We start from the raw sequence: 111213 nt of genomic DNA, 5'->3' as shown, positions 1-111213 counted from the left end.
AACGCAACCGACGCACAATTGGCACAGGCCATCCTGACCATCTAAGCGTTAGTCGAGATGCGGGACACGCATGGCGTGTCCCAATGTTTCAGCACTGGCTCTAGCCCGGGCCTTGCGCTAGCCTTGGGACTCACGTTCAACTGTCGAGTCTCATGCGTTTTCTTTCAAACCTGCTGATTGCTCCGGTATTTCTAGCGGCCAGCTACTCAGGGGCGGCCTACGCCTTCGACGCGTTTAACCTGTCTACCCAGGGCATTGTGGCGAGCAGTTACGCCACAGGCATGGTGACCTCTGCCCCCTTCGACCATAAACTGCTCGCCGCCCGGGATGATGCCGCGGCATTCGTCGCCAGTGATGGCCAAATGAGAGGCGCCCAGTTGGAATCGGCCTTGGCTTACCTGCGCCAGACCCAACCAAAACTTCATGCCAGCGACCTTGAACTGGCACAGGCAATTCTCGTCCAATAGTTATCCCAAGTTTCTCCGGAGTCGTTCCATGCGTAACCCACTGATTGTTGCCACCCTTGGCCTGCTGTTGTTGGCTGACGTGGCCCAGGCCCAAACCCTGGTTGCCACCAGCAACATTCTCATTCGTGCCACCCAGCGCACACTGGACTTCACTTCTGACACCACGACGTCGATCCGCGACTCGAAAATTGTCCGCGAAGCCCAGGACGATGCCGCCAGTTTCGTCGCCAGCAACGGCGATATTCGTGGTGCGCACCTGGAGTCCGCTCTCAATTTGTTGCGCACTCGCGTTCCGGAAGCCCGCGAAGCCAGTGATCAGGATCTCGCCGAAGCCATCCTCGCACTGTGAGGTCTCCAGTTGCCTGGCTGTTGGCCGGGGCCGTGCTGCTGTTTGGCGGCACGGCCCACGCCGACCTCGAACTACGCCTCAAGACCGAAGGCCTGAGCCCCGCGCAACAGCAAGCCAGCCAAGCATTGCTTGATGAAGCCATGCAGGCATTGCCGCCACGGTTCATTGAGCAACTCGACCGGCGTATCGACGTCGGCTGGACCGATAACATGCGCAGCGATGCCTACGGCCAGGCGTCGCTGGTGTCCGAGCTCGATCTGAATCGCAACCTGTTGGCGAGCCTCACCGATGGCAGCGCCGCGACCAAAAAGACCTATCGCCCCCATGGCACTGTGCGCCGTGAGATGCTCGCCACGGTGCTGCATGAGCTGACCCACATTTACGACCGCTCGCGCATCTGGTCGAATGCGGAGCGCACGTTGATCCAGCGCTGTACCCAACGTAGCGGCAGTTCAGGGCTGATCGGTATTCCCGATCAATGCCGCGGCCAGTCCGATCGACGCTTTACCTTCAGCGACGACCCGCGCCTGCTCGACCTTGCCGGCTGGCAGCAGTACGTTGGCCGTCGTGGTGAGCGCGAACAGCACAACCGCCAGATCGTCCGCAGCCCGGATATCTACGAGACCAGCAGCCCCAAGGAATTCGTCGCGGTCAACATGGAGTATTTCCTCCTCGACCCGAGCTACGCCTGTCGTCGCCCTGCGCTGTACCGCTACTACAAGGAGCGCTTCGGCTGGGCACCTGCGGCCAAGGCCGAGTGCGGCAACACTTTCGCATTCCTCAATGCTGGCAATGACTTTGCCAAGACGCCTTTGGGCCAGGTCGATCCGGAGCGGGTCTACGCCGTCGATTATCTATTGGCAGAAGCTAACCAGAACTGGGTCAGCCGTTGGGGCCACAGCATGTTGCGCCTGGTGATCTGCGCACCGGGCCGGCCACGCGGGCCGGATTGCCGCCTGGACCTGGACCAGCACCTGGTGTTGTCCTACCGCGCGTTCGTGGGCGACGTGCAGCTATCGAGTTGGGATGGATTGGTGGGTAAATACCCATCACGCCTGTTCGTGCTGCCACTGGCCCAAGTGATCGACGAATACACCAAGACCGAACTGCGCAGCCTTGCCTCCGTGCCGCTGAACCTGTCTCGTGAAGAGATCGAGAACGTGGTGGAACGGGCCGCCGAGATGCACTGGAGTTACGACGGCAACTACTTCTTCCTGTCAAACAACTGCGCTGTAGAAGAGCTGAAGCTATTGCGTGGCGGCACCAACAACTCAAAGTTGGTTGCTCTGGACAACATCATGCCCAATGGTTTGCTGGAAGTGCTGAAGGGCCGCGGGCTGGCGGATACCAGCGTGCTGGACGATCCACGTGAGGCACTGCGCCTGGGTTATCGCTTTGACTCTTTCCGCGATCGCTATCAAGCGATGTTCGAGGTACTGAGAAAGCAACTCCCGATCAAACAGGAAAAGGTTGAAGACTGGTTGTCCCTGACCGCAGCGCAGCGCCGCCAGTGGTTCGATCAGGCAGATTTGCGCACCAGCGCGGCATTGCTCCTGCTCGAACAGGCAAGCTATCGCCAGCAGTTGCTCCTGGCACAGGACGAGGTGAAACAACGTTACCTGGGTGCCCGTGAGTTGAAGAACGGCGGAATGGACAAGGCCAACGCGACGCTGAGGCAAATCCTCGATAGCAGCGGGTTCCTCAGTCGTCCGGCGGAATTGCTCGGCAGCGGCGGGTATGGATTGCCGCAACCTGCTGAATGGCAACGTCTGGAATCGGAGACCAGCCTGCGGCAGAAGCAGCTTCAGGCACTGACCGGGGATCTGGACAAGGAAGTCAGGGCGCTGCTCGATCCCGACCGAGCAGCCGAAATGGCGGCCAACGAGGCCAATGTGAAACAGATTGGCGAACACCTGCGCAAGCTGCACAAGGCGTCGGGTGGGTTAGAGTTGCCGTAAACAAGGCTTCGCGGCGCAACCGCCGCGAAGCTTTTTGCCAAACGCTGGTCAGAGCACCCCTTCGAGAATCTCGTAGACAATCCCGGTACCCATCGCGATCAATACAATATCGCTACCCGCGCGACGCCATTCGTAGCCCTGGTAATACGGCAAACGACTCAACGCGCGATTGTCCAGGCGTTCGCCGTAATAGCCATGGGGCAGTGGCCGGCCGCGTTCCAGATGAATGCCTGGAGGCGGTGGTGCACCGCGGACGAAATAATCGTGATGGTCATGAATCGTCTGACGCACCGGGCCAAAATCCCGGGGTGGCCCACCGCGATGGTTGTCCTGCCCGCCACGATGGTCATTGTCGTGGTTATCGTATTGGCCCTGTTGCGGGCCGCCGTGGTCATGATCGTTGCGCTGATCGGCACTGGCGTGCAGCAACGGGGTTGTACTGAGCATCAGCACACCCAGGCTGGCAATCAGACGTTTCGGCATTTTCATTGGGGCTTTCCTCACCACACACACAACAAAAAGGGCTTCAGAACGTAGTCCTGAAGCCCTCGGTCTTGCTGGTTAGTCTGTGTTGCGAGGCTCTAATTCCTCTGTATCAGGAACTTTACCTTCAGCTGACGCGAGCCTTACGCACGCCATCGGCCAACGCCGAGCACAGGCTCAGCACGCCATCGATGGCCTGTTCCGGCGTCGTGGCATTGGCGATGTGATCGATCAGTGCCGAACCCACCACCACACCGTCCGCCAGGCGCGCGATGGACGCCGCTTGCTCCGGCGTGCGAATGCCGAAACCGATGCTGATCGGCAGATCGGTATGGCGACGCAGGCGAGTGACCGCTTCTTCGACGTGTTCCAGGGTTGCCGCACCGGCACCGGTCACACCGGCCACCGATACGTAGTACACAAACCCGGAGCTGCCATTGAGGACTGTTGGCAGGCGCACATCGTCGGTGGTCGGGGTGGTCAGGCGGATGAAGTCGAGACCGGCTGCCTGGGCCGGGTCGCACAATTCGCCGTTATGCTCGGGCGGCATGTCCACCACGATCAGGCCATCGACACCTGCCTCTTTCGCATCGGTGATGAAACGCGGCACGCCGTACTTGTGGATCGGGTTGAAGTAACCCATCAGCACCAGTGGCGTGTCGTTGTTGTCCTTGCGGAACTCACGCACCATTTCCAGGGTTTTCGCCAGGTTCTGTTTAGCTGCCAGCGCGCGGATGTTGGCCAGCTGGATCGCCGGGCCGTCGGCCATCGGATCGGTAAAAGGCATGCCCAATTCGATCACGTCGGCACCCGCGGCCGGCAAACCCTTGAGGATTGCCAGGGAGGTGTCGTAGCTCGGGTCGCCGGCGGTGACGAAGGTCACCAGGGCGGCGCGATTCTGTTCCTTGAGTTCGGCAAAACGCGTTTGCAGGCGGCTCATCAGTGTTTCTCCTGCTGGGATTGCTCTTGTTGAGAGTGTTCCATGTGGTGCATCACGGTCTGCATGTCTTTGTCCCCGCGACCCGACAGGTTGACCACCATCAGGTGATCCTTCGGCAAAGTCGGCGCACGCTTGAACACTTCAGCCAGGGCATGTGCGCTTTCCAGGGCAGGGATGATCCCTTCAAGGCGGCAGCATTGGTGAAAGGCCGCCAAGGCTTCGTCGTCAGTCACCGAGGTGTACTGGACACGGCCGATGTCATGCAACCAGGCGTGTTCCGGGCCGATGCCCGGGTAGTCGAGGCCAGCGGAGATCGAATGGGCGTCGATGATCTGGCCATCGTCGTCCTGCAGCAGGAAGGTCCGGTTGCCGTGCAGCACACCCGGCACGCCGCCGTTCAGGCTGGCCGCGTGCTTGCCGGTTTCGATGCCGTAGCCGGCCGCTTCCACGCCGATGATCTCGACGCTCTTGTCATCCAGGAACGGGTGGAACAGCCCCATGGCGTTGGAACCACCGCCGATGCACGCCACCAGGCTGTCCGGCAGGCGGCCTTCCTGGGCTTGCAGTTGGTCACGGGTTTCCTTGCCGATAACGGCCTGGAAGTCGCGAACCATCGCCGGATAAGGGTGCGGACCGGCCACGGTGCCAATCAGGTAGAAGGTACTGTCGACGTTAGTCACCCAGTCACGCAGGGCTTCATTCATCGCGTCTTTCAGAGTGCCGGTGCCGGCCACGACCGGGATCACTTCGGCGCCCAACAGCTTCATGCGGAACACGTTGGCCTGCTGGCGTTCGATGTCAGTGGTGCCCATGTAGATCACGCAGTCCAGACCAAAACGCGCAGCCACGGTGGCGGTCGCCACGCCGTGCATGCCGGCGCCGGTTTCGGCAATGATGCGTTTCTTGCCCATGCGCCGCGCCAACAGGATCTGGCCGATGCAGTTGTTGATTTTGTGCGCGCCGGTGTGGTTCAGCTCTTCACGCTTGAGATAAATCTTCGCGCCGCCACAAAATTCGGTCAGACGTTCGGCGAAATAGAGGGGGCTCGGACGACCGACGTAGTCGCGCTGGAAGTAGGCCAGCTCTTCCTTGAATGCAGGATCTTCCTTGGCCGCTTCGTATTCACGGGCCAGGTCGAGGACCAGCGGCATCAGGGTTTCAGCGACGTAACGGCCGCCGAACGAGCCGAACAGGCCGTTGGCGTCAGGGCCGTTGCGCAGATTAGTCTGGGTCATGGGGCGCTCCAATTGAATGCGTGATATGACAATGGGCTTCACTCTACCCCTGACACCAGGCACTGAAAACCGATAAGATCGCCACAACCTGTCAGGAAAACTCACAGATACCATGAGCCACGACCTGCCACCGCTCAACGCCTTGCGCGCCTTCGAAGCCACTGCCCGTTTGAACAGCGTCAGTCAGGCGGCCGAACAGCTGCACGTCACTCATGGTGCGGTCAGCCGGCAACTTAAAGTCCTTGAAGAACACCTCGGTGTGAGCCTGTTCATCAAGGAAGGACGCGGCCTGAAACTCACAGATGCAGGCATGCGTCTGCGTGATGCCAGCGCCGAAGCGTTTGAGCGCTTGCGCACCGTGTGCGCCGAGCTCACGCAAAGCACCGCCGATGCGCCGTTCGTCCTGGGCTGCTCGGGAAGCCTGCTGGCACGCTGGTTCATACCGCGCCTGGGGCGACTGAACGCCGATCTGCCCGACTTGCGCCTGCACCTGTCGGCCGGCGAAGGCGATCTCGACCCCCGTCGCCCGGGCCTGGATGCCCTGCTGGTGTTCGCCGAACCGCCCTGGCCGGCTGATATGCAGGTCTTCGAACTGGCCAGCGAACGGATCGGCCCGGTCATGAGCCCACGATTCGCCGGTTATGAACGCCTGAAAACGGCGCCGGCCACAGCGCTGCTAACTCAAGCCTTGCTACACACCACTTCGCGACCGCAAGCCTGGCCCAGTTGGGCGCAACAAAGCGGCCTCGACGCCAAAGCGTTGAAATACGGGCAGGGTTTCGAACATTTGTATTACTTGTTGGAAGCGGCGGTAGCCGGGCTGGGCGTAGCGATTGCCCCCGAGCCGCTGGTGGCCGAGGACTTGAAGGCGGGTCGCCTGGTCGCCCCTTGGGGGTTTTGCGAAACACCCGCTCATCTGGCCTTGTGGCTACCCAAGCGCGCCGCGGACGGGCGCGCCAGGCAACTGGCGCAATGGCTCAAGAACGAGCTGCGCCAGACAGATCATTCCCCGCGCTTAAACAGCAGGTAGGCCGCCAACAGGCCCAGCGCACCAACGGCAACACCAGCAGTAGTCCAAGGGTGCTCCTGTGCGTAATCGCGAGTGGCAATTCCGGTTTCACGGGTTTTGACCTTGACCTCTTCATAGGCATCCGAAAGCAGATGGCGCGAATGCCTCAAAGCATTCTCGGCATTGCCTTTGAGCACCTTGAGGGTTTTACGCGACTCGTCCGAGGCATCGTCCTTCAGACTTTCCAAGGATTTGAGCAGACTCTCGATCTCCGCTTCCATGCTTTGCAATGAGGCTTTGCGTAACGAGCTGTTGGCCATGGTGGCTCTCCTGCATTGTTGATGAGTGGCGTGTGTTGGTTGGGACTTCAGGAACTCGAGAAAGTGCAGTAAATGTGAGCTTCCATGTCGCACCGACCGAAGGAAGTAAGTCAGAAAATCACTGCTAGGCTGTATTTCACACCCTAAGGAGAACGCCATGACTGACCATCACACCTATAAGAAAGTCGAACTCGTCGGCTCGTCCACCAGCAGTATCGAAGACGCGATCAACAACGCGCTGGCCGAGGCCAGCAAAAGTCTAAAGTACATGGAATGGTTTGAAGTGACCGAAACCCGCGGCCATATCAAGGATGGCAAGGCTGCGCACTTCCAGGTGACGCTCAAGGTCGGGTTCCGGATTGCCAGCAGCTGACGTTGGTCTAGTCTTCTGAACTTGCGCGCTGGCCGAGTGCCATAGGGAATGGCAATGCGCTAGATGCGTTTTCCGGCCAATGGCTGGATGCCTTTTTTTGATCCGACCAGAGAATGCGACCGATGAAGAAGTTTATTTTGGCGGTAGGTTTGTTGAGCCTGGCGGGTACTGCCTTTGCTGACGGCGGCAAGTCCTGTGAAGAGTTGAAAGCCGAGATCGCTGCAAAGCTCGATGCCAAGGGCATTTCCGGTTATTCGTTGGAAATTGTCGATAAAGGCAGTAAGGCTGACGGAAAAGTCGTCGGCACCTGCGAGAAGGGCAGCAAGGAAATAATCTACAAACGGTAGCCCCAACCGATTGCAAGCTAAAAGCCGACGCCAAAGCGTCGGCTTTTTGCGATTAGCGTGCTCAGCCCTTCATGACCTGCGCCAGAAGCTCATAGGAATGCAGGCGATCCGCGTGTTCGTACAGGTCGCAGGTAAAGATCAGCTCGTCGGCCTGGGTCTGCTCAATCAACACTTCCAGCCTGGCGCGAATTTTTTGCGGGCTGCCGATCATCGCCAACCCCAGGAAATCGCTGACGGCTTCTTTTTCATGGGGCAACCACAGCCCGTCCATCGTTTTCACCGGCGGACGTTGCACCAGGCTCTGGCCACGCATCAGGGCGAGAATCCGCTGGAATACCGACGTAGCCAGATAGTCGGCCTGCTCATCAGTGTCGGCGGCCACCAGCGGCACGCCAAGCATCACATAAGGCTTGTCCAGCACTGCAGAAGGCTTGAAATGATTGCGGTAGACGCGAATGGCCTCATGCATGAAGCGTGGAGCGAAGTGTGAAGCGAAGGCGTAGGGCAAACCGCGCTCCCCTGCCAGCTGCGCACTGAACAGGCTTGAGCCCAGCAGCCAGATCGGGACATTCGTGCCGGTTCCTGGCATCGCGATAACGCGCTGGTCCGGCGTGCGCGGGCCGAGATAACGCACCAGTTCGGCCACATCGTCCGGGAAGTCGTCGGCGCTACCCGAGCGCTCACGGCGCAGTGCGCGGGCCGTCATCTGATCGGAACCAGGCGCACGGCCAAGTCCCAGGTCGATGCGCCCCGGATACAGGCTTTCAAGCGTGCCGAACTGTTCTGCGATCACCAGCGGCGCATGGTTGGGCAACATGACTCCGCCGGAACCGACCCGAATGGTCGAAGTGCCACCGGCCAGATAGCCGAGCAGCACGGAGGTTGCAGAACTGGCAATGCCGTCCATGTTGTGGTGTTCGGCAACCCAGAACCGGTTATAGCCGAATTTTTCGACGTGCTGCGCCAGGTCCAGCGAGTTGCGCAACGACTGGGCGGCGCTGCCGTTCTCCCGCACGGGCACCAGGTCGAGGGTCGAGAACTTGATATCGGACAGTCGTTTCATAAACCTGCTTCTCCAATTGAGGGCGCAGGTTTTTTGTTGCAAACGAAAACCTGCCGAATCCATAAGCGTGATTCATGCAATGAGGGCATATACCCGAGTTTCAATAGCACGGCGAAATTTACCGACAAAAAAGCCGAACGATCAGAGGCGCTGAACTTTGCTCCCCGGTCTACCCTCAGAACCCTAGCGAGCGAAACCACAACGGCGCGACCCTTCGCGCCGGATCTTGAGGAGACAGGCATGGCTATCACCAAGAAAGCATCGGCCCACTGGGAAGGTGATCTGAAGACCGGCATCGGCTCGATTTCCACCGAAACCGGTGTGCTCAGGGACGCGCCCTACGGCTTCAAGGCCCGCTTTGAGGGCGGCAAGGGTACTAATCCGGAAGAGTTGATCGGTGCGGCCCACGCGGGCTGTTTCTCCATGGCGTTTTCGATGATTCTCGGTGAGGCCGGCCTTAAGGCCGAGAGCATCGATACCAGCGCCGAAGTGACCCTGGATCAGGTAGAAGGTGGTTTTGCGATCACGGCCGTGAAATTGATCCTCAAGGCAAAAATCCCTGGCGCGAGCCCGGCGCAGTTCGATGAGTTGAGCAACAAAGCCAAAGAGGGTTGCCCGGTATCCAAGGTGTTGAATGCGAAAATCAGCCTGGAGGCGACTTTGCTCAGCTGAATTGGCATTTAAACGAAGTTGAAACAGATTTGCCGGGCAAACCTGTGGTCGAATAAATGACAGCAGCACAAACGCATGACCTATGCGCGCTGCCTCAAGGGAGCTTCAACCATGAAACGTTTTGCCTTGGCGGTTATCTGTTGCGCCCTGGCCACTTCGGCCCTGGCGGCACCCAAACCTTGTGAAGAACTCAAGGCCGAAATCGAAGCCAAGATCCAGGCCCGGGGGGTGACGTCCTACACCCTGGAAATCGTTACCAATGACGAAGTGCACGATCAGAACATGGTCGTTGGCTCGTGCGACGGTGGCACCAGGAAAATCATCTACCAGAAGAATGACCGTTGACCGCAGTTACGGCACACAGTTGATCTGGCTCGCTTCGGCGACGATCTCACGCTTGGCGTTATACAGGCGCGCTTCAGGGGTAAAGGCCATGGAGCGAGCCTGGAGCAAATAATGCTGGCCCGCTTCGAAATGATCGTATTTGACGATCATGTAGCACAGCCGCTCCGTGGTACCGCTGAACAAGTCCGAGCCCCCACCCGGCACCTCAAAATCGAAGCGCACGGTCAGCTCATGGCTACCGGGAGTGACCTGAAAATAACGCCCGTCGCGCAATCGCTGGTTATCCAATCGCTCGGCCATCAGCAATTTATCGTTAGGGAATGGCGTAGAGAAGTCGACCCACGCCATCTGCGGATTGGCCGCCGGCATCGGCGTCGAACAGCCGGCCACGGCAGTTGCGGCCAGAAAAAGCATCAATCTGCGCATGATGAATGTCCCAATGTCGGGATATTCAGAATAGCGCCGATCAGGTCCGTTGGCAGCCCGCCGGGGTGCCCTGGCCAATCACCTTTCGCTGTTGATCATACAGCTTGGCCCATGGCCGGAAGCCGATATTCCCCGCCTGCAGTTGATAGCGCTCGCCCGCGTTGAAGTCGTTGAATTTCACATTCAGCTGGCAGTCTCGCCACAGCGGTTCAGCATCGGGACCGATATTGGTGGGCTGGACCGGGAACTGATAGCGAACAGTCAACTCATGGCTGCCGGGTTGTACCTCGAAATAGCGCTTGTCGGTGGCCGCTTTGTTGTCCACCTCCAGCGCCAGCAGGGCCGTGTCTTCCTGATGTGACTCCAGATCGATCCATGCTTGCGTCGGATCATGGCGAGGTAATCCGAATCCTGCACAACCGGCCAGCATCAGCAGGCCTCCCGTCAGCATCAACTTGCGCATAGCGGAGCTCCAGTCAAGCGGGATAGTCTTGCGAGCAGACTCTCCAAGGATTTTTTTATTTTGATCAGGCCGCGTCGAAGCCTTGGGTTACTTGATCGCGTTTTACGCATTTTGTTTCCGGGTGTGTTGTTTTTGTTGCTCAACGGTTGTTCCAGCGTCAGCTACTACAGTCAGTTGGCCAATGGCCAGTTGCAATTGCTGCGGGCACGGGAGCCTGTTGCCCGCGTGATTGCCGATCCGCAGCGCGACCAGAAACTGCGCGCGCACCTGGCCCAATCACAAAAGGCCCGGACCTTCGCCAGCCAGCAACTGCACTTGCCGGATAATCAGAGTTACCGCTTGTATGCCGACATTGGCCGTCCCTATGTAGTCTGGAACGTGTTTGTCACACCGGAATTTTCCCTGAAGCCACAAAACCATTGCTTCCCCATCGCCGGTTGCGTGGCTTATCGCGGTTTTTACAGCCAGAGCGCGGCTCGCGGCGAGGCGGCGTTGCAGCGCCTGCAAGGGATGGACGTGTCCATTGGTGGAGTAGAAGCCTATTCGACCCTGGGCTGGTTCAACGATCCGATCATGAACTCAATGATGGGCTGGGGCGATGAACGCCTGGCCACGCTGATCTTTCATGAACTCGCGCACCAGCGCGTCTATGTGAAAGATGACACTGAGTTCAACGAGTCATTCGCCACCTTCGTCGAGCAGGAAGGTACCCGCCAATGGCGGGCTTACCGTAGCCTGCCACCCGAAAGCGGGACAAAGGCGCAACAACGGGACCAATTCATTGAGCTGATTCTGGACACCCGCACCCGGCTGGAAAAACTGTACAGCCTACCGCTGCCGCCCGAGCAAATGCGCCAGCGTAAAGCCGAGGCGTTCGAACAGTTGCGCGCCGAATATCGACAGATGCGTGATACCCAATGGGCTGGGGACAAACGCTACGACACGTGGATCAATGCGCCGATGAACAATGCGCGGCTGTTGCCGTTAGGTCTTTACGACCAGTGGGTGCCAGCGTTTGCTGCGTTGTTCAAGCAGGAGGGTGGGGATTGGGTGAGGTTTTATGCGCGGGTCGAGAAGTTGGGTGCGTTGCCGGTTGGTGAGCGCAAGGCGGCGCTGAAGGATTTGGCTGGATCCTAAATCTTTGGTGGCGGTGAGGCCCTCTTCGCGGGCAAGCCCGCTCCCACGGGTTTCTATGTCGATCCCACTTTTGCAGGTCTACACAAATCACTGTGGGAGCGAGCTTGCTCGCGATGGCGTACCGATTAACGTCGCAAAAACGCCTGATGCATCTCTTCCAACGTTTGAAAATGATAGGCCGGTGCTTCAGCGCTCAACTCTTCCCGACTACCGAACCCATACCCTACGGCCGCCGCGTCCAGCCCGTTACTCCGCGCTCCGATCAGGTCGTGCTTGCGGTCGCCGATCATCAGGGTACTCGCCGGGTCGAGGCCTTCTTCAGCCATCAAATGGGCGATCAATTCGACTTTATGGGTGCGGGTGCCGTCCAGTTCGCTGCCGTAGATCACCTTGAAGTGTTTGGCGAAGTCGAAATGGCGGGCGATTTCCCGGGCGAAGACCCAGGGTTTGGAGGTCGCGATATACAGCTGTCGCCCTTGCCCACCCAGGGTTTCGAGCAGCGGCGTGACACCGTCGAACACCCGGTTTTCGTATAACCCGGTGACCTTGAATCGTTCCCGGTAGAAGTTCACCGCCTCCCAGGCCTTGGCCTCGTCAAAGTCATAGAACTGCATGAAGGCCTGCAACAACGGCGGGCCGATGAAGTGTTCGAGCTTGGTCAGGTCGGGCTCATCGATGCCCAACTTACCCAGGGCAAACTGGATCGAACGGGTAATGCCTTCGCGCGGGTCGGTCAGGGTGCCATCGAGGTCGAACAGAACGGTTTGGTAATGCATGAAAATTCCTGGGCGATAGCGAGACGTTTCAGATCTGGTCGTAGCCTTCGGCCAAATGCAGATCCTTGAGCTTCACGTAGTTCGCCGCGCTGTAGGTGAAAAAGGCTTGTTCCTTGTCGGTCAGTGGCCGGATCTGTTTCACCGGGCTGCCCACATACAGGAAACCGCTTTCCAGCCGTTTGCCCGGTGGCACCAGGCTGCCGGCGCCGATGATCACATCGTCGGCGACCACCGCACCGTCCATGACGATGCTGCCCATGCCGATCAACACCCGACTGCCGACGGTGCAGCCATGCAGCATGACTTTGTGGGCGATGGTCACGTCATCGCCAATCAGCAGCGGGAAACCGTCGGGGTTGAACGGCCCGGCATGGGTGATGTGCAGCACACAGCCGTCCTGCACGCTGGTCCGCGCACCAATACGGATGCGGTGCATGTCGCCGCGGATCACCGTCAATGGCCACACCGAGCTGTCTTCGCCGATTTCAACATCGCCGATCACCACCGCCGAACTGTCGACAAAAGCGCCTTTGCCGAGCAACGGCGTGTGGTTCTGGTACTTGCGAAGGGACACGATAGGTTCTCTCTCTGTCGCTGATAGCTGCGGTGAGTGTCGATTGTAATTAAGATGGCTGCATGTTTCTTCCAGCCAAGGTGCCAACCGTGAGCGTGAACAACCCTCTTTTGCAGTCCTACGACCTGCCGCCGTTCTCCGCGATCCGTGCAGAGCACGTGCAACCGGCCATTGAACAGATCCTGGCTGACAACCGCGCCGCCATTATCGAGATCCTCAAGACCCAGGGCAAACAACCGACCTGGGCCGGCCTGGTGTTGGCCATGGACGAGCTCAACGACCGCCTGGGTGCGGCGTGGAGTCCGGTCAGCCACTTGAATGCCGTGTGCAACAGTGCCGAACTGCGTGAAGCCTACGAGGCCTGCCTGCCGGCCTTGAGCGCCTACTCCACGGAAATGGGCCAGAACCGTGAACTGTTCCAGGCCTATGAAGCCCTGGCCAACAGCACGGAATCCGCCGGTTTCGACGTAGCGCAGAAAACTATCCTGGAACACGCCCTGCGCGATTTCCGTCTGTCGGGTATCGACCTGCCGGAAGCCGAGCAGAAACGCTACGCCCAAGTGCAGAGCAAATTGTCGGAGTTGGGCAGCCGCTTCTCCAACCAACTGCTGGATGCCACCCAGGCCTGGACCAAGCACATCACCGACGAAGCCGCCCTCGTCGGCCTGACCGATTCAGCCAAGGCGCAAATGGCCGCCGCCGCGCAAGCCAAGGACCTCGATGGCTGGCTGATCACCCTGGAATTTCCGAGCTACTACGCGGTGATGACCTACGCCCACGACCGCGCCCTGCGCGAAGAAGTCTACGCTGCGTACTGCACCCGCGCGTCGGACCAGGGCCCGAATGCCGGCCAGAACGACAACGGCCCGGTCATGCAGGAAATCCTCGACCTGCGTCAGGAACTGGCGAAACTCCTGGGCTTCGCCAGCTTCTCGGAGTTGAGCCTGGCCACCAAGATGGCTGAATCCAGCGATCAGGTGCTGAGCTTCCTGCGCGACCTGGCCAAGCGCAGCAAACCGTTCGCCGCCCAGGACCTGGAACAGCTCAAGGCTTATGCCGCCGAGCAGGGTTGCCCCGACCTGCAAAGCTGGGACAGCGGCTTCTACGGCGAAAAACTTCGCGAGCAGCGTTACAGCGTTGCCCAGGAAGCCCTGCGTGCCTATTTCCCGATCGATAAAGTACTGGGCGGCCTGTTCGCCATCGTGCAACGCCTGTACGGCATCGAAATCGCCGAGCAGCAAGGCTTCGACACCTGGCACCCGGATGTGCGCCTGTTCGAAATCAAGGAAAACGGCCAGCACGTCGGCCGCTTCTTCTTCGATCTCTACGCCCGCGCCAACAAACGCGGTGGTGCCTGGATGGACGGTGCCCGCGATCGTCGCCGCACCGCCGAGGGCGTGCTGCAAAGCCCGGTGGCCAACCTGGTGTGCAACTTCACTCCAGCCGACAGTGGCAAGCCTGCGCTGCTGACCCACGATGAAGTCACCACCCTGTTCCACGAGTTCGGTCATGGCCTGCATCACCTGCTGACCCGCGTCGAACACGCCGGGGTGTCCGGCATCAACGGTGTGGCCTGGGACGCGGTCGAGCTGCCAAGCCAATTCATGGAAAACTGGTGCTGGGAGCCCGAGGGGCTGGCGCTGATCTCCGGTCACTATGAAACCGGCGAACCCCTGCCACAGGACCTGCTGCAGAAAATGCTCGCGGCAAAAAACTTCCAGTCCGGCCTGATGATGGTCCGCCAATTGGAGTTCTCGCTGTTCGACTTCGAACTGCACGCCACCCACGGTGATGGCCGCAGCGTACTGCAAGTGCTTGAAGGTGTGCGTGACGAGGTGTCGGTGATGCGTCCTCCGGCCTACAACCGTTTCCCTAACAGCTTCGCGCACATTTTTGCCGGTGGTTACGCAGCGGGTTACTACAGCTACAAATGGGCTGAGGTGCTCTCGGCCGATGCTTTCTCCAAATTCGAGGAAGAAGGCGTGCTCAATGCGGACACCGGCCGGGCGTTCCGCGAAGCGATCCTGGCGCGCGGCGGCTCTCAAGAGCCGATGGTGCTGTTCGTCGATTTCCGTGGTCGTGAGCCGTCGATTGACGCACTCTTGCGCCACAGCGGCCTGAGTGAGGGCGCGGCAGCATGAGTGAGAGTCCTGTGATTACCAAACGACGCTTTATCGCCGGCGCGGTTTGCCCGGCCTGCAGCGAGCCGGACAAATTGATGATGTGGAGCGAAGACGACGTACCGCACCGCGAGTGCGTGGCCTGCGGTTACTCCGATACGCTGAATGAACAAGGCCTGTCCGTTCCCAAGGAACTGGGCACCCGGGTCAACACTTCCGCACTCAAGCCTGCGGACACCAAGGTTCAGGCCGTGCAGTTTTTTCCGAATCCGAAGCTAAAGAAAAAGCCTGACGAACAACACTGAGTAGAAAAACAACACCTCTCACAGCGCAATGCCGTGGGAGGTGTCGCTTATCGAGCTTCAGTCAAGGCGTGGAAATGCTGACGTAGGCTTTGGCCAGCGCCAGCAATTTCATCATGTCCTCGGCGTCTATATCGCCGTCACCATCGACATCTTTTTTGAAGTTACGGATCTTGAATGATTGTCCCCCATCATTTGAGGAGGCGATGAGGGTTGTGGAGTCCAGCAAAGCGGTGGTCGTCGCGAAATTTTTTGCATCCCAAGTCTCTTCTTTCAATGCGAACTGCATCGATACAAGCACTTCATTTGGATTGATGGCACTCGGACCAAGTTTTTGTAAAAAAATACCGCGGCGATTAAACATCGACATAATCAAATCCCTTTAATTAATACTCAAATCAATGCATTGAGCCGCTGCAACGATACCGGTGCCTGGAGCGCTTCAACCAGACGCGATTTGTATCGTTCAATGACTTCGAAACCAGGCCGAAGAGCTGCCAGACGGCGCTGGTCACCCGAGCCTTTCACGTATACTGTATAGGCATACAGCATACGAGCAATCCCCATGAACGCGCCATTGCCCCCACGCGGTCGCGGCACCGCCACCAACCCGCACAACCGCTTTGCACCCCATCGCTCGGTGGCCGAGGACGACGGTTGGTACCAGGAAGCGCCGATGACCCAAGGCACCGAGGTGTCCATCGAGACCGCGAAAACCATCATCACCCGCAACAATTCACCGGACCTGCCCTTCGATCGATCGATCAATCCTTATCGCGGCTGCGAGCACGGTTGCATCTACTGTTATGCACGGCCCAGCCACGCCTATTGGGACATGTCGCCAGGTCTGGATTTCGAGACGAAGCTGATCGCCAAGACCAATGCAGCGGACATATTGGAAGAACAGCTCTCCAAACGTGGCTATCAATGCGCACCCATTAACCTGGGGTCCAATACCGATCCTTACCAGCCCATCGAACGCGAATACAAGATCACCCGCCAAACCCTCGAAGTGCTGCTGCGCTACCGTCATCCGGTGACAATCGTGACCAAAGGCTCGTTGATTCTGCGTGATCTGGACCTGCTGGCCGAACTCGCCCGGCAAAGGCTGGTGGCGGTGATGATCAGCCTGACCACGCTGGACGACGAGCTCAAGCGCATCCTCGAGCCCCGCGCTGCGGCCCCCAAGGCCCGACTTCGGGCGATAAGGGTGTTGCGCGAAGCGGGAGTTCCGGTTGGCGTACTGTGTTCACCCATGATTCCGATGATCAACGACAGCGAGATCGAAAACCTGCTCACAGAAGCCCATGCCGCGGGTGCACAGAGCGCCGCCTACATGATGTTGCGGTTGCCCCTGGAAGTAGCGCCCCTGTTCGAAGAATGGCTGGCGGCCCACTATCCGCAACGTGCCGCCCATGTCCTGAGCCTGATTCGCCAAAGCCGCGGCGGCGAGCTGTACGACAGCCGCTTTGGCGCACGCATGCGCGGTGAAGGCCCCTTTGCCGATTTGTTGGCACAACGTTTTGCCAAGGCCATCAAGCGCCTGGGGCTCAACCATCGGGAAGGTTTTAACCTGGACTGCGAAGCCTTCTGTCCGCCGGGTCGCCAAATGTCATTGATTTGAGGACAATTAGCCTATTGTTGAATACTGGGAAAGGCGCTCAACTTTTTCGCCAGTCACGTTTTTTGTGACCTGGAACACAGGTTCTAGAGCGGTCTATTCAGTTTGAGTTAAGATTCGACGGCTACCTTGTTCATCGAGTGACTGACGGGTCGATTGACGACCTGGATGTTTTTTTAAACAGCCACTGGCTTCACACCGGACAAAACGGGAATATCCCTGACTCCGCTAAAGAGGATGAATCATGAGTGACAAGGATAAACAGCCGTTGGCTGCGTCGGCTTCTGCCCAACCCGAGGCGGAAACCGCCGATGCAGCGCTGCAGCATATCGTTGACGGCTTTTTGCATTTTCATCATGAGATCTTTCCGCAACAGGAAGAACTCTTCAAAAAACTCGCCACGGCCCAGCAGCCACGGGCGATGTTCATTACCTGCGCCGACTCGCGCATCGTACCCGAGCTCATCACCCACAGCTCGCCTGGCGACCTGTTCGTCACCCGCAACGTGGGTAACGTTGTGCCACCTTACGGGCAAATGAACGGTGGCGTTTCCACCGCTATCGAGTACGCCGTGCTGGCACTTGGCGTGCATCACATCATCATTTGCGGGCACTCCGATTGCGGCGCCATGCGCGCGGTGCTCAACCCGCAAAGCCTGGAAAAGATGCCCACGGTCAAAGCCTGGCTGCGGCACGCCGAAGTGGCCAAGACCATGGTCCAGGAAAACTGCAACTGCGCTGACGAAAACGAAAGCATGCACATCCTCACCGAGGAAAACGTGATTGCGCAGCTGCAGCATTTGCGCACTCACCCCTCGGTAGCATCGCGCATGGCCAATGGTCAGTTGTTCATCCACGGTTGGGTCTACAACATCGAAACCAGTGAAATAAAAGCCTACGACGCCGACAAGGGTTGTTTCCTGCCGCTCAATGGCAGCCTGCCTATTCCGGTCGCGACGCCCAAAGCGCGCTTCTAAATCCTCCTAAATACCCGTGTGGTTTAGTCGAGGCTGCCGATCAGGCAGCCTGGCTTCGCCATGCCTGAAGAAAACTTCGGGAGAATCATCATGCGTGCTGCGCAACTTAAAGCTGTGCTGCCACGGGAGCTGTTGGCTTCGGTGGTTGTGTTTCTGGTCGCCCTGCCCCTGTGCATGGGCATTGCCATTGCTTCGGGACTGCCGCCGGCCAAAGGCCTGATCACCGGGATCATCGGTGGACTGGTAGTCGGCTGGCTGGCTGGCTCGCCGTTGCAAGTCAGTGGCCCTGCGGCAGGCCTGGCGGTGTTGGTGTTCGAACTGGTCCGCCAGCATGGCGTGGCCATGCTCGGGCCGATCCTGCTGTTGGCGGGCTTTTTACAACTGGTGGCCGGGCGCTTGAAGCTGGGCTGCTGGTTTCGCGTGACAGCGCCCGCCGTTGTCTACGGCATGCTCGCCGGGATCGGGGTGCTGATCGTCCTGTCACAGCTGCACGTGATGCTGGACGCCACGCCCAAGCCCTCGGGGCTGGATAACCTGGTAGCCTTCCCGGCCGCTGTGGCTCAGGCTTTGCCATCCATTGGCTGGCAGGCTGGTTTGCTCGGGCTGGGAACGATCGCTGTCATGTGGCTATGGGAAAGGCTGCGTCCCACGTCCCTGCGCTTTGTTCCTGGCGCGCTACTTGGGGTCGGGATCGCTACCGTCGTCAGCCTGGTCTTGGCGCTGCAAGTCAAACGGGTGGTAGTGCCGGCCAATCTGGCCGAAGCCATCGACTGGCTGAAGCCTGCGGACTTGCTAAACCTGGCTGACCCTGCGCTGCTGATCGCGGCTTTCGCGGTAGCTTTCATCGCCAGCGCCGAAACCCTGCTATCCGCCGCCGCAGTCGACCGCATGCACAGCGGTCAACGTTCGGACTTCGACCGCGAGCTGTCTGCCCAAGGCGTCGGCAACATGCTTTGCGGATTGCTCGGCGCGTTGCCGATGACCGGGGTCATCGTACGCAGCTCGGCCAACGTCCAAGCTGGTGCAACCACGCGCTATTCGACGATTTTCCACGGATTGTGGCTGCTGGCGTTCGTGATGTTGCTGTCGAGCGTGCTGCAAAGCATTCCCGTGGCGAGCCTGGCCGGTGTGTTGGTTTACACGGGTTTCAAACTGGTCGACCTCAAGGCTTTTCGCGGTTTGGGTCGATACGGTCGAATGCCGATGTTCACCTACGCCGCAACGGCCCTGGCGATCATCTTCACCGACTTGCTGACAGGCGTGCTGATCGGCTTCGGCTTGACTCTGGTGAAACTCGCGCTGAAAGCCTCACGGCTGAAAATCAGCCTGATCGGCCTGCCGCAGGACGGGGAAATGGAGCTGCGCCTGGTGGGTGCGGCGACCTTTCTCAAGGTGCCGGCATTAACCCGGGTACTGGGCAGCATTCCAGCGGGTGCGACGGTGCATGTACCGCTCAATAACCTGAGCTACATCGATCATTCGTGTCTGGAGCTGCTGGAGGAATGGGGACGGGCCAATGCGGCCAAGGGTTCGAAGTTGTTGATCGAATCGCGCGGGTTGAAGCGTAGGTTGGAAGGGCGGGTGCGAACTACGGTTGGTGTCGGATCGCCAGCGGTATAACAACAATGCCCTGTGTAGGAGCGAGCTTGCTCGCGATGGACTCAAGAGCGCCGCGTTTAGTCAGTAAACACGCGTTATCGTTAACGACCATCGCGAGCAAGCTCGCTCCTACAAGGGTAATGCGAACTTACGCCACCGGCTGTTCCAGATCCAGGCCCACGCCCAGGCGGCGGGACATGCACGGCCAGCGCTTCCACGCGGCGCCAGTGTCCGGACTGCTGAGTTTCTCGCGGTAGGCTTCGACCGATTCCAGTGCAAAGCTGTCGTCGTTAAGCATTTCGTCCACGGCGTGATGCACCGCTTCGTCCAGTTGGTTGGCAAACTCCTCACCGATCAACTGGTGAGCAATCAGGTTGGCGACAGTCATGTCCAAGGGGATCAGTGGCTGGCCAAGATGCTTGATGTACAGGTCGTTGACCTCTTCGACGAACCGGTGCGCCAGATAGGCTTCGTCCAGCAGGCTGTCGAGCCCGACGTGCCCGGCCATGATCGCCGGCGGCTGGATGAAGTACTGCTCGGCTATTTTCAGCACCGGTTTGATCTGTGATTCGATGCCCGCTTCCCTGGCGACCTCGTTGGCTGCATCCAGCAGGTCTGGCACTTCATCGATATAGGCGGCGACAAAACGCGCCAGTACGCCGTTGGCATCAGCCTCCGGTAACTGGATCGCGCGGTGTAGATGAGGCAGTTGGGTTTCCAGCTGACGCGTCAGCAGGTCGGTCTCGGCTTCATGTTGTTGGGCTTTTTGGATCTGCTCGCGCAATGCGGCGGTGTTCATGAAAACTCCAGGAAACAAGGCAATGAAATAGGGAAGACATAACTTAGCTGGCTTACGAAAAATGCTAAGACGCATTTGTCATAATTGTTTCATCCTTGAGACGTCTCCGTTATATCGGTTCGCCACCACTCGTCTGCATCCTTCTCCATTCGTGCCCTGCAAAGCAAGTTAATGCTGTTTCAGATGATTTACGTCAGCACATTGCGAGGTGAGAGTCGCTGTCTATACTCGGGTTGGAATGGAGTTAGCTGATGACGCCCGACTGCAATGCAGCAAGGCCCGGCGATTCAAGTTCGTAGTCTGATGCAGCCGCTCCCTTGCCGCAGGTGAAAGCCGGCGGGATAACAAGAACGATAAGGGGAACCCGCAATGATGCGACATCCACATGTCTGGATGGGCCTCCTGTTGTGGTCGATTTTCAGTCAGGCGCAAGCGGCCTGGACTGTGAATATGGCGCCTGGAGCGACTGAAATCAGTCACGCTGTGTTTGACCTGCACATGACCATTTTCTGGATCTGTGTAGTGATCGGCATCATCGTCTTTGGCGCCATGTTCTGGTCGATGATCCTGCACCGCCGCTCTACCGGGCAGGTGGCGGCAAAATTTCATGAAAGTACCGCCGTCGAAATCCTCTGGACCATCGTGCCCTTCATCATTCTGGTGGCCATGGCGGTTCCGGCGACTGCCACCCTGATCAAGATGTACGACGCCAGTGAGCCTGATATCGATATCCAGGTCACCGGCTATCAGTGGAAATGGCATTACAAGTACCTGGGCCAGGACGTTGAGTTCTTCAGCAACCTGGCCACTCCCGCCGATCAGATCAACAACAAGGAAGCCAAGAGCGAGCACTACCTGCTCGAGGTCGACAAGCCGCTGGTGCTTCCGATCGGCGCCAAGGTGCGCTTTTTGGTGACCTCCGCCGACGTGATCCACTCCTGGTGGGTGCCGGCCTTCGCGGTCAAGCGCGATGCGATCCCGGGGTTCGTCAACGAAGCCTGGACCCGTATCGAAAAACCCGGCGTTTACCGCGGCCAATGCGCCGAGCTGTGCGGCAAGGATCACGGGTTCATGCCGATCGTGGTCGAGGTCAAGGACAAGCCCGATTACGAAAAATGGTTGGCTGAACGCAAGGCCGAAGCTGCGCAACTCAAGGAGCTGACCAGCAAGGAATGGACCCTCGACGAGCTCAAGGAGCGCGGTGACAAGGTCTATCACACCTCCTGCGTGGCCTGTCACCAGGCCGAAGGCCAGGGTCTGCCGCCCATGTTCCCGGCACTCAAGGGCTCGAAAATCGCCACCGGACCGATCAAGGATCACCTGGGCATTGTCTTCCATGGCAAGCCTGGCACCGCCATGGCGGCGTTCGGCAAGCAACTGTCGGAAGTCGATATCGCAGCGGTCGTGACCTACGAGCGTAACGCCTGGGGCAACAACAAGGGCGACATGGTCACCCCCAAAGAAGTGCTGGAGCTGAAACAGGCGCAAAGCCAATGACCCGGTCTATTGCGCACCCAAGGAACCCGTCGGGGCATCGTGCCCCGACCTGCCCAGCCCATCTGCTTGCAGGAGACAGGACATGACTGTTGTAGTCGATGACCATGTTCAGACCGGCACTGCCCACGAGCACGCCCACGGCCCCGCCAAAGGCCTGATGCGCTGGGTGCTGACTACCAACCACAAGGACATCGGTACGCTGTACCTGTGGTTTGCGTTTTCCATGTTCTTGCTCGGCGGTTCGTTCGCGATGGTGATACGCGCCGAACTGTTCCAGCCAGGGTTGCAGATCGTCCAGCCGGAATTCTTCAACCAGATGACCACCATGCACGGCCTGGTGATGGTCTTCGGTGCGGTGATGCCGGCCTTTGTCGGCCTTGCCAACTGGATGGTCCCGCTGATGATCGGCGCACCCGACATGGCGCTGCCGCGGATGAACAACTTCAGCTTCTGGCTGTTGCCAGCGGCCTTCATCCTGCTGGTTTCGACCCTGTTCACCCCGGGCGGCGGCCCCAACTTCGGCTGGACGTTCTACGCGCCGCTGTCGACGACCTATGCACCGGAAAGCGTGACGTTCTTCATCTTCGCCATCCACTTGATGGGGATCAGTTCGATCATGGGTGCGATCAACGTGATCGCCACCATTCTCAATCTGCGCGCCCCCGGCATGACGTTGATGAAAATGCCGCTGTTCGTCTGGACCTGGTTGATCACCGCGTTCCTGCTGATCGCGGTGATGCCGGTACTGGCCGGCTGCGTAACGATGATGCTGATGGACATCCACTTCGGTACCAGCTTCTTCAGTGCCGCCGGTGGCGGTGACCCGGTGCTGTTCCAGCATGTGTTCTGGTTTTTCGGCCACCCCGAGGTGTACATCATGATCCTGCCGGCCTTCGGTGCCGTCAGCTCGATCATTCCGGCCTTCTCGCGCAAACCCCTGTTCGGCTACACCTCGATGGTCTACGCCACGGCATCTATTGCCTTCCTGTCGTTCATCGTCTGGGCGCACCACATGTTCGTGGTCGGCATTCCGCTGGTGGGCGAGCTGTTCTTCATGTACGCCACGTTGCTAATCGCAGTACCCACCGGGGTCAAGGTGTTCAACTGGGCCAGTACCATGTGGCAGGGTTCGCTGACCTTCGAGACGCCGATGCTGTTCGCCGTGGCGTTCGTGATCCTGTTTTCCATTGGCGGTTTCTCCGGGCTGATGCTGGCCATCGCCCCGGCGGACTTCCAGTACCAGGACACCTACTTCGTGGTCGCGCACTTCCACTACGTGCTGGTACCGGGGGCGATCTTCGGGATCTTCGCCTCGGCTTATTACTGGATGCCGAAGTGGACCGGCCACATGTACGACGAAACCCTCGGCAAGCTGCACTTCTGGCTGTCGTTCATCGGCATGAACATGGCCTTCTTCCCGATGCACTTCGTCGGGCTTGCGGGCATGCCGCGACGGATTCCGGACTACAACCTGCAATTCGCCGACTTCAACATGGTGTCGTCGATCGGCGCATTCATGTTCGGTGCAACGCAGATCTTCTTCCTGTTCATCGTGATCAAGACCATTCGCGGTGGCCCGCCTGCACCGGCAAAACCGTGGGATGGAGCTGAAGGCCTGGAGTGGAGCATTCCGTCACCGGCGCCGTATCACACCTTCACCACGCCGCCGGAAGTGAAATGACTGTGGGAGCGAGCTTGCTCGCGATTCATGCGACGCGGTGTGCCAGATACACCGCCATCGCGAGCAAGCTCGCTCCCACAGGGTTCTCGGCAGAGGTTTGGAATCATGGCTGACTCGATTTCGATGAAGAAACTGGTCACCCGCCTGTTACTGGTGGTGGTAGCGATGTTTATCTTCGGCTTTGCCCTGGTGCCGATCTACGACGTGATGTGCAAGGCATTCGGCATCAACGGCAAGACCGCCGGGCAGTACGAGGGCGAACAAACGGTCGATACCTCGCGGCAGGTTCGCGTGCAGTTCCTGTCGACCAACTCTGCCGACATGTCCTGGGACTTCTATCCCAAGCACGATGAATTGACGGCCAACCCCGGGGCAGTGAACGAGATGATTTTCATCGCGCACAACCCTACCGATCGCCCGATGAGCGCCCAGGCCGTACCGAGCATTGCGCCCAGCGCGGCGGCGGCGTACTTCCACAAGACCGAATGCTTCTGCTTTACCCAACAAGTGCTGCAGCCCGGTCAACGAATCGAGATGCCGGTACGTTTCATCGTTGACCGCGACATGCCCAAGGATGTGAAGCACCTGACGCTGTCCTACACGCTGTTCGATATCACCGCCCGACATCCACCGGTCGCAGTAAATGCTGGCGGTTGAGCGTGCCCGATAAGGAGAACAATAAATGGCAACTCATGAACATTATTACGTTCCGGCCCAGAGCAAATGGCCGATCATCGCTACGGTCGGGATGTTCGTCACGGTGTTCGGCCTGGCCACCTGGTTCAACGATCTGAAAGCGGCGCGCCCGGAATCCCACGGCCCGTTGATCTTTTTCGTCGGCGGCCTGATGCTGGCCTACATGCTCTTTGGCTGGTTCGGTACGGTGATCAAGGAAAGTCGCGGCGGCCTGTACAGCGCGCAGATGGATCGCTCGTTCCGCTGGGGCATGAGCTGGTTCATTTTCTCGGAGGTGATGTTCTTCATCGCCTTTTTCGGTGCGCTGTTTTATGTGCGCCACGTCTCCGGTCCCGCCCTGGGTGGCGAAGGTACCAAAGGTCTCGCCCACATGCTGTGGCCTGCCTTCGAGTGGACCTGGCCACTGCTGAACAACCCCGATTCCAAGCTGTTCCCACCCCCCAAGGAGGTCATCAGCCCCTGGGGATTGCCGCTGCTCAATACCGTGATACTGGTGAGCTCCAGCGTTACCGTGACCATCGCCCACCATGCCTTGAAAAAGGGCCATCGCGGTGCGCTGAAGATCTGGCTGGCGCTCACTGTGCTGCTGGGCTGCGCGTTCCTCGGCTTTCAGGCCGAAGAATACATGCACGCCTATCACGAACTGGGCCTGACCCTGGGTTCGGGCATCTACGGCGCCACGTTCTTCATGCTCACCGGGTTCCACGGCGCCCACGTGACCATGGGCACCGTCATCCTGTTCGTGATGCTGATGCGGGTCATGCGTGGGCACTTCGACAGCGAACATCAATTCGGCTTCGAGGCGGCGAGTTGGTACTGGCACTTCGTGGATGTGGTGTGGATCGGGCTGTTCGTTTTTGTCTATGTGCTGTAGGAGCGAGCATGCTCGCTCCTACAGTTACCAGGGCGCGTGAGATACAAGCTGGCCGCTGAAAAAACCCCAGGCGATCAAGCCGACGGTGATGGCGGCCAGGGCCACACGAACACTCAAGGCAATGACGAGGCGGTTCGAGCTGCTGTCGTCCTTGACCAGAAAAAACAGGCCGCTGAACAGGCTGACAACCGTGGCAATCAGCATCAGGACGATGGCTGCTTTGAGCATGGTGAGACTCCGGGGGACAAGCGATGCATCTGAGTATAGCTATCGCGATGACCGACTTTCTGGCGACGCCATGAAGCGCTTTCGGCCGGGCATCATTCCAACATTGGTGGTTGCGCTGTTGCTGCCCCTGCTGGTGTCGCTCGGTTTTTGGCAATTGAGCCGGGGCGCGGAGAAAAGCGCGCTGCTGCAAAGCTACACCGAGCGCCGAGCCGCCGAGCCGATCGCCAGCACCGAGCTGCAACACACGGCAGACCCGGCCTTCAAACGGATTCGCCTGCACGGCCAGTTCGACGCCGGGCACATCCTGTTGCTGGATAACCGTCAGCGTAGCGGCAAGGTCGGGGTCGAGTTGCTGCAACCGTTTCAGGATCAGGCCACCGGGTTGTGGCTGCTGGTCAACCGTGGCTGGCTGCCATGGCCGGACCGGCGCACGCCACCGCAGTTCACCACACCGACCGGCGCCTTGAGTCTCGAGGCATGGGTCTACGTTTCGCCCGGCGCGACCTTCCAGCTCCACGCCGACCCAAGCACCAGCACCTGGCCAAAATTGCTGACGGCCATTGACCCGAACGCACTCTGGACAGCCCTGGACCGCGAAGGCTTTGCCTACGAATTACGCGCAGAAACCGGACCTGCAACTTATCAGGCCGATTGGCCAGTAGTTGCCACGGGCCCGGAAAAACACATTGCTTATGCCGTGCAGTGGTTCGCCATGTCGATCGTCCTGTTCGGCCTTTATCTCTACCTAGGCTGGCACAACGCAAAGGAGAAACACCATGGGAGCGGCCATGAATCCACCCAGCATGTCTGAGGCAAAAACGCCGGTGAACCGGCGCAAGGGGCGTTTGCAGTTACTGCTGATTGTGCTGGGGGTGGTCGGTCCGATGATCCTCGCCACCGGCATGTACAAACTGAATTTCTGGGTTCCGGAAGGCCGCAGCTACCACGGCGAACTGATCGGCAACGGACAGAGCCGCGCAGATCTTGGCGTACAGGCCCAGGAAGAACGCTGGCAGTTGCTGGTTACGGCACCGAAGGCGTGTTCGGTGGACTGCCAGCAACTGGTTTATCTTGCGCGGCAAATCCAGATAGGCCTCGGTCGCGATGCCGGTCGCGCCAGTCACGCACTGGCGGCGACACAACCGCTGAGCAGTGATTACGAGACTAAACTTCAACGCGAGTACCCGCAGTTGCAGCGCTATTCACTGGACTTGCCGACCTACGTCAAAGGCGCTCAGAGCAATGACTCTCCACACCTGTGGATCATCGACCCCCACGGCAATCTGGTGTTGCGCTACGACCCGTCAGTCAAAGGCAAGGATCTGCTCAATGACCTGCGTCACCTGTTGAAACTGTCGAACATCGGATAAGGGCATCGTCATGGCCAAGCCTGGATTTCGCCTCGCGCTGTTTGCCACCTTGCTGGCACTGATTGTGGTGTTGCTCGGTGCTTATACCCGCCTGACCCACGCAGGCTTGGGCTGTCCGGACTGGCCTGGCTGCTACGGCTTTATCAGCGTGCCGAAAAGCGAAGCGCAACTGGCCCATGCCGAATTGCATTTTCCGGACACGCCCGTAGAAGCCCATAAAGGCTGGAACGAGATGATCCACCGCTACTTCGCCGGCACGCTGGGGCTGCTGATCTCGGTGTTGGCAGGTCGGGCCTGGGTCCATCGCCGGCATCCAGGGCAACCGGTGAAGCTGCCGTTGTTCCTGCTGGCGGTGGTGTTTGCCCAAGCGGCGTTCGGCATGTGGACGGTGACGCTCAAGCTCTGGCCGCAAGTGGTCACCGGGCACCTGCTTGGCGGCTTTGCGACCTTGAGCCTGCTGTTTCTGCTGACCTTGCGCCTGTCCGGCGTACTACCCGCACTCACGGTGCCGCGACGCTTGCAGCACTGGGCGACGGCGGGACTGTTACTGGTCATCGGACAAATCGCCTTGGGTGGTTGGGTCAGCTCCAATTACGCCGCCGTGGCCTGCATCGACTTTCCGACTTGCCACGGGCAATGGCTGCCAACAGCCGATTTCGCCAACGGCTTCCACCTGACCCAACATATCGGCCCGAACTACCTCGGCGGGCAACTGGACAGCGACGCCCGCACCGCGATTCACCTGACCCACCGAATCGGCGCGCTGTTGGTGACCCTGGTGCTGCTCGGTCTCGCCTGGCAACTGAAAGTCGTCGGCATGACGCGACTCGCCGGGTTGGTGCTGATCGCGCTCGCGGCACAAATCACCCTGGGCATCAGCAACGTGTTGTTGCACCTGCCGTTGCCGATTGCCGTCGCCCACAACGCCGGGGGCGCAGCGCTGTTGCTGACGATGGTACTGGTCAATTACCACGCCCGAACCAGCCTGGTTCGGGTCAAGCAGCCGACACGCTGGCGTTTCAGCCCGCGTAAACATTCAGCCGGGCCCATAACAATAAAAGGAGAGATGCCATGGCGATTCTGATCGGCGAGCGTCACAGCCAGGCGATCTGGCGTGACTACCTGGAGCTGACCAAACCCAAAGTGGTGGTGCTGATGCTCATCACCTCGCTGGTGGGGATGTTCCTCGCGACGCGCGCCGGAGTGCCGTGGACCGTGCTGGTGTTCGGTAACCTGGGCATTGCCTTGTGTGCGGGCGGTGCGGCAGCGGTCAACCATGTGGTGGACCGGCGGATCGATGCGGTCATGGCACGCACCCACAAGCGGCCGCTGGCCGAAGGCCGGGTGTCGCCGGCCGCTGCACTGACCTTTGCCCTGGTGCTGGCGCTGCTGGGCCAGGCCTTGTTGCTGGCCTTCACCAATCCGCTGACGGCGTGGCTGACCCTCGCCTCGCTGCTCGGCTACGCAGTGGTCTACACCGGCTTCCTCAAGCGCGCGACCCCGCAGAATATCGTCATCGGAGGCCTGGCCGGTGCCGCGCCGCCGCTGCTCGGCTGGACCGCCGCCACCGGCCACGTCAGCGCCGAACCGTTGCTGCTGGTGCTGATCATCTTCGCCTGGACCCCGCCACACTTCTGGGCGCTGGCGATCCATCGCAAGGAGGAATATGCCAAGGCCGACATCCCGATGCTGCCGGTGACCCACGGCGAGCACTACACCAAAGTCCACATCCTGCTTTATACCTGCGCGCTGCTGGCCGTCAGCCTGATGCCCTACGTGATCCACATGAGCGGTCTGCTCTACCTGGTATGCGCCCTCGGACTTGGCGCCAGATTCCTGCAATGGGCCGTGGTGCTGTACCGTGGCACTCGGCCGCACGCGGCGATCAACACCTTCAAGTACTCTATTTACTACTTGTTCCTGTTGTTCATCGCCCTGCTCGTTGACCACTACTTATTGTTGAACCTATGACCCGAACCCAGAAAACCGTCTTCATCCTTGTCGCCCTGATCGCGCTGGTCCTGGGCCTGACCATCAACAAAGTACTCACCGGCAAAGGCCAGGGCGATCCGACGGCGCTGATCGACGCCGGCATCATTCTCCTGCCGCAAAGCCGCAATCTGCCGGATGTGAAGATGACCGATCAGGATGGCAAACCGGTGGCGATCAACGAGCTCAAAGGCAAGTGGAGCCTGCTGTTCTTCGGCTACACCTTCTGCCCGGACATCTGCCCGACCACCCTCGCCCAACTGCGCCAGATTAAGAGTGAGTTGCCGCCGGAGGCTGTGGACAAGTTGCAGATCGTGCTGGTCAGTGTCGATCCGCACCGCGATACGCCCAAACAGCTCAAGCAATACCTGGGTTACTTCGATCCGCAGTTTGTCGGCCTGACGGCAACGTCGATCGAAGAACTGCAGAAAGTCGCCAATGCCGTGAGCATTCCGTTCATTCCGGCCGATACCAGCAAGCCGAACTACACGGTCGACCACAGCGGCAACCTGGCGGTGATCGGCCCGGACGGCACACAGCGCGGGTTTATTCGGGCGCCGTTGAATAATGTGAAGCTGGTGGCGCAGTTGCCCGAGATGCTTAACCGCAAATAACCAACACGCCGGGCTCCTACAAGGGACGGTGTTTCAGGCATAAAAAAGGGGCGCATTCAATGCGCCCCTTTTTTCGCTACAGCTTCAGATCAGAACGCCGGCACGACCGCGCCTTTGTACTTCTCGAGAATGAAGGCTTTAACTTCCGGGCTGTGCAGGGCCGCCACCAGTTTCTGCATCGCAGCACTGTCCTTGTCGTCCGGGCGGGCAACGAGGATGTTCACGTAAGGCGAGTCGCTGCCTTCGATGACCAGCGCGTCCTTGGACGGATCGAGCTTGGCTTCCAGGGCGTAGTTGGTGTTGATCAGCGCCAGGTCGACCTGGGTCAGCACGCGCGGGATGGTCGCGGCTTCCAGCTCACGGATTTTCAGGTCTTTGGTGTTTTCAGTGATGTCCTTGACGGTCGACAGGATGTTGTTCGAATCCTTCAACTTGATCACACCAGCCTTGGCCAGCAGCAACAGCGCACGGCCGCCGTTGGTGGCGTCATTCGGGATAACCACGGTGGCGCCACCCGGAAGTTCGGTCAGCGCTTTGTACTTGCTGGAGTAAGCGCCCAGGGGCTCCAGGTGCACGCCGGCAACCGAGACGAGATTGGTGCCCTTGGCCTTGTTGAATTCATCGAGGTACGGCTGGTGCTGGAAGAAGTTCGCGTCCAGGCGTTTTTCCGCGACCTGCACGTTCGGCTGGATGTAGTCGGTGAAGACCTTTACTTTCAGCTCTACGCCTTCTTTGGCCAAGGCCGGTTTAACGAACTCGAGGATTTCCGCGTGCGGCACCGGGGTCGCGGCGACGGTCAGGGTGTCGGCGGCGTGGGCGGAAAAGGCTGCAACGGCAGCGAACGCGACGAGTAGTTTTTTCATTCAGCTAACTCCTTTTGGGTACCCGCTTGCGGCGCCCGTTTGGCGCCTGCCAGCGAATGGCCGGCTCATTTGTCATTTACGAGAGAAGTGCACAACCAGCTTGTCGCCAACGGTTTGCAGGACCTGCACCAGCACCAGCAGCAACACCACCGTGACCACCATTACATCTGTCTGGAAACGCTGGTAACCGAACCGGATCGCCAGGTCACCCAGACCACCGGCGCCGACCACACCGGCCATTGCCGTGTAGGACACCAGTGTAATGGCCGTCACCGTAATCGCCGCGAAAATGCCCGGGCGGGCCTCGGGCAGCAAGGCATTGGTGATGATCTGCCGCGTCGTTGCGCCCATGGCCTGGGTCGCTTCGATGATGCCGCGATCCACCTCGCGCAGGGCGGTTTCCACCAGTCGCGCAAAGAACGGCGTGGCGCCGACCACCAGCGGCGGGATCGCGCCGGCGACGCCCAGGGACGTGCCAGTGATCAACACGGTGAACGGAATCATCACGATCAACAGAATGATGAACGGCAGCGAACGCAGGATGTTCACCACCAGGGACAACATCGCGTAGACGCCCTTGGCTTCCAGCAACTGACGCGGGCTGCAGAGGAACAGCAGTACGCCCAGCGGCAGGCCCAGCAATACAGTGAACAATAGCGAACCACCGAGCATCAGCAAGGTATCGCCGGTGGCCAGCCAGATTTCGAACCAGTCGATGTTGGCGAAGAAACTTGTCAGGGCTTCCATTAGCGCAGCACCTCCATGTGGACGTCGGCCGCGGTGAAGCGGGCGAAGGCCGCTTCCATGTCACCGCCGGTCACCGCCAGGGTCAATTGCCCATAAGGGACGTCCTTGATGCGGTCGATACGACCGGCCAGGATGCTGTAGTCCACACCGGTTTCCCGAGCGACGGTACCCAGCAGGGGCGCGTAGGTCGCTTCGCCCTGGAAGGTCAGACGCACGATGCGGCCTGGCACGTGAGCAAAGTCGTCACGCTGTTCGCTTTCGTCGATGTGTTCGTCTTCTTGCACGAAGCGCTTGGTGGTCGGGTGTTTCGGATGCAGGAACACCTCGGCCACCGAACCTTGCTCGACGATCACTCCGGCGTCCATGACGCCTACCTGGTCGCAGACCCGGCGGATCACGTCCATTTCATGGGTGATCAGCACGATGGTCAGCTTCAGCTCGCGATTGATCTCAGCCAGCAATTGCAGGACCGACGCCGTGGTCTGCGGGTCCAGTGCACTGGTGGCTTCGTCGCACAACAGAATTTTCGGCTTGGTCGCCAGGGCCCGGGCAATGCCGACACGCTGCTTTTGCCCGCCGGACAATTGCGCCGGGTACTTGTTGGCGTGATCGGACAAACCAACCCGGGCCAACAACTCGGCCACGCGCTGATCGATGTCGCGGCGGGATAACTCACCGGCCAGCGTCAACGGCAGCGCAACGTTGTTAGCAACGGTCTTGGACGCCAGCAGGTTGAAGTGCTGGAAAATCATTCCCACCTGCTGACGGAAACGGCGAAGTCCGCTGGCGTCGAGCGCCGTGACTTCTTCGCCGTCCACGATGATCTTGCCGCCGCTGGAGTTTTCAAGGCGATTGATCAGACGCAGCAGGGTACTTTTTCCCGCACCGGAATGGCCGATCAGACCAAAGACCTGACCATTCTCTATCGTCAGATTGGTCGGATGCAGGGCGGGGATATCCTTACCGGCGACGCGGTAGGTTTTATGGACGTTTTGAAACTCGATCACGTAGCGAACCTTGTGGGGCGCGTTGGAAAAGGATCAGCGGTTAGCCGGGCGCGCATTTTAGCCTGTCCGTATAGCAGTTCTTAGCATTTATTTCGTATTCAACCAGCCATTTGGCAATAACGCGATAAAAGGTCAGATAAAAGGAACGGCTAAAAACGCCATCAGTCACTACTTAGGCAACTCGAATTCAGCCGAGGAGTCACGCCTGATGAGTACTAAAAAGCCTGCCGCGCCAAAGAGCGACCTGGCCGGGACCGATACCCTGGACCGCAATAACACCAACGCCAAGCTCGATAGCCTGGAAAAATTCCGCTCCGACGCCACCGGCCAGGCCTTGCGCACCAATCAGGGCGTGAAGGTGGCGGACAACCAGAACACCTTGAAAGCCGGCGCCCGTGGGCCGTCGCTTCTGGAAGATTTCATCATGCGTGAAAAGATCACGCATTTTGACCATGAACGCATTCCCGAGCGCATCGTTCATGCCCGCGGGACGGGAGCCCATGGTTACTTCCAGAGTTATGAGAATCACAGCGTCTTGACCAAGGCCGGATTCCTGCAGGACCCCGGTAAAAAAACGCCGGTATTCGTGCGTTTTTCCACGGTGCAGGGGCCTCGCGGGTCAGGCGATACCGTGCGTGATGTACGAGGCTTCGCCGTGAAGTTCTTCACCGATGAAGGCATCTACGACTTGGTGGGCAACAACATGCCGGTGTTTTTCATACAGGACGCCATTAAATTCCCTGACTTCGTCCACGCCGTGAAACCCGAGCCCCACAACGAAATACCCACCGGCGGCTCGGCCCACGACACCTTCTGGGACTTTGTTTCGTTGCAACCGGAATCGGCGCACATGGTGATCTGGGCGATGTCCGACCGGGCGATCCCCAAAAGCCTGCGCAGCATGCAGGGCTTTGGGGTTCACACCTTCCGCATGATCAATGCCGAAGGAAAATCGCGCTTCGTCAAATTTCACTGGCGCCCTGCCGCGGGCACCTGTTCGCTGGTGTGGGATGAAGCACAAAAGCTTGCGGGCAAAGACACCGACTTCCATCGTCGCGACCTCTGGGAGGCTATCGAGATGGGTGACTATCCGGAATGGGAGCTGGGCGTGCAGGTGGTGGAGGAAGAAAACGAACACGCTTTCGATTTCGATATCCTCGACCCAACCAAGCTCATCCCTGAAGAGATCGTACCCATCACCCCGCTGGGCAAAATGGTGTTGAACCGCAACCCAGACAACTTTTTCGCCGAAACCGAGCAGGTCGCGTTCTGTCCGGGGCATATCGTACCGGGGATCGACTTCTCCAACGATCCGCTGCTGCAGGGCCGGCTGTTTTCCTACACCGACACACAGATCAGCCGACTCGGTGGCCCGAATTTTCATGAGATTCCAATCAACCGAACGATTTCCCCCCTGCACAACGGCCAGCGGGATGCGTTGCACCGCACCACTATCGACAAAGGCCGTGCGGCCTACGAACCGAACTCTATCGATGGCGGTTGGCCGAAAGAAACCCCGCCCGCAGCGCAAGATGGCGGCTTCGAGAGTTACGCCGAGCGCATCGACGCCAACAAGATCCGGCAGCGCAGCGAGTCGTTCAGCGACCACTTCTCCCAGGCACGACTGTTTTTCCACAGCATGAGCAAACATGAGCAAGAACACATCATCGCCGCGTACAGCTTCGAGCTGGGCAAGGTTGAGCGTGAGTTCATTCGGGCAAGGGAAGTGAATGAGATCCTGGCCAACATCGATCTGGAGTTGGCCAAGCGGGTGGCCCAGAACCTCGGACTTGCTGTGCCGAAAGCGGGGACCGTCGATGTACCAAAAACGTCCCTGGACCGCTCGCCGGCTCTGAGTCAGGCCAACCTGCTACCCGGCGATATCAAAACCCGCAAAGTGGCGATCCTGGCGGCCGATGGCGTAGACGGGGCAGCAATTGATGCGATGAAGAAAGCGCTGCAAGCTGAAGGGGCCCATGCCAAATTGCTCGGCCCGACCTCGGCGCCGGTGAAAACCGCCGATGGCAAGTCGTTGCCGGTGGATGCGTCCATGGAAGGCTTTCCTTCAGTGGCATTCGATGCGGTATTCGTCCCCGGGGGCGCGGCATCGATCAAGTCGCTGAGCACTGATGGCGTGGCGTTGCATTACGTGCTGGAGGCTTACAAGCATTTGAAAGCGATCGCGCTGCACGGCGAGGCGAAGCAGTTGCTGGATGTGTTGAAGCTGGAGGTTGATGTGGGGTTGATCGTGGGGACGGACGCCAAGTTGGCCAAGCCGTTTTTTGCGGCGATTGGTCAGCATCGGGTTTGGGAGAGGGAGCCGAAGGCCAAAGCGATTCCTGCCTAAAAAGCAAAAGATCGGGGAGTACGGCAGCTCCAGGGTAATCACCACTCCCTGGAGCTGCCGCAGGCAGCGATCTTTATTCTTAAGGTTTACGCGGGCTCAAAACCATCTGCGCCGGAACGCTGCGAATAATCTGCCGCTCCAGATTCAGATCAAACTGAGGATCAAGCTTCTTCACCCGCTTGGTCAGCAAGTTAGCCACCCATGGATAATCATCGGTACGCGGCACCTGAATGCTCACGTCGCACTGAAAATTCACCACATCGGCGGCGATAGCATCCAATTGACGACGCATTTTGCCCATATCGGTGATATTCAGCTTCACCGTGGTGCTTTCAGCCTCCGGGTCAATGACCTTGGCTTTGCGCTTGGCTTCGGCGGACTTGAGGTCTGCTTCGGCCTTTTCCAGCTCAGCCTTGCGCGCTTGTGCAATGGCACCGTTGACGCCACCGGTCAGCGCAGGCGCTTTAGGCATCAAGACCCGGGCCCGCGCCAATGCGGTGGCAGCAGCGTTTACATCGCCCTTTTGCAGAACGATCTGGCTACGCAACAGATAGGCTTCGGCCAGTTGGCGCTGGTATTGCTCAAGGGATTGATCGTTGGGGGACTCGGCCTGCAACGCGGCCAATTGATTCTCGGCTGTGGCCAGCTCGCTGCTGGCCAGGCTTTGTTCCAGCTGTGCAATGGCCGTGGCCCGCGCATCCGGAACCTCGGTGGCTGCCGGTGGCGTGCTTTGGCAAGCGCCCAGCAGCAAAGAAAATGCGACAAGGAGCAGATAACGGGAGGTGAACGACTTCATTCCTGCGACTCTCTATTTGCGCAAAAAACGAGCAAGTCTACACCCCTCTACGGGGCAGAACAAAACTCAGCAGAAACAGCGCGGCGGCCGCCACTACAATCGACGGGCCCGCCGGGGTGTCCTTGAACCAGGACAGCGCCAGTCCGCCACACACCGCGAGTATGCCCAGCACACTGGCGCCCAGTGCCATCTGCTCCGGTGAGCGGGCGTGTCGTTGTGCCGCAGCGGCCGGAATGATCAACAATGACGTGATCAGTAACACACCGACGATTTTCATCGCCACGGCAATCACCACGGCGATCAACAGCATCAGCGCCAGGCGCAACGCCGCCACCGGCAACCCTTCTACCCTCGCCAACTCTTCATGCACGGTGATTGCCAGCAATGGCCGCCACAACGTCACCAGCAACGCCAGCACCGCGGCGCTGCCACCGAGTATCCACGCCAGATCAGTCGGGCTGATCGCCAGCAAGTCACCGAACAGATAGGCCATCAGGTCGATCCGCACTTCGTGCATGAAGCTTAGTACCACCAAGCCTAAAGAGAGGGTGCTGGGTGCGAGAATTCCCAAAAGCGTGTCGGAGGCCAGCGGCTGACGCTGTTGCAAAGTCACCAGCAACACCGCCAACAGCAAGCAGCCGACGGTGACTGCAACGGTCGGGCTGACATCGAGCAGAAAGCCCAACGCCACGCCCAGCAATGCCGCGTGGGACAGCGTGTCGCCGAAATAGGCCATGCGCCGCCAGACCACGAAGGAGCCCAAGGGGCCCGCCACAACCGCCAGAGCCAGACCTGCAAGCAGGGCGTAGAGCAGAAAATCAGCCATGCTTGCAGCTATCTCCGTGAACATGGTTATGGCCCGACGCGGGCGCCTTGACCACTGAGCCGTGCAAATCGTGGGCGTGGTCGTGGTGGTGGTGGTAAATCGCCAGGCTCTGCGCGTTTTTTCCGAACAGTTCGACGAATGCCGGATCGCCGCTGACCTGCTCGGGGTGGCCGGAGCAGCAGACATGGCGGTTCAGGCAAACCACCTGGTCGGTGGTACTCATCACCAGGTGCAGATCGTGGGAAACCATCAACACACCGCAGCCGTGACGGTCTCGCAGGCGGGTGATCAGGCTATAGAGCTCGGCCTGGCCAGCCACGTCGACGCCTTGTACCGGCTCGTCGAGCACCAGCAGTTCCGGCTCGCGCAACAACGCCCGGGCCAGCAGGACGCGTTGCATTTCACCGCCGGAAACACTTTGCAAGGGGCTGTCGATCACTTGCTCGGCACCGACTTCCTTGAGCGCAGCCAAGGCCATCGCGCGGTCCACGCCCGGCACCAGGCGCAAGAAGCGCAGCACGGAGAGCGGCAGGGTCGGGTCGACATGCAGCTTTTGCGGCATATAGCCGACCCGCAGTTTCGGCTTGCGCCAGACACTGCCGCTGTCGGGCTTCAACAAGCCGAGCACGGCGCGCACCAGGGTGGTCTTACCGGCGCCATTGGGGCCGATCAGGGTCACGATCTGCCCCGGCTCGACGCTCAGCTCAATGTTATCCAGCACGGGTTGGCCGGCAAATGTGACGGCAACCTGCTCGAGGCGGATCAACGCGTTGCTCATCAAGCCCCCTGGCAGCCCGAACAGAGACCGATCACTTCGACGGTCTGGCCTTCGACGACAAACCCGACGTCCTTGGCGCTGGCGATGATCGCGTCGCTGATGGATTTCTGTTCGAGTTCGATGGCGGCGTGGCATTCACGGCAGATCAGGAACTGACCCTGATGCGCGTGCTCCGGATGATTGCAACCGATGAAGGCGTTGAGCGAGGAGATTCGGTGTACGAGGCCATTTTCCAGCAGGAAATCCAGTGCGCGGTAGACCGTTGGTGGCGCCGCTCGGCGGCCATCCTGCTCGCTGAGCACCGCAAGAATGTCGTAGGCGCCCAAGGGTTTGTGGCTTTGCCACACCAGTTCCAGCACACGCCGACGCAATGCGGTCAGGCGCAAACCCTGGCGCGCGCACAAGGCATCGGCCTCAGACAGAGCGCTGTGAACGCAATGAGAGTGGTCGTGGGGACGGCTGGCAATCGGTGTTTTGGGCATGAGCGGCGACGAATTTTGTGAGAGACGTTATTATATTACCCGTTCTCGCCTCTTCGAGTGGTCATCGTGTCTCGACTTTTTTCCGTCTTTGTCGCAATTTTCACCAGTTTTCTGCTGATCGGCCCGGTGCAAGCCGAGGTCAAGGTCCTCACCAGCATCAAGCCACTACAACTGATCGCCGCTGCCGTACAGGATGGCGTGGCGATCCCGGAAGTCTTGCTGCCACCCGGCGCCTCGCCGCATAACTATGCCTTGCGCCCCTCCGACGTACGGAAGGTGCAATCGGTAGACCTGCTGTACTGGATCGGGCCGGACATGGAAGGTTTCATGCCGCGGGTGCTCAATGGTCGTACGCTGCCGAGCGTCGCCGTGCAGGAGCTTCCTGGCCTGAAGCTGCGACATTTCGCCGAAGATAACCACTCCCACGCCGAAGAAGCCGACGAACACGACCACGATCACCGCCCGGGCACCCTGGATGCGCATTTGTGGCTGTCGCCGGTCAACGCCCGGGTGATCGCGGCGAAAATGGCTGCGGACCTGAGTGCAGCCGACTCGGCCAACGCGGCGCGCTACCAGAGCAACCTGAAGGCATTTGACGAGCGTCTCGACGCGCTGGATGCACGCCTGAAGAAACGTCTGGCCGGTATTGAAGGCAAACCTTACTTCGTGTTCCACGAAGCGTTCGACTACTTCGAAGACGCCTACGGTCTGAAGCACGCGGGTGTATTCAGTGTCGCAGCCGAAGTGCAGCCCGGCGCCCAGCATGTTGCGGCAATGCGTGCGCGATTGCAGGAAGTGGGCAAGACCTGTGTATTCAGCGAACCACCGCTACGCCCACGCCTGGCGGAAACCCTGGTGGCGGGCCTGCCGGTGAAGCTGGCGGAACTGGATGCTTTGGGCGGGTATACGCCAGCGACAGCTCAGGGGTATGAGCAGGTGCTGGAGAAATTGGGGAATGATTTGGCGGGATGCCTGGAGTCGTTGTAACCAACTCAGCTCTCTGTAGGAGCGAGGCTTGCCCGCGAAGAACGATAACGCGATGCAGCAGGTACACTGCGGCGTCTGGTTCGCGGGCAAGCCTCGCTCCTACAGGGCGAAAGGCAAAGGTGTATTGACTGTCTGCCGCTGCGCCAGCCGCAGCTCAAACTCCATCGGATCGTGAATCAACACATCCTGCCCGGCAAATGACTCCGCCGCGATCAACCGCGACAACCAGAAGCGCACACACGCCACCCGCAACATCGTCGGCCACAACTCAGCCTCGGCCGCAGTGAATGGGCGCAACGCAGCATAAGCGCCCAGCAACGCCCGCGCCCGTGGGCCGTCGATCAAGCCGTCGTCGTCGGAACACCAGTCGTTCAAGGCAATCGCCACGTCGTAGAGCATCGGCCCCGAACAGGCGTTGTAGAAATCGATCAGCCCGGTCAGGTGCGTGCCTTCGAACATCGCGTTATCGCGGAACAGGTCCGCGTGGATGTTGGCCCGAGGCAGCGCCAGGATTTTCTCTTTCTGCTGGATAATTTCTTCCAGCGCCCGCTCCAGCAACGCTTTCTGCCCGGCATTGAGGTGCGACAGCAATTGCGTGCCCTCTTCCAGCATCCAGTCCAGGCCACGATCGGTCTTGCGCTTGATCATGTTGGCCTGGGTCGCCAGGTGCAGGTGCGCGAGCAACTCGCCTACTTGCGCACAATGTTGTGCGTTGGCTTGCTTGATGTGCTTGCCGGCCAGGCGCGGTTGCAACAGCGCAGGCTTGCCGGCCAGTTCGCGCAGGGCCACGCCGTCGGTGGTACGCAGGGCGTAAGGCACCGGCAGGTTGGCCTGGTGCAGCACGTCGAGCAATTCGATGAAGAACGGCATCTCCTGGACCGGGCCGCGTTCGACCAGGGTCAGGACGAATTCACCCTGCTCCAGGCTGATAAAGAAATTGGTGTTTTCGCTACCGGCGGCAATCCCCTGGAAATCAAGCAGGCGGCCAAGGCCATAAGGGGCGAGAAAAGCTTCCAGCTCGGGCCGAGCCAGGGGGGTAAACACAGACATGGTTAAACTGCCAGTACGAGGCGCCGCCCTTGAGCCAACGCCGATTGAAATTAAGAAACTACTTCCACTCAAAGATCTTCCACGACGGTATCAGCATATCCGGCTGATCCGAGCGAATGAAGTTACCGTCCGATCCATCGGCGCGCACCAGAAAATACGGCTTACCCACTGACGGCGTAACTTTGATGGCGTAAAGAAAACCGTTCTGACGGTATTCCTGGATCGTTTTATCGCCTTCCGTGCGAATCGTAACTTCTGGCTCCGGCGTCGGTGCGTCATCCGCTGCCATGACGGCCAACGGTGTGATAGCAAACAAGCCAGCCAGTAACAGGCGATTTAGTGTGCGCATGATAACCTTGTCCCTTTGTCGTCAACGGTCCCGCTATTCTAGCGCCGGACCCGCCGAAAAGGTTGATCCTGCTCATGAGCCAAGCCCCCCTCGTCCTGGTGGACGGTTCTTCTTACCTGTACCGCGCCTTTCACGCACTGCCACCGCTGACCACATCCAAAGGCCTGCCGACGGGTGCGGTCAAGGGCGTGTTAAACATGCTCAAGAGTCTACGCAAGCAGTATCCGGACAGCCCCTTCGCCGTGGTATTCGACGCCAAGGGTGGGACATTTCGCGATGACATGTACGCCCAATACAAGGCCAATCGGCCGAGCATGCCCGACGACATGCGCGTACAGATCGAGCCCCTGCACCAAAGCGTGATCGCCCTGGGCTTCCCGCTGTTGTGCGTCGAAGGCGTCGAGGCCGATGACGTGATCGGCACGCTGGCCCGCAGCAGCGCGGCGGCCGATCGCCCGGTGATCATCTCCACCGGCGACAAGGACATGGCGCAGCTGGTCGACGGCCACATTACCTTGGTCAATACCATGACCGGTAGCAGCATGGACGTAGAGGGCGTGAAGGAGAAATTCGGCGTCGTTCCCGAGCAGATTATCGATTATCTGGCGTTGATGGGCGATTCGTCCGACAACATCCCGGGCGTTCCGGGCATAGGCCCGAAGACCGCTTCCGGCCTGCTGGTTGGCGTGAACGGCGGCCTGACCGAGCTTTATGCACAGCTCGATATCGTCCCGACCCTGCCGATTCGCGGCGCCAAGACCCTGCCGGCCAAGCTCGAAGAGCACAAGGAGATGGCGTTCCTCTCCTATCAACTGGCGACCATCAAGGTCGATGTGCCGCTGGAGATTGGCCTCGACGACTTGCAAATGGGCCCGGAAGATCCAGCCAAACTCTACGAGCTCTATACCCTGCTGGAATTCAAAAGCTGGCTGAACGACCTTGATCGGGACGCCAAACGCCTTGAACTGAGCGCTGCTGCCTCCGCGCCTGAGCCGGTCGTCGATCTGTTCAGTGCCACCGAGGCCGAAGCCGAAGCCGAAGTGCCGGCGGCCACGTCAGAGGCCAGTTACGAGACTATCCTCGACCAGGCTCGATTCGACGTTTGGCTCGAAAAACTGAACAGCGCCAAGCTGTTCGCCTTCGATACCGAAACCACTGGCATCGACGCACAACAGGCGCAACTGGTGGGTTTGTCGTTTGCGGTGCAGGCCAACGAAGCGGCCTACATCCCGTTGACCCACTCCTACATCGGCGTGCCCGAGCAACTGGATCGCGACACCGTCCTGCGCGCCCTCAAGCCGATTCTGGAAGACCCGAACAAGCTCAAGGTCGGCCAACACGCCAAGTTCGACATGAACATCCTGGCCAACTGCGCCATTGGTGGCGATCAGGTAAACGGCATCACCGTGAGCGGAGTCGCTTTCGACACCATGCTTGAGTCCTATGTGCTCAACTCCACGGCCACCCGCCATGACATGGATAGCCTGGCGCTGAAGTACCTGGATCACACCACCGTGAGCTTCCAGGACATCGCCGGCAAAGGCGTGAAGCAGCTGACGTTCGATCAAATTGCGCTGGAGCAGGCCGGCCCTTACGCGGCCGAGGACGCGGACATCACCCTGCGCCTGCACCAGGCCTTGTTCGAGAAGCTGACCGCCATCCCGACCCTGGCCAGCGTGCTGACCGACATCGAGATGCCCCTGGTACCGGTGCTCGCACGTATCGAACGCCAGGGCGCGTTCGTGGATGCCGCCCTGCTGGGGGTGCAAAGCATCGAACTGGGAGACAAGATGGTGGCGCTGGAGCGTGAAGCCTTCGAGATTGCCGGTGAGGAATTCAACCTGGGCTCACCCAAGCAGCTCGGCGTGATCCTCTACGAGAAGCTCGGATTGCCGGTGCTGAAAAAGACCGCCAAGGGCCAACCGTCCACCGCCGAAGAAGTGCTGGCCAAGCTGGCCGAGGACGACTATCGGCTGCCCAAGGTGCTGATGGAATACCGCTCCATGAGCAAGCTCAAAAGCACCTACACCGACCGTCTGCCGGAACAGATCAATCCGCGCACCGGACGCATCCACACCTCCTATCACCAGGCCGTGGCGTCCACCGGGCGTCTCTCGTCCAGCGATCCGAACCTGCAGAACATCCCGGTGCGCACCGCGGAAGGGCGGCGCATCCGCCAGGCCTTCGTCGCTCCGAAAGGCTACAAGCTTCTGGCTGCCGACTATTCGCAGATCGAACTGCGGATCATGGCGCACCTGTCCCGCGATGAAGGCCTGATGAATGCCTTCCGCAATAACCTGGACGTGCACACCGCCACCGCTGCCGAAGTGTTCAAGGTCGAGCTCAACCAGGTCACCTCCGACCAGCGGCGCAGCGCCAAGGCGATCAACTTCGGCCTGATCTACGGCATGGGTGCGCAGAAGCTCGGCAAGGACATCGGCGTCGATACCAAGACCGCCAAGGCCTATATCGATACCTACTTCGCCCGTTACCCCGGCGTGCGTCAATACATGGATCGCACCCGCGCCCAGGCGGCGGATCAAGGCTACGTGGAAACATTCTTCGGACGGCGGCTGTACCTGCCGGAGATCAATTCCAACAAGCCGCAGGAACGTGCTGCCGCCGAACGCACGGCAATCAACGCGCCGATGCAAGGCACGGCGGCCGACATCATCAAGAAAGCCATGGTGGCCGTGGATGACTGGCTAACCTCGTCAGGCCTGGACGCCAAGGTCATCCTGCAGGTGCACGATGAATTGGTACTTGAAGTGCGCGAGGACCTGGTCGAACAGGTCAGCGCTGAGCTTCGCCTGCACATGAGCGAAGCGGCGAAACTGGATGTGCCATTGCTGGTCGAAGTCGGGGTGGGCAATAACTGGGATGAGGCGCACTGAGTGGAGACTCTGCTGCGGCATCATGTCGCGGCAGACCGCTCGCGGGCTGCTTAGTCCAAAAGGCGCTTGGGGTTATTCCAAAGCTTCTGAAAAAAAACTGAACTAATCCGGTCCCAGCCACTCAGATTTACTGAATGGCTGGTGAAGCCCTTCGATGCTCCTATGTTGTGTTAAGTGTTGGCAGATATCTGGACCCCGCCCTAGCGGTCTAGAACTTGAACCCCGGAACTTCCCCCTCCCCATAGAAGTCCGGGGTTTTTTTTGCCTGAAAAAAACTGGCTGATGCGATCATGCCGCACTGGCCTGACCGCTCCCCAGACAGCTTTTTCACGTTTACACAGTTACTTCGTCAGCGCCCTTGTCCGCCAGTTCCATCCAGCCTGCCAATACAGTGTAGGCGTCTTCCAGGCCCATGCGCTTCGGGGCCGAAAACAACTGGATCGTCACGGCATCGCCCCACCCCTTGCGAATTTCCGACTGCACCTTGAGCAGCGTGTTCTTGGCCGCGCCGTAGGTCAGCTTGTCCGCCTTGGTCAGCAAAATGTGCATCGGCATGCCAGCCGCAACGGCCCAATCGAGCATCAACAGGTCGAAGTCGGTCATCGGGTGACGGATGTCCATCATCAGGATCAGACCTTTCAAACTCTCGCGACCACCCAGGTAGGCTTCCAGGTGACGCTGCCAGTGTTGCTTGAGCGGGATCGGTACTTTTGCATAACCGTAGCCCGGCAGGTCGACCAGACGGCGTTCATCGTCTAGCTTGAAGAAGTTCAACAGTTGCGTGCGCCCCGGGGTTTTCGAGGTGCGCGCCAGGCTGGCATGGGTCAGGGTGTTCAGAGCACTGGACTTGCCGGCGTTGGAACGCCCGGCGAAGGCGACTTCAAAGCCCTCGTCATCCGGACATTGGTCGACTTTGGCGGCGCTGAGCATGAAGGTGGACTGTTGGCACAGACCGAGGATGGGATTCTTGAGTTGCATGGGATTTCCGATGTGGGCGGCGCCAGGAATGGGCGCGGCAAGCAGTGTCGCTTCCGTTTCAGTGACGCCAGTATATAATGCCGCAGATTTTGTGTGCGCTTTGTCCCGACGCAGGATGAAGTTCACGAGAGCGACGGACCTTGATTGCGCACTAGAACGCAGATCGCTCTCAACCCTGAAAAGGTCGTTTTATGACGAAATGGCTGCTAGTTGCCGGAGTCTTGATGCCGCTTTACAGCGCTCAGGCTACACAGGATCCGGAAACTGTGTACAACCGTGTTTGTGGTGCCTGTCATTCCGGCCAACTACCCATGGCGCCCCGCAAGGGCGATCAGGAAGCTTGGACGCCGAGGTTGGCGAAAGGTATGGAGACGCTGGTGCAACACGTGACCCAGGGTTTCAAGGCGATGCCGCCGCGTGGTTTGTGCATGGACTGCAGTGCCGAGGATTACCAAGCCATCATCCACTGGATGAGCGAGTAAACCCGGTCCATAACTTAACCCTTAGCCGTAGTTGGATTAGCTGATGAACAAATTGATCGTGAGTCTGCTGTTGACCGTGGGGATCTGCGGCATTGCCCATGCTGCAGGTGAGCCAGTCAAACCTGGTGACGCCGCCGCAGGCCAGGCAAAAGCCGCCGTATGTGGCGCCTGTCATGGCCCGGATGGCAACAGCATGGCGCCTAACTTTCCAAAACTGGCCGGCCAGGGTGAACGCTACCTGACCAAGCAGCTGCACGACATCAAGTCGGGCAAGCGCACCGTTCTGGAAATGACTGGCCTGCTGACCAACCTGAGCGACCAGGATCTGGCAGACATCGCCGCCTACTTCGCCAGCCAGAAGGGCAGCGTCGGCGCCGCCGACCCGAAAGTCGTGGCTCGCGGTGAAGCACTGTTCCGCGGCGGCGACCTGGCCAAGGGCTTGCCTTCGTGCACCGGCTGCCACTCGCCAAATGGCGCGGGCAACGCAGCGGCAGGCTTCCCGCACCTGGGTGGCCAGCACGCTCAATATGTCGCCAAGCAACTTACCGACTTCCGCAAGGAAGAAGGCGGCCGCAATAACGACGGCGATACCAAACCGATGCAAAGCATTGCCAAGAAGCTGAGCGACGAAGACATCGCCGCAGTGTCCAGCTACATCCAGGGCCTGCACTAAGACCGATACATCGGGCGTTGCGCAAGGCATAGAACCCTTGCAACGTTAACGCTCGATTAATCCGTCACAGCAAGTATAAAAAGGGTGGCTTTGGCCGCCCTTTTTTGTGGCCGCTGCCGTTACACTACAGAACTCAGGCCCGCCAAGACCTGTCTCAAATCAGGTCCCGCGAGGCGAAAAAATTTGTCCAGGAGTAAAGCATGCGTAATCTGATCATCAGCGCCGTTTTTGCCGCTGCCAGCCTGTTCGGCATGACTGCCCAAGCCGCTGAAGCCCCCGCCGCCCCTTATGTCGAGCTGAGCAATCCGGTGCCGGTCGCGGCGCCTGGCAAGATCGAAGTGGTGGAGCTGTTCTGGTATGGCTGCCCGCACTGCTACGCCTTTGAACCCGTGATCAACCCATGGGTTGAAAAGCTGCCTTCCGATGTTAATTTCGTGCGTATTCCGGCCATGTTCGGTGGTCCATGGGATGCACACGGTCAAATGTTCCTGACACTGGAAGCCATGGGTGTCGAACACAATGTTCACGCTGCCGTGTTCAATGCGATTCAGAAAGAACATAAGAAGTTGACCGATCCAGCAGACATGGCTGACTTCTTGGCTACCCAGGGTGTGGACAAAGACAAATTCCTGGCCACTTTCAACTCCTTCGCCATCAAAGGCCAGGTCCAGAAAGCCAAGGATCTTGCCAAGAAATATGAAATCACCGGCGTACCAACCATGATCGTCAACGGTAAGTACCGTTTTGACATCGGCTCTGCCGGCGGTGCCGAACAAGCCCTGCAACTGGCCGATAAACTGGTCGACCAAGAGCGAGCGGCTCACAAGGCTGCCGCCAACTAAGCGAGGCGCCTGCCATGCGCCGCTGGGGAACTGAACGCATCGTTGGCCTGCATGATCCGCGGGTCAACGAGCATCACCTGGAATCGACGGGCCTGCCCGCAGACAGCCGTCTGCGCTTGCTCAGCTTCAATATCCAGGTCGGTATCAGCACCGAGCGGTATCGGCATTACCTGACCCGGGGTTGGCAACATCTGCTGCCGCACACCGGGCGTGCCGACAACCTGCAAAAGATCGGCAACCTGCTGGGCGACTTCGACCTGGTCGCCCTCCAGGAAGCCGATGGCGGCAGCCTGCGTTCAGGCTACGTCAACCAGGTCGAACACCTGGCCCAGCTCGGCGCCTTTCCCTACTGGTATCAACAACTCAATCGCAATCTTGGTCGCCTCGGCCAGCACAGCAACGGTGTGCTCAGTCGCCTGCGTCCATGGGCGATCGAGGACCATCCTCTGCCAGGGCCGAAGGGTCGCGGAGCGATTCTGGTGCGCTTCGGCGAAGGCCCGGAAGCGTTGGTGGTGGTCATGATGCACCTGGCACTGGGCGCTCGAGCCCGCAGCCTGCAACTGGCTTACATCCGCGAAGTCATCGGCGGTTACAAACACCAGGTGCTGATGGGCGATATGAACACCCACGCCAGTGACCTGCTGCAACACTCCCCATTGCGCGACCTTGGGCTGCTGGCCCCGCAAATGGAGGCGACGTTCCCCAGCTGGCGCCCGCAGCGTTGCCTGGACCATATTCTACTGAGCCCGAGCCTGACCCTTGAAAAGGTCGAGGTGCTGGCACAACCCATTTCCGATCACCTGCCGGTCGCGGTAGAGATTCGTCTGCCGGGTTCGCTCACGGCCGATGCATTGCCCGCGTTGAGTCCTGCCCCTCGCGGATCCCATGAATGAGCGACGAAGCACAGCGCTGGAAAGAGAAGTACCTGCAAAGCATCGAACAACAGGAAAAGCTCGAACGTCGCTGGGATGCCCGGCTCGACCTGCTGCGCCGGGGTCTGGTGCGCAGCACGCTGGCAGCGGAAGGCACCGACCGCGTCGTTGACCAATGCATGAAGGAGATGCGCGAAGTCGTGCGCACCGACGACATGGACGCCGGTCTCGCCGCCCTACTACCACGCCTGGAAAAAGCCGTACTCGATTCCGAGCAGCGCCGGGAAACCCGGGTCAACCAGACCAGCGCCGCACTCACCGCACTGGTCACGCAGCTGCAAACATTGCCGCTGCCCCGGGAAGTGAGTCGTCCCCTCAAGCACTTCGCCAAGCAACTGGACAGTCGCGTCAGCCAGGCGCGCGAGATCCCGTTGCTGCTCGGCGAGCTGAGCGGACTGCAAGGCAAGGCCTTGAGCCAGCTGGAGAGCCCGTCGGAACCTGAACGCCCGGGCCTGTTGCAGCGACTGTTCGGTCATCGTGACGCCGAAGACACGACCGCGTCCGAGCTACTTGTCGCACAAGCAGGCGAAGCCGTATGGGCATCCTCGCCAGTCATGGCCGAAGCCGATACGCAGCACTCCGAGATACAGCCCGCACCTGCCGTTGCAGCCACCATCCAGGCTGAACCGGCAGTCAATCCCGACGAATTGAGCCCGGTGGTGCCGCTCGACACCCTGCCGCTGCCCTCGCCCATGGCCCAGGTCCTGGCTGCCATCGATCCGCAGCAACCCGAGCAGGACATGCTCTACGCCCTGCCCGACTCGCCCGAACCGTCCTACAGCTCGGTGGCCAAACACATCGAAGACACCTTGTTGGGCTTGCTTGACGACCTGACGGTACCCGAGCGTCACCGTCCACAAGCCGAATCAATGCGTGAACGCCTTAAAAATGGCTTGAACTGGTACGAGTTGCTGCCGATTCTCGACGATCTTGCAACTTTAATGCTGGCAATCTCCGACGGTGGCCAACACGAGTTCGAAGCCTATCTGCAGAAGCTCAACGAACGCCTGGAATCGTTCCAGAGCAACTTGCTGGCCGCCAGCGCCGGGCATGCCGACAGCCGATCCGCCGCCCATGCAATGGACACGCAGATTCGCGAACAGGTCGACGGCATGCAGAGCAGCATGCAGGAGGCAGCCGACCTGGATGATCTCAAGCACGTGCTGGAAAACCATCTGGAAGGTTTGCTCGGCACCATGGACCAGCACCGCCAGCAGCGCGACGAGCGCGAGCAGGAGGTGGCGGCCCGCCTTCAAGGCCTGGCCGAACGAGTTGCGCACATGGAACAGGAAGCCCAAGGCTTTCGTGAGCACCTGGAAGAGCAACGCCAGAAAGCCTTGATCGACCCGCTGACCGGCCTGCCCAATCGCGCGGCCTGGAGCGAGCGCCTTGAGTATGAGATCGGCCAATGGCAGCAGCACGGCAATACGTTGATGCTGGCCATGCTCGACCTCGATCACTTCAAGCGCATCAATGATAATTACGGGCACCTGGCGGGCGACAAAGTCTTGAAAATCATTGCCAGTGTGCTGCGCAAGCGCCTGCGCACGACGGATTTCATTGCGCGGTTTGGTGGCGAGGAATTTGTCCTGCTGATGCCATCCACAGTCCCGGCGAACGGCATGAAATTCCTGGAAACCCTGCGCGCCGCCATCGAAGCCTGCCCTTTTCACTTCAGGGGTGAACCGGTGACCGTCACCCTCTCCATAGGACTGGCGGCGTTCAGGCCCGGTGAGCACTGGGATGTGGTGCTCAAAAGAGCTGATCAGGCGCTTTACCGTGCAAAAAATGCCGGGCGCAACAGGGTGGAGCTGGGCTGAGCGCTTTGTCGCTCCATTTAGTTCAATTCGTTGCGATGGCCCAACACGCGCAAGACAGTACGTTACACTGTTGCATTACTGTCTCTAGCGTGTTGGCTTCCCTCCATGAAATATCTTGCTCTCATCGTGTCGCTGATCCTGCTGGCCGGCTGCGCCAGTGGCCCGCGCTACGACACTAGCCATGCTTCGCCCAATCACGACAGTCGTATTCAGTTCGTCGTGCTCCACTACACCAATGCATCGCTGGAGCGCTCGCTGCAACTGCTGACCCATGGCGAAGTCAGCAGCCACTACCTGATCGGCGACGACAAAAAGGCGACCATCTACAAGCTGATGGATGAAAACCTGCGGGCCTGGCACGCCGGGGAAAGCCAATGGCAAGGCAGGACGTGGATGAACTCCAGTTCCATCGGCATTGAAATCGTCAATCCGGGCTTCAAGGACACCCCGACCGGGCGCCTGTGGTACCCCTACTCTGAAGCGCAGGTCGAGTCCCTGATCGTCCTGCTCAAGGACATCAGCCAGCGCTACGCAATCAGCCCTCGCAGTATTGTCGGCCATAGCGACATCGCGCCCTTGCGCAAGCTTGATCCGGGGCCTCTGTTTCCCTGGAAGCGCCTGGCTGAACAAGGGATAGGAATATGGCCGAACGAGCAAGCCGTAGCCCGCCAGCAACCCCGGTTCGAAACACAGCTGCCGAGCATCAGCTGGTTCCAGGCACAACTGGCACGCGTCGGTTATGACACGCCGCAAACCGGCGAACTGGATGTCGCTACCCGCCATGTGCTGGCGGCCTTCCAGATGCATTTCCGCCCGTCGCGCTTTGACGGTACGCCAGACGCACAAACGGCAGCGCTGCTTCAGGTTTTAAATCAGACAAAATAATGACGATCGCCCGACGGTCAGCGCATTTCTCAAATAGCAGCTATAACTCATTGGTAATCCGTCGGATATTCCATAATGACTGTTGCTCGAGAGACACTTCGCAGCTGGTTCTATCGCCCTTGGTTTCTGGCGATGCTGGCTGCTGTCTTGAGCGCTACGTTGATGATGGCCGGAAGCTACTTCGTTGCCATTCACCAGGTTGAGCAGAACGAAAGCTGGGAAATGAACGCCCAGGGTGAACGTTTTCTCGCTCGTCTGGAACAACTGTTCGGGCAGTTGCGCGAAAGTCTTGACGACCTGGAAGCCCAGCCGTTGCGTAGCTGCGATGACGACATGATCGCGACTTTGCAGCAGGTCACCTTCAATTATCGCTTCGTCTATGAGGCCGCCTACATGGACGCCTCGCGAATCTGTTCCAATCGTCCGCGCCAGGAAGGCTTGTCATTGATACGCCCACCGGACATCCAGGGCCCCACCTACAGTTACTGGCTGAATACCACCACTGAACCCGATGAAAACCGTGCCGCGCTGATGCTTGGACGCGGCAATTTCCGGGTTGCGACATCTCGCGGCCATTTGACCGACATGGTTGACCTTTCGCCGGGAAGCAGCCTGCTGGTGGTACTTGACCATGGCACCCGGGCAATTCCGGTACTGGGCGTCTCGCAAGCCTGGCCACCGAGCCAATGGCCGCCAAAAACCCGCGATGCGCTGCAAGTCACCCAGACACGCTTGATTTACCGCATGCCCACCGACAACCCGGAATACCAACTGGTGCTGATCAGCCCGCGCAGTGGCACCCATATACCGCCCGTTTGGTGGTGGTTGTTGCCCGCGTGCCTGCTATTGGCACTGTGCGTGGGCTTCCTGGTGTTTTTGCTGGTGCGCCAGCGCCAGTCACTGGACGCGGAGCTGACGGGCGCCATCCGCCGAGGTGAGTTGCAGGTGCTGTATCAGCCGATCTTCGACCTCGACAGCCGCAACTGCGTCGGGGCCGAAGCCTTGCTGCGCTGGCGAAGGCCGGATGGCACCCTGACCAGTCCCGACCTCTTCATCCCGATGGCAGAGAACACCGGGCAGATCCGCCAGATGACCGACTTTGTCCTGCAACGCCTGCTTGAGCAACTGGGGCAACTGCTGCGGGCCAACCCGCAGTTGTACATCTCGGTCAACCTGGCAGCCTGCGATGTCATGATCCCGCGGATCGGCCAAGTGATGGCTCGCTTGTTGACCCTGCACCGGGTCGCGGCCAAGCAGATTGCCTTCGAAGTCACCGAGCGCGGATTGATCGATGTGGTGGTGGCCCGGGAAAACCTGCAAGCCTTGCGGGATGTCGGGCATCAGGTACTGATCGATGACTTTGGCACCGGCTACTGCAGCCTCGCCTACCTGCAAACCCTGCCGGTGGATTGCCTGAAGATCGACAAGGCTTTCATCGATGCGCTCGGCCATGACGCGGCGAGCAGCGGTGTGGCGCCGCATATCATTCACATGGCCCAGTCACTGCACTTGAAGGTGATTGCCGAGGGTATCGAACATGAAGCCCAAGCGGCGCTGCTGAGCAGTGAGGGGGTGAGGTTCGGCCAGGGCTGGCTGTTCGCGCATGCATTGAGCGCGGTGCAGTTCATTGAGCTGATAACCCGAGGCCGCCGACTGGCCGGTCGACGCCTGGATGACGAAGCGTAAAAACGCTTACACGGTCAACGTCATATAGAACTGAGTACCCTGCCCCGGTCGTGAGTAAACGCCCATCCGCCCACCGTGCAGTTGCACGATTTCCTTGCACAACGCCAGACCAAGCCCCGCCCCGCCTTTCTTGCGGCCAACCTGGACAAAGGGCTCGAAGATCCGGCCCTGCTGCCCATAGGCAATGCCTTCACCGTTATCTTCGACGCTGATGATGACCCTTTCCCCATGGCGCCTGGCTTGCAAACGTATCAATCCGCCGCTGGCGGTATGACGCAAGGCATTATCGATCAGATTGTCGAGCACTCTGTCCAGTTGCGGCTGATCGGCTTGCAACCGTGGCAAGGGTCCCTGGACTTCCACCAACAGCTCGACGCCCTTCTCTTGCGCACCGTCGCTAAAGCGAATCTGCGCTTGTTCCAGTAAATCCTCGATGGAGCACGGCGCCAGGGTGAGTTTCTGCAAGCCGTTCTGGTAGCGGGAGAAGTTCAGCAAGTCGTTGATCAGTTGCATCAGCCGCTGCATTTCTTCGTTTACCGTGTCCAGCAGGTCCGCTTCCCGGGACTCTGGCGGGAAATGCGCGCGCTCGCGAAACAGGCCAAATGCCATGTGCATGCCGGTGACGGGCGTGCGCAGTTCATGGGACGCCCGCAAGACGAACTCGCTACGCACCCGTTCGAAGGCCCGCTGTTCAGTCACATCGTGCAGTACCATCACCGCACCGAGGATGTGCCCCTGGGTATGGATGACCGGTGTCAGGCTATAACTCAGCAACCGCGTCTCGCCATCGACCTCGATACTCAGGTCATCCGGCATACGCTCCAGCGTACCGCCACGCAGTACCAGCTGCAGTTGTTCATCGAGTTCGGGATGCTCCAGCGCTTCCCCCAGGCCTCGCCCGAATCGATCGGTGTCCCAGCCCAGCTGACGCTGCGCTACGGGGTTGAGGTGTTCCAGATGCCCCTGGCGATCGATCATCAGCAAGCCATCGTCGATGCCGTCCAGCACCGCCTGCAAACGCTGCTGCCCCGCCAGCAGCTCATCGACGTTGGTGGCCTGGTGTTCGCGCAGCGCCTCGGCCATGATCCCGAATCGCCGGGTCAGCTGATTCAGCTCCACGGCCGAGGATACCGGCAGCGTAACGTCGAAATTACCCTGGCCAATATGATCCGCCGCCTGCGCCAGGGCCTCGATGGGCTCACCGAAACGCCGGGCGATAGCGTGCGCGGTGACGAAACCAATGATCAACACCGCCAGCCCGACCAGGCCAAGCAACCCGGCGATCAGCAGCGCACGCTCGCGGGCCTTGCGTTCGACGGTACTGATGTCATCCAGCGCCCGCTTGTGTTCGGCAATCAAGCCATTGCGCAGCAGATTGAATTTTTCGGTCAGCTCATCGTTGCCGCTGAGCACACGCGTCGGGTCTGCGGAGACTTCATACGCACCAATGAAGCTCAAATAGTCGGCCTTGGCCTTTTTGAAGCCGTGGTTTTCACCCGGTGGCTCCTGGGCGATACCTTCCTCGAGCAGCTCAAGGTAACGCTGCCTGGCCGCGTCGAAGGCCGCCGGATCGTTCTTTTCGCTGAGCATGATGAGCAACTGATCGCCCAGCGTCTGCCGCAACTTGAGCCCCAGATCCAGAGTGACAAAGTTGTTGCGCACCAGCGCTTCCTGGCTTCCGGCCATCTGCAACACACTGACAAGACCGAGCAGAAGCCCAAGCAGTGCGACGGTTATCAGCGCGGAAATGCTGAGAAACAGCCGGGTCTGCAACTTCATCGCCAGTTTCATCGCCGCGAACTCACAGGTTGTACTGCTTGCGCTTGCGATACAGCGTCGACGCGTCGATCCCCAGGGTCTTGGCGGCTTGATCCAGCGTACCCGCGGTGGCGAGGACGGCACCGATATGGGCCTTTTCCAACTCATCCAGGCTTAATGGGGCTCCGATACGCGGGGCGTTATTGATCGGTGCTTCGGCCATGCCCAAGTGGCTGATCTCCACCCGCTCCTGCGGGCAAATAATGCTCGCGCGCTCCACCACGTTACGCAGCTCGCGAATGTTCCCGGGCCAGCGGTAACCCAGGAGCGCCTCACGGGCTTCGTCACTGAAACCCCGTGCGGGACGCGCGTATTCCTTGACGAAACGGGCCAGAAACCGGTCAGCGAGCGTAAGAATGTCTTCCCGACGCTCGCGCAATGGCGGCAGGTGCAGCGTAATGACATTCAGGCGATACAGCAGGTCCTCGCGGAAACGGCCGTCGCGCACCATGTCTTCGAGATTCTGGTTGGTGGCCGCAAGAATGCGCACATCGGCCCGACGGGTGACCGGGTCACCCACCCGCTCGTACTCTTTGTCTTGAATGAAGCGCAGCAACTTTGGTTGCAAAACCAAGGGAAAATCGCCGATTTCGTCGAGAAACAACGTACCGCCATCGGCCTGGTTGACGCGCCCCAGGGTGCTTTCGCTGGCGCCGGTAAAAGCACCCCGGCTGTGCCCGAACAGCTCGCTTTCCATGAGCTCCGCCGTCAGCGACGGACAGTTGATGGTGATACAGGACTTTTTCGAGCGCTTGCTCCACCCATGAATCGCCTGGGACAACTCGCCTTTACCGGTGCCGGACTCGCCAAGGATCAGGATGTTGGCGTCGGTTATGGCCACCTGACGGGCAGTCTCAAGCACGACCTTCATCGCCGGGCTGTGGGAGTCCAGGCCGTCCTTGGGTTTACGTACCTCACCTTCCAGCGCCTCTAGACGTGCCGACAATTGCCGCACTTCCAGTTGTTTGGCCGTGGCCAGGCGCAACTGATCTGGGCTGCAGGGCTTGACCAGATAGTCGGCGGCACCTGCCTGAATCGCATCCACGGCAGTGTCTACGGCCGAATGCGCGGTGACGATCACCACGCGCATCCATGGGGCCTGGATGCGCATTTGCGCCAGAACGTCCAGGCCGTTGTCCTCTCCCAGGCGCAAATCCAGGAAGCACAGGTCGAAGACCTGACGCTGCAGCAAGGCTTCCGCTTGCGCAGCGCTGTTAGCGGTCGCCACGCTGTAGCCTTCATCTTCAAGGCAATAACGGAAGGTTCGCAGGATGGCAGATTCATCATCCACCAGAAGAATGCGGCCTTGATGCTCAGTGGCGGATTCCATTTTCCTACGCTCCTTAATGAATGATCTTGGTTAGTCCCGGAAAAATCGGGCAAGTTGCATGGTTTATTCTGATCCATTCCTGCCTTAGCAGGGTAGCTAACTCCTGTCCCCTCGCTGGAGCACCCGCAATTGCGCTTGCTCCAAAGGAAACCCCTTATCAGAGATGCCTTGCGTCCATTTCTGACAGCCGCGCCCTCCTCTCAATTCAAAAATATTGCGATCTCTTTCCGATGAGTCGTGCATTACGCACGACGGTGCGAGGGCTCATCGTGCAGGATGCGTCGGGCCATATTCTCCGCATAAGCATAACTATCTGTTTTTTAACGATTTTATAAAGAAAAAAAGCTGGCATGCAGGCTGCAATAACCTGATTAACGCAGGGCAACAACAAATGCCCTCAACCGATTTCCCCAGCGTGGGAGGAGCTTCAGGATGAATCGCCAACGTGCCGCCCAATTGCATCTCTCGCCACTGCATGTTCAGCAAGGCCTGTTTGCGGTACTTGCACTGGTGATCACCTTGATCGCCGGTCAACAGTTTCTTCTGTGGGAACAGAGCAAGCAGCCAGAAGCCCCGCAAGTTTGGTTTGAGCATCCGACCCAAACCCAATTCAGCGCGGCGGGCAGCGGTTTGGTAGATAACACTCCCATGCGAATGATGGACGTCGACCAGGCCCAGCCGGCCAATGAGATGCCTCGTCAGGAACGCTGGGTGTTCTGAGCACATCGACTTGGTGCGCTCGACGCGCCGGGAAAGCAATACCTCAAAATAGAAGCGTAAGGAGAATCACCATGTTGAGCTGGGCAATCACGTTCTTGATCATTGCCATCATCGCTGCAGTATTGGGCTTCGGTGGTATCGCGGGCACCGCCACGGGTATCGCCAAGATTCTCTTTGTCGTGTTCCTGGTGATGTTCATTGCTTCCTTCTTCTTTGGCCGTCGTGGACGAGGGTGAACAAACATGAGCGTTTCGCTATAGACACTCGCAGCCGCCCTGCTACCGGGCGGCAATGCAATGGCAAGCGCAGATCCGAAGTAGTAATGAATTCAAGACGCGAAAGAGGCCCATCGCTTCTTTCCCGCTGCGCCACCTGAGGAAGGCAGGCGCATGACCAAGGGGTCGGGATGTTCTGCCTGCTTCAGGGGCGGAGTGACCTACGGGTACAGGGAGTGCCTGCGCAAGGGCCGGGTCAGGTAAAGCTGCCACGCAAGTTCGCCGGCCAACCACGGCTCGACGGGCTTGCGTAGGGCTTGAGGCTCAAAGAGCCGGTGGGAAATAGTCTGCCGGGGCTTCAAAAGCGACCGTACATCGAGAAAAATAGCCATTCTTTTGCGCTCAACTCTCTGGGCACATCTCGCGATTTTCTGTCATTTCGACACCCTTCCCTACTGTTCAAAAAACATACTGCCTGCGCTGTGATGGCCGGTTCACGGCACTTATGCCTGCCAATATGTCGCATTCGAACCGGTTGGGACGCGCGTTTCACTCAAAAAACATCATGCCGATTCGGCATAGGGTAGGCGTTTACGGCATTAGACGTCGCTTCCTTGCATCGGAATAGTTGCGCCTTTTTTCGCCTGCCAGAGAGCCATTAACAATCGCTCCGGGGCTCCTTATACGGGGACAGGTGCACTGACATTTTCGCCACAAGCGAAGCCGCTCATGCATGTGTTCGAGTCAAACTGAAGTAAGGGTAAAGATATGAAGAAGGCAAAGCTTAGCCTCGCCTGGCAGATCCTCATCGGTCTGGTATTGGGGATTGCAATCGGTGCGCTGCTCAACCATTTCAGTGCCGAAAAAGCCTGGTGGATCAGCAACGTCCTGCAACCGGCAGGCGATATCTTTATCCGTCTGATCAAGATGATCGTGATCCCGATCGTCATCTCTTCCCTGATCGTCGGCATTGCCGGCGTCGGTGACGCCAAGAAACTTGGCCGCATCGGCCTCAAGACCATCATTTACTTCGAGATCGTCACCACCATCGCCATCGTGGTCGGTCTGCTGCTGGCCAACCTGTTCCATCCAGGTGCCGGCATCGACATGAGCACCCTGGGCACTGTGGACATTTCCAAGTACCAGGCCACGGCGGCCGAGGTTCAGCATGAACACGCGTTCATCGAAACCATCCTCAACCTGATCCCGTCGAACATCTTCGCGGCCATGGCCCGTGGCGAAATGCTGCCGATCATCTTCTTCTCCGTGCTGTTCGGTCTCGGCTTGTCGAGCTTGCAGGCGGACCTGCGCGAGCCGCTGGTGAAGATGTTCCAGGGCGTATCGGAAAGCATGTTCAAGGTCACCCACATGATCATGAACTACGCGCCGATCGGCGTGTTCGCACTGATCGCGGTGACCGTGGCCAACTTCGGCTTCGCGTCCCTGCTGCCACTGGCAAAACTGGTCATCCTGGTTTACTTCGCCATCGCCTTCTTCGCCTTCGTGGTGCTGGGCCTGATCGCTCGCCTGTTCGGTTTCTCGGTGCTCAAGCTGATGCGCATCTTCAAGGATGAGCTGGTACTGGCCTACTCCACCGCCTCCTCCGAAACCGTGCTGCCACGTGTGATCGAGAAGATGGAAGCCTACGGCGCGCCAAAAGCCGTTTGCAGCTTCGTGGTGCCGACCGGTTACTCGTTCAACCTGGACGGCTCGACCCTGTACCAGAGCATCGCGGCCATCTTCATTGCCCAGCTGTACGGCATCGACCTGTCGATCAGCCAGCAATTGCTGCTGGTATTGACCTTGATGGTCACCTCCAAAGGCATTGCCGGCGTACCGGGCGTGTCCTTCGTGGTGCTGCTGGCCACCCTGGGCAGCGTCGGCATCCCGCTTGAAGGCCTGGCATTCATCGCCGGTGTCGACCGTGTGATGGACATGGCGCGTACCGCTCTGAACGTGATCGGCAACGCCCTGGCCGTACTGGTCATCGCTCGTTGGGAAGGCATGTACGACGACGCCAAGGGCCAGCGCTACTGGAACTCCCTGCCGCACTGGCGCAGCAAGGAAAAGTTGCCGGCTGGTGAAACGTCCAGCAACTAACGCAATGCCCCCTGTAGGAGCGAGCTTGCTCGCGATGGAGGCCGGAACACCGCGCGTATCCAGAATGCCCGCGTCATAGTGGACGTCCATCGCGAGCAAGCTCGCTCCTACAACAAACCCCGGAGAAATCCGGGGTTTGTCGTTTCTGGCCACCCCGCTATCATTCGCGCATCTTTTGGGGGATTTGACTGATGCTTAATGGCCTGTGGCTTGGCTTCTTCATCGTGGCTGCCGTATCGGCATTGGCGCAATGGCTGATCGGCGGCAACGCCGGGATCTTCGCGGCGATGGTGGAAAGCATCTTCGCCATGGCCAAGTTGTCGGTCGAGGTCATGGTCCTGCTGTTCGGCACACTCACCCTGTGGCTGGGCTTTCTGCGGATCGCCGAGAAGGCCGGGATCGTCGAATGGCTGGCCAGGGCCCTGGGGCCGCTGTTTTTGCGCCTGATGCCGGAAGTCCCGCCCGGCCACCCCGCCATCGGCCTCATCACCCTGAACTTCGCTGCTAACGGCCTGGGCCTGGACAATGCCGCCACGCCCATCGGCCTCAAGGCCATGAAGGCCCTGCAAGAGCTCAATCCCAGCGATACAATCGCCAGTAACGCGCAGATCCTGTTCCTGGTGCTCAACGCCTCCTCCCTGACCCTGCTGCCGGTGACGATCTTCATGTACCGCGCCCAGCAAGGTGCGCCCGACCCGACGCTGGTGTTCCTGCCGATCCTGCTGGCCACCAGTTGCTCGACCATCGTCGGCTTCCTGGCCGTAGCGTTCATGCAACGCCTGCGTGTCTGGGACCCCGTGGTGCTGGCCTACATGATTCCCGGCGCCCTGATTCTGGGTGGCTTCATGGCATTGCTGGCAACGCTGTCGGCTACCGCGTTGGCCAGTTTGTCGTCGATCCTCGGCAATCTGACGCTATTCGGGATAATCATGCTGTTTCTGGTGATCGGCGCGTTGCGCAAAGTTAAGGTCTACGAAGCGTTCGTCGAAGGCGCCAAAGAAGGCTTCGACGTGGCGAAGAACCTGCTGCCGTACCTGGTGGCGATGCTCTGCGCCGTGGGCGTGTTGCGGGCGTCCGGCGCCCTGGATTTCGGCCTGGACGGGATTCGTCACCTGGTGGAATGGGCCGGTTGGGACACGCGCTTTGTCGATGCGCTGCCGACTGCGATGGTCAAGCCGTTCTCCGGCAGCGCCGCCCGGGCGATGTTGATCGAAACGATGAAAACGTCGGGCGTGGACAGCTTCCCGGCGCTGGTGGCGGCGACGGTTCAGGGCAGTACAGAAACCACGTTCTATGTGCTGGCGGTGTACTTCGGCGCAGTGGGCATCCAGCGAGCGCGGCATGCGGTGGGGTGTGCATTGCTGGCCGAGTTGGCCGGCGTACTGGGCGCCATCGGGGTTTGCTACTGGTTCTTCGGGTGAGTCAAACATTTATCGCTGGCAAGCCAGCTCCCACAGGGACTGTGCTTTACCTGTGGGAGCTGGCTTGCCAGCGATAAGGTACGCAGGACCTTCAAGGTCTCGCGGGCGGTGCGACTTTTTGCCCTTGCTTAACCGCCCACGCCACCACCTGCGCCGTTAGCTGATCGCTGACCTGACCGAACCCGGACACCACCGCAGGCACCTTCACATCGCTTAACGGCTGGCGCACTTCAAAGCGTTTGCTGGCGAGAATTCGCTGGTCATAACCGCGAACCAATAAGGCATCCAGGCGCACGACCACACTGGCGCTGGCGCCCTGATATTCCGTCTGAAACGCCTGCAAACTGCCGCCCAGTTCCAGATCCGCCTGGAAGTTGCTGTCATCAGTGCTGAGCAGCGTCACCCGGCCATCACGCTGGAAACCATCGAGCAGGCGATTGCGCAACAGCACCGGCGCCGGGTCGCTCCAGCGTGCGCCCTTGTAGCTGCTGATCACATCGCCCTGGGGAATGACCGCGATATTCGGGCTGTTCAACGCTTCACTGGCCTGGGGTTTGTTCAGGCGCAACGACCAGCGCTGTGACGTGACGTGAGTGGCCGATGTGCTGCTGTGCGCCGATGGCAATCGATAAAGGTCGAAGGGTTCGGACTTGGGCAGGATCGAGCACGAGCTGATCAGGATGACGCTGGCGAGGAGGGCGAGGCGGGTTAGCTTCATGGGGTGAATTCCTTGCTCTTGTCACTGCCCAGCAGGTAACCACTGGGGTTGGATTCCAGGCGTTGAGAAATGGCACGCAACGAGGTGAGGGTTTCACGCAACTCACGCACCGCCGGGGCCAGGCCATTGAGCCCCTGCATGCCGTTGTTGAGCGAATCCTGATTGGTGGTCAGCAGTTTGTTGATCGTCGCGGTGCTCTGTTCCAGCGACTTCATGGCCTGTTCGGCGCTGCCGAACATCTGCTTGCCCTGATCATTGAGCATGCCATTGGCGTTGCGCATCAACGCCGACGTCTGCTCCATCATGGTGCTGGCTTGCTTGCCGACCGCCGCCAATTGCTGCATCGCCTGACGAATATCGCCACGCTGGTCGGCGATGGTGCCGGTGGTGACTTCGAGATGCTCCAGGGTCTTGCTGATGCGCTCGATGTTTTCCGTGGAGAACATCAGGTTGGCGTTGTGCATCAACGTATTCACCCCGGCCATCAGGTCGTTGCTGTCATTGAGCAGACGGGCGATGGGCGAGGGCGAAGCAATAATGGTTGGCAGTTTGCCGTCCTTGCCTTTAAGCGTCGGGCTCTGGGGCGTACCGCCGCTGAGCTGAATGATCGATGTCCCGGTAACCCCGGTCAGCGCCAGCTTGGCCTGAGTGTCTTCCTTGATCGGGGTATCGCCGCCCAGACGGATCCGCGCCAGCACCCGGCGCGGGTCTTTCGGGTCCAGGCGCAGCGACACCACGTCGCCGACCTTGATCCCGCTGTACTGCACCGAACTGCCCTTGGACAGGCCGCTGACCGCCTCGTTGAACACGACCTCGTAGTCCTTGAACTCGGTATCGACACTGGATTTGGCCAGCCATAGGCCGAAGAGCAGGGCGCCTGTCACCACAATCACGGTGAACAGGCCGATCAATACATGATGGGCTCGGGTTTCCATGTCAGACCTCGTTGAGCTGTTGAGCGGCCGTCAGCGCCGCGCGGCCGCGAGGGCCATGGAAGTATTCGTGAATCCACGCGTCGTCGGTTTCCGAGACGACATCAATGGCATCGGCCACCAGCACCTTCTTCTGCGCCAGCACCGCCACGCGGTCGGTGATGGTGTAGAGCGTGTCGAGGTCGTGGGTCACCAGGAACACGCTCAGGCCCAGGGCATCACGCAGGGTCAGGATCAGTTGATCGAAGGCAGCGGCACCAATCGGATCGAGACCGGCGGTGGGTTCGTCGAGAAACAGGATGTCCGGGTCCAGCGCCAGGGCCCGCGCCAGCGCCGCACGCTTGATCATGCCGCCAGACAGGGACGCGGGGTACTTGTCCGCCGCCGACAGCGGCAAGCCAGCCAAGGCCAGTTTCACCGCCGCCAGGTGCTCGGCGTCGTTACGGCTCAAACCCGCGTGTTCGATCAGGGGCAGGGCCACGTTCTCGGTCACGGTCAACGAAGAGAACAGGGCGCCTTTCTGGAACAGCACACCAAAACGCCGTTCGATCAGGGACCGCTCGTGCTCGGGCAGGGTCGGCAGGTTTTTACCGAAGACTTTGACCAAGCCCTCGCTGGGCTGGCGCAAGCCGACAATGCTGCGCAGCAACACTGATTTACCACTGCCGGAACCGCCGACCACGGCCAGGATCTCGCCCTTGTACAGATCCAGGTCGAGGTTTTCGTGCACGCTCTGGCTGCCGAAACGATTGCACAGCCCACGGACTTCGATCACCGCCTCGGCGGGCGCTCGGGGTAAACGACTCACCAGCTCATCTCCATGAAAAACAGCGCGGCCACGGCGTCGAGCACGATCACCACGAAAATCGACTGCACCACGCTGGAGGTGGTGTGGGCACCAACGGACTCGGCGCTGCCGCTGACCTTGAAGCCTTCCAGGCAACCGATCGCGGCAATGAGAAAGGCGAAGATCGGTGCTTTGACGATCCCCACCAGAAAGTGCTGAACGCCGATGTCCGATTGCAGCAGCGACAGGAACATCGCTGGCGAAATATCCAGCGATACGGCGCAGACGACGCCGCCACCGATGATCCCCGAGACCATCGCCAGGAAGGTCAGCATCGGCAATGCGACCAGCAAGGCCAGGACCCGCGGCACTACCAGCAACTCCATGGGGTCGAGGCCCAAGGTGCGGATGGCGTCGATTTCCTCGTTGGCCTTCATCGAGCCGATCTGCGCGGTGAACGCACTGGCGGTGCGCCCGGCCATCAAAATCGCCGTCAGCAGCACACCGAACTCGCGCAGGAAGGCAAACGCCACCAGGTCCACCGTGAACACGCTGGCGCCGAAGGTGGTCAGCACCGTCGCCCCGAGAAAGGCCACCACGGCGCCCACCAGAAAGGTCAGCAAGGCGACGATGGGCGCGGCGTCGAGGCCGGTCTGTTCGATGTGCGCCACCATCGGCGTGATGCGCCAGCGGCTGGGGCGGAACAGGCCACGAACGATGGTTTCCAGGATCAGGCCGACGAACCCCAGCAGCTGCAGGGTGTCCTGCCAGACCGCGTCCACCGCGCGGCCAATGCGGGTCAGCAATTGAATGCCGACACTGATTTCCGGCTCCTTGAGCGGCACGCAGAAATCCGTCAGCGACTGATAGACGGTCTGCAATAACGCGCGGTCGGCGGAGGAGAGAGTGCAATCGGGATGTTCGGCGGATCGGCCCAGGCGCTCGGAACCCAGCAGCTCCACCAACAGCGAGGCCCCGGCCGTATCAAGGGCGCCGAGGCCATTGAGATCGATGCGGGTGCTGTCGTCGTATTGGCCTTCGAGCTTTTCACTCAGGTGCTTGAGGTCGGCGTAATGGGCAAGCGTCCAGTCTCCCGTCACCCGAATCTGCGGCGGGGAGTGCGAGGTGTCCAATTGGGCATTGCCGGCCACTGTGCTGCTGGTCATAAGCTCCGTGCTTTTTCGGCTATTACGCAGAGCTATGTAATAACACGAACTGACTCACTTTTCTTTGACCGGTGTGCTGTCTGCCACCTTGAAGCGCAACACACCGATCAGTTGGCCGTCTTCGGTCAACACTCGCACCTGCCATTTGCCGGCCGGGTTGCCAGGGAAGTTCTGCTTGTGGGTCCAGGCCCGGTAGCCTTCCTTGCGTCCACCGTGGATATCGAGAGGGATGCGATCGACCTCTTTGCCGTTGAATTGCCAGACGTGATAAATCCGCTCGTCCAGCCCGCGTGGCGCGTTGATCGCCGTGTAGGCATAGAGGCCACCACCGCGAATCTGCTCGACGCTGACTTCTTCGAGGCTGGCGCCGGGGGTGCGATCCTGCATCTGCGTGCTGATGGCCACGTCGGTCATCCACAAGGTCGCTGGCGGCACCCACGAACGCAGCACCCAGCCGACACCGCCGATCCCCACGGTAATACTCAGGATCGCCACGGCGTTGCGCACGGTACGGATCGGAAAGATCGACGCCAGGCTGGGGAACGACAACAGCACGGCGATGCCCAGTGCCCATTTGAAGCTTTGCGAGGTAGTCAGGTGCATGATGACCGGCAATGCGGTGAGCAGGGCGGCGAACAGGGTCAGGGTGTGCAGCGCCAGGAACGCCCAGCGCCGGGGCGCCAGCCACTTGTAGTAGAGCGGGTCGATGATGGAAATCAGCGCCGCGATGCCCAGCAGCCCGGTGAAGAACAACTGGCTGCTGTTCCACGTCGTGGTGATGAAAAAGAAGGGCAGGACGAAGAACAGGCTTTCCTGGTGAATCATCTGCGTCGCATAACGCAGCAATGGCTGGGGGATTTCCCGCTTAAAGATTCTGGTGAACAACTTGGTCAGGCTGTTTTCCAGCATCAGCCAGACCCAACTGATCAGCATGATGGTGGTGATCCAACTCGCCAGGCCCTGCTGGCGATCCACCAGGATGAAGCTGCTGATCCCGGAGATGAAACCACCGAGCGCAATGACCCCGGGGTAGCGCTTCATCAGTTCGAGGATGCGCTGGACGATAAGGGTCAGGGTCGGCATTCGGCGGTTCACAGTAGTGGTAGGAAAAATCCCTGACAGGTTACCGCCTCATCCGCGAAAAGTGCTTACTTTCTGCGATGAAAACGCCATGCCGCCAGGCTCAACACCAACAATCCCAATACCCCGGCAATCGCCCACATCAACTGGTCATAACTCACCAACGGCTTTTCGATCCGCACATAGCCCGGTTGCAGGAGCAGTTCGCGCATGGCCTTGTTCGCTTGCGCCAGCGTGACCGCTTGCAATTCTTTTACTGGGCTGGCGAAACGGCCGTTTTCGTAGTCTCCCAAGGCACTCCAATAGTAGTCGGCCAATGCGCTGTTGCCTTGCACCGCCCAGGCCTGTCGAGCGATGGCCGCCTGTTTTAGGCGATTGAAGGTCTCGGCATTGAGGCCGTCCTTGAGCAAACCAGCCTTCAATTCATCCAGCACCTTTTGCGCTTCCGCCACGTCGTCGCGCTCAAGGTCTGCATTCAGGCTCATGAAGCCGACGCCGCCGAACACCTCACGCTCGGCCCAGGGGCCATAGGACAAGCTGTGTGCCAGGCGCAGCTGGCGATAGAGTGCCCAGTCCAGATAGTCCTTGAGCAGGTCGAAGGTTTCGTCGTGCTGATCATCCAGTACCGGCTCCGGCACCAGCCAGTGCAGCTTGGCCCCGCCACCGACGAAGCCGTGAATCAGGTTGCGCTCATGGGCAGCGCTGGCCTGGATCTGTGGCAGGGGCGGGTGCTCTGTCGGGTCGATGGCGGTCAGCGCGCCATAAGCCCGATCCAGATAGGCCGGCAGTAAACGGTCCAGATCGCCGACGACGATCAGCGTCATGTTGTTGGGCGCGTACCAGCCCTTGCGCACGTTCTCCAGCTGTTCGCGGGTCAGGTGATCGACTTCCGCGCGCTCAGGGCATTTGAGGCCCAGCTCCACGGCCAGTTGTTTGCTGGCGGTATTGCCCAGGTCCTGGCGATCCAGCCAGCGTTGCAGGTGCGTGTAGTGGCCGCCGTCCTCACGCTCGACCACTTGCTTGGCGGCGTGGATGGCGTCTTCGTCGAAATGGGTCTGCGTCAGTAGCGCAAGCAGCAGGTCAAGCACCTTGCGCTGGTTTTTCGCCGGGGCTTCGATCACGAACGTGGTGTCGGCGTTGCTGGTGAAAGCGTTCCACTCGCCACCCAGCGCCTGCATGCGCTCCTCCAGGCCGCCTTCACCGCTGGCGTCGATGCCGCTGAACAGCAAGTGTTCAAGCAGGTGCGGCAGTTCCTTTTCGGCGCAACCGAAATCATCCAGGCCGACACCGACCACCAGCCGAATCGCCACATGGCCACGTTCGGTGCCAGGCTTGAGTAACATCTGCAAACCGTTGCGCAGGGTGTAGCCTTCAACCTGGAAGCGATCCAGGGCAAACGAGGGAAGTGAGCCAAGCAACAGACAGGCGAACAACAGACAACGCATAACGAGCTTCCCGGCAATCAATCGGAGATCCGTTTCGTCCTTCCGTCCGCCATCGCGAGCAAGCTCGCTCCCACAGAATCCGGGCTGATCCATTCATTGTGATCAACTCGAAACCTGTGGGAGCGAGCTTGCTCGCGTGACGGCCTTGAGGCTGAATCAATGTTACTGACTGACCACCTTGCCAGACGTTCAAGGCGAATGTGTGATGTCCGCCAAATCGTCGACAGCCAATGCCCCGGTGTCAGACGTTTCCAATACCACGTAGGCACTGCTGCAAAACAGTGAATTCAGACGCTTCATATCGGCAATCAACTCCAGGTGCAGCGAACTGGTCTCGATACTTTGCACGATCTTACGTTGCAAACGGCTGACATGGGCGTGGGCCAGGCGGCGTTCCTGTGCGCGAAAGCGACGTTTCTCGCGCAGCAACTGGCGGGCACTTTCCTTGTCGCCACTGAGAAATACCGACAAGCCCAGGCGCAGGTTGGAGATCAACTGGCTGTGCAGTCCGGCCAACTCCTCCAGCCCCACTTCGGAAAACGACCGGCGCTGGGAGGTTTTCTGTTGCTGGACTTTGCGCAGCATGCGTTCGATCAAGTCGCTGGCGAGCTTGAGGTTGATCGCCAGCTCGATGATTTCCGCCCAGCGCCGGCTGTCCTGGTCACTGAGGTCTTCCCGGGGCATTTGCGCCAGATACAGCTTGATTGCGCTGTAGAGCGCCTCGACGTCATCGGTCAGACGACGCATTTCCTGGGTCACTGCCGTTTGCTTGCCGTGCAGCACGTCGAGCATGGCTTCCAGCATGTTGTCGATCAGATCGCCCATGCGCAGGGTTTCCCTGGCCGCGTTGGCCAACGCCAGGCTTGGCGTGACCAACGCTGTCGGGTCAAGGTGCCGGGGTTTGGCCATGCCGTTGGTTTGCGGGCGCTCGGGCAGTATCCACGCACAGAACCTGGCCATCGGCCCGACACTGGGCAGCAGGATCAGGCAACGCGCCGTGTTGTAGAGCAGGTGGAAGCCGATGACCATTTCCTGAGGGCTGAAGTCGAGGCTGTCGATCCAGTGCACCAAGGGGTCGAGCACCGGAATGATCAGCAACAGGCCGATCATCTTGTACAACAGGCTGCCCAACGCCACCTGGCGGCCGGCGGCGTTCTGCATGCTGGTGCTGAGGAACGCGAGAATACCGCTGCCGATGTTGGCGCCGATTACCAAACCGATGGCTACCGGCAAGCTGATCACGTTGGCGCCGGCGAGGGTCGCGGTCAGCAGGACCGCCGCCAGGCTGGAGTAGGAAATCATCGCGAACAACGCACCGACCAGGGCGTCGAGCAAAATGTCGCCGGTCAGCGAGGCGAAAATCACTTTCACCCCTTGGGCGTGGGTGATCGGCGCGGCCGCTTCGACAATCAATTGCAGCGCCAGAATGATCAACCCCAGGCCGATGCTCACGCGGCCCATTTGCCCGAGCCGCGTCTGTTTGCGCGACAGGAAGAAAATCACCCCGAGAAATATCAGCAGTGGCGAGAGCCATGACAGATCGAAAGTCAGCACCCGCGCCATCAATGCCGTACCGACATCGGCCCCGAGCATCGTTGCCAGGGCAGGGGTCAGCCCCATCAGGCCTTGGCCGACGAACGAGGTGACGAGCATCGCCGTGGCGTTGCTGCTCTGGACCATCGCGGTCACGACGATCCCCGAGATGAACGCCAGCCAGCGCTTGGACATGTTCTGGCCGATGACGTGGCGCAAGTTGGAGCCGTAGACCCGCAAGATGCCGGTTCGGACGATGTGCGTGCCCCAGATCAGCAAGGCCACGGCTGAAAGAAGATTGAGCAGGGTGAGCATGCAGGCCCCCTGTGGTGGTAGCGCCCCAGAGGGGCAAGTTGGCGGTGTCGCGACGTTCTACGTTCTGTACTTAAGCTGTAGTTGGCTAACGGTCTTGGCGCCAGCATCGCATAGCTAAAGTGATGATTGAAACAAAACCGTCATGAAAACAGCTTGATGCAGACAAAGAAAAAGGGGCCTTCAAGGCCCCTTTTGCTCAGCACAGCATTCGGGTTACTGCCCCGGAATGTCCTTGCGCAGTTTCACTGGGTCCTGCTGCTTCCGCTTTTTCGCAATAGCGGTGCGCATCTTGATGTTGATCGCTTCCACCGCCAGCGAGAACGCCATGGCGAAGTAGACGTAGCCTTTTGGTACATGCACGTCGAGGGATTCGGCAATCAGCACCATACCCACGATCAACAGGAACGACAGCGCCAGCATCTTCAGCGAAGGGTGCTTGTCGATGAACGCGCTGATAGTGCCCGAGGCCAGCATCATTACCAGTACCGCCACGACAATCGCCGCAACCATTACCGGTACGTGGGAGACCATGCCGACGGCGGTGATCACCGAGTCCAGGGAGAACACGATGTCGATGATCGCGATCTGGATGATGGTGTAGAGGAAGTTGCCGCCTTTGAGCGAAGGCTCGTCATCGCTTTCGTCTTCACCTTCCAGCGCATGGAACATCTCTTGCGAGCTCTTCCACAGCAGGAACAGGCCACCGAAGAACAGGATCAGGTCACGCCCGGAGATACCCTGGCCGAACACTTCGAACAGGTCGGCGGTCAGACGCATGACCCAGGTGATCGACAGCAGCAACAGAATCCGCGTGACCATGGCCAGCGCCAGGCCGAAAATCCGGGTGCGCTGTTGCATGTGCTTGGGCATGCGGCTGACCAGGATCGAAATCATGATGATGTTATCGATACCCAGGACGATTTCCAGGGCGGTCAGGGTAAAGAAGGCAACCCAGATTTCAGGGTTGGTCAGCCATTCCATGTGTATTCCTTTGAGCGAGTGTTAAACCAAAAAGGGCCCCGACTTCAAACCGCGAAGCCTGGACCCGAATTGGTGAGTCTTGGGCTTATAGAGTGCTGAACAGCGGAAAAATCCCCATCAGCAATGCAGCGACCAGTATGCACATGCAGACCAGCACTGCCCACTTCAGGGTGAAGCGCTGGTGATCACCAAAGTCGATGCCGGCCAGGGCCACCAACAGGTAAGTCGATGGTACCAGCGGGCTCAACAAGTGGACGGGCTGACCGACGATCGAGGCACGTGCCATTTCCACCGCGGTTATACCGTAATGGCTGGCGGCTTCGGCAAGTACCGGTAACACGCCGTAATAAAATGCATCATTCGACATGAAGAAGGTGAACGGCATGCTCACCAACGCCGTGATCACTGCCAGGTACGGGCCGAGGAAATCCGGAATCACCGACAGCAGGCTTTTCGACATGGCATCGACCATGCCGGTGCCCGACAGGATACCGGTGAAAATGCCCGCGGCAAAGATCAGCCCGACCACCGCCAGCACGCTACCGGCGTGGGCTGCGACGCGATCCTTCTGCTGTTGCAGGCAAGGGTAGTTGACGATCATCGCGATACTGAACGCCACCATGAACAGCACCGGCAACGGCAACAGGCCGGCGATCAGGGTGCACATCAGGCCCAGGGTCAGCGCACCGTTGAACCAGATCAAGTTCGGACGACGGGCATCCGGGAACTGCGAGACGGTAATCTCGCTGTGATCGATCTCATCGCCCACCAGGTGCAATTCACCCAGGCGTGCACGCTCACGCTTGCCGTAGAAGTAGGCAATGGCAAGGATGGCCAGGACACCGGCCGCCATCGCTGGAATCATCGGGACGAAGATGGCCGACGGGTCGACGTGCAGCGCACTGGCGGCACGGGCGGTCGGGCCACCCCACGGAGTCATGTTCATCACGCCGCCGGCGAGGATGATCAAGCCGGCCATGATCCGCGGGCTCATGCCGATACGGCTGTAGAGCGGCAGCATGGCGGCCACGCAGATCATGTAGGTGGTCGCGCCGTCACCATCGAGGGAAACGACGAGCGCCAGTACGGCGGTACCCACCGACACTTTCAACGGATCGCCCTTGACCATTTTGAGGATCTTGCGCACGGCCGGGTCGAACAGGCCGGAGTCGATCATCAGGGCGAAGTACAGAATCGCGAACATCAGCATCACACCGGTCGGCGCGAGCTTGGTAATGCCGTCGAGCATCATCGGGCCGATTTTCGGGCCGAAACCGCCGAACAGGGCGAAAACGATCGGGATGATGATCAGGGCGATCAACGCGGACAGGCGCTTGGTCATGATCAGGAACATGAACGTGATGACCATGGCGAAGCCAAGGAAAGTCAGCATGGGAATACTCCAGGCGTAGCGCGGCTAGGGAATGGGCGGATCGGAAGGATCAGCGCAGAACAGGAAGCACGAGGCGTACGGGCGGAGTTGCAGCGAAGCGGCGGATAGAAGAGGGCATCAGGGTCACCATTGTTGTTGTTAAATGGGCCGGGCGAGCAATCGAACACTCGCATTAGCCAGCCGGTCTATTGCCGGCAGTGAGGGCGATCCTAATCGGGGAAGCTTTCAGCCAGCTTTCGCCGATGAAAGCATTGACCGGATGTGCAACCGGTCGTCGGACCAAGTTGAGGCCTTCGCGAGGAGGAAAAGGTATGGCCAACATCCACACAGGCGGCTGCCACTGCGGACAGCTGCGCTATCAATTGAGTGGGCCATTACAAGACATTGCCCATTGCCATTGCTCGATTTGCCGGCGGGTCAGCGGTGGGATCGTCACCACCTGGATCACTGTGCCGGCATCGGCCTTTCAATGGCTGGCGGGAAAACCGGCGCGGTACGACTCTTCGCCAACCTGCGCGCGCTATTTCTGCGGCAACTGTGGGGCGCAACTGGCGTTGGTGACCCACCTGAGCCCGGACAGCATCGACGTGACCATCGCCACCCTCGATCACCCGGAACAGGCCCCGGCCGAACGCCACATCTGGACCGACAGCCGCCTGCCCTGGCTGCACCTGGATGAGCATTTGCCGGGCGAAGCCGAAGAAACGCTCTGATCAGAAAATAGACAGGTCGAGCGGGCGAATCGCGCCCATCCAGATCGCATGCTCGCTGTGATCCAGCAGATCGTTGCCGGTGTCCGGGTGCAGGAACACCACCAATCCCTTGCGGTTGAGCGCCAACCACGGCAGCACATCGCCGATCAGCTCGGGGCCGAACGCCAGTTGGCAGCTCCAGTCCGGGTGCGGGCCGACAGGGCGTTCGTGTACCCGGCCCATTTTCAGCGGGAACAGTTGCGCGGCTTGCTCACACAGGGCCCGCGCCTGCTCGATGGTGCTGGCATCGAAATAGACATGGGCGTGGTAGCCCTTGATCCGTTGCATCTGAATCCCTCTTATACCGAGTCGAACCCTCACCGTTTCCTGCTGGTCAAAAGCCATACAGGAATGAAAACAAGGGAGTTCAGCCATGAAAAATGCCGAAACCCCGGTGGTGAAAGTGGTCCTTTATGGTGCCATGAGTAGCCTGGGCAGTGCGCTGATGGCTGAAATGTTGCGGCGCCAACATGAAGTGATCGCCATTCTCGATGACCTGACGGCGCTCGCGCCGCGTCCGGGTTTGCGTACCAAGGCCGGCGACCTGTTTGACGCGCAACGGGTCAAGCAAAGCGTCGCCGGCAGTTCTGCGGTCATCTGTCTACTAGACGCACCGGGGTTGCCATTCAACAGCGAACACGTGGAAAAAAACATCGTGCCCGGACCGGTCGAGCAGGTGCTGGCGGTGGATGCATTGATCGATGGCATGCAGGCGGCGGGCATCGCTCGTTTATTTCTAGTGGGGGATTTCGAGATCCTGGACGATCCGGAGTTCGACGACGGGTTGCAACGCCACGCCGCCGAAGAAATCCGCGAAGCGCTACAAAGCAGCAACTTGCACTGGACGATGGTGAACGCCCCGCGCGGTGTGCCGGGGCTGACCATCGAGCATTTCAGTCACTTCGGCGGCAACCTCGAGCCGGGCCTGGCCAAACCGCTGGCACGCCTGGCCCGCACGGCGGTGGGGATCGCCGATGAGCTGCGTCTGAACCTGCATATCGGCGAGCACGTCAATTTCATCGCGACCGACAGCTAAACCACAATGGAGGGCAGCGCCATTCCGTTCAACGATTGCGCACTGCTAGCCTGTTCAGCCATCAACCAGTCGACGAACTGCTGAATCAGGGCGCCACGCCGTTTACGCTGCGGCAAAACCACGTAATAACCCAGCCTGGAGATCACCGTTTCAGCAATCGGCCGACACAACAAACCTTGTGCCAGCAAGTTATCCACAAGGTGCCGCCAACCAATGGCCACGCCCTGACCGCCAATGGCGGCCTGAATCAGCAAGGTGTAATTGTCGAAACGCAATTGGCCCGGAGCCGGGGGCGAGGTGATACCCAACTCGCGGAAGACCCCGCTCCAGTCAAACCAGTGACTGCTGTTCTCGCCACGCAGGTGCAGGAGTGGAAACTCCAGCAAAGACCGGGCAGGCAAGGGCAGGGCACGGTCATTCAACAACTGCGGGCTGCACACCGGGAACACTTCCTCGCTGAACAGCCAATGGCTCTCGCCCTGCTTGAAGCGGCCATCGCCGAACAGCACCGCCACATCGATATCGCTACGCAGCATGTTATGGCTGCGTTCACTGGTCACCAGGCTGACGTCGACCTGTGGATTGGCCGCGTGAAAGCGGTGCAACCGAGGCATCAGCCAATAGGCGGCAAAGGCGAAATCGGTGGCGACCTGTAGCACTTCATGTTGTTGTTGGGCGCTGATCGCACTCAATCCTGCATCGATATTCTGCAAACCAAGCTGAACCTGCTCGAACAGGATAGCCCCCGCCTCGGTCAGTTCGATGCCGCGATAGATGCGATCGAACAGGCGAGTCCCCAACTGCTCCTCCAGTCGCTTGATCTGTTGGCTGACCGCCGGCTGAGTGGTGCCCAGTTCGACCGCCGCCGCCGTGAAGCTGCGTTGGCGCGCCGCCGATTCGAAAGCGCGGAGCAAATCCAGGGAAAGTCCACCAAGCGCGTCATACATAAGCTGTACTTATCCTAGTCATTGCCGCCCGTGGGCTTTACCGCGAAGAGTGTGGGTTACATCCTCGATCCCAGCACTCTCGCATAAACATCCACTATGGAATGCCGCGATCACATGAAGCGCAAGAACATTCTTTTCATCATGGCCGATCAAATGGCCGCGCCAATGTTGCCGTTCTACGGTCCTTCACCCATCAAACTGCCTAATCTGAGCCGCCTCGCCGCCGACGGCGTGGTGTTCGACAGCGCTTACTGCAACAGCCCGCTGTGCGCGCCATCGCGTTTTACCCTCGTCAGCGGCCAATTACCGAGCAAGATCGGCGCTTATGACAACGCGGCGGATTTCCCCGCCGATGTGCCGACTTATGCCCATTACCTGCGGCGCCTCGGCTATCGCACCGCGCTGTCGGGCAAGATGCATTTCTGTGGTCCGGACCAGTTGCACGGCTATGAAGAACGCCTGACCAGCGATATCTACCCGGCCGACTATGGCTGGGCGGTGAACTGGGACGAACCGGACGTGCGTCCGACCTGGTACCACAATATGTCATCGGTATTGCAGGCAGGCCCCTGCGTGCGCACCAACCAACTGGATTTCGACGAAGAGGTGGTGTTCAAGGCCCAGCAGTACTTGTTCGACCACATTCGCGAGGATGGCGACCAGCCGTTTTGCCTGACGGTTTCGATGACTCACCCCCATGATCCGTACACGATTCCCAAGCCGTTCTGGAACCTGTACGACGACGCCGACATCCCGTTGCCGGCAACACCGGATCAACGCGAACTCGATCCGCACGCCCAGCGATTGCTCAAGGTCTACGACCTATGGGAAAAACCCCTGCCTGTGGATAAAATCCGTGACGCTCGCCGCGCCTACTTCGGTGCGTGCAGCTATATCGACAGCAACGTCGGCAAACTCCTGCAAACCCTCGAGGATACCGGGCTGATCGATGACACCATCATCGTCTTCTCCGGCGACCACGGCGACATGCTCGGCGAACGTGGCCTCTGGTACAAAATGCACTGGTACGAAATGGCCGCTCGCGTGCCGCTGTTGATAAGTGCGCCGGGGCAATTCGGCGCCGGCCGGGTCAGCGCATCGGTATCCACCGCCGACCTGTTGCCGACCTTTGTAGAACTGGCCGGCGGCTCTCTTGAACCTGGCTTGCCGCTCGATGGCCGTTCGCTGGTCCCGCACCTGCAAGGGCAAGGCGGGCACGATGAAGTGTTCGGCGAGTACATGGCCGAAGGCACCATCAGCCCCTTGATGATGATTCGCCGTGGCGCTTACAAATTCATCTACAGCGAAGATGACCCTTGTCTACTCTTCGATGTAAACAACGACCCGCGGGAGTTGGAAGAACTCAGCCAGTCGCCGCAACATCGCCAGCTGTTCGACGATTTTCTCGCCGAAGCGCGGGCTAAATGGGACATTCCGGCAATCCACCAACAGGTACTCGCGAGCCAGCGGCGCCGGCGTTTCGTCGCCGATGCCCTGACCATCGGCAAGCTGAAGAGCTGGGATCACCAGCCACTGGTGGACGCCAGCCAGCAGTACATGCGCAATCACATCGACCTCGACGATCTGGAGCGCAAAGCACGTTATCCACAACCCTGCCAAAATCAATAATGTTAAGGGGAAGTCCATGCAAAGGTTATCCACAGTACTGACGGTCGGGCTCCTGGCCCTGGGCAGTGCATCGGTGTATGCCGATCAGAGTTGCGAGACGGTGAAAATGGCCGACCCGGGCTGGAGCGACATCGCCGCGACCAACGCCATCACCGGGTTTCTGCTGGACGGCATGGGCTACAAGGCCAAGGTCGACACCCTCGCGGTGCCGATCACCTTCGGCGGGCTCAAGGACGGCCAGGTGGATGTCTTCCTCGGCAACTGGATGCCGGCGCAGCAGGGTTTCTACGATAAATTCGTCGCCACCGGTGACGTCACGCAACTGGCAAAGAACCTCGATGGCACCGAGTTTACCCTCGCTGTGCCGGACTACGTCTGGGACGCGGGTGTGCATAACTTTGCCGACCTCAACAAGTACGCCGACAAGTTCGACCACAAGATCTATGGCATCGGGTCTGGCGCCCCGGCAAACATTTCGCTGCAAGAGATCATCAAGAAAAATGATTTCGGCATGGGGCAGTGGAAGCTGGTCGAATCCAGCGAGCAGGCCATGCTCGCGGAAGTGTCCCGCGCGGTGAAGAAACAGAAGTTTGTGACCTTCCTCGGCTGGACGCCTCACCCAATGAATGTGCAGCTGAAAATGCATTACCTGAAGGGCGGCGAGAAATACTTCGGAGACACCGGCAGCGTCCACACCCTGACCCGCAAAGGTTATGCACAGGCCTGCCCGAACGTCGGCAAGCTGCTCACCAACCTGACTTTCACTCAGGAAATGGAGAACAGCATCATGGCCGAGGTGGTGAACAAGAAAGTCAGCAATACCGATGCAGCCAAGGCGTGGATCAAGGCCAACCCGGCAGTGCTGGACAAGTGGCTCGATGGCGTGAAGACCGTGGATGGCAAGGATGCGTTGCCGGCAGTGAAGGCCAAGCTCTGACTGCCGCCGCTGATCGTTCCCATGCTCAGCGTGGGAACGATCAGCGTCTGTTAACCTTGCGCCAAAACCCAATCCGAGAGGACCCATGGCCCTTCCCAGCCGCCATTCACTCTTCCCATTCCTCACATGGTTGCCCCGGCAAACCCGCGCCAGCGTCGGTCGTGACCTGATCGTCGGCCTCAGTGGCGCGATTCTCGCGTTGCCGCAATCCATCGCCTATGCACTGATTGCCGGCCTTCCACCGGAGTACGGCTTGTATGCGGCGATCATCCCGGTGTTGATCGCTTGTCTGTGGGGTTCGTCCTGGCATTTGATCTGCGGTCCGACGGCAGCCATTTCCATTGTCCTGTACGCCAGCGTGAGTCCCTTGGCCGTTCCGGCGACGCAGGACTACGTCACCGTGATTCTGTTGCTGACCTTCCTGGCCGGGATTTTCCAGTGGTTGCTGGGTTTGCTGCGCTTTGGTGCGCTGGTCAATTTCGTCTCTCATTCAGTGGTGCTTGGCTTCACCCTCGGCGCAGCGGTGGTGATTGCCATCGGCCAGCTGCCCAACCTGCTGGGGCTCGACCTGCCCAGCCAGGCCACCGCACTGGACAGCTTCATCACATTGATCAGACACCTGGGTGAAGTGGATAAGCCTTCGCTCATACTCGGCTTGGCCACCGTCGTGGTCGGCGTCATCCTCAAGCTGTGCTTGCCGCGCTGGCCGACGCTGTTGATAACCCTGGTCCTGGGCGCACTGCTGGTCTGGCTCTGGCCGGCGATGTTCGGTCACGTAAAACTGGTGAGCGCCTTCACCGGCAAGTTGCCGCCTTTGAGCCCGTTGCCGCTGGACCTCGACCTGATCCTGCGTCTGCTACCTAGTGCCGTGGCAGTCGGCATGCTCGGGCTGGTCACCAGCCTGTCGATTGCCCGTTCGCTGTCGGCGCGCTCGCAGCAGTTGCTCGACGCCAACCAGGAAGTCCGCGCCCAAGGCTTGTCCAACATCGTCGGTGCGTTTTTTTCCGGATCGCTCTCGGCCGGTTCCTTCACCCGCTCAGGCTTGAGCTACGAAGCGGGGGCCTGTTCGCCATTGGCGGGAGTCTTTTCGGCCTTGTGGGTGGCGTTGTTCGCCATCTTTGGTGCCGGTCTGATCGCACACATCCCTATCCCAGCCATGGCCGGCAGCATTTTGTTGATCGCCTGGGGCCTGGTGGATCATCGGGGCATTCGTGCGTTGCTGCGGGTCAGCCGCGCCGAGTTCGTAGTCATGGGCCTGACCTGTATCGCCACGCTGCTGCTGGAACTGCAGACGGCGATCTATGCCGGGGTGCTGGCGTCGCTGTTCTTTTACCTCAAGCGCACCTCGCAACCCCGCGTGCAGCATTTACGCGACGGTGACGAGGACATTCTGCGGGTCGGCGGCTCAATCTTCTTCGGCGCCAGCCATTACCTGCAGGTTCGCCTGCAACGGATGCACGGTGCACGGGTGGTGATCGAGGCGCAGCAAATCAACTTCATCGACTATTCGGGGGTCGAGATGCTGCATCAGGAAGCGCGGCGGCTGCTGCGCCAGGACCGCAGCCTGACCCTGCGCCGGGCGCGGCCGCAGGTGGTGGATGAATTGAGGAAGCTGGAAGGGGCAGAGAAATGCCCGATCCGATTTGAGGATTGAAGCCCTTGTAGGAGCTGGCTTGCCAGCGAAGGCGTCCTTGAGTACGCCAAAAGCTTCGCGGGCAAGCCCGCTCCTACAGGGGCTCTGTCAATTGTCGACGAAGCTCGGCCAACACCGGCGCCGTGTCCGGACGCATCCCGCGCCACAGGAAGAAGGCTTCCGCCGCCTGTTCAGCCAACATCCCCAGCCCATCCATCGACACCGCCGCGCCATGTTCGCTGGCCCAACGACAAAACGAGGTCGGTTCCTTGCCGTACATCATGTCGTAGCAAAGGGTCTTGCCCGGCTCGATCAGGCTGCTGGCAATCGGCGGGATATCGCCTGACAGGCTCGCGGACGTCGCGTTGATGATCAGGTCTACCGACTCTTGCAGCCAGTCATAACCACTGGCCGATACCGGCCCCAGGTCGCAGAACAGTTCGGCCAGCAACTCGGCCTTGTCCACCGTACGGTTGGCAATGACCACCGACGCCGGCTGCTCGGCCAACAACGGTTCCAGCGCACCGCGCACTGCGCCGCCGGCACCGAGCAGCAGGATGCGCTTGCCCTTGAGGCTGAAACCGGCATTGACCGTCAGGTCCCGTACCAGGCCGGCACCGTCGGTGTTATCGCCCAGCAAGCTGCCATCGGCCAGTTTGCTAAGGGTATTCACTGCGCCGGCCCGTTGCGCCCGCGCCGTCAGGCTGTCGGCCAGGCGATAAGCGTCTTCCTTGAACGGTACCGTCACATTCGCGCCACGGCCTTCGAGGAAAAACGCCCGGGCACAGCCGGAAAAATCATCGAGCGGCGCCAGCGAAGTGCTGTAGTCGAGTTTCTGCCCGGTCTGCTCGGCGAACAGACGATGAATCAACGGCGATTTGCTATGGCCGATCGGGTTACCGAATACGACGTAACGGTCCATCTGGATTCCTCGTTCAGGCCTTGGCCAACCAATCGCGGTCTTGCAGGAAATATTCAGTCAGGCGTGCTTCTTCGCTGCCAGGCTCGGCTTTCCAGTCGTAACCCCAGCGTACTTGCGGTGGCAGCGACATGAGGATCGACTCGGTACGTCCGCCCGATTGCAGGCCGAACAGGGTGCCACGGTCGTAGACAAGGTTGAACTCGACGTAACGGCCACGACGGAACTCCTGGAACTCGCGCTGCTTGGCGGTAAAAGCGTCGTTTTTGCGGCGTTGCACGATCGGCAGATACGCCTCGATGTAGGCGTCACCGATGGCACGCATGAAAGCGAAGCTGGTGTCGAAGTCCCACTCGTTCAGGTCATCGAAAAACAAGCCGCCGATGCCCCGGGGTTCGTGGCGATGCTTGATGTGGAAGTAGCTGTCGCACCAGGCCTTGTAACGCGGGTAGACGTCCGCACCGAACGGCGCACAGGCCTGCTCGGCAACGCGGTGCCAATGCACGCAATCTTCTTCATTGCCGTAGTACGGCGTCAGGTCGAAGCCGCCGCCAAACCACCAGACCGGCTCTTCACCTTCCTTTTCGGCGATGAAAAACCGCACGTTGGCGTGGGAAGTCGGTACATGCGGGTTGTGCGGGTGGATCACCAGCGACACGCCCAGGGCCTCGAAGCCACGCCCGGCCAGTTCCGGCCGATGGGCGCTGGCCGACGGTGGCAAACCGCTGCCGAAGACGTGGGAAAAGTTGACGCCGCCCTTTTCGATGACCGCGCCATTTTCGACCACTCGTGTGCGTCCGCCACCGCCGGCAGGCCGGGTCCAGGCGTCTTCGACGAAGCGCGTGCCACCGTCTTCGGCCTCCAGGGCAGCACAAATACGGTCTTGCAGGTCGAGCAGGTAGGCTTTTACGGCCTCGGTGCGGGTAGTCATGGCATCACCTTGGATCGGGCAAAGCTACGCGGCGCTCCATTGGAGCGGGCTGGCGCAAATGGGCGCGTAGCATACCACCGCCGAAGCGCTCGTCGCAGTTGACGCAGATCACGCTTAGGAGTCCGATAGGGCGCTTGGTAAAACGATCTCAGGAGAGTGCAGATGGCAAAGCGTATCCAGTTCCGCGCCCATGGTGGTCCCGAAGTGCTTGAGTATGTGGATTACCAGCCCGCCGAGCCCGGCCCGCAGCAGGTCCGCGTGACCAACAAGGCCATCGGCCTGAACTTCATCGACACCTATTACCGCAGTGGCCTCTATCCGCCACCGTCCCTGCCATCGGGTGTCGGTTCGGAAGGCGCGGGCGTGGTCGAGGCGGTTGGCAGCGAAGTGACCCGGTTCAAGGTCGGCGATCGGGTGGCTTACGGCAGCGGCCCGTTGGGCGCCTACAGCGATGTTCACGTCTTGCCCGAGGCCAACCTGGTGCACCTTCCGGACGCCATCAGTTTCGAACAGGCAGCCGGTGTGATGCTCAAGGGCCTGACCGTTCAATACCTGTTGCGCCAGACCTATGAACTCAAGGGTGGCGAAACCATTCTGTTCCACGCCGCTGCCGGTGGTGTCGGTTCCCTGGCCTGCCAATGGGCCAAGGCCTTGGGTGTGAAGTTGATCGGCACCGTGAGCTCGGCGCAGAAAGCCGCACTGGCCCAGGCCAATGGTGCCTGGGCGACCATCGACTACAGCCATGAAAACGTCGCACAGCGCGTATTGGAATTGACCGACGGCAAAAAGGTCCCGGTGGTGTACGACGGCGTCGGCAAGGACACCTGGCTGACTTCTCTCGACTGCGCGGCGCCCCGTGGGCTGGTCGTGAGCTTCGGCAATGCGTCCGGGGCGGTGGACGGGGTGAACCTGGGGATTCTGGCGGGGAAAGGCTCGTTGTACGTCACCCGGCCGACGCTGGCGACCTACGCCAACAATGCCGCGAACCTGCAGCGCATGGCCGATGAGTTGTTCGAGATGATCATCAGCGGCAAGCTGACCGTGGACATCAGCCAGCGTTATCCACTGGCTGACGCAGCGAAGGCGCAGACCGAGTTGTCGGCGCGGCGTACGACGGGATCGGTCATTCTGTTGCCTTGACTGACGCCATCGCTGGCAAGCCAGCTCCCACAGGTTTCGGTGGTGAACACAAATATTGTGAACACCAGAAAACACTGTGGGAGCTGGCTTGCCAGCGATGAACGATGACGCGGTCTTAATCCGGGCGCACAACATGCCCGGTCGCCAGATCCCGGATAACACTCGGGTTCTTGCGCCCACCCAGGTTCCCACCCAACACCAGATCAATCTGACCCCGGAAATACTGCTCCACGCGAATGCGCGTGCGCGCCGCCGGCCGGCCCTGTGGGTTGGCGGAGGTCGACACCAGCGGCCCGACCAGTGCGCACAAATCCCGCACCTGCGGGTGATCGCTGACCCGCAACGCCACCGTTTCATGCACACCGGTAATCCACTGCGGCAACATGTTCTGATGCGGCACCAGCCAGGTGTTCGGCCCCGGCCAGGTACTGGCCATGCGGTCCATCCACAGTTCAGGGAAGTCTTCGAAGAGGAAGTCGAACTGGCGGATATTGTCGGCCACCAGGATCAGGCCCTTGTCCACAGACCGCCCCTTGATCAGCAGCAAACGATCCACTGCCTCTTCATCCCACGGGTCGCAACCCAGCCCCCAGACTGCTTCGGTTGGGTAGGCAATCACCGCCCCTGCGCGAATTGCTCGTGCGGCTTGCTGCACACGCCAACTGTTGACCATGAAAAACTCTCCAGAATAAGGCTCTGAGCAGTTTACCGATCTTCTTTGTAAAACCTAGCTTACCCGCGCAAACCAGCGCCCGTTTTCGCAGATAGCGCGGCCGTCCATTTCCAGCTCCGTCAACGTCGCCAGGACCTTGGGCAAGGTCCAACCGCTGGCATCAACCAGCGCTTCACTGGTGTGGGGGCTGGCATGGAGCAGCTTCAGCAACGGATGGCTCGTTGCGGTCGCGGGGGTTTGTGTTGAAAACGGCAGCTGCTGCCAGCCACGCAGGGCTTCGAGGATATGCTCGATGGTTTCCACCAACACGGCACCGTCGCGGATCAATTGATGGCAACCGCGAGCGCCAGGATGATGAATCGACCCTGGAATCGCATACACCTCGCGCCCCTGTTCCGACGCCAGCCTGGCCGTGATCAATGAACCACTGGCGACGCTGGCTTCGACCACCAGCACGCCCAGGGACAAGCCGCTGATAATCCGGTTGCGTCGGGGGAAGTTGCTGGCGCTGGGAGCGGCGTCCAGTGGAAACTCCGAGAGCACCGCGCTACCCGACGCGATCATGGCGTCGGCCAGTCGCCGATTGCGCTGTGGATAAAAGTTTTCAAGACCCGTGCCAAGTACCCCCACCGTTCGCCCGCCAACATCCAGTGCCGCCTGATGCGCGGCGGCATCGATTCCCAGGGCCAGACCGCTGGTGATGACAAACCCGGCACCGGCCAGGCTGCGGGAAAACGCAGTGGCGGTGTCCATGCCTGGCCGTGAAGCACGACGACTGCCGACCATCGCCAGTTGCGGTTTTTCCAGGATCTGCGGATCGCCCGCCACGAACAGCAACGGTGGCGCGTCGCTGATTTGCGCCAGCAGCGCCGGGTAGTCGGGCTGGTCCCACATCAGCAAATGCTGGTCCTGACGCTCTATCCAGGCCAATGCATGGCTGGCGCCGTCACGAACTTCAGGGGCGCGCCTGGCCTCGCAACACACCTGCGGCAAGCCCAAAGCTCGCCACGCACTGGCAGGTGCGCTGATGGCCTTGGACGCCGAACCGAAGGCTTCCAGCAATTTCCTGAAACGCGCCGGACCGAGTTCCGGCAGACGGTGCAAACGGAGACGCGCTTCCAGTTCTGCAGGGGAAACCGGTGTAACAGGTGGTATCGACATGGATCATCCTTGATCGTTATTTGCACCCGTCGAAACGGGAATAAGCTGTGGATAACTCTGTTGGTAACTTGTGAAGTGAGCTAAGGATTCTGCACCTTGTCCAGCACGGCCAAAGAACGCGAGGCATTGAGCACCAGCCCATAGCTGAGCTTGTCGTAGGTGCGAAAAACCATCAGCAGCCCGGCGCGTTCGTCCGGAATTTTCAAGGGTTGGCCGGTGATCCGGTCGCGCACGGTTTCGCCGGTTTTCATCACCGCCAGCACATTCCCTTCGGCCAGGCCGTCGCGTTGCCCCTTGTTCAGGGTGACCACGTCCAGCGCACCGATTTGCGTGACCCCGCGCGGGACATCGATGATCAGGCCGTTGACCTGGGTGTCGGGCGCGCTGGGCATGAAGGTCGAATTGATCGAGTGTTCCTCGCCGCTGAACAGGCGGTCGCCGAGGCGCACCTCCTGGGTCGTGCGTTGCAGCGCCAGGGTTGCGACGTCGCCTTCGGTGGCGACGATCTCGCCGCCGCCAATGTCATCGGCGTTGATGCCCAGGAACTCCTGGGTCTGCGGGTCGGTGTAGACCTTGCCCTGGCGGAAGATACCGTACACCGGTTGAGCCGGGTCGAAGTGGCCTCGGGCGAAGATGTGGTCGCCCGTGCCGCTGAGTACGCGCTCGGCATCACCGGCAACGATATAAGGCGCCGTGTCGAAATCCTCGGCCTTGTCGACGATGCGGTTGCTCAGCAAAAAGCTGTTGATCGCTTTCAGCGGGATGCTCGGGATGGCGTCGGCCACCGGACTGCTGCGCACCCGGGGCGAAAGCTTGATGGTGCCCCGTGAGGCGCCGCGATTGAGGGTCAGTCGCGGCTGGCCGTTGACGTAGACCAGCGACAGCGTGTCTCCGGGATAGATAAGATCGGGATGTTCAACCTGTGGATTGGCCTGCCAGAGTTGCGGCCACTGCCACGGCTCACGCAGATACTTTCCCGATATGTCCCAGAGTGTATCGCCCGTTGCCACGGTGTACTGCTGTGGAAAACCCTCCCGAAGCTGCACTTGCCCGTGCGCAAAACCTGCCGAGGCCAGAAGCAGCAAGGCGAGTAGTGATTTCCTCATGCGATGAATCCCTTTATTATGTGCATTCGCGTGAAACGCCAGAGCCCTCGGTGGCTCGCTCCCGCCTTGCTTATGAAAAGAAGGGAGCTACGTTTTACACCGGTAGCCTGCATCTTCTTCGGAGCACCCAGGCCATCGACCCGACTTTACTTCACACGTGCAGTAATCAAAGCTTATGGCCATTTTAAACATCCTCGAATTCCCTGACCCTCGCCTGCGTACGATCGCCAAGACAGTGACCGTAGTGGACGACGAAGTGCGTCAGCTGGTCGATGATATGTTTGAAACAATGTATGAAGCGCCAGGCATCGGCCTCGCCGCGACCCAGGTCAACGTGCACAAACGTATCGTCGTGATGGACCTCTCCGAAGACCGCACCGAACCCCGGGTGTTCATCAACCCCGAGTTCGAGCCCCTGACCGACGAGATGGAGCAATACCAGGAAGGCTGCCTCTCGGTGCCGGGTTTCTACGAAAACGTCGATCGCCCGCAGAAGGTCAAGGTCAAGGCCCTGGACCGCGATGGCCAGCCTTACGAACTGATCGCCGAAGGCCTGCTCGCCGTTTGCATCCAGCACGAATGCGACCACCTCAACGGCAAATTGTTCGTCGACTACCTGTCCACGCTCAAACGCGACCGTATCAAGAAGAAACTGGAAAAACTTCACCGCCAGAACGCTTGATGCCCCTCTTCAAAGGCTTGCTGCGGCAAGCCTTTTTCTTTTCAAGATGCTTTGTAATCGAGAGCTTTCATGACTGAGCCAATGCGCATTGTCTTTGCCGGCACCCCGGAATTCGCCGCCGAACACCTCAAGGCCCTGCTCGACAGCCCTTACGAGATCGTTGCGGTCTACACCCAGCCGGATCGTCCGGCGGGGCGTGGGCAAAAGCTGATGCCGAGCCCGGTCAAGCAACTGGCCCTTGAAAACAATATTGCGGTGTTGCAACCCCCGACCTTGCGCAATGCCGACGCTCAGGCCGAATTGGCCGCACTGAAGCCGGATCTGATGGTGGTGGTTGCCTACGGCCTGATCCTGCCGCAGGTGGTACTGGATATTCCGCGCCTGGGCTGCATCAACAGCCACGCTTCCCTGCTGCCGCGCTGGCGCGGTGCGGCGCCGATCCAGCGCGCCGTCGAAGCGGGCGACAGCGAAAGCGGCGTGACGGTGATGCGAATGGAAGCCGGCCTCGACACCGGGCCGATGCTGCTGAAAGTCGTCACGCCGATCAGCGCCCAGGATACCGGTGGCAGCCTGCATGACCGCCTGGCCGAAATGGGTCCGCCCGCCGTGCTCCAGGCAATTGCCGGCCTCGCCGCCGGAACGCTGGAAGGTGAAGTGCAGGACGACAGCCTGGCCACCTACGCCCACAAATTGAACAAGGACGAGGCGCGCATCGACTGGTCGCGGCCAGCGGTTGAGCTGGAGCGTCTGGTTCGCGCCTTCAACCCTTGGCCGATCACCCACAGCACACTGAACGGCGAAGCGTTGAAAGTGCTGGCAGCGAGCTTGGCCGAAGGGCAGGGCGCACCGGGTGAAATCCTCGGCGCCAGCAAGGACGGGCTGATAGTCGCCTGCGGTCAGCAGGCCCTGTGCCTGAGCCGCCTGCAATTGCCTGGTGGCAAGGCACTGAACTTCAGCGACCTGTACAACAGCCGTCGTGAAAAATTCGCTATCGGCACTGTCCTCGGTCAAGCGGTGGACGCTCAATGAACCCACGTCTGGCCGCCGCCAAGGCACTCGCCGCTGTCCTGAACGGAAAAGCCTCGCTCAACAGTTCTCTGCCGACGCAACTGGACAAGGTCGAAGACCGTGATCGCGGCTTCACCCAGGATCTGGCGTTTGGCACCGCTCGCTGGCAGCCGCGCTTGTCGGCGCTGGCGGCCAAGCTGCTGCAAAAACCGTTCAAGGCTGCCGACGCCGATGTCGAAGCGCTGTTGCTGGTCGGTCTCTACCAACTGCTCTACACCCGCGTCCCTCCCCACGCCGCGATCGGCGAAACCGTGGGTTGCGCCGACAAGCTGAAAAAGCCCTGGGCCAAGGCCTTGCTCAATGCCGTACTGCGCCGCGCGCAGCGGGAAAGCGAAACCCTGCTGGCCGAGCTGGAACACGACCCGGTGGTGCGTACCGCCCATCCGCGCTGGCTGCAAAAGTCGCTCAAAGCCTTCTGGCCCGAGCAGTGGGAAGCCATTTGCACGGCGAACAACGCGCACCCGCCGATGATCCTGCGGGTCAACCGCCGCCATCACAGCCGTGATGCCTACCTCGGGCTGCTCAGTGACGCTGGCATTGCCGCCAGCGCCTGCGTCTACAGCCGCGACGGCATCATCCTCGAGGCAGCCGCCGACGTGCGCAGCCTGCCAGGCTTCGCCGAAGGCTGGATCAGCGTGCAGGACGAAGCGGCCCAACTGGCCGCCGATTTGCTCGACCTGGCGCCGGGCCAGCGCGTGCTCGATGCGTGCTGTGCCCCAGGCGGCAAGACCTGCCACATCCTCGAAGCCGAACCGAAACTGGCCGGCGTCGTCGCGGTGGACCTCGAAGCCAAGCGCCTGGTGCGGGTTCGCGAGAACCTCGAACGCCTGAAACTGAGCGCCGAACTGATCGCCGCCGACGGCCGCGACACCGCCACCTGGTGGGACGGCAAGCCCTTTCAGCGCATCCTCCTCGACGCACCGTGCTCGGCCACCGGCGTAATTCGCCGGCACCCGGACATCAAACTGACTCGCCAGCCCGATGACATCGCCGCGCTGGCGCTGCTGCAAGGCGAGTTGCTCGACGCCATGTGGCACACTCTGGAGGTGGGCGGCTTCCTGCTCTACGCCACCTGTTCCACGCTGCCGACCGAAAACACCGAAGTGATCGAGGCCTTCCTCGCGCGCACACCGGGTGCCCGCGAGCTGGACCTGGCCACGACGGCCGGGATCAAGCAGCCCCATGGCCGGCAACTGCTGGCCCAGGAAGGTGGCCACGACGGGTTCTACTACGCCAAGCTGATCAAGATCGCCGCCGCACGCGGTTAAACGGATTCAACGGAGTAACTGGATGAAAATCATCATCCTCGGAGCAGGGCAGGTCGGCGGTTCGCTGGCGGAGCACCTGGCAAGCGAAGCGAATGACATTACTGTGGTCGACACTGACGGCGAACGCCTGCGTGACCTCGGTGACCGGCTGGACATCCGCACGGTGCAGGGTCGCGGTTCGCTGCCGAGCATTCTGCGCCAGGCCGGCGCCGACGATGCCGACATGCTGGTCGCCGTGACCAGCAGCGATGAAACCAACATGGTGGCCTGCCAGGTAGCCCATACCCTGTTTCACACACCGACCAAGATCGCCCGCGTCCGTGAAGCGGCGTACCTGACCCGCAACGAGCTGTTCGACAACGAAGCGATCCCGGTGGATGTGCTGATCAGCCCCGAGCAAGTGGTCACCAACTACATCAAGCGCCTGATCCAGCACCCGGGCGCCTTGCAGGTGATCGACTTCGCCGAGGGCAAGGCGCAACTGGTCGCGGTGCGGGCCTACTACGGCGGGCCGCTGGTGGGTCAGCAACTGCGCCAACTGCGTGAACACATGCCGAATGTCGAAACCCGCGTGGCGGCGATTTTCCGTCGCGACCGGCCGATCCTGCCTCAGGGCGACACAGTCATCGAAGCGGACGACGAAGTGTTTTTCATCGCAGCACGGGCGAATATTCGTGCCGTCATGAGTGAAATGCGCCGTCTCGACGAGACCTACAAGCGCATCGTCATCGCGGGCGGTGGGCAGATCGGCGAGCGTCTGGCCGAGGCCATCGAAAGCCGCTACCAGGTGAAGATCATCGAGATGAACCCGGCGCGCTGCCGCCACCTCTCGGACACCCTCGACAGCACGGTGGTGTTGCAGGGCAGCGCCTCGGACCGTGACCTGTTGCTGGAAGAGAACATCGCCGACGCCGACATCTTCCTCGCCCTGACCAACGACGACGAAGCCAACATCATGTCATCGCTGCTGGCCAAGCGCCTGGGGGCGAAGAAGGTGATGACCATCATCAACAACCCGGCCTACGTCGACCTGATCCAGGGCGGCGACATCGACATCGCCATCAGCCCGCAACTGGCGACCATCGGCACCTTGCTGGCTCACGTACGTCGCGGCGATATCGTCAGCGTGCACTCGTTGCGCCGCGGTGCGGCTGAAGCCATCGAGGCCATTGCCCATGGCGATGCTAAATCGAGCAAGGTGATCGGCAAGGCCATCGAGAATATCGGCTTGCCGCCTGGCACCACCATTGGCGCCATTATTCGCGATGAAGAGGTCATTATCGCGCACGATGATACCGTGATCGCCGCGGGTGACCATGTGATCCTTTTCCTTGTGGATAAAAAGCATATTCGCGATGTGGAAAAGCTGTTCCATGTCGGATTGAGTTTCTTCTGACGATCGTTCCCACGCTCTGCGTGGGAACGCAGCCCGGGACGCAAAGCGTCCATTGAGGCGTTCCCACGCAGAGCGTGGGAACGATCATAAGAGGTGTCACCCATGATCGAATCCCTGGAAAAAATGCTCGCCAAGGGTGTGGATAACTCATTGTTGCGCTTCGGCCTGGGCAAGGGTTACCTGGATCTTGGAGAAAACGCCAAGGCAGTCGAGCATTTCCAGCGCTGTGTCGAGATCGATCCGAAGTACTCGGCCGCCTGGAAGCTGTTAGGCAAGGCTCATCTGGCGCTGGCGGATTTCGCGGCGGCGCGACAAGCCTGGGAGAAAGGCCTGGAAGCCGCCCAAAACCACGGCGATAAACAGGCCGAGAAAGAAATGACCGTGTTTCTGAAGAAGCTCGACCGTCAGGCGCACTGACGGGAGATAGCGTAGGCCAACCGATTCAATACCAGCGTTCTTCACCCGGAGGACGCTTCTTGAAGCGCTTCATGCTCCACATGTACTGGCTCGGATATGCCCGTACATAGCGCTCGACGACCTGGCTCATAGCTGCGCAAGACGTGGCGGTATCGGTGCTGTACATGGCCTCGGGCGCGGCTTCCAGAATCACCTTGTAGCCCGAACCGTCCGGCAACCGCAGCGCATGCAGGAACACACCAACCGCTTTGCCACCGGCGAGCATGTTCGGCACAAACTTGCTGGTCAGCGCCTGAACGGCGAAGAAGGGCACGAAGATCCCGGCGGATTCGGCCGGTTCCGGATCGGCGGGAATACCCACTGCACCACCTTTTCGCACTTCCTTGATCACGCTGAGGATGCCTTCCTTGGTGGAAGCGGCCACCTTGTTGCCCAGCTGCACCCGTTGTTTTTGCAGCAACTCATCCACCGCTTTCAATTTCGGCGGACGATAGAAAATGATCGGTTTGCACTGGCTGCAATAGAAGTGGTTGAGCACTTCCCAGTTACCCAAGTGACTGGTGATGCCCACCACGCCTTTGCCGGAGGCGAGAGCGTCCTTCAATACGTCGAGGCCTTCCACTTCGCGGACCAGGTCAATGGAGCGCTGGGCCGGCCAGATCCAGGCACAGGCGCTTTCGGTCAGGGACTTTCCGATGTCCTTGAGACTCTGGCCCACCAGGCGCTCACGCTCGGCGGGGTCCATGTTGGGAAAGCACTTGGACAGATTGATCCGCACCACGTCGCGGGAACGGTTCGGGGTTTTCCACATGACCCAGCCTATCGCCGAGCCCACGGCTTGAACGGCCCGCCACGGAAGCAGGGCAAACAGCCGCAGAGCGCCTACCAGCAAGGCGCCTTTCAACTTATCCACAGGTCACTCCTGATCTTGTGCTGTGCGCGAGGCGGCTATTCTAACCGCCGTTGACCAGCTGCGCGTAGCGATCGCAATCGCGGGTGTGGTCCATGACCATGCCCGAAGCCTGCATCAGGGCGTAGCAAATGGTCGGGCCAACGAAGGTGAACCCGGCCTTTTTCAAGCCTTTGCTCATCTCCACCGCTTCGGGCGTGATGGCCGGTACTTCGCTGCGATCCTTGAAATGATTGATCTTCGGCACGCCGCCGACAAAGGACCAGAGAAACCCCACCGGGTCCTCCAGCGCCATCCAGGCCTGGGCATTGCGTCGGGCCGCATTGAGCTTGAGGCGATTGCGGATGATCCCCGGGTCGAGCATCAGTTCATCGATTTCCGCGTCGCTCATCTGCGCCACGCGCTGGACGTCGAAGCCGTACATCACCTGGCGGAAATGCTCGCGTTTGCGCAGCACGGTGATCCAGGAAAGGCCGGCCTGGAACCCTTCGAGCAAAAGCAACTCGAACAATGCCTGCGCATCGCGTAGCGGCGTGCCCCACTCCTGATCGTGATAAGCCATGTACAGCGGATCTTCGGTACACCAAAAGCAGCGTGGCATAGGGCTCCAGGGGGCGTGCGCAGCAACGAATCGGGTATACTCCCGCTCTTTAAATCGCAGCCCAAGAAACAGGTGAATTTCGTGAGCCAGCCTACGCCAGCCGTGCGTACCTTCCAAGACTTGATCCTCGCCCTCCAGCAATACTGGGCCGAGCAAGGTTGTGTGGTACTTCAGCCCTACGATATGGAAGTAGGCGCCGGCACTTTCCACACCGCTACATTCCTGCGCGCCATTGGCCCGGAAACCTGGAACGCCGCTTATGTGCAGCCAAGTCGTCGCCCGACTGACGGCCGCTACGGCGAAAACCCAAACCGTCTGCAGCACTACTACCAGTTCCAGGTAGTGCTCAAGCCGAACCCGGACAACTTCCAGGAGCTGTACCTGGGCTCCCTCAAGCATGTGGGCCTGGACCCATTGGTGCATGACATTCGCTTCGTCGAAGACAATTGGGAATCGCCGACCCTCGGCGCCTGGGGTCTGGGCTGGGAAGTCTGGCTCAACGGCATGGAAGTGACCCAGTTCACCTACTTCCAGCAAGCGGGCGGCATCGAATGCTACCCGGTGACCGGCGAGATCACCTACGGCCTCGAGCGTCTGGCCATGTACCTGCAAGGCGTGGACTCGGTCTACGACCTGGTCTGGGCTGACGGTCCGTTCGGCAAAGTCACCTACGGCGACGTGTTCCACCAGAACGAAGTGGAGCAGTCGACCTACAACTTCGAACACGCCAACGTTGAGAAGCTGTTCGAACTGTTCGATTTCTATGAAAGCGAAGCCAAGCGCCTGATCGAACTCGACCAGCCGCTGCCGCTGCCGAGCTACGAAATGGTGTTGAAGGCATCCCACACCTTCAACCTGCTGGATGCGCGCCGGGCGATTTCCGTGACCGCACGTCAGCAATACATCCTGCGTGTACGTACCCTGGCGCGTTCCGTTGCGCAAGCCTACCTGCTGGCTCGCGCCAAGCTGGGCTTCCCGATGGCGACCCCGGACCTGCGTGACGAAGTACTGGCCAAGCTGGAGGCTGCACAATGAGTGCTCTGGATTTTCTGGTTGAATTGGGCACTGAAGAACTGCCACCCAAGGCCCTGAACACCCTGGCCGAGGCGTTCCTTGCCGGTATCGACAAGGGCTTGCAAGCTGCCGGCCTGAACTACGAGACCAAAACCGTGTATGCCGCGCCGCGCCGTCTGGCGGTGCTGATCACCTCGCTGGCCACCCAGCAGCCGGATCGCAGCATCAACCTCGACGGCCCGCCACGTCAGGCCGCGTTCGATGCCGAAGGCAACCCGACTCAAGCGGCACTGGGCTTTGCCAAGAAGTGCGGCGTCGACCTGAGCGAAATTGATCAGAGCGGCCCAAAACTGCGCTATAGCCAGAGCATCGCCGGCAAGCCAACCGCAAGCCTGCTGCCGACCATCGTCGAAGACTCGCTGAACGACCTGCCGATTCCGAAGCGCATGCGCTGGGGCGCTCGCAAGGAAGAGTTCGTGCGTCCGACCCAATGGCTTGTGATGCTGCTCGGTGACCAGGTCATCGATTGCACCATCCTTGCCCAGAAGTCCGGCCGCGATTCCCGTGGTCACCGCTTCCACCACCCGGAAAGCGTGCGCATCGGTTCGCCGTCCAGCTACCTGGCCGACCTGCGTGCCGCTTACGTGCTGGCCGACGCCAACGAGCGTCGCGACATCATCAGCAAGCGCACCGAAGAGCTGGCCACGCGCCAGGAAGGCACGGCGATCGTTCCGCCAGCCCTGCTCGATGAAGTGACCGCGCTCGTCGAGTGGCCGGTGCCGCTGGTGTGCTCGTTCGAGGAGCGTTTCCTCGACGTGCCGCAAGAAGCGCTGATCACCACCATGCAGGACAACCAGAAGTACTTCTGCCTGCTGGATGCCGAAGGCAAGTTGCTGCCACGTTTCATTACCGTGGCCAACATCGAAAGCAAAGACCCGCAGCAGATCATCGCCGGTAACGAAAAAGTGGTTCGCCCACGCCTGACCGACGCTGAGTTCTTCTTCAAGCAAGACAAGAAGCAGAAGCTCGAAGAATTCAACCAGCGCCTGCAAAACGTGGTGTTCCAGGAAAAACTCGGCAGCGTCTACGACAAGGCCGAGCGCGTTTCCAAGCTCGCCGCCTACATCGCCGCTCGCATCGGCGGCAACGCCTCGTGGGCCGCTCGCGCAGGCTTGCTGTCCAAATGCGACCTGGCCACCGAAATGGTCGGCGAGTTCCCGGAGATGCAAGGTGTCGCCGGCTACTACTACGCCCTCAATGACGGCGAGCCGCAAGACGTCGCCCTGGCCCTGAACGAGCAGTACATGCCGCGCGGTGCCGGTGCCGAACTGCCAGCCACCCTGACCGGTGCGGCCGTAGCCATCGCCGACAAGCTCGACACCCTCGTGGGAATCTTCGGGATCGGCATGCTGCCAACCGGTAGCAAAGACCCGTACGCACTGCGCCGTGCCGCATTGGGTGTGCTGCGTATCCTGATCGAGAAACAACTGGATCTGGACCTGAACGACGCCGTGGCCTTCGCCGTGAATGCGTTCGGTACCAAGGTGAAGGCTGCCGGGCTCAACGACGCCGTGCTGGAATTCATCTTCGACCGTCTGCGTGCTCGTTATGAAGATGAAGGCGTCGACGTGGCGACCTACCTGTCGGTTCGCGCCTTGAACCCGGGCTCGGCCCTGGACTTCGACCAGCGCGTGCAAGCGGTACAGGCTTTCCGCAAGTTGCCGGAAGCCGCGGCCCTGGCGGCGGTGAACAAGCGCGTATCGAACTTGCTGAGCAAGGTCGAAGGCTCGGTGCCGACCGTGGTGGAAGCCAAGTACTTCGACAATGCCAACGAGTTCTCACTGTACTCGGCGATCCAGCAGGCTGACCAGGCTGTTCAGCCTATGGCCGCAGCACGTCAGTACAGCGAATCGCTGGCACGCCTGGCTGCATTGCGCGAACCGGTGGATGCGTTCTTCGAAGCGGTGATGGTCAACGCGGAAGACGCCAATGTACGCGCCAACCGTTATGCACTGCTGGCGCGTCTGCGTGGCTTGTTCCTCGGCGTCGCCGATATTTCGTTGCTGGGGTAAGACTGTTTGAAACTGCTGATTCTCGATCGGGACGGAGTGATCAATTACGACTCCGACGCGTACATCAAATCGGTGGAGGAGTGGATTCCACTCCCCGGTTCGATCGAAGCCATCGCGCAGTTGAGCAAGGCCGGCTGGACGGTGGCGGTCGCCACCAACCAGTCGGGCATCGCTCGCGGCTATTACGACCTCGCCACCCTGGACGCCATGCACGAGCGCTTGCGCTCGCTGGTGGCCGAGCTGGGCGGTGAAGTCGGCCTGATCGTCTATTGCCCGCACGGGCCGGACGACGGCTGCGATTGCCGCAAGCCAAAACCCGGGATGTTGAAAAGCATCGCCGCACATTACAACGTATCGCTGACGGATCTATGGTTCGTCGGCGATAGTCTCGGTGACCTGGAAGCCGCCAAAGCCGTCGATTCTCAGCCAGTTTTAGTTAAGACCGGGAAAGGCGAAAAGACTTTGGGCAAGACCCTACCGGCAGGCACTTTGATTTTCGACGATCTGGCGGCGATTGCCGCAGAACTTATCCACAATTAGAGCGCTTTCGACAGATCGGGAGTGCGCTTGAACAGTCGGGCAGTGCCCGTAACGGTAAACGTCGCCATGTCGATACTGCAGGCCATCAGAACATTTCTCTTTTACCTGCTGCTGGGCACCAGCTCTCTGCTGTGGTGCAGCCTGAGTTTTTTTATTGCGCCCTTTCTGCCGTTCAAGGCGCGCTATCGGTTCATCAACGTGTATTGGTGTCGCTGCGCCTTGTGGCTGAGCAAGGTGTTCCTGGGCATTCGCTACGAAGTGAAGGGTGCCGAGAACGTACCGGCACAGCCCTGCGTGATCCAGTCGAACCACCAGAGCACCTGGGAGACATTCTTTCTCTCGGCCTATTTCGAGCCATTGAGCCAGGTGCTCAAGCGCGAACTGCTCTACGTGCCTTTCTTCGGCTGGGCCATGGCCATGCTGCGCCCGATCGCCATCGACCGGGACAACCCGAAAGCGGCACTCAAGCATGTCGCCAAGAAAGGCGATGAATTGCTCAAGGATAACGTCTGGGTGCTGATTTTCCCCGAAGGCACGCGCGTTCCCTACGGCACCATCGGCAAATTCTCGCGAGGCGGTACGGCGCTGGCGGTCAACGCCGAGCTACCAGTGCTGCCGATTGCCCACAACGCTGGCAAGTTCTGGCCAAAAACCGGCTGGAAGAAGAAGCAGGGCGTCATCACCGTGATCATCGGTGCGCCGATGTATGCCGAAGGTAGCGGACCACGCGCCATCGCCGATTTGAACGATCGGGTTCAGGCCTGGAACGAGCAGATGCAACGGGAAATGGGCTCTCTGCCACCGGCTCCACAAGCGCCGGCTGCCAACGATCAGGTGGTTGTCTGAGGTTCTGTGGATAACCTGTGTACCGTTTGTGAGAAAAGCGCTATTTTTTGCTTCTAACTTTATGATTTATATAGATATTTCTTAAACGGTAAAAAACCCGAAAAACGTGCATAAGTTTTTTTCGGGCGCAAAAAAACCGGCTGATATAGCCGGTTTTTTTATGCCTGTAACGTGGGTGTTTCACTGTTGCAGAAGATCAAAAGATCGCTCCAACAGGTGAATGCAATCACAGTGTAGGAGCTGCCGCAGGCTGCGATCTTTTATTCTTTTTGACACAAAAAAGGCCAACATGACGTTGGCCTTTTTCGTTCAGCGGGTTAACCGGGATCAGAAATCCAGGTTGGAAACCGCCAAGGCGTTGCTTTCGATGAAGTCACGGCGAGGCTCGACCGCATCACCCATCAGGGTGTTAAAGATCTGGTCCGCGCCAATGGCGTCCTCGATGGTTACTTTCAGCATCCGGCGAACGCTTGGGTCCATGGTGGTTTCCCACAGCTGGTCCGGGTTCATTTCACCCAGACCTTTGTATCGCTGGATGGTGTGGCGCTTGGTGCTTTCAGCCATCAACCATTCCAGGGCTTCCTTGAACTCGGTGACCGCTTTCTTACGCTCGCCACGCTGGATGTACGCTCCATCGTCGAGCAGAGTGCTCAGCTGAGCGCCCAGGGATACGACGGTCTTGTAGTCGTTGCTGCCAAAGAAGTCGCGGTTGAACGTGACGTAGTTCGACAGGCCGTGGGAGATCAACTCGACCTCTGGCAGCCAGACATTACGCTCACGGTCTTCACGCAGGCTGGCCTTGTAGACCAAGCCAGACTTCTCGACGGTGCGCAGACGCACTTCATACTGGGCCAGCCAATCCTGCATCGCAGCGTGATCGGACAATTGCTCCAGGCTTACGGCAGGCAGGTAGATGAAGTGCTCAGTCAGTTCCTGTGGGTACAGGCGCGACAGACGCTTGAGGGTCTTCATCACCAGGCGGAAATCATTCACCAGGCGCTCAAGGGCTTCGCCGGAGATACCCGGTGCCTCTTCATTCAGGTGCAGGCTCGCATCTTCCAGGGCCGACTGCGTCATGTATTCTTCCATGGCGTCGTCGTCTTTGATGTATTGCTCTTGCTTGCCTTTCTTGACCTTGTACAGCGGTGGCTGGGCGATGTAGATGTAGCCGCGCTCGATCAGCTCTGGGAGCTGACGGAAGAAGAAGGTCAGGAGCAGGGTACGGATGTGCGAACCGTCGACGTCAGCATCGGTCATGATGATGATGTTGTGATAACGCAACTTGTCGATGTTGTACTCTTCGCGACCAATGCCGCAGCCGAGCGCGGTGATCAAGGTGCCCACTTCCTGGGAAGAGATCATCTTGTCGAAACGCGCTTTCTCGACGTTCAGGATCTTACCCTTGAGCGGGAGGATCGCCTGGGTCTTGCGGTTACGTCCCTGCTTGGCGGAGCCACCAGCAGAGTCACCTTCCACGAGGTACAGTTCGGAAAGGGCAGGGTCCTTTTCCTGGCAGTCAGCCAGTTTGCCCGGCAGGCCGGCGATGTCCAGTGCGCCCTTACGGCGGGTCATCTCCCGGGCCTTGCGCGCGGCTTCACGAGCACGTGCCGCGTCGATCATCTTGCCGACAACCAGCTTGGCTTCGTTCGGGTTTTCCAGCAGGAAGTCGGAGAAGTACTTGCCCATTTCCTGTTCGACCGCGGTCTTCACTTCCGAAGAGACCAGCTTGTCCTTGGTCTGGGAGCTGAACTTCGGATCCGGCACTTTCACCGAAATGATCGCGGTCAGACCTTCACGGGCATCGTCACCAGTGGTCGCGACTTTGTGTTTCTTCGCCAGGCCTTCGGCTTCGATATAGGTGTTGAGGTTACGCGTCAGTGCGGAACGGAAGCCCACCAGGTGGGTACCGCCATCGCGCTGCGGAATGTTGTTGGTGAAGCACAACAGGTTCTCGTTGAAGCTGTCGTTCCACTGCAGGGCGATTTCCACGCCGATGCCGTCTTCGCGCTGGATGTTGAAATGGAACACCTGGTTGACCGGGGTCTTGTTGGTGTTCAGGTATTCAACGAACGCGCGCAAGCCACCTTCGTACTTGAACAGCTCTTCCTTGCCGCTGCGCTCATCCTTAAGGACGATGCCAACGCCGGAGTTGAGGAAGGACAGTTCACGAATCCGCTTGGCCAGGATGTCCCAGCTGAAGTGGATGTTCTTGAAGGTTTCGCTGGAAGCCTTGAAGTGGATCTGAGTACCGGTGGTTTCGCTGTCGCCAACGATCTTCATCGGTTCCTGTGGAACACCGTGTACGTAGGTCTGTTCCCAGATCTTGCCGCTACGGCGAACGGTGAGGACGAGCTCTTCAGACAGGGCGTTCACTACCGAGACGCCTACGCCGTGCAATCCGCCGGATACCTTGTAGGAGTTGTCATCGAACTTACCGCCGGCGTGCAGCACGGTCATGATGACCTCGGCTGCCGAAACGCCTTCTTCTTTGTGCACGTCTACCGGGATGCCACGGCCGTTGTCTTTGACGGTGATGGATTCATCCGGGTGAATGATGATGCTGATGTCGTCGCAGTGGCCGGCGAGCGCTTCGTCGATCGAGTTATCGACCACCTCGAACACCATGTGGTGCAGACCGCTGCCATCGTCGGTGTCACCAATGTACATACCGGGACGTTTGCGTACGGCATCCAGGCCTTTCAGCACTTTAATGCTCGTTGAGTCGTACGTATTTTCTTCGCTCAATGCCTTCACTCCCGATGGTCGTGGGTCTGGGTGATACGGCCCTGTTCCACGTGGAACAGGGCGACTGGCGTTTCCGTCTGCCAGCCTTCCCTCAATAATTCGTGGTCTACACAGGTGATAAACACCTGGCAGCGTAAGTCTTCCAGCAAGCGGCAAAGCGCACGGCGGTGCTGCTCGTCCAGTTCGGACGGCAAGTCATCCACCAGATAAATACACTGACCGCGTCGAGCCTGGCTGACCAGGTGACCTTGGGCGATGCGCAATGCGCAGACCACCAACTTTTGCTGTCCTCGGGACAGGATGTCCGCGGCATTGTGAGCGCCCAATCTGAGGCGCAAATCAGCACGTTGCGGTCCTGCCTGGGTATGCCCCATCTGCTGATCCCGCTGAAGGGATCCGGCGAGCACAGCGCTCAGTTCACGGTCTTTGTCCCAGCCCCGGTAATAGCTGAGCGTTAGACCCTCGAGCTCAACCAGTTCGCTCAAGGTCTGTTCAAACACCGGTTTCAAGGCTTTGATATAGGCGCGGCGGTATTCATCGATTTCAGCGCTGGCCTGGCACAGTTCCCTGTCCCAAACCGCTTGAGAAACGGCGTCAAGTGTACCATGCCGCAGCCAAGAGTTTCTCTGGCGCAGGGCCTTCTGCAGCCGTTGCCAAGTGGACATGAAACGGGGTTCCACGTGGAACACGCCCCAATCAAGGAACTGTCGACGAATTTTCGGCGCACCTTCCAGCAAGCGGAAGCTGTCCGGGTTGATCAACTGCAGCGGCAGGATCTCGGCCAGTTGCGCCGCACTTCGCGCGTTCTGTCCATCGATCCGGATCTGGAACTCCCCCTGGCGATCCCGCGAAATGCCCAACGCGCTGTGTCCGCCTTCGGCCAACTCGACCTGACCAAATACCGTGCACGCCAATTGTTCGTATTGAATGACAGGCAACAACCGGGTGCTGCGAAACGAACGCGCGAGCCCCAGCAGGTGAATGGCTTCCAGAACACTGGTTTTGCCGCTGCCGTTGGCGCCGTAAAGAATATTGATTCGGGGGGAGGGGGAGAAGGTCACCGGGTGCAGATTGCGCACCGCGGTGACCGAGACGCGACTTAAGGACATCTAGCTTCTGCTGAACATGATTACAGACGCATCGGCATGACGACGTAGGCCGAGTCGTCGTTGTCGGATTCCTGGACCAGCGCGCTGCTGTTGGAGTCGGACAGGATCAGGCGAACCTGCTCGGTGGTCATCACACCCAGTACGTCGAGCAAGTAGCTGACGTTGAAGCCGATTTCCAGGGAGCCGCCGTTGTACTCTACGCCTACTTCCTCTTCCGCTTCCTCCTGCTCCGGGTTGTTCGCCTGGATCTTCAGCTGACCAGGGGCCAGTTGCAGGCGGATGCCGCGGTACTTCTCATTGGACAGAATCGCCGTGCGGCTGAACGCCTCGCGCAGCGCCTGGCGATCACCGAGCACCAGCTTGTCGCCGCCTTTCGGCAGAACGCGCTCGTAGTCCGGGAATTTGCCGTCGACCAGTTTCGAGGTGAAGGTGAACTCACCGGTGGTAGCGCGAATATGGTGCTGGCCCAGGACAATGCTGACGATACCGTCCGGCTCGGTCAGCAAACGTGCCAGTTCAAGGATACCCTTGCGCGGCACGATTACCTGGTGGCGATCCGGTTGGCCGATATCAGCCTGCATCGAGCACATCGCCAAGCGGTGACCGTCAGTGGCCACGGCGCGAATGACGCCTGCCGAGACTTCCAGCAGCATGCCGTTGAGGTAGTAACGCACGTCCTGCTGGGCCATGGCGAAGCTGGTGCGCTCGATCAGGCGACGCAGTTTGCTTTGCTCGAGGCTGCACGTCAGCGAGCCCGGGCCTTCTTCCACGGTAGGGAAATCGTTGGCCGGCAGGGTCGAGAGGGTGAAGCGGCTACGGCCAGCCTTCACTACCAGCTTCTGTTCATCGACCTTGATGTCGATCAGCGCGTCGTTCGGCAGGCTTTTGCAGATATCCATCAGTTTACGTGCAGGCACGGTGATGGAACCTGTTTCAGCAGGCTCTTCGAGCTGCACGCGACCAACCAGTTCGACTTCAAGGTCGGTACCGGTCAGCGACAATTGCTGGCCTTCGACAACCAGCAGCACGTTGGAGAGCACCGGCAAGGTCTGTCGGCGCTCGACGACGCCTGCGACCAGTTGCAGGGGTTTCAACAGGGCTTCGCGTTGAATGGTGAAATGCATGGTCTAGTCCCTTGCCTTAAAAGCTGCGCTGGTGTTCATCAAGTGGTCAGTGTACGCAGCAGGTTCTTGTAGTCCTCGCGGATGTCCGCGTCGGATTCCTTAAGTTCGTTGATCTTGCGGCAGGCGTGCAAAACTGTCGTGTGGTCACGCCCACCAAACACATCACCGATTTCCGGCAGGCTGTGGTTGGTCAGTTCCTTGGACAACGCCATGGCGACCTGACGTGGACGGGCGACCGAACGCGAACGACGTTTGGACAACAAATCCGAGATCTTGATCTTGTAGTACTCGGCGACGGTGCGCTGAATGTTATCCACAGAGACCAGTTTGTCTTGCAGCGCCAACAGATCCTTCAGGGACTCGCGGATCAGCTCGATGGTGATATCGCGACCCATGAAGTGCGAATGGGCGATCACGCGTTTGAGCGCACCTTCCAGTTCACGGACGTTGGAGCGAATGCGTTGGGCAATGAAGAACGCCGCATCGTGTGGCAGTTCGACCTTGGCCTGGTCGGCCTTCTTCATCAGGATCGCGACACGGGTTTCCAGTTCCGGCGGCTCTACAGCCACCGTGAGTCCCCAGCCGAAACGGGACTTCAAGCGTTCTTCAAGGCCTTCGATTTCTTTCGGGTAGCGGTCACTGGTAAGGATGACCTGCTGGCCACCTTCAAGCAGGGCGTTGAAGGTGTGGAAAAACTCTTCCTGGGAACGTTCCTTTCGGGCGAAGAACTGAATGTCGTCGATCAGCAAAGCATCCACCGAACGGTAGAAGCGCTTGAATTCGTTGATCGCATTCAGCTGCAGGGCCTTGACCATGTCGGCCACGAAGCGCTCGGAATGCAGGTACACGACCTTGGCATTCGGGTTCTTCTTTAATAGATGGTTACCCACAGCATGCATCAAGTGGGTTTTACCCAGACCTACACCACCATAAAGAAACAGCGGGTTGTAACCGTGCTTGGGGTTGTCCGCCACTTGCCAGGCCGCGGCCCGGGCCAGTTGGTTGGACTTACCCTCAACGAAGTTCTCGAAGGTAAAGGTGCGGTTCAGGTAGCTGGTGTGCTTGAGCGCGCCTTCAACCTGGACAGTACGTTGCTCGGCGCGAACCGGAGCCTGCTGCGAACTGGCACCGGCCATGGGGTCGAAGCTATCTCGGGAAGGCTCAAGCTCGGTGACTTCAGCAGTTTTTTGCGTTGCACGCTTGGCGGGTGTTGCAGGTGCAGCCACAGGCGCTGCTGCGGCCGCAGCAGCCTGAACCTGAGACGCCGCAGCGGCGGCCAGCGGCGCATTCGGCGCGGCGCGCGGAGCAGAGCTGCGTTTGCTGCCTATTAATAAGGAAAGCGCAGGCGCCATACCGTTGCCGTGCTCGTCGAGCAATTCCAGGACGCGACTGAGGTATTTCTCGTTGACCCAGTCCAGGACGAAACGATTGGGTGCATAGACACGCAACTCGTCGCCTTCGGCTTCGACCTGTAGTGGACGGATCCAAGTGTTGAATTGTTGGGCAGGCAGCTCATCGCGCAAAAGCTCCACGCATTGCTGCCAAAGTTCCACTGACACGGATATCCCCTAAGTTGAAAGCCGGTGAGGCAAAAACAAGCGGCCATTGTAACGGCCAGACGCCGACTTATCCACACGTAGGTGAGCCATGCACCGAGAAGAATCAAGGTTTTGAACGCATAAAAGACGACCAATGGTCTGTGCATAAGCTCTGTGGATAACCACCTCTAAGCTCATTGCAAAAGTGGGGGCGAAACTCGGTGGATAACCTGCCTGTGGATAAAGCCCGTTTTCACCCACAGGTTTTCCGAGGGCGCAGCACAGGCTGAACACGGTTTTCCACTGTAGTTGTTATTCTCTGTACAGCTTGTGGAACAAGGGCTGAAGGTAGTTATCCACAGATGATGGTGGCCCTAGTCTTTATAAGCTTTACAGAAAAGCTTTAAATACTCTCCTTCTTTAATTTTATGTTTGGCGAAGGGTCAAGGGCCGGAAAAACCTCTGGAGATCTATTTATAAGGAAACGTTGGTTGGAAATTGACCTAGAGGCTTGCTTTCTCTAGAATCCCCGGTCTCTTAAAACGGGGGCCATTCCGGCCCGTTGTGGACGAACCAGGTAACACGACAATGAAACGTACTTTCCAACCAAGCACTATCAAACGCGCTCGTACCCACGGTTTCCGTGCTCGCATGGCTACCAAGAACGGTCGTGCCGTTCTGTCGCGCCGTCGCGCCAAAGGTCGTGCGCGTCTGGCAGTTTGATAAGCCGGCACTGGAGGTGAGTCAGGACTTCAGTCGGGAAAAGCGTCTGCTTACCCCCCGGCATTTCAAGGCAGTCTTTGACTCCCCTACCGGCAAGGTACCGGGGAAAAATCTCCTGCTCCTTGCGCGCAACAACGATCTTGATCACCCCCGTCTCGGGCTGGTTATCGGGAAAAAGAGCGTAAAGCTCTCCGTCGAGCGCAATCGCCTCAAACGTCTGATGCGCGAATCGTTTCGCCTGAACCAGGATTTGCTGGTCGGCTGGGACATCGTTATCGTCGCGCGCAAAGGTTTGGGTGACGTAGAAAACCCCGAATTGATTCAGCATTTCGGCAAACTCTGGAAGCGTCTGGCACGCAGCACGCCGGTACCAGCAGTCAAAACCGAAACTGTAGGGGTAGACAGTCCAGATGCGTAAACTGGCACTCGTTCCGATCCAGTTTTATCGCTACGCCATTAGTCCCCTGATGGCCAGTCACTGTCGTTTCTACCCCAGTTGTTCCTGCTACGCGTTAGAAGCCATTGAAAATCATGGCCTTCTTCGCGGTGGCTGGCTGACCTTTCGTCGTTTAGGTCGCTGTCATCCGTGGAATCCCGGTGGTTATGACCCGGTTCCATCTATCCCTACCTCCCGTTCTTCTTCGATGGCCGAGTAATCATGGATATCAAACGCACGATCCTGATCGTCGCCCTGGCAATCGTGTCCTACGTTATGGTTCTTAAATGGAACCAGGACTATGGCCAGGCTGCCCTGCCGACTCAGAATGTTGCTTCCAGTACGACCGCACCGGGCCTCCCGGATACGGCCACTGGCAATAAAGCGTCCGTCAGTGACGACATTCCACACGCCGCAAACGATACCAGCGCGCCTGCCGAAACTCCGGTTGCTGCAAGCACCGACCTCATCCAGATCAAAACGGATGTGCTCGATCTCGCCATCGATCCACAAGGTGGTGATGTTGCCCAACTGAGATTGCCGCTGTATCCACGTCGTCAGGACCATCCGGAAATTCCATTCCAGCTGTTCGACAACGGCAACGAGCGGACCTATCTGGCGCAAAGTGGCCTGATTGGCAGCAACGGCCCGGATGCCAGTCCTACCGGTCGTCCGGTTTACTCGGCGGAGAAGAAGGTTTACCAACTGGCTGATGGCCAGGACCAATTGGTCGTGGACCTGAAGTTCAGCAAGGACGGCGTCAACTACATCAAGCGTTTCACCCTGAAACGCGGCCTGTATGACGTAACCGTTTCCTATCTGATCGACAACCAGAGCGCACAGCCCTGGTCCGGTGCAATGTTCGCGCAATTGAAGCGTGACGCCAGCTCCGATCCGTCTTCCAGCACCGCCACCGGTACCGCGACTTACCTGGGCGCTGCCCTGTGGACAAGTTCGGAACCGTACAAGAAAGTGTCCATGAAGGACATGGACAAGGCTGCGCTCAAAGAAACCGTCACCGGAGGCTGGGTTGCCTGGTTGCAACACTACTTCGTGACCGCGTGGATTCCGGCGAAGGGCGAAAACAACGTCGTTCAGACCCGTAAAGACAGCAAAGGCAACTACATCATCGGTTACACCGGTCCTTCATTGACCGTTGCTCCGGGTGCCAAGGCTGAAACCAGCGCCACTCTGTACGCCGGTCCGAAAAGCCAGGCTGTGCTGAAAGAGTTGTCCCCAGGTCTGGAACTGACTGTCGACTACGGCATCCTGTGGTTTATCGCGCAACCGATTTTCTGGTTGCTGCAACATATCCACGCCATTGTGGGTAACTGGGGCTGGTCGATCATCTTCCTGACCATGCTGATCAAGGGGATCTTCTTCCCGCTGTCGGCTGCCAGCTACAAATCCATGGCGCGCATGCGTGCAGTGGCGCCAAAACTGGCCGCGCTGAAAGAGCAACATGGCGATGACCGGCAGAAAATGTCGCAAGCCATGATGGAGCTGTACAAGAAAGAGAAGATCAATCCGCTGGGTGGTTGCTTGCCAATCCTCGTGCAGATGCCGGTATTCCTTTCCCTGTACTGGGTTCTGCTGGAAAGCGTTGAAATGCGCCAAGCGCCGTTCATGCTGTGGATTACCGACCTGTCGATCAAGGATCCGTTCTTCATTCTGCCGATCATCATGGGTGCAACCATGTTCATCCAGCAGCAGTTGAACCCGACGCCACCGGATCCGATGCAGGCCAAGGTGATGAAGCTGATGCCAATCATCTTCACCTTCTTCTTCCTGTGGTTCCCGGCCGGTCTAGTGCTGTACTGGGTTGTGAACAACGTGCTGTCCATCGCACAACAGTGGTACATCACGCGTAAGATCGAAGCGGCCGCCAAAGCGACTGCCTGATTTACACTGTGGACAACCACTCAAGACGCCCCCTAGTGGGGCGTTTTGCTATCTGTCACTTTTGTCTGGATACCGGTTTATGAGCGCTCCTCGTGAAACCATTGCCGCCGTCGCCACCGCTCAAGGTCGGGGTGGTGTAGGCATCGTTCGTATTTCCGGGCCTTTGGCCAGCGTTGCGGCCGAGGCCTTCAGCGGTCGCGAACTCAAGCCGCGGTTCGCTCACTATGGTCCGTTCCTCGGTGAAAACGACGAGGTGCTTGATCAAGGCATCGCGCTGTATTTTCCCGGACCCAACTCGTTCACTGGCGAAGATGTCCTGGAATTACAGGGTCACGGTGGTCCGGTCGTCCTGGATATGTTGCTTCAGCGTTGCCTTGGACTGGGCTGCCGTCTGGCCCGGCCGGGGGAATTCAGTGAGCGTGCATTCCTGAATGACAAGCTGGACCTGGCACAGGCCGAAGCCATCGCCGACCTGATCGAAGCCAGTTCTGCACAGGCGGCTCGCAACGCATTGCGCTCCCTGCAGGGCGCTTTTTCGGCTCGTGTGCATAACCTCACGGAGCAACTGATCGGCCTGCGGATTTATGTCGAAGCGGCGATCGATTTCCCGGAAGAGGAAATCGACTTCCTGGCCGATGGCCACGTACTGAGCATGCTCGACAAAGTGCGCGATGAGTTATCCACCGTGATGCGAGAAGCCGGACAGGGTGCCTTGCTGCGCGACGGCATGACCGTGGTCATCGCCGGTCGTCCGAATGCGGGTAAATCCAGCCTTCTCAACGCCCTGGCCGGCCGTGAAGCGGCGATCGTCACCGAGATCGCCGGCACCACGCGGGACGTCCTTCGCGAACATATCCACATCGATGGCATGCCACTGCACGTGGTGGATACCGCCGGGCTGCGCGATACCGATGACCATGTGGAAAAAATTGGTGTGGAGCGGGCACTGAAAGCCATCGGCGAGGCCGATCGGGTACTGCTGGTCGTCGATGCAACGGCGCCCGAAGCGCTCGATCCTTTCGCGCTATGGCCCGAGTTCCTCGAAACTCGCCCCGATCCGGCGAAAGTCACGTTGATCCGTAACAAAGCCGACCTCACAGGCGAAGACATGGCCCTGGAAGTCAGCGATGACGGGCACGTCACCATTAGCCTCAGCGCCAAATCTGCTGGTATTGGCCTGGAGTTACTGCGCGACCACCTCAAGGCTTGCATGGGCTACGAACAGACCTCGGAAAGCAGCTTCAGTGCTCGCCGGCGCCACCTGGAAGCCTTGCGTCACGCCAGTGCATCCCTCGAGCATGGCCGCGCGCAACTGACCCTGGCAGGTGCCGGCGAACTACTGGCCGAGGATTTACGCCAGGCTCAGCAGTCGCTGGGAGAAATCACCGGTGCATTTAGCTCCGATGACCTGTTGGGGCGAATCTTTTCCAGCTTCTGCATCGGAAAATAGTCCTTCTGCCATCCACAGACAGGCCGTTCTGGCCTGTCTGCTTCCTCCATTTCCAAAACACCCCCTCCAGTGCCGAGCAGATTTTTTCCGCTTGAGCGTTTCTTCGCTGCCTGAATTTCCTTCGATCGACGCTTTTCTGTGGATTAAGCCCTGTTAATAACCTCGGCTAAGGGCAGTTGATAACAGGGCCTCAAAACTGAAGATAACCACCCCTGTGGATAAGCACCCCATTCATCCACAGGCTTAAACCGGTTATCCAAGGGCCTCATTGGCACATGACCACAGGGTTTTGAATCTCTGTACACAACGGATTTAAAGACCTGTATCAATCTATCCACAGAAAGGCCGGTCAGTAGAAATAAACATAAAAACAAAGATTTAATAAATTTCTCTCTTTTTAATTTCTATAACCGCCACTTTTCCACAGCTGGTTAAATTTTGTGCAAAGGGTTCTTTAGGAAGGGCGAAGTCCCTATACTTGTCGACCAGGTCCAAAAACCTGAGCTCAAACTATTCCTGAATTACCTACTTAAGCAGGCACGAGGTGCGTGGTGGATTTCCCTTCCCGTTTTGAAGTGATCGTCATCGGCGGCGGTCATGCCGGTACCGAGGCAGCACTGGCCTCAGCACGTATGGGGGTCAAGACCCTGTTGCTGACGCATAACGTGGAAACCCTCGGTGCCATGAGTTGCAACCCTGCCATCGGCGGGATCGGCAAAAGCCATCTGGTCAAGGAAATCGACGCCCTTGGCGGTGCGATGGCCATTGCCACCGATAAAGGCGGCATCCAGTTTCGCGTCTTGAATAGCCGCAAAGGCCCTGCCGTGCGTGCAACCCGCGCTCAGGCGGATCGGGTTCTGTACAAGGCGGCCGTGCGCGAAATCCTGGAAAACCAGCCCAACCTGTGGATATTTCAACAGGCTGCAGACGACCTGATCGTCGAGCAGGAACAAGTGCGCGGTGTCGTTACCCAAATGGGCCTGCGTTTCCTGGCTGATTCGGTGGTATTGACCACCGGTACGTTCCTCGGTGGACTTATCCACATCGGTTTGCAGAACTTTTCCGGCGGGCGCGCCGGTGATCCGCCATCGATCGCGCTGGCTCGCCGTCTGCGTGAACTGCCATTGCGTGTCGGTCGGTTGAAAACCGGTACGCCACCGCGTATCGACAGCCGGTCTGTGGATTTTTCGGTAATGACCGAACAACCGGGCGATACACCGATCCCGGTGATGTCGTTCATGGGCAACAAGGAACAGCATCCACAGCAAGTCAGTTGCTGGATTACCCACACCAACGCGCGCACCCACGAAATCATTGCCGCGAACCTCGACCGTTCGCCGATGTATTCCGCTGCTGGTGAAATCGAAGGCATCGGCCCGCGTTACTGTCCGTCGATCGAAGACAAGATCCATCGTTTTGCCGACAAGCAAAGCCATCAGGTCTTCATCGAACCGGAAGGTCTGACGACAAACGAGCTGTACCCGAACGGAATCTCCACTTCCTTGCCGTTCGACGTGCAATTGCAGATCGTGCAATCGATCCGCGGTATGGAAAACGCACACATCGTGCGTCCGGGCTACGCCATCGAATACGATTACTTCGACCCGCGCGACCTGAAGTACAGCCTGGAAACCAAAGTCATCGGCGGTCTGTTTTTTGCCGGTCAAATCAATGGCACCACCGGTTACGAAGAAGCCGGCGCCCAGGGTTTGCTGGCCGGGACCAACGCCGCACTGCGTGCTCAAGGAAAAGATGCCTGGTGTCCGCGTCGTGATGAAGCCTACATCGGTGTATTGGTCGACGACCTGATTACCCTCGGCACCCAGGAACCGTACCGGATGTTCACATCCCGTGCCGAATACCGCCTGATCCTGCGCGAAGACAACGCTGACCTGCGCTTGACCGAAAAAGGCCGCGAATTAGGTCTGGTCGATGACGTGCGCTGGGCTGCGTTCTGCAAAAAACGCGAAAGCATCGAGCTGGAAGAGCAGCGTCTGAAAAGTACCTGGGTACGGCCGGGCACCGAACAGGGCGATGCGATCGCCGAAAAATTCGGCACGCCACTGACCCACGAATACAACTTGCTCAATCTGCTGAGCCGTCCGGAAATCGACTACGCTGGTCTGGTTGCCGTGACGGGTGGGGGCGCAGAAGATCCACAGGTTGCCGAGCAGGTCGAAATCAAGACCAAATACGCCGGCTACATCGATCGCCAGCAGGATGAAATCGCGCGTCTGCGGGCCAGCGAGGACACCAAGCTGCCTGTGGATATCGATTACACGAACATTTCCGGCCTGTCCAAAGAGATCCAGAGCAAGCTCGGCGCGACCCGTCCAGAGACCTTGGGTCAGGCGTCACGCATCCCGGGCGTGACACCGGCAGCCATTTCCCTGTTGATGATTCATCTGAAAAAACGCGGCGCGGGCCGTCAGTTGGAGCAAAGCGCTTGAGTTCGTTGGTCACCCCGCAACACGCAGAAGAGTTATCCACAGGCGCTCGCCAGCTCGGTGTCGCTCTGACCGAAACCCAGCATGCACAGCTGCTGGGTTATCTGGCCCTGTTGATAAAATGGAACAAGGCCTACAACCTCACCGCCGTGCGCGATCCCGATGAAATGGTGTCCCGTCATTTGCTCGATAGCCTGAGCGTGATGTCGTTCGTCGAAAACGGTCGTTGGCTCGATGTTGGCAGCGGCGGCGGCATGCCTGGCATTCCCTTGGCCATCCTGTTTCCTGAGTCGCAAGTGACCTGCCTGGACAGCAACGGCAAGAAAACCCGCTTTCTGACCCAGGTCAAACTCGAACTGAAACTGGATAACCTGCAAGTTATCCACAGTCGCGTCGAAGCGTTCCAGCCTGCGCAGCCATTCAACGGGATCATCTCCCGGGCCTTCAGCAGCATGGAGAACTTCAGCAACTGGACGCGCCACCTCGGTGACACCGATACACGCTGGCTGGCAATGAAGGGCGTTCATCCCGCCGATGAGCTGGTAGCATTGCCGACAGATTTCCACCTCGATAGCGAACACGCCCTGGCCGTTCCTGGTTGCCAAGGCCAACGCCATCTGCTGATACTGCGCCGCACGGCATGATTGGGAACACAAGCAAGAATGGCTAAGGTATTCGCGATTGCGAACCAAAAGGGTGGTGTGGGCAAGACCACCACCTGTATCAACCTCGCAGCATCCCTGGTCGCAACCAAGCGTCGGGTATTGCTGATCGATCTCGATCCACAGGGCAACGCCACCATGGGTAGCGGTGTGGATAAACACGGCCTGGAAAATTCGGTCTATGACCTGTTGATCGGTGAATGCGATCTGGCCCAGGCCATGCATTTCTCCGAACACGGCGGTTACCAGCTGTTGCCGGCCAACCGGGACCTGACCGCGGCCGAAGTGGTTCTGCTGGAAATGCAGATGAAGGAGAGCCGCCTGCGCAGTGCGTTGGCGCCCATCCGTGAAAACTACGATTACATTTTAATCGACTGCCCGCCGTCACTGTCGATGCTGACCTTGAACGCACTGGTTGCCGCCGACGGGGTAATTATCCCCATGCAGTGCGAGTACTTCGCACTCGAAGGCTTGAGCGACCTTGTGGATAACATCAAGCGCATCGCCGAGCTGCTCAATCCGAACCTCAAGGTCGAAGGCCTGTTGCGTACGATGTACGACCCGCGCCTGAGCCTGATGAACGATGTCTCGGCCCAGCTCAAGGAACACTTCGGCGATCAGCTGTACGACACGGTCATTCCGCGCAACATTCGCCTGGCCGAAGCGCCGAGCTACGGTATGCCGGCCCTGGCGTACGACAAATCATCGCGTGGTGCCGTGGCCTATCTGGCCCTGGCGGGCGAAATGGTCCGTCGCCAACGCAAAAACTCACGCATCGCCGCTGCTCAGGCAACTTAAGGAATCCCCATGGCCGTCAAGAAACGAGGTCTCGGACGTGGACTGGATGCACTTCTGAGTGGTCCGAGTGTCAGCGCGCTGGAAGAACAGGCGGTGCAGGCCGATCAGCGTGAGTTGCAACACCTGCCGCTGGACCTGCTGCAGCGCGGCAAGTACCAGCCGCGTCGCGATATGGATCCCCAGGCGCTCGAAGAGCTGGCGCAATCGATCAAGGCACAGGGCGTGATGCAGCCGATCGTGGTGCGGCCGATCGGTAGCGGCCGCTACGAAATCATTGCCGGCGAACGCCGCTGGCGCGCCAGCCAGCAAGCTGGCCAGGAAACCATCCCGGCGATGGTGCGCGATGTACCGGATGAAACCGCGATCGCCATTGCGCTGATCGAGAACATCCAGCGCGAAGACCTCAATCCGATTGAAGAAGCGGTGGCCTTGCAGCGCTTGCAGACCGAATTCCAGCTGACCCAGCAACAGGTCGCCGAAGCCGTGGGCAAGTCCCGGGTTACCGTGGCCAACCTGCTGCGCCTGATTTCGCTGCCGGAAGTTATCAAGACCATGCTTTCCCATGGTGACCTGGAAATGGGTCATGCCCGTGCATTGCTCGGTTTGCCGGATAATCAACAGGTTGAAGGGGCGCGACATGTTGTCGCACGCGGGCTGACCGTGCGCCAGACTGAAGCACTGGTTCGCCAGTGGTTGAGTGGTAAACCGGAGCCTGTGGAACCCTCCAAACCGGACCCGGATATTGCCCGCCTGGAACAGCGCCTGGCCGAGCGCCTAGGCTCTGCGGTGCAGATCCGCCACGGGAAGAAGGGTAAAGGGCAACTGGTCATCGGCTACAACTCTTTGGATGAACTTCAGGGTGTGCTCGCACACATTCGCTGAAACAATTCCTTATGTAGCGTGCAGTCGGAAATCACTACCTGACAGTTGAATAGGGGCAGAACCGCCCCTATACTCTGCGCGCATTTTGTCGGCACAAATTATGCCAAGTTATTGAATTCTGGCAGCCGACCATTGGAGAGCAATAGTGATGGAAACCCGCACGCCAAACCGCTTGCCCTTCCATCGCCTGGCAGTTTTTCCGGTGTTAATGGCTCAATTTGTCGTTTTGCTGATTGCTGCTTTGGCGCTCTGGCAATGGCATGGAGTCGTTGCCGGGTACTCGGGACTTTGCGGAGGCCTGATAGCCTTGCTGCCCAATGTTTATTTCGCTCACAGGGCATTTCGGTTTTCCGGCGCCCGAGCAGCCCAGTCCATCGTCCGGTCTTTTTATGCCGGCGAGGCGGGCAAACTGATTTTGACGGCAGTGCTGTTTGCACTGGTGTTCGCAGGTGTGAAGCCATTGGCACCGATTGCAGTATTCGGTGTCTTCGTGCTGACTCAGTCGGTCAGCTGGTTCGCTCCCCTGCTGATGAGAACAAGACTTTCGAGACCTTAGGGCGTTTGAGGCAACCATGGCAGAAACAACCGCTTCGGGCTATATCCAGCACCACTTGCAGAACCTGACCTTCGGTCAGCACCCTACCGGCGGCTGGGGCTTTGCCCACACCGCAGCAGAAGCCAAGGAAATGGGCTTCTGGGCTTTCCACGTCGATACCCTCGGCTGGTCGGTCGCATTGGGTCTGATCTTCGTTCTTCTTTTCCGCATGGCGGCCAAGAAAGCGACTTCCGGTCAACCAGGTGCTTTGCAGAACTTCGTTGAAGTATTGGTCGAATTCGTCGATGGCAGCGTGAAAGACAGCTTCCATGGCCGTAGCCCGGTGATTGCACCGCTGGCACTGACCATCTTCGTCTGGGTGTTCCTGATGAACGCCGTCGACCTGGTACCGGTCGACTGGATTCCTCAGCTGGCCATCCTGATCTCCGGCGATGCACACATCCCGTTCCGCGCCGTGTCGACTACCGACCCGAACGCGACCCTGGGCATGGCGTTCTCGGTTTTCGCACTGATCATCTTCTACAGCATCAAGATCAAGGGCTTCGGCGGCTTCATCGGCGAACTGACCCTGCACCCGTTCGGCAGTAAGAACATCTTTGTTCAGGCGCTGCTGATCCCGGTGAACTTCCTGCTGGAATTCGTGACCCTGATCGCCAAGCCGATCTCCCTGGCTCTGCGTCTGTTCGGCAACATGTACGCCGGCGAGCTGGTGTTCATTCTGATCGCTGTTATGTTCGGCAGCGGCCTGCTCTGGCTTAGTGGCCTGGGCGTTGTTCTGCAGTGGGCGTGGGCTGTGTTCCACATCCTGATCATCACCCTGCAGGCGTTCATCTTCATGATGCTGACCATCGTTTACCTGTCGATGGCGCACGAAGAAAACCATTAAGACCAGTCTCGACTAGTCTGATGTCCCTCCCGGTCAAACGGGAGGGTGCTCCTCACGGGGCATCTGAAACGATTTGTTTTACCGCTTTAAATTAAAAAAACCTAAACCATACGACGTAAAAGTCGGGAGGAAAGATGGAAACTGTAGTTGGTCTAACCGCTATCGCTGTTGCACTGTTGATCGGCCTGGGCGCACTGGGTACCGCAATTGGTTTCGGCCTGTTGGGCGGCAAGTTCCTGGAAGGCGCAGCGCGTCTGCGAGAAATGGTTCCAATGCTGCAAGTTAAAATGTTCATCGTTGCCGGTCTGCTCGACGCCGTAACCATGATCGGTGTTGGTATCGCTCTGTTCTTCACCTTTGCGAACCCGTTCGTTGGTCAAATCGCTGGCTGATTACTCGGATCTTCCGGGTAATTTGGTGTGATGGACAACGTAACTGCGAGGTGTTGGCGTGAACATTAATGCGACCCTGATTGGCCAGTCCGTTGCGTTCCTGATTTTTGTACTGTTCTGCATGAAGTTCGTATGGCCACCGGTCATTGCGGCATTGCACGAACGTCAAAAGAAGATCGCTGATGGTCTGGACGCTGCCAGCCGTGCAGCTCGCGACCTGGAGTTGGCCCAAGAGAAAGCGGGTCAGCAACTGCGCGAAGCGAAAGCTCAGGCAGCTGAAATCATCGAGCAAGCCAAGAAACGCGGTAATCAGATTGTTGAAGAGGCTGTTGAAAAAGCCCGTATCGACGCTGACCGTGTGAAGGTTCAGGCTCAGGCCGAGATCGAACAGGAACTGAACAGTGTCAAAGACGCTCTGCGTGCCCAAGTGGGCTTGCTGGCAGTCGGCGGCGCCGAGAAGATCCTGGGTGCCACAATCGATCAAAACGCGCACGCAGAGCTGGTTAACCAACTGGCTGCTGAAATCTAAGCGAGGGCGATCATGGCAGAACTGACCACGTTGGCCCGACCTTACGCTAAGGCGGCCTTCGAGCACGCTCAGGCCCACCAGCAACTGGCCAATTGGTCAGCCATGCTCGGCCTGGCGGCAGCGGTATCGCAAGACGATACCCTGCAGCGCGTGCTCAAGGCCCCGCGACTGACGAGCGCAGAAAAGGCCGCCACGTTCATTGACGTGTGCGGCGACAAGTTCGATGCCAAGGCACAGAATTTCATCAACGTCGTTGCCGAAAACGACCGTCTCCCGCTGTTGCCGGAGATTTCCGCTCTGTTCGACCTGTACAAGGCCGAGCAAGAGAAGTCGGTAGACGTTGAAGTGACCAGTGCATTTGCATTGAACCAAGAACAGCAAGACAAACTCGCCAAGGTTCTCAGTGCACGACTCAACCGGGAAGTGCGCCTGCAAGTTGCGGAGGATGCCGCCCTGATAGGTGGTGTCGTAATCCGCGCCGGCGACCTGGTTATCGATGGCTCGATTCGCGGCAAAATCGCGAAACTTGCCGAAGCATTGAAATCTTGAGTTTGAAGGGGCAGCAGAGCAATGCAGCAACTCAATCCTTCCGAAATAAGTGAAATTATCAAGGGCCGCATCGACAAGCTAGCGGTGACCTCGCAAGACGGTAACGAAGGCTCTGTCTTCTGCGTA

The 111213-nt window shown here is 59.4% G+C and carries 115 protein-coding genes (1 of these 115 only partly in view); 68 read left to right on the top strand and 47 right to left on the bottom strand.

The features are described from left to right. From ACIO0C_RS20380 to ACIO0C_RS20365, 4 genes are all read left to right on the top strand, one after another. A protein-coding gene (locus ACIO0C_RS20380; protein WP_401314827.1) for a DUF2388 domain-containing protein crosses the window boundary here: on the top strand, positions 1 to 45 show its end. 273 nt of this gene lie to the left of the window's left edge; the window shows 45 of its 318 coding nt (coding positions 274-318); the start codon falls outside the window, past its left edge; its stop codon occupies positions 43 to 45. Between the two features lie 107 nt (positions 46 to 152). Beyond that, entirely contained in the window at positions 153 to 467 is a 315-nt protein-coding gene (locus tag ACIO0C_RS20375; protein ID WP_401314826.1) for a DUF2388 domain-containing protein, read from the top strand. Positions 468 to 495: 28 nt separating this feature from the next. Next, entirely contained in the window at positions 496 to 816 is a 321-nt protein-coding gene (locus ACIO0C_RS20370; RefSeq protein ID WP_008064818.1) for a DUF2388 domain-containing protein, read from the top strand. Next, a complete protein-coding gene (locus tag ACIO0C_RS20365) occupies positions 813 to 2774 on the top strand; it encodes a DUF4105 domain-containing protein (RefSeq protein WP_401314825.1) in 1962 nt (653 codons plus the stop codon). The genes ACIO0C_RS20370 and ACIO0C_RS20365 overlap by 4 nt, the downstream gene beginning before the upstream one ends. A gap of 48 nt (positions 2775 to 2822) precedes the next feature. On the opposite strand, the gene ACIO0C_RS20360 is transcribed toward ACIO0C_RS20365, so the two are convergent. The 3 genes from ACIO0C_RS20360 to trpB all read right to left on the bottom strand — a co-directional run bounded on the left by ACIO0C_RS20360 (position 2823) and on the right by trpB (position 5432). Then, positions 2823 to 3263 (bottom strand): anti-virulence regulator CigR family protein, encoded by a 441-nt coding sequence (locus tag ACIO0C_RS20360; RefSeq protein ID WP_401314824.1) that lies wholly within the window; start codon positions 3261 to 3263, stop codon positions 2823 to 2825. 121 nt (positions 3264 to 3384) lie between these two features. Then, the gene (trpA, locus tag ACIO0C_RS20355) at positions 3385 to 4197 is read right to left on the bottom strand and encodes a tryptophan synthase subunit alpha (protein WP_401314823.1); all 813 of its coding nucleotides are present in this window, start codon (positions 4195 to 4197) and stop codon (positions 3385 to 3387) included. Beyond that, positions 4197 to 5432 (bottom strand): tryptophan synthase subunit beta, encoded by a 1236-nt coding sequence (gene trpB, locus ACIO0C_RS20350; RefSeq protein ID WP_401314822.1) that lies wholly within the window; start codon positions 5430 to 5432, stop codon positions 4197 to 4199. Before trpB ends, trpA begins: the two co-directional genes overlap by 1 nt. A gap of 112 nt (positions 5433 to 5544) precedes the next feature. Between trpB and ACIO0C_RS20345 the strand changes: the two genes are divergently transcribed. Continuing rightward, positions 5545 to 6462 (top strand): LysR family transcriptional regulator, encoded by a 918-nt coding sequence (locus ACIO0C_RS20345; protein ID WP_401314821.1) that lies wholly within the window; start codon positions 5545 to 5547, stop codon positions 6460 to 6462. On the opposite strand, the gene ACIO0C_RS20340 is transcribed toward ACIO0C_RS20345, so the two are convergent. Beyond that, positions 6435 to 6761: a YqjD family protein gene (locus ACIO0C_RS20340; protein ID WP_020798079.1), complete on the bottom strand. Its 327-nt coding sequence runs from the start codon at positions 6759 to 6761 to the stop codon at positions 6435 to 6437. The genes ACIO0C_RS20345 and ACIO0C_RS20340 overlap by 28 nt on opposite strands. A gap of 157 nt (positions 6762 to 6918) precedes the next feature. Between ACIO0C_RS20340 and ACIO0C_RS20335 the strand changes: the two genes are divergently transcribed. Together ACIO0C_RS20335 and ACIO0C_RS20330 are read left to right on the top strand one after the other, a co-directional pair. Beyond that, on the top strand, positions 6919 to 7134 hold the full coding sequence (locus ACIO0C_RS20335; RefSeq protein ID WP_008027736.1) for a dodecin: 216 nt from the start codon (positions 6919 to 6921) through the stop codon (positions 7132 to 7134). Between the two features lie 122 nt (positions 7135 to 7256). Beyond that, the gene (locus ACIO0C_RS20330) at positions 7257 to 7481 is read left to right on the top strand and encodes a DUF1161 domain-containing protein (protein ID WP_401314820.1); all 225 of its coding nucleotides are present in this window, start codon (positions 7257 to 7259) and stop codon (positions 7479 to 7481) included. Positions 7482 to 7542: 61 nt separating this feature from the next. Here the strand turns inward: ACIO0C_RS20330 and ACIO0C_RS20325 are convergent, their stop codons facing one another. Next, the gene (locus ACIO0C_RS20325) at positions 7543 to 8544 is read right to left on the bottom strand and encodes an LLM class flavin-dependent oxidoreductase (RefSeq protein ID WP_008064785.1); all 1002 of its coding nucleotides are present in this window, start codon (positions 8542 to 8544) and stop codon (positions 7543 to 7545) included. Positions 8545 to 8784: 240 nt separating this feature from the next. Here ACIO0C_RS20325 and ACIO0C_RS20320 point away from each other — a divergent pair, with 240 nt between their 5' ends. Together ACIO0C_RS20320 and ACIO0C_RS20315 are read left to right on the top strand one after the other, a co-directional pair. Then, the gene (locus tag ACIO0C_RS20320; protein WP_401314819.1) at positions 8785 to 9216 is read left to right on the top strand and encodes an OsmC family protein; all 432 of its coding nucleotides are present in this window, start codon (positions 8785 to 8787) and stop codon (positions 9214 to 9216) included. A 111-nt stretch (positions 9217 to 9327) separates the two neighbouring features. Beyond that, a complete protein-coding gene (locus ACIO0C_RS20315; RefSeq protein WP_180201995.1) occupies positions 9328 to 9561 on the top strand; it encodes a DUF1161 domain-containing protein in 234 nt (77 codons plus the stop codon). Between the two features lie 6 nt (positions 9562 to 9567). On the opposite strand, the gene ACIO0C_RS20310 is transcribed toward ACIO0C_RS20315, so the two are convergent. Further along, the gene (locus tag ACIO0C_RS20310) at positions 9568 to 9987 is read right to left on the bottom strand and encodes a hypothetical protein (RefSeq protein WP_401314818.1); all 420 of its coding nucleotides are present in this window, start codon (positions 9985 to 9987) and stop codon (positions 9568 to 9570) included. Between the two features lie 40 nt (positions 9988 to 10027). Then, a complete protein-coding gene (locus ACIO0C_RS20305; protein WP_008064778.1) occupies positions 10028 to 10450 on the bottom strand; it encodes a hypothetical protein in 423 nt (140 codons plus the stop codon). Positions 10451 to 10510: 60 nt separating this feature from the next. Here ACIO0C_RS20305 and ACIO0C_RS20300 point away from each other — a divergent pair, with 60 nt between their 5' ends. Further along, positions 10511 to 11587 carry an aminopeptidase gene (locus ACIO0C_RS20300; protein WP_401314817.1) on the top strand — a complete coding sequence of 359 codons (1077 nt, stop codon included), beginning with the start codon at positions 10511 to 10513 and terminating at the stop codon, positions 11585 to 11587. 125 nt (positions 11588 to 11712) lie between these two features. Here ACIO0C_RS20300 and ACIO0C_RS20295 read toward each other — a convergent pair whose 3' ends face one another. Together ACIO0C_RS20295 and ACIO0C_RS20290 are read right to left on the bottom strand one after the other, a co-directional pair. Then, positions 11713 to 12363, bottom strand: coding sequence for an HAD family hydrolase (locus ACIO0C_RS20295; RefSeq protein WP_401314816.1), 651 nt, complete (start codon positions 12361 to 12363; stop codon positions 11713 to 11715). 28 nt (positions 12364 to 12391) lie between these two features. Continuing rightward, positions 12392 to 12937: a gamma carbonic anhydrase family protein gene (locus ACIO0C_RS20290; protein WP_008064772.1), complete on the bottom strand. Its 546-nt coding sequence runs from the start codon at positions 12935 to 12937 to the stop codon at positions 12392 to 12394. Between the two features lie 89 nt (positions 12938 to 13026). Here ACIO0C_RS20290 and prlC point away from each other — a divergent pair, with 89 nt between their 5' ends. Next, a complete protein-coding gene (gene prlC, locus ACIO0C_RS20285; RefSeq protein WP_401314815.1) occupies positions 13027 to 15078 on the top strand; it encodes an oligopeptidase A in 2052 nt (683 codons plus the stop codon). After that, a complete protein-coding gene (locus tag ACIO0C_RS20280) occupies positions 15075 to 15362 on the top strand; it encodes a YheV family putative zinc ribbon protein (protein ID WP_008064765.1) in 288 nt (95 codons plus the stop codon). The genes prlC and ACIO0C_RS20280 overlap by 4 nt, the downstream gene beginning before the upstream one ends. A 61-nt stretch (positions 15363 to 15423) precedes the next feature. Here the strand turns inward: ACIO0C_RS20280 and ACIO0C_RS20275 are convergent, their stop codons facing one another. Further along, positions 15424 to 15729, bottom strand: a complete 306-nt coding sequence (locus tag ACIO0C_RS20275) for a hypothetical protein (RefSeq protein ID WP_401314814.1) — start codon at positions 15727 to 15729, stop codon at positions 15424 to 15426. Between the two features lie 23 nt (positions 15730 to 15752). Then, positions 15753 to 15911 carry a hypothetical protein gene (locus tag ACIO0C_RS20270; protein ID WP_401314813.1) on the bottom strand — a complete coding sequence of 53 codons (159 nt, stop codon included), beginning with the start codon at positions 15909 to 15911 and terminating at the stop codon, positions 15753 to 15755. Positions 15912 to 15924: 13 nt separating this feature from the next. On the opposite strand from ACIO0C_RS20270, the gene ACIO0C_RS20265 reads away from it, so the two are divergent. The 3 genes from ACIO0C_RS20265 to ACIO0C_RS20255 all read left to right on the top strand — a co-directional run bounded on the left by ACIO0C_RS20265 (position 15925) and on the right by ACIO0C_RS20255 (position 19576). After that, entirely contained in the window at positions 15925 to 16983 is a 1059-nt protein-coding gene (locus ACIO0C_RS20265) for a PA0069 family radical SAM protein (RefSeq protein ID WP_401314812.1), read from the top strand. 241 nt (positions 16984 to 17224) lie between these two features. Then, a complete protein-coding gene (locus ACIO0C_RS20260) occupies positions 17225 to 17956 on the top strand; it encodes a carbonic anhydrase (RefSeq protein WP_401314811.1) in 732 nt (243 codons plus the stop codon). 90 nt (positions 17957 to 18046) lie between these two features. Then, positions 18047 to 19576, top strand: a complete 1530-nt coding sequence (locus ACIO0C_RS20255) for a SulP family inorganic anion transporter (protein WP_401314810.1) — start codon at positions 18047 to 18049, stop codon at positions 19574 to 19576. A gap of 127 nt (positions 19577 to 19703) precedes the next feature. Here the strand turns inward: ACIO0C_RS20255 and ACIO0C_RS20250 are convergent, their stop codons facing one another. Then, on the bottom strand, positions 19704 to 20354 hold the full coding sequence (locus ACIO0C_RS20250; protein ID WP_401314809.1) for a hypothetical protein: 651 nt from the start codon (positions 20352 to 20354) through the stop codon (positions 19704 to 19706). A gap of 369 nt (positions 20355 to 20723) precedes the next feature. On the opposite strand from ACIO0C_RS20250, the gene coxB reads away from it, so the two are divergent. The 4 genes from coxB to ACIO0C_RS20230 all read left to right on the top strand — a co-directional run bounded on the left by coxB (position 20724) and on the right by ACIO0C_RS20230 (position 25102). Beyond that, positions 20724 to 21851, top strand: coding sequence for a cytochrome c oxidase subunit II (gene coxB, locus ACIO0C_RS20245; protein WP_401314808.1), 1128 nt, complete (start codon positions 20724 to 20726; stop codon positions 21849 to 21851). A gap of 82 nt (positions 21852 to 21933) precedes the next feature. Beyond that, positions 21934 to 23532 (top strand): cytochrome c oxidase subunit I, encoded by a 1599-nt coding sequence (gene ctaD / locus ACIO0C_RS20240; protein WP_008064745.1) that lies wholly within the window; start codon positions 21934 to 21936, stop codon positions 23530 to 23532. Between the two features lie 105 nt (positions 23533 to 23637). Then, positions 23638 to 24189, top strand: a complete 552-nt coding sequence (locus ACIO0C_RS20235; RefSeq protein ID WP_179054896.1) for a cytochrome c oxidase assembly protein — start codon at positions 23638 to 23640, stop codon at positions 24187 to 24189. Positions 24190 to 24214: 25 nt separating this feature from the next. Continuing rightward, positions 24215 to 25102, top strand: a complete 888-nt coding sequence (locus tag ACIO0C_RS20230) for a cytochrome c oxidase subunit 3 (protein ID WP_401314807.1) — start codon at positions 24215 to 24217, stop codon at positions 25100 to 25102. A 24-nt stretch (positions 25103 to 25126) separates the two neighbouring features. On the opposite strand, the gene ACIO0C_RS20225 is transcribed toward ACIO0C_RS20230, so the two are convergent. Continuing rightward, entirely contained in the window at positions 25127 to 25330 is a 204-nt protein-coding gene (locus tag ACIO0C_RS20225) for a twin transmembrane helix small protein (protein WP_008064738.1), read from the bottom strand. Between the two features lie 70 nt (positions 25331 to 25400). On the opposite strand from ACIO0C_RS20225, the gene ACIO0C_RS20220 reads away from it, so the two are divergent. From ACIO0C_RS20220 to ACIO0C_RS20200, 5 genes are read left to right on the top strand one after another with little or no spacing between them, the layout of a single operon-like run. Continuing rightward, the gene (locus tag ACIO0C_RS20220) at positions 25401 to 26141 is read left to right on the top strand and encodes an SURF1 family protein (protein ID WP_401314806.1); all 741 of its coding nucleotides are present in this window, start codon (positions 25401 to 25403) and stop codon (positions 26139 to 26141) included. Further along, positions 26107 to 26700, top strand: a complete 594-nt coding sequence (locus tag ACIO0C_RS20215) for a hypothetical protein (protein ID WP_401314805.1) — start codon at positions 26107 to 26109, stop codon at positions 26698 to 26700. The genes ACIO0C_RS20220 and ACIO0C_RS20215 overlap by 35 nt, the downstream gene beginning before the upstream one ends. 10 nt (positions 26701 to 26710) lie before the next feature. Beyond that, positions 26711 to 27784, top strand: a complete 1074-nt coding sequence (locus ACIO0C_RS20210) for a heme A synthase (RefSeq protein WP_401314804.1) — start codon at positions 26711 to 26713, stop codon at positions 27782 to 27784. Further along, on the top strand, positions 27772 to 28671 hold the full coding sequence (gene cyoE, locus ACIO0C_RS20205; RefSeq protein ID WP_401314803.1) for a heme o synthase: 900 nt from the start codon (positions 27772 to 27774) through the stop codon (positions 28669 to 28671). Before ACIO0C_RS20210 ends, cyoE begins: the two co-directional genes overlap by 13 nt. Then, complete coding sequence (locus tag ACIO0C_RS20200) at positions 28668 to 29303, top strand: SCO family protein (RefSeq protein ID WP_401314802.1); 636 nt, start codon at positions 28668 to 28670, stop codon at positions 29301 to 29303. Before cyoE ends, ACIO0C_RS20200 begins: the two co-directional genes overlap by 4 nt. 89 nt (positions 29304 to 29392) lie before the next feature. Here ACIO0C_RS20200 and ACIO0C_RS20195 read toward each other — a convergent pair whose 3' ends face one another. From ACIO0C_RS20195 to ACIO0C_RS20185, 3 genes are all read right to left on the bottom strand, one after another. After that, positions 29393 to 30166, bottom strand: coding sequence for a MetQ/NlpA family ABC transporter substrate-binding protein (locus tag ACIO0C_RS20195; protein ID WP_401314801.1), 774 nt, complete (start codon positions 30164 to 30166; stop codon positions 29393 to 29395). Positions 30167 to 30238: 72 nt separating this feature from the next. Further along, the gene (locus tag ACIO0C_RS20190) at positions 30239 to 30913 is read right to left on the bottom strand and encodes a methionine ABC transporter permease (protein ID WP_008002212.1); all 675 of its coding nucleotides are present in this window, start codon (positions 30911 to 30913) and stop codon (positions 30239 to 30241) included. After that, positions 30913 to 31920 (bottom strand): methionine ABC transporter ATP-binding protein, encoded by a 1008-nt coding sequence (locus ACIO0C_RS20185; RefSeq protein ID WP_401314800.1) that lies wholly within the window; start codon positions 31918 to 31920, stop codon positions 30913 to 30915. The genes ACIO0C_RS20190 and ACIO0C_RS20185 overlap by 1 nt, the downstream gene beginning before the upstream one ends. A gap of 160 nt (positions 31921 to 32080) precedes the next feature. Between ACIO0C_RS20185 and katE the strand changes: the two genes are divergently transcribed. Continuing rightward, positions 32081 to 34267: a catalase HPII gene (gene katE, locus ACIO0C_RS20180; protein ID WP_401314833.1), complete on the top strand. Its 2187-nt coding sequence runs from the start codon at positions 32081 to 32083 to the stop codon at positions 34265 to 34267. Positions 34268 to 34346: 79 nt separating this feature from the next. Here the strand turns inward: katE and ACIO0C_RS20175 are convergent, their stop codons facing one another. Genes ACIO0C_RS20175 through zur form a run of 4 tightly spaced genes read right to left on the bottom strand, consistent with a single transcriptional unit; the run spans position 34347 to position 37149 of the window. After that, positions 34347 to 35063, bottom strand: coding sequence for a PA5502 family lipoprotein (locus ACIO0C_RS20175; RefSeq protein WP_401314799.1), 717 nt, complete (start codon positions 35061 to 35063; stop codon positions 34347 to 34349). A 37-nt stretch (positions 35064 to 35100) separates the two neighbouring features. Further along, positions 35101 to 35889, bottom strand: coding sequence for a zinc ABC transporter permease subunit ZnuB (gene znuB, locus ACIO0C_RS20170; protein WP_401314798.1), 789 nt, complete (start codon positions 35887 to 35889; stop codon positions 35101 to 35103). Continuing rightward, positions 35882 to 36667, bottom strand: coding sequence for a zinc ABC transporter ATP-binding protein ZnuC (gene znuC, locus ACIO0C_RS20165; RefSeq protein ID WP_401314797.1), 786 nt, complete (start codon positions 36665 to 36667; stop codon positions 35882 to 35884). The genes znuB and znuC overlap by 8 nt, the downstream gene beginning before the upstream one ends. Next, positions 36667 to 37149 (bottom strand): zinc uptake transcriptional repressor Zur, encoded by a 483-nt coding sequence (gene zur, locus ACIO0C_RS20160; RefSeq protein WP_401314796.1) that lies wholly within the window; start codon positions 37147 to 37149, stop codon positions 36667 to 36669. The genes znuC and zur overlap by 1 nt, the downstream gene beginning before the upstream one ends. 66 nt (positions 37150 to 37215) lie before the next feature. Here zur and ACIO0C_RS20155 point away from each other — a divergent pair, with 66 nt between their 5' ends. After that, the gene (locus ACIO0C_RS20155) at positions 37216 to 38136 is read left to right on the top strand and encodes a zinc ABC transporter substrate-binding protein (RefSeq protein WP_401314795.1); all 921 of its coding nucleotides are present in this window, start codon (positions 37216 to 37218) and stop codon (positions 38134 to 38136) included. Between the two features lie 99 nt (positions 38137 to 38235). On the opposite strand, the gene ACIO0C_RS20150 is transcribed toward ACIO0C_RS20155, so the two are convergent. Together ACIO0C_RS20150 and ACIO0C_RS20145 are read right to left on the bottom strand one after the other, a co-directional pair. Continuing rightward, positions 38236 to 39186 (bottom strand): homoserine kinase, encoded by a 951-nt coding sequence (locus ACIO0C_RS20150; RefSeq protein ID WP_401314794.1) that lies wholly within the window; start codon positions 39184 to 39186, stop codon positions 38236 to 38238. A 58-nt stretch (positions 39187 to 39244) separates the two neighbouring features. Next, entirely contained in the window at positions 39245 to 39535 is a 291-nt protein-coding gene (locus ACIO0C_RS20145) for a DUF2782 domain-containing protein (protein WP_401314793.1), read from the bottom strand. Positions 39536 to 39609: 74 nt separating this feature from the next. On the opposite strand from ACIO0C_RS20145, the gene polA reads away from it, so the two are divergent. After that, positions 39610 to 42429 carry a DNA polymerase I gene (polA, locus tag ACIO0C_RS20140; protein WP_401314792.1) on the top strand — a complete coding sequence of 940 codons (2820 nt, stop codon included), beginning with the start codon at positions 39610 to 39612 and terminating at the stop codon, positions 42427 to 42429. Positions 42430 to 42762: 333 nt separating this feature from the next. Here polA and yihA read toward each other — a convergent pair whose 3' ends face one another. Further along, complete coding sequence (yihA, locus tag ACIO0C_RS20135) at positions 42763 to 43407, bottom strand: ribosome biogenesis GTP-binding protein YihA/YsxC (RefSeq protein WP_008064701.1); 645 nt, start codon at positions 43405 to 43407, stop codon at positions 42763 to 42765. Between the two features lie 191 nt (positions 43408 to 43598). Here yihA and ACIO0C_RS20130 point away from each other — a divergent pair, with 191 nt between their 5' ends. From ACIO0C_RS20130 to ACIO0C_RS20100, 7 genes are all read left to right on the top strand, one after another. After that, positions 43599 to 43889, top strand: coding sequence for a cytochrome c5 family protein (locus tag ACIO0C_RS20130; protein ID WP_272604122.1), 291 nt, complete (start codon positions 43599 to 43601; stop codon positions 43887 to 43889). A gap of 43 nt (positions 43890 to 43932) precedes the next feature. Continuing rightward, positions 43933 to 44562 (top strand): c-type cytochrome, encoded by a 630-nt coding sequence (locus tag ACIO0C_RS20125; protein WP_401314791.1) that lies wholly within the window; start codon positions 43933 to 43935, stop codon positions 44560 to 44562. A gap of 200 nt (positions 44563 to 44762) precedes the next feature. Next, positions 44763 to 45404: a thiol:disulfide interchange protein DsbA/DsbL gene (locus tag ACIO0C_RS20120; protein ID WP_401314790.1), complete on the top strand. Its 642-nt coding sequence runs from the start codon at positions 44763 to 44765 to the stop codon at positions 45402 to 45404. A gap of 14 nt (positions 45405 to 45418) precedes the next feature. Then, positions 45419 to 46297 (top strand): endonuclease/exonuclease/phosphatase family protein, encoded by an 879-nt coding sequence (locus tag ACIO0C_RS20115; protein ID WP_272604120.1) that lies wholly within the window; start codon positions 45419 to 45421, stop codon positions 46295 to 46297. After that, positions 46294 to 48156: a GGDEF domain-containing protein gene (locus ACIO0C_RS20110; RefSeq protein WP_401314789.1), complete on the top strand. Its 1863-nt coding sequence runs from the start codon at positions 46294 to 46296 to the stop codon at positions 48154 to 48156. The genes ACIO0C_RS20115 and ACIO0C_RS20110 overlap by 4 nt, the downstream gene beginning before the upstream one ends. A 105-nt stretch (positions 48157 to 48261) precedes the next feature. Continuing rightward, positions 48262 to 49041: an N-acetylmuramoyl-L-alanine amidase gene (locus ACIO0C_RS20105; protein ID WP_008064694.1), complete on the top strand. Its 780-nt coding sequence runs from the start codon at positions 48262 to 48264 to the stop codon at positions 49039 to 49041. A 75-nt stretch (positions 49042 to 49116) separates the two neighbouring features. Then, positions 49117 to 50727 (top strand): EAL domain-containing protein, encoded by a 1611-nt coding sequence (locus ACIO0C_RS20100; protein WP_401314788.1) that lies wholly within the window; start codon positions 49117 to 49119, stop codon positions 50725 to 50727. Positions 50728 to 50733: 6 nt separating this feature from the next. Here ACIO0C_RS20100 and ACIO0C_RS20095 read toward each other — a convergent pair whose 3' ends face one another. Then, positions 50734 to 52518, bottom strand: coding sequence for a KinB sensor domain-containing domain (locus tag ACIO0C_RS20095; protein WP_401314787.1), 1785 nt, complete (start codon positions 52516 to 52518; stop codon positions 50734 to 50736). 10 nt (positions 52519 to 52528) lie between these two features. Continuing rightward, entirely contained in the window at positions 52529 to 53875 is a 1347-nt protein-coding gene (gene algB / locus ACIO0C_RS20090; protein ID WP_401314786.1) for a sigma-54-dependent response regulator transcription factor AlgB, read from the bottom strand. Between the two features lie 432 nt (positions 53876 to 54307). On the opposite strand from algB, the gene ACIO0C_RS20085 reads away from it, so the two are divergent. The 4 genes from ACIO0C_RS20085 to ACIO0C_RS20070 all read left to right on the top strand — a co-directional run bounded on the left by ACIO0C_RS20085 (position 54308) and on the right by ACIO0C_RS20070 (position 58331). Then, positions 54308 to 54595 carry a hypothetical protein gene (locus ACIO0C_RS20085; protein ID WP_401314785.1) on the top strand — a complete coding sequence of 96 codons (288 nt, stop codon included), beginning with the start codon at positions 54308 to 54310 and terminating at the stop codon, positions 54593 to 54595. A 71-nt stretch (positions 54596 to 54666) separates the two neighbouring features. After that, on the top strand, positions 54667 to 54831 hold the full coding sequence (locus tag ACIO0C_RS20080; RefSeq protein ID WP_003177151.1) for a DUF1328 domain-containing protein: 165 nt from the start codon (positions 54667 to 54669) through the stop codon (positions 54829 to 54831). A gap of 747 nt (positions 54832 to 55578) precedes the next feature. Further along, on the top strand, positions 55579 to 56910 hold the full coding sequence (gene gltP / locus ACIO0C_RS20075; protein ID WP_020798026.1) for a glutamate/aspartate:proton symporter GltP: 1332 nt from the start codon (positions 55579 to 55581) through the stop codon (positions 56908 to 56910). 191 nt (positions 56911 to 57101) lie between these two features. Further along, complete coding sequence (locus ACIO0C_RS20070) at positions 57102 to 58331, top strand: nucleoside recognition domain-containing protein (protein ID WP_401314784.1); 1230 nt, start codon at positions 57102 to 57104, stop codon at positions 58329 to 58331. Between the two features lie 91 nt (positions 58332 to 58422). On the opposite strand, the gene ACIO0C_RS20065 is transcribed toward ACIO0C_RS20070, so the two are convergent. The 9 genes from ACIO0C_RS20065 to ACIO0C_RS20025 form a co-directional block, all read right to left on the bottom strand. After that, a complete protein-coding gene (locus ACIO0C_RS20065; protein ID WP_401314783.1) occupies positions 58423 to 59049 on the bottom strand; it encodes an ABC-type transport auxiliary lipoprotein family protein in 627 nt (208 codons plus the stop codon). Beyond that, positions 59046 to 59984, bottom strand: a complete 939-nt coding sequence (locus tag ACIO0C_RS20060) for an MlaD family protein (protein WP_401314782.1) — start codon at positions 59982 to 59984, stop codon at positions 59046 to 59048. The genes ACIO0C_RS20065 and ACIO0C_RS20060 overlap by 4 nt, the downstream gene beginning before the upstream one ends. Position 59985: 1 nt before the next feature. After that, on the bottom strand, positions 59986 to 60789 hold the full coding sequence (locus ACIO0C_RS20055; protein ID WP_401314781.1) for an ABC transporter ATP-binding protein: 804 nt from the start codon (positions 60787 to 60789) through the stop codon (positions 59986 to 59988). Then, positions 60786 to 61934 carry an MlaE family lipid ABC transporter permease subunit gene (locus tag ACIO0C_RS20050; RefSeq protein ID WP_401314780.1) on the bottom strand — a complete coding sequence of 383 codons (1149 nt, stop codon included), beginning with the start codon at positions 61932 to 61934 and terminating at the stop codon, positions 60786 to 60788. Before ACIO0C_RS20050 ends, ACIO0C_RS20055 begins: the two co-directional genes overlap by 4 nt. A gap of 54 nt (positions 61935 to 61988) precedes the next feature. Further along, positions 61989 to 63017, bottom strand: coding sequence for a DUF5924 family protein (locus ACIO0C_RS20045; RefSeq protein ID WP_401314779.1), 1029 nt, complete (start codon positions 63015 to 63017; stop codon positions 61989 to 61991). A 65-nt stretch (positions 63018 to 63082) separates the two neighbouring features. Further along, positions 63083 to 64459, bottom strand: a complete 1377-nt coding sequence (locus tag ACIO0C_RS20040; RefSeq protein ID WP_401314778.1) for a M16 family metallopeptidase — start codon at positions 64457 to 64459, stop codon at positions 63083 to 63085. 189 nt (positions 64460 to 64648) lie between these two features. Continuing rightward, a complete protein-coding gene (locus tag ACIO0C_RS20035) occupies positions 64649 to 66307 on the bottom strand; it encodes a Na/Pi cotransporter family protein (protein ID WP_401314777.1) in 1659 nt (552 codons plus the stop codon). A gap of 213 nt (positions 66308 to 66520) precedes the next feature. Then, positions 66521 to 67288 (bottom strand): TerC family protein, encoded by a 768-nt coding sequence (locus ACIO0C_RS20030; protein ID WP_401314776.1) that lies wholly within the window; start codon positions 67286 to 67288, stop codon positions 66521 to 66523. Positions 67289 to 67373: 85 nt separating this feature from the next. After that, complete coding sequence (locus ACIO0C_RS20025; RefSeq protein ID WP_401314775.1) at positions 67374 to 68681, bottom strand: CitMHS family transporter; 1308 nt, start codon at positions 68679 to 68681, stop codon at positions 67374 to 67376. Between the two features lie 311 nt (positions 68682 to 68992). On the opposite strand from ACIO0C_RS20025, the gene ACIO0C_RS20020 reads away from it, so the two are divergent. Next, the gene (locus ACIO0C_RS20020) at positions 68993 to 69394 is read left to right on the top strand and encodes a GFA family protein (protein WP_401314774.1); all 402 of its coding nucleotides are present in this window, start codon (positions 68993 to 68995) and stop codon (positions 69392 to 69394) included. On the opposite strand, the gene ACIO0C_RS20015 is transcribed toward ACIO0C_RS20020, so the two are convergent. After that, positions 69395 to 69721 (bottom strand): DOPA 4,5-dioxygenase family protein, encoded by a 327-nt coding sequence (locus ACIO0C_RS20015; RefSeq protein WP_401314773.1) that lies wholly within the window; start codon positions 69719 to 69721, stop codon positions 69395 to 69397. It lies immediately after the preceding gene. An 85-nt stretch (positions 69722 to 69806) separates the two neighbouring features. Here ACIO0C_RS20015 and ACIO0C_RS20010 point away from each other — a divergent pair, with 85 nt between their 5' ends. Then, complete coding sequence (locus ACIO0C_RS20010; protein WP_401314772.1) at positions 69807 to 70469, top strand: NAD(P)-dependent oxidoreductase; 663 nt, start codon at positions 69807 to 69809, stop codon at positions 70467 to 70469. On the opposite strand, the gene ACIO0C_RS20005 is transcribed toward ACIO0C_RS20010, so the two are convergent. Then, entirely contained in the window at positions 70466 to 71416 is a 951-nt protein-coding gene (locus ACIO0C_RS20005; protein ID WP_401314771.1) for a choline sulfate utilization transcriptional regulator, read from the bottom strand. The genes ACIO0C_RS20010 and ACIO0C_RS20005 overlap by 4 nt on opposite strands. A 114-nt stretch (positions 71417 to 71530) precedes the next feature. Here ACIO0C_RS20005 and betC point away from each other — a divergent pair, with 114 nt between their 5' ends. The 3 genes from betC (at position 71531) to ACIO0C_RS19990 (ending at position 75636) form a co-directional block, all read left to right on the top strand. After that, positions 71531 to 73045 (top strand): choline-sulfatase, encoded by a 1515-nt coding sequence (gene betC, locus ACIO0C_RS20000; protein WP_401314770.1) that lies wholly within the window; start codon positions 71531 to 71533, stop codon positions 73043 to 73045. A 16-nt stretch (positions 73046 to 73061) separates the two neighbouring features. Further along, positions 73062 to 73982 carry a choline ABC transporter substrate-binding protein gene (gene choX, locus ACIO0C_RS19995; protein ID WP_401314769.1) on the top strand — a complete coding sequence of 307 codons (921 nt, stop codon included), beginning with the start codon at positions 73062 to 73064 and terminating at the stop codon, positions 73980 to 73982. A gap of 85 nt (positions 73983 to 74067) precedes the next feature. Further along, positions 74068 to 75636, top strand: a complete 1569-nt coding sequence (locus tag ACIO0C_RS19990; protein WP_401314768.1) for a SulP family inorganic anion transporter — start codon at positions 74068 to 74070, stop codon at positions 75634 to 75636. A gap of 73 nt (positions 75637 to 75709) precedes the next feature. On the opposite strand, the gene aroE is transcribed toward ACIO0C_RS19990, so the two are convergent. After that, a complete protein-coding gene (gene aroE / locus ACIO0C_RS19985) occupies positions 75710 to 76537 on the bottom strand; it encodes a shikimate dehydrogenase (RefSeq protein WP_401314767.1) in 828 nt (275 codons plus the stop codon). Between the two features lie 13 nt (positions 76538 to 76550). Next, positions 76551 to 77465 carry an oxygen-dependent coproporphyrinogen oxidase gene (gene hemF, locus ACIO0C_RS19980; RefSeq protein WP_401314766.1) on the bottom strand — a complete coding sequence of 305 codons (915 nt, stop codon included), beginning with the start codon at positions 77463 to 77465 and terminating at the stop codon, positions 76551 to 76553. 162 nt (positions 77466 to 77627) lie between these two features. Between hemF and ACIO0C_RS19975 the strand changes: the two genes are divergently transcribed. Further along, complete coding sequence (locus ACIO0C_RS19975; protein WP_401314765.1) at positions 77628 to 78605, top strand: NADPH:quinone reductase; 978 nt, start codon at positions 77628 to 77630, stop codon at positions 78603 to 78605. A 115-nt stretch (positions 78606 to 78720) separates the two neighbouring features. Here ACIO0C_RS19975 and ACIO0C_RS19970 read toward each other — a convergent pair whose 3' ends face one another. The 3 genes from ACIO0C_RS19970 to ACIO0C_RS19960 form a co-directional block, all read right to left on the bottom strand. Then, on the bottom strand, positions 78721 to 79278 hold the full coding sequence (locus ACIO0C_RS19970; protein ID WP_401314764.1) for an L-threonylcarbamoyladenylate synthase: 558 nt from the start codon (positions 79276 to 79278) through the stop codon (positions 78721 to 78723). Positions 79279 to 79332: 54 nt separating this feature from the next. Further along, positions 79333 to 80439: a DNA-processing protein DprA gene (gene dprA, locus ACIO0C_RS19965; protein ID WP_401314763.1), complete on the bottom strand. Its 1107-nt coding sequence runs from the start codon at positions 80437 to 80439 to the stop codon at positions 79333 to 79335. 80 nt (positions 80440 to 80519) lie between these two features. Next, positions 80520 to 81545: a LysM peptidoglycan-binding domain-containing protein gene (locus tag ACIO0C_RS19960; RefSeq protein ID WP_401314762.1), complete on the bottom strand. Its 1026-nt coding sequence runs from the start codon at positions 81543 to 81545 to the stop codon at positions 80520 to 80522. Positions 81546 to 81720: 175 nt separating this feature from the next. On the opposite strand from ACIO0C_RS19960, the gene def reads away from it, so the two are divergent. The 5 genes from def (at position 81721) to ACIO0C_RS19935 (ending at position 86376) form a co-directional block, all read left to right on the top strand. After that, entirely contained in the window at positions 81721 to 82227 is a 507-nt protein-coding gene (def, locus tag ACIO0C_RS19955; RefSeq protein ID WP_008064647.1) for a peptide deformylase, read from the top strand. A gap of 69 nt (positions 82228 to 82296) precedes the next feature. Beyond that, a complete protein-coding gene (gene fmt, locus ACIO0C_RS19950) occupies positions 82297 to 83256 on the top strand; it encodes a methionyl-tRNA formyltransferase (protein WP_401314761.1) in 960 nt (319 codons plus the stop codon). After that, entirely contained in the window at positions 83253 to 84563 is a 1311-nt protein-coding gene (gene rsmB / locus ACIO0C_RS19945) for a 16S rRNA (cytosine(967)-C(5))-methyltransferase RsmB (RefSeq protein WP_401314760.1), read from the top strand. Before fmt ends, rsmB begins: the two co-directional genes overlap by 4 nt. 22 nt (positions 84564 to 84585) lie before the next feature. Continuing rightward, positions 84586 to 85959 (top strand): Trk system potassium transporter TrkA, encoded by a 1374-nt coding sequence (gene trkA, locus ACIO0C_RS19940; protein ID WP_020798000.1) that lies wholly within the window; start codon positions 84586 to 84588, stop codon positions 85957 to 85959. A 102-nt stretch (positions 85960 to 86061) separates the two neighbouring features. Beyond that, the gene (locus ACIO0C_RS19935; protein ID WP_401314759.1) at positions 86062 to 86376 is read left to right on the top strand and encodes a tetratricopeptide repeat protein; all 315 of its coding nucleotides are present in this window, start codon (positions 86062 to 86064) and stop codon (positions 86374 to 86376) included. 25 nt (positions 86377 to 86401) lie between these two features. Here the strand turns inward: ACIO0C_RS19935 and ACIO0C_RS19930 are convergent, their stop codons facing one another. Both ACIO0C_RS19930 and tag read right to left on the bottom strand, forming a co-directional pair. Beyond that, entirely contained in the window at positions 86402 to 87289 is an 888-nt protein-coding gene (locus ACIO0C_RS19930) for a lysophospholipid acyltransferase (RefSeq protein WP_401314758.1), read from the bottom strand. Positions 87290 to 87329: 40 nt separating this feature from the next. Next, positions 87330 to 87887 (bottom strand): DNA-3-methyladenine glycosylase I, encoded by a 558-nt coding sequence (gene tag, locus ACIO0C_RS19925; RefSeq protein WP_401314757.1) that lies wholly within the window; start codon positions 87885 to 87887, stop codon positions 87330 to 87332. Between the two features lie 81 nt (positions 87888 to 87968). Between tag and glyQ the strand changes: the two genes are divergently transcribed. The 4 genes from glyQ (at position 87969) to ACIO0C_RS19905 (ending at position 92359) form a co-directional block, all read left to right on the top strand. Next, positions 87969 to 88922, top strand: coding sequence for a glycine--tRNA ligase subunit alpha (gene glyQ / locus ACIO0C_RS19920; protein WP_003213601.1), 954 nt, complete (start codon positions 87969 to 87971; stop codon positions 88920 to 88922). Next, complete coding sequence (gene glyS, locus ACIO0C_RS19915; RefSeq protein WP_401314756.1) at positions 88919 to 90973, top strand: glycine--tRNA ligase subunit beta; 2055 nt, start codon at positions 88919 to 88921, stop codon at positions 90971 to 90973. The genes glyQ and glyS overlap by 4 nt, the downstream gene beginning before the upstream one ends. A gap of 6 nt (positions 90974 to 90979) precedes the next feature. After that, a complete protein-coding gene (gene gmhB, locus ACIO0C_RS19910; RefSeq protein ID WP_401314755.1) occupies positions 90980 to 91513 on the top strand; it encodes a D-glycero-beta-D-manno-heptose 1,7-bisphosphate 7-phosphatase in 534 nt (177 codons plus the stop codon). 66 nt (positions 91514 to 91579) lie between these two features. Further along, a complete protein-coding gene (locus ACIO0C_RS19905) occupies positions 91580 to 92359 on the top strand; it encodes a 1-acyl-sn-glycerol-3-phosphate acyltransferase (RefSeq protein ID WP_272604092.1) in 780 nt (259 codons plus the stop codon). A gap of 327 nt (positions 92360 to 92686) precedes the next feature. On the opposite strand, the gene gyrB is transcribed toward ACIO0C_RS19905, so the two are convergent. Genes gyrB through dnaA form a run of 4 tightly spaced genes read right to left on the bottom strand, consistent with a single transcriptional unit; the run spans position 92687 to position 98896 of the window. Then, entirely contained in the window at positions 92687 to 95104 is a 2418-nt protein-coding gene (gene gyrB, locus ACIO0C_RS19900; protein ID WP_033041074.1) for a DNA topoisomerase (ATP-hydrolyzing) subunit B, read from the bottom strand. A 5-nt stretch (positions 95105 to 95109) separates the two neighbouring features. Beyond that, positions 95110 to 96213 carry a DNA replication/repair protein RecF gene (gene recF, locus ACIO0C_RS19895; protein WP_008064628.1) on the bottom strand — a complete coding sequence of 368 codons (1104 nt, stop codon included), beginning with the start codon at positions 96211 to 96213 and terminating at the stop codon, positions 95110 to 95112. A 20-nt stretch (positions 96214 to 96233) separates the two neighbouring features. Further along, a complete protein-coding gene (gene dnaN, locus ACIO0C_RS19890; protein ID WP_020797992.1) occupies positions 96234 to 97337 on the bottom strand; it encodes a DNA polymerase III subunit beta in 1104 nt (367 codons plus the stop codon). 38 nt (positions 97338 to 97375) lie between these two features. Beyond that, entirely contained in the window at positions 97376 to 98896 is a 1521-nt protein-coding gene (gene dnaA / locus ACIO0C_RS19885; RefSeq protein WP_008064622.1) for a chromosomal replication initiator protein DnaA, read from the bottom strand. A 567-nt stretch (positions 98897 to 99463) separates the two neighbouring features. On the opposite strand from dnaA, the gene rpmH reads away from it, so the two are divergent. From rpmH to ACIO0C_RS19810, 15 genes are all read left to right on the top strand, one after another. After that, on the top strand, positions 99464 to 99598 hold the full coding sequence (gene rpmH / locus ACIO0C_RS19880; RefSeq protein ID WP_003213577.1) for a 50S ribosomal protein L34: 135 nt from the start codon (positions 99464 to 99466) through the stop codon (positions 99596 to 99598). Between the two features lie 16 nt (positions 99599 to 99614). Next, positions 99615 to 100016, top strand: a complete 402-nt coding sequence (gene rnpA, locus ACIO0C_RS19875) for a ribonuclease P protein component (protein ID WP_197677877.1) — start codon at positions 99615 to 99617, stop codon at positions 100014 to 100016. After that, on the top strand, positions 100009 to 100254 hold the full coding sequence (yidD, locus tag ACIO0C_RS19870) for a membrane protein insertion efficiency factor YidD (protein ID WP_080725322.1): 246 nt from the start codon (positions 100009 to 100011) through the stop codon (positions 100252 to 100254). The genes rnpA and yidD overlap by 8 nt, the downstream gene beginning before the upstream one ends. A 2-nt stretch (positions 100255 to 100256) precedes the next feature. Then, positions 100257 to 101936, top strand: coding sequence for a membrane protein insertase YidC (gene yidC / locus ACIO0C_RS19865; RefSeq protein ID WP_401314754.1), 1680 nt, complete (start codon positions 100257 to 100259; stop codon positions 101934 to 101936). A gap of 79 nt (positions 101937 to 102015) precedes the next feature. Next, on the top strand, positions 102016 to 103386 hold the full coding sequence (gene mnmE, locus ACIO0C_RS19860) for a tRNA uridine-5-carboxymethylaminomethyl(34) synthesis GTPase MnmE (protein ID WP_401314753.1): 1371 nt from the start codon (positions 102016 to 102018) through the stop codon (positions 103384 to 103386). A gap of 551 nt (positions 103387 to 103937) precedes the next feature. Then, a complete protein-coding gene (mnmG, locus tag ACIO0C_RS19855; protein WP_401314752.1) occupies positions 103938 to 105836 on the top strand; it encodes a tRNA uridine-5-carboxymethylaminomethyl(34) synthesis enzyme MnmG in 1899 nt (632 codons plus the stop codon). Beyond that, positions 105833 to 106477, top strand: coding sequence for a 16S rRNA (guanine(527)-N(7))-methyltransferase RsmG (rsmG, locus tag ACIO0C_RS19850; protein WP_008064612.1), 645 nt, complete (start codon positions 105833 to 105835; stop codon positions 106475 to 106477). Before mnmG ends, rsmG begins: the two co-directional genes overlap by 4 nt. An 18-nt stretch (positions 106478 to 106495) precedes the next feature. Continuing rightward, entirely contained in the window at positions 106496 to 107293 is a 798-nt protein-coding gene (locus ACIO0C_RS19845) for a ParA family protein (protein WP_008064610.1), read from the top strand. A 9-nt stretch (positions 107294 to 107302) separates the two neighbouring features. Then, the gene (locus ACIO0C_RS19840) at positions 107303 to 108175 is read left to right on the top strand and encodes a ParB/RepB/Spo0J family partition protein (RefSeq protein ID WP_008064607.1); all 873 of its coding nucleotides are present in this window, start codon (positions 107303 to 107305) and stop codon (positions 108173 to 108175) included. A 148-nt stretch (positions 108176 to 108323) separates the two neighbouring features. Continuing rightward, positions 108324 to 108731 (top strand): F0F1 ATP synthase subunit I, encoded by a 408-nt coding sequence (locus ACIO0C_RS19835; protein WP_008064605.1) that lies wholly within the window; start codon positions 108324 to 108326, stop codon positions 108729 to 108731. 16 nt (positions 108732 to 108747) lie between these two features. Continuing rightward, positions 108748 to 109617, top strand: coding sequence for a F0F1 ATP synthase subunit A (gene atpB, locus ACIO0C_RS19830; RefSeq protein WP_008064603.1), 870 nt, complete (start codon positions 108748 to 108750; stop codon positions 109615 to 109617). A 134-nt stretch (positions 109618 to 109751) separates the two neighbouring features. Then, positions 109752 to 110009 (top strand): F0F1 ATP synthase subunit C, encoded by a 258-nt coding sequence (gene atpE, locus ACIO0C_RS19825; RefSeq protein ID WP_401314751.1) that lies wholly within the window; start codon positions 109752 to 109754, stop codon positions 110007 to 110009. Positions 110010 to 110067: 58 nt separating this feature from the next. Then, positions 110068 to 110538 (top strand): F0F1 ATP synthase subunit B, encoded by a 471-nt coding sequence (locus ACIO0C_RS19820; RefSeq protein WP_008064601.1) that lies wholly within the window; start codon positions 110068 to 110070, stop codon positions 110536 to 110538. Positions 110539 to 110550: 12 nt separating this feature from the next. Further along, complete coding sequence (locus ACIO0C_RS19815) at positions 110551 to 111087, top strand: F0F1 ATP synthase subunit delta (RefSeq protein WP_008064599.1); 537 nt, start codon at positions 110551 to 110553, stop codon at positions 111085 to 111087. 21 nt (positions 111088 to 111108) lie between these two features. Beyond that, a partial coding sequence (locus tag ACIO0C_RS19810) for a hypothetical protein (RefSeq protein ID WP_401314832.1) occupies positions 111109 to 111213 on the top strand: 105 nt, incomplete at its 3' end.

The sequence above is a fragment of the Pseudomonas sp. NPDC087336 genome (assembly GCF_044744285.1).
Lineage (GTDB): Bacteria > Pseudomonadota > Gammaproteobacteria > Pseudomonadales > Pseudomonadaceae > Aquipseudomonas.
The sequence above is the reverse complement of the archived record's forward strand: the minus strand, read 5'-3'. Positions and strand labels throughout refer to the sequence as shown.

What these genes read in the sequence shown, in the direction of transcription:
- ACIO0C_RS20030 (WP_401314776.1), bottom strand. Translation starts at nt 67,288, where the DNA reads ATGGAATGGCTGACCAACCCTGAAATCTGGGTTGCCTTCTTTACCCTG.
- ACIO0C_RS20210 (WP_401314804.1), top strand. Translation starts at nt 26,711, where the DNA reads ATGGCCAAGCCTGGATTTCGCCTCGCGCTGTTTGCCACCTTGCTGGCA.
- ACIO0C_RS19935 (WP_401314759.1), top strand. Translation starts at nt 86,062, where the DNA reads ATGATCGAATCCCTGGAAAAAATGCTCGCCAAGGGTGTGGATAACTCA.
- ACIO0C_RS20235 (WP_179054896.1), top strand. Translation starts at nt 23,638, where the DNA reads ATGGCTGACTCGATTTCGATGAAGAAACTGGTCACCCGCCTGTTACTG.
- ACIO0C_RS20335 (WP_008027736.1), top strand. Translation starts at nt 6,919, where the DNA reads ATGACTGACCATCACACCTATAAGAAAGTCGAACTCGTCGGCTCGTCC.
- recF (WP_008064628.1), bottom strand. Translation starts at nt 96,213, where the DNA reads ATGTCCTTAAGTCGCGTCTCGGTCACCGCGGTGCGCAATCTGCACCCG.
- choX (WP_401314769.1), top strand. Translation starts at nt 73,062, where the DNA reads ATGCAAAGGTTATCCACAGTACTGACGGTCGGGCTCCTGGCCCTGGGC.
- fmt (WP_401314761.1), top strand. Translation starts at nt 82,297, where the DNA reads ATGACTGAGCCAATGCGCATTGTCTTTGCCGGCACCCCGGAATTCGCC.
- ACIO0C_RS20265 (WP_401314812.1), top strand. Translation starts at nt 15,925, where the DNA reads ATGAACGCGCCATTGCCCCCACGCGGTCGCGGCACCGCCACCAACCCG.
- ACIO0C_RS19845 (WP_008064610.1), top strand. Translation starts at nt 106,496, where the DNA reads ATGGCTAAGGTATTCGCGATTGCGAACCAAAAGGGTGGTGTGGGCAAG.
- ACIO0C_RS19840 (WP_008064607.1), top strand. Translation starts at nt 107,303, where the DNA reads ATGGCCGTCAAGAAACGAGGTCTCGGACGTGGACTGGATGCACTTCTG.
- ACIO0C_RS20275 (WP_401314814.1), bottom strand. Translation starts at nt 15,729, where the DNA reads ATGTCGATGTTTAATCGCCGCGGTATTTTTTTACAAAAACTTGGTCCG.
- ACIO0C_RS20070 (WP_401314784.1), top strand. Translation starts at nt 57,102, where the DNA reads ATGCTTAATGGCCTGTGGCTTGGCTTCTTCATCGTGGCTGCCGTATCG.
- ACIO0C_RS19835 (WP_008064605.1), top strand. Translation starts at nt 108,324, where the DNA reads ATGGAAACCCGCACGCCAAACCGCTTGCCCTTCCATCGCCTGGCAGTT.
- ACIO0C_RS20175 (WP_401314799.1), bottom strand. Translation starts at nt 35,063, where the DNA reads ATGAAGTCGTTCACCTCCCGTTATCTGCTCCTTGTCGCATTTTCTTTG.
- ACIO0C_RS20025 (WP_401314775.1), bottom strand. Translation starts at nt 68,681, where the DNA reads ATGCTGACTTTCCTTGGCTTCGCCATGGTCATCACGTTCATGTTCCTG.
- ACIO0C_RS20340 (WP_020798079.1), bottom strand. Translation starts at nt 6,761, where the DNA reads ATGGCCAACAGCTCGTTACGCAAAGCCTCATTGCAAAGCATGGAAGCG.
- betC (WP_401314770.1), top strand. Translation starts at nt 71,531, where the DNA reads ATGAAGCGCAAGAACATTCTTTTCATCATGGCCGATCAAATGGCCGCG.
- ACIO0C_RS19960 (WP_401314762.1), bottom strand. Translation starts at nt 81,545, where the DNA reads ATGAGGAAATCACTACTCGCCTTGCTGCTTCTGGCCTCGGCAGGTTTT.
- ACIO0C_RS20345 (WP_401314821.1), top strand. Translation starts at nt 5,545, where the DNA reads ATGAGCCACGACCTGCCACCGCTCAACGCCTTGCGCGCCTTCGAAGCC.
- trkA (WP_020798000.1), top strand. Translation starts at nt 84,586, where the DNA reads ATGAAAATCATCATCCTCGGAGCAGGGCAGGTCGGCGGTTCGCTGGCG.
- ACIO0C_RS20190 (WP_008002212.1), bottom strand. Translation starts at nt 30,913, where the DNA reads ATGGAAGCCCTGACAAGTTTCTTCGCCAACATCGACTGGTTCGAAATC.
- ACIO0C_RS20035 (WP_401314777.1), bottom strand. Translation starts at nt 66,307, where the DNA reads ATGCTCACCCTGCTCAATCTTCTTTCAGCCGTGGCCTTGCTGATCTGG.
- ACIO0C_RS20250 (WP_401314809.1), bottom strand. Translation starts at nt 20,354, where the DNA reads ATGAACACCGCCGCATTGCGCGAGCAGATCCAAAAAGCCCAACAACAT.
- ACIO0C_RS20375 (WP_401314826.1), top strand. Translation starts at nt 153, where the DNA reads ATGCGTTTTCTTTCAAACCTGCTGATTGCTCCGGTATTTCTAGCGGCC.
- ACIO0C_RS20195 (WP_401314801.1), bottom strand. Translation starts at nt 30,166, where the DNA reads ATGAAAAAACTACTCGTCGCGTTCGCTGCCGTTGCAGCCTTTTCCGCC.
- ACIO0C_RS20130 (WP_272604122.1), top strand. Translation starts at nt 43,599, where the DNA reads ATGACGAAATGGCTGCTAGTTGCCGGAGTCTTGATGCCGCTTTACAGC.
- ACIO0C_RS20270 (WP_401314813.1), bottom strand. Translation starts at nt 15,911, where the DNA reads ATGCTGTATGCCTATACAGTATACGTGAAAGGCTCGGGTGACCAGCGC.
- ACIO0C_RS20045 (WP_401314779.1), bottom strand. Translation starts at nt 63,017, where the DNA reads ATGCCGACCCTGACCCTTATCGTCCAGCGCATCCTCGAACTGATGAAG.
- ACIO0C_RS20305 (WP_008064778.1), bottom strand. Translation starts at nt 10,450, where the DNA reads ATGCGCAAGTTGATGCTGACGGGAGGCCTGCTGATGCTGGCCGGTTGT.
- ACIO0C_RS20215 (WP_401314805.1), top strand. Translation starts at nt 26,107, where the DNA reads ATGGGAGCGGCCATGAATCCACCCAGCATGTCTGAGGCAAAAACGCCG.
- dprA (WP_401314763.1), bottom strand. Translation starts at nt 80,439, where the DNA reads ATGTCGATACCACCTGTTACACCGGTTTCCCCTGCAGAACTGGAAGCG.
- yidC (WP_401314754.1), top strand. Translation starts at nt 100,257, where the DNA reads ATGGATATCAAACGCACGATCCTGATCGTCGCCCTGGCAATCGTGTCC.
- ACIO0C_RS20010 (WP_401314772.1), top strand. Translation starts at nt 69,807, where the DNA reads ATGAAAAATGCCGAAACCCCGGTGGTGAAAGTGGTCCTTTATGGTGCC.
- yihA (WP_008064701.1), bottom strand. Translation starts at nt 43,407, where the DNA reads ATGCAACTCAAGAATCCCATCCTCGGTCTGTGCCAACAGTCCACCTTC.
- ACIO0C_RS20020 (WP_401314774.1), top strand. Translation starts at nt 68,993, where the DNA reads ATGGCCAACATCCACACAGGCGGCTGCCACTGCGGACAGCTGCGCTAT.
- ACIO0C_RS20120 (WP_401314790.1), top strand. Translation starts at nt 44,763, where the DNA reads ATGCGTAATCTGATCATCAGCGCCGTTTTTGCCGCTGCCAGCCTGTTC.
- znuC (WP_401314797.1), bottom strand. Translation starts at nt 36,667, where the DNA reads ATGAGCAACGCGTTGATCCGCCTCGAGCAGGTTGCCGTCACATTTGCC.
- rsmB (WP_401314760.1), top strand. Translation starts at nt 83,253, where the DNA reads ATGAACCCACGTCTGGCCGCCGCCAAGGCACTCGCCGCTGTCCTGAAC.
- ACIO0C_RS20370 (WP_008064818.1), top strand. Translation starts at nt 496, where the DNA reads ATGCGTAACCCACTGATTGTTGCCACCCTTGGCCTGCTGTTGTTGGCT.
- ACIO0C_RS19975 (WP_401314765.1), top strand. Translation starts at nt 77,628, where the DNA reads ATGGCAAAGCGTATCCAGTTCCGCGCCCATGGTGGTCCCGAAGTGCTT.
- zur (WP_401314796.1), bottom strand. Translation starts at nt 37,149, where the DNA reads ATGCCCAAAACACCGATTGCCAGCCGTCCCCACGACCACTCTCATTGC.
- coxB (WP_401314808.1), top strand. Translation starts at nt 20,724, where the DNA reads ATGATGCGACATCCACATGTCTGGATGGGCCTCCTGTTGTGGTCGATT.
- ACIO0C_RS20050 (WP_401314780.1), bottom strand. Translation starts at nt 61,934, where the DNA reads ATGACCAGCAGCACAGTGGCCGGCAATGCCCAATTGGACACCTCGCAC.
- polA (WP_401314792.1), top strand. Translation starts at nt 39,610, where the DNA reads ATGAGCCAAGCCCCCCTCGTCCTGGTGGACGGTTCTTCTTACCTGTAC.
- ACIO0C_RS20220 (WP_401314806.1), top strand. Translation starts at nt 25,401, where the DNA reads ATGAAGCGCTTTCGGCCGGGCATCATTCCAACATTGGTGGTTGCGCTG.
- trpB (WP_401314822.1), bottom strand. Translation starts at nt 5,432, where the DNA reads ATGACCCAGACTAATCTGCGCAACGGCCCTGACGCCAACGGCCTGTTC.
- ACIO0C_RS20110 (WP_401314789.1), top strand. Translation starts at nt 46,294, where the DNA reads ATGAGCGACGAAGCACAGCGCTGGAAAGAGAAGTACCTGCAAAGCATC.
- dnaN (WP_020797992.1), bottom strand. Translation starts at nt 97,337, where the DNA reads ATGCATTTCACCATTCAACGCGAAGCCCTGTTGAAACCCCTGCAACTG.
- trpA (WP_401314823.1), bottom strand. Translation starts at nt 4,197, where the DNA reads ATGAGCCGCCTGCAAACGCGTTTTGCCGAACTCAAGGAACAGAATCGC.
- ACIO0C_RS20105 (WP_008064694.1), top strand. Translation starts at nt 48,262, where the DNA reads ATGAAATATCTTGCTCTCATCGTGTCGCTGATCCTGCTGGCCGGCTGC.
- ACIO0C_RS20145 (WP_401314793.1), bottom strand. Translation starts at nt 39,535, where the DNA reads ATGCGCACACTAAATCGCCTGTTACTGGCTGGCTTGTTTGCTATCACA.
- ACIO0C_RS20125 (WP_401314791.1), top strand. Translation starts at nt 43,933, where the DNA reads ATGAACAAATTGATCGTGAGTCTGCTGTTGACCGTGGGGATCTGCGGC.
- ACIO0C_RS20005 (WP_401314771.1), bottom strand. Translation starts at nt 71,416, where the DNA reads ATGTATGACGCGCTTGGTGGACTTTCCCTGGATTTGCTCCGCGCTTTC.
- ACIO0C_RS20015 (WP_401314773.1), bottom strand. Translation starts at nt 69,721, where the DNA reads ATGCAACGGATCAAGGGCTACCACGCCCATGTCTATTTCGATGCCAGC.
- atpB (WP_008064603.1), top strand. Translation starts at nt 108,748, where the DNA reads ATGGCAGAAACAACCGCTTCGGGCTATATCCAGCACCACTTGCAGAAC.
- ctaD (WP_008064745.1), top strand. Translation starts at nt 21,934, where the DNA reads ATGACTGTTGTAGTCGATGACCATGTTCAGACCGGCACTGCCCACGAG.
- cyoE (WP_401314803.1), top strand. Translation starts at nt 27,772, where the DNA reads ATGGCGATTCTGATCGGCGAGCGTCACAGCCAGGCGATCTGGCGTGAC.
- ACIO0C_RS20360 (WP_401314824.1), bottom strand. Translation starts at nt 3,263, where the DNA reads ATGAAAATGCCGAAACGTCTGATTGCCAGCCTGGGTGTGCTGATGCTC.
- algB (WP_401314786.1), bottom strand. Translation starts at nt 53,875, where the DNA reads ATGGAATCCGCCACTGAGCATCAAGGCCGCATTCTTCTGGTGGATGAT.
- ACIO0C_RS19815 (WP_008064599.1), top strand. Translation starts at nt 110,551, where the DNA reads ATGGCAGAACTGACCACGTTGGCCCGACCTTACGCTAAGGCGGCCTTC.
- ACIO0C_RS20260 (WP_401314811.1), top strand. Translation starts at nt 17,225, where the DNA reads ATGAGTGACAAGGATAAACAGCCGTTGGCTGCGTCGGCTTCTGCCCAA.
- ACIO0C_RS20115 (WP_272604120.1), top strand. Translation starts at nt 45,419, where the DNA reads ATGCGCCGCTGGGGAACTGAACGCATCGTTGGCCTGCATGATCCGCGG.
- yidD (WP_080725322.1), top strand. Translation starts at nt 100,009, where the DNA reads ATGCGTAAACTGGCACTCGTTCCGATCCAGTTTTATCGCTACGCCATT.
- znuB (WP_401314798.1), bottom strand. Translation starts at nt 35,889, where the DNA reads ATGGCTGATTTTCTGCTCTACGCCCTGCTTGCAGGTCTGGCTCTGGCG.
- gltP (WP_020798026.1), top strand. Translation starts at nt 55,579, where the DNA reads ATGAAGAAGGCAAAGCTTAGCCTCGCCTGGCAGATCCTCATCGGTCTG.
- ACIO0C_RS20065 (WP_401314783.1), bottom strand. Translation starts at nt 59,049, where the DNA reads ATGAAGCTAACCCGCCTCGCCCTCCTCGCCAGCGTCATCCTGATCAGC.
- ACIO0C_RS20040 (WP_401314778.1), bottom strand. Translation starts at nt 64,459, where the DNA reads ATGCGTTGTCTGTTGTTCGCCTGTCTGTTGCTTGGCTCACTTCCCTCG.
- ACIO0C_RS20255 (WP_401314810.1), top strand. Translation starts at nt 18,047, where the DNA reads ATGCGTGCTGCGCAACTTAAAGCTGTGCTGCCACGGGAGCTGTTGGCT.
- atpE (WP_401314751.1), top strand. Translation starts at nt 109,752, where the DNA reads ATGGAAACTGTAGTTGGTCTAACCGCTATCGCTGTTGCACTGTTGATC.
- ACIO0C_RS20100 (WP_401314788.1), top strand. Translation starts at nt 49,117, where the DNA reads ATGACTGTTGCTCGAGAGACACTTCGCAGCTGGTTCTATCGCCCTTGG.
- mnmE (WP_401314753.1), top strand. Translation starts at nt 102,016, where the DNA reads ATGAGCGCTCCTCGTGAAACCATTGCCGCCGTCGCCACCGCTCAAGGT.
- ACIO0C_RS20225 (WP_008064738.1), bottom strand. Translation starts at nt 25,330, where the DNA reads ATGCTCAAAGCAGCCATCGTCCTGATGCTGATTGCCACGGTTGTCAGC.
- hemF (WP_401314766.1), bottom strand. Translation starts at nt 77,465, where the DNA reads ATGACTACCCGCACCGAGGCCGTAAAAGCCTACCTGCTCGACCTGCAA.
- glyS (WP_401314756.1), top strand. Translation starts at nt 88,919, where the DNA reads ATGAGTGCTCTGGATTTTCTGGTTGAATTGGGCACTGAAGAACTGCCA.
- ACIO0C_RS20080 (WP_003177151.1), top strand. Translation starts at nt 54,667, where the DNA reads ATGTTGAGCTGGGCAATCACGTTCTTGATCATTGCCATCATCGCTGCA.
- ACIO0C_RS19905 (WP_272604092.1), top strand. Translation starts at nt 91,580, where the DNA reads ATGTCGATACTGCAGGCCATCAGAACATTTCTCTTTTACCTGCTGCTG.
- ACIO0C_RS20060 (WP_401314782.1), bottom strand. Translation starts at nt 59,984, where the DNA reads ATGGAAACCCGAGCCCATCATGTATTGATCGGCCTGTTCACCGTGATT.
- tag (WP_401314757.1), bottom strand. Translation starts at nt 87,887, where the DNA reads ATGCCACGCTGCTTTTGGTGTACCGAAGATCCGCTGTACATGGCTTAT.
- ACIO0C_RS20085 (WP_401314785.1), top strand. Translation starts at nt 54,308, where the DNA reads ATGAATCGCCAACGTGCCGCCCAATTGCATCTCTCGCCACTGCATGTT.
- ACIO0C_RS20095 (WP_401314787.1), bottom strand. Translation starts at nt 52,518, where the DNA reads ATGAAACTGGCGATGAAGTTGCAGACCCGGCTGTTTCTCAGCATTTCC.
- ACIO0C_RS20310 (WP_401314818.1), bottom strand. Translation starts at nt 9,987, where the DNA reads ATGCGCAGATTGATGCTTTTTCTGGCCGCAACTGCCGTGGCCGGCTGT.
- rpmH (WP_003213577.1), top strand. Translation starts at nt 99,464, where the DNA reads ATGAAACGTACTTTCCAACCAAGCACTATCAAACGCGCTCGTACCCAC.
- ACIO0C_RS20280 (WP_008064765.1), top strand. Translation starts at nt 15,075, where the DNA reads ATGAGTGAGAGTCCTGTGATTACCAAACGACGCTTTATCGCCGGCGCG.
- ACIO0C_RS20230 (WP_401314807.1), top strand. Translation starts at nt 24,215, where the DNA reads ATGGCAACTCATGAACATTATTACGTTCCGGCCCAGAGCAAATGGCCG.
- def (WP_008064647.1), top strand. Translation starts at nt 81,721, where the DNA reads ATGGCCATTTTAAACATCCTCGAATTCCCTGACCCTCGCCTGCGTACG.
- ACIO0C_RS20330 (WP_401314820.1), top strand. Translation starts at nt 7,257, where the DNA reads ATGAAGAAGTTTATTTTGGCGGTAGGTTTGTTGAGCCTGGCGGGTACT.
- ACIO0C_RS19990 (WP_401314768.1), top strand. Translation starts at nt 74,068, where the DNA reads ATGGCCCTTCCCAGCCGCCATTCACTCTTCCCATTCCTCACATGGTTG.
- ACIO0C_RS20200 (WP_401314802.1), top strand. Translation starts at nt 28,668, where the DNA reads ATGACCCGAACCCAGAAAACCGTCTTCATCCTTGTCGCCCTGATCGCG.
- aroE (WP_401314767.1), bottom strand. Translation starts at nt 76,537, where the DNA reads ATGGACCGTTACGTCGTATTCGGTAACCCGATCGGCCATAGCAAATCG.
- ACIO0C_RS20325 (WP_008064785.1), bottom strand. Translation starts at nt 8,544, where the DNA reads ATGAAACGACTGTCCGATATCAAGTTCTCGACCCTCGACCTGGTGCCC.
- ACIO0C_RS20315 (WP_180201995.1), top strand. Translation starts at nt 9,328, where the DNA reads ATGAAACGTTTTGCCTTGGCGGTTATCTGTTGCGCCCTGGCCACTTCG.
- ACIO0C_RS19970 (WP_401314764.1), bottom strand. Translation starts at nt 79,278, where the DNA reads ATGGTCAACAGTTGGCGTGTGCAGCAAGCCGCACGAGCAATTCGCGCA.
- ACIO0C_RS20295 (WP_401314816.1), bottom strand. Translation starts at nt 12,363, where the DNA reads ATGCATTACCAAACCGTTCTGTTCGACCTCGATGGCACCCTGACCGAC.
- ACIO0C_RS20320 (WP_401314819.1), top strand. Translation starts at nt 8,785, where the DNA reads ATGGCTATCACCAAGAAAGCATCGGCCCACTGGGAAGGTGATCTGAAG.
- ACIO0C_RS20150 (WP_401314794.1), bottom strand. Translation starts at nt 39,186, where the DNA reads ATGTCTGTGTTTACCCCCCTGGCTCGGCCCGAGCTGGAAGCTTTTCTC.